Source organism: Sphingomonas sp. Root710, from assembly GCF_001429065.1.
GTDB lineage: Bacteria > Pseudomonadota > Alphaproteobacteria > Sphingomonadales > Sphingomonadaceae > Rhizorhabdus.
In genome coordinates, this window is the sequence record NZ_LMIB01000012.1 from 397,205 (window position 1) to 507,471 (window position 110,267).

117 protein-coding genes and 3 tRNA genes (2 of these 120 running past the window's edge) are annotated in these 110,267 nt (G+C 65.6%); 59 read left to right on the forward strand and 61 right to left on the reverse strand.

Features of this window, described 5'->3' with window-relative positions:
* Together spt and ASE00_RS11755 are read right to left on the reverse strand one after the other, a co-directional pair.
* Positions 1 to 963: the 5' portion of a serine palmitoyltransferase gene (gene spt, locus ASE00_RS11750; protein WP_056380434.1), read on the reverse strand. It extends 240 nt beyond the left edge of the window; 963 of the gene's 1,203 nt are visible here — the first part of the coding sequence; it begins with the start codon at positions 961 to 963; its stop codon lies beyond the left edge, outside the window.
* Positions 964 to 968: 5 nt separating this feature from the next.
* Positions 969 to 1,211, reverse strand: coding sequence for an acyl carrier protein (locus ASE00_RS11755; protein WP_056380436.1), 243 nt, complete (start codon positions 1,209 to 1,211; stop codon positions 969 to 971).
* A gap of 215 nt (positions 1,212 to 1,426) precedes the next feature.
* Between ASE00_RS11755 and ASE00_RS11760 the strand changes: the two genes are divergently transcribed.
* A complete protein-coding gene (locus ASE00_RS11760) occupies positions 1,427 to 1,969 on the forward strand; it encodes a Pycsar system effector family protein (RefSeq protein ID WP_056380438.1) in 543 nt (180 codons plus the stop codon).
* Here ASE00_RS11760 and ASE00_RS11765 read toward each other — a convergent pair.
* The 8 genes from ASE00_RS11765 to hspQ form a co-directional block, all read right to left on the reverse strand.
* Entirely contained in the window at positions 1,966 to 2,871 is a 906-nt protein-coding gene (locus ASE00_RS11765) for an NAD-dependent epimerase/dehydratase family protein (protein WP_056380440.1), read from the reverse strand. The two genes, ASE00_RS11760 and ASE00_RS11765, sit on opposite strands and share 4 nt — an antisense overlap.
* A complete protein-coding gene (gene proB / locus ASE00_RS11770; RefSeq protein WP_056380443.1) occupies positions 2,868 to 3,992 on the reverse strand; it encodes a glutamate 5-kinase in 1,125 nt (374 codons plus the stop codon). The genes ASE00_RS11765 and proB overlap by 4 nt, the downstream gene beginning before the upstream one ends.
* Positions 3,993 to 3,996: 4 nt before the next feature.
* Positions 3,997 to 5,040: a GTPase ObgE gene (gene obgE / locus ASE00_RS11775; protein ID WP_056380445.1), complete on the reverse strand. Its 1,044-nt coding sequence runs from the start codon at positions 5,038 to 5,040 to the stop codon at positions 3,997 to 3,999.
* Between the two features lie 96 nt (positions 5,041 to 5,136).
* Positions 5,137 to 5,706, reverse strand: coding sequence for a TetR/AcrR family transcriptional regulator (locus ASE00_RS11780; protein ID WP_056381601.1), 570 nt, complete (start codon positions 5,704 to 5,706; stop codon positions 5,137 to 5,139).
* Positions 5,707 to 5,890: 184 nt separating this feature from the next.
* Positions 5,891 to 6,460: a GNAT family N-acetyltransferase gene (locus tag ASE00_RS11785; RefSeq protein WP_056380446.1), complete on the reverse strand. Its 570-nt coding sequence runs from the start codon at positions 6,458 to 6,460 to the stop codon at positions 5,891 to 5,893.
* Between the two features lie 180 nt (positions 6,461 to 6,640).
* Positions 6,641 to 6,910 (reverse strand): 50S ribosomal protein L27, encoded by a 270-nt coding sequence (gene rpmA, locus ASE00_RS11790; RefSeq protein ID WP_056357607.1) that lies wholly within the window; start codon positions 6,908 to 6,910, stop codon positions 6,641 to 6,643.
* Between the two features lie 27 nt (positions 6,911 to 6,937).
* Positions 6,938 to 7,300, reverse strand: a complete 363-nt coding sequence (rplU, locus tag ASE00_RS11795) for a 50S ribosomal protein L21 (RefSeq protein WP_056380448.1) — start codon at positions 7,298 to 7,300, stop codon at positions 6,938 to 6,940.
* 218 nt (positions 7,301 to 7,518) lie between these two features.
* Entirely contained in the window at positions 7,519 to 7,911 is a 393-nt protein-coding gene (gene hspQ, locus ASE00_RS11800) for a heat shock protein HspQ (RefSeq protein ID WP_235538690.1), read from the reverse strand.
* 125 nt (positions 7,912 to 8,036) lie between these two features.
* On the opposite strand from hspQ, the gene ASE00_RS11805 reads away from it, so the two are divergent.
* Positions 8,037 to 8,126 (forward strand) — tRNA-Ser (locus ASE00_RS11805).
* A 55-nt stretch (positions 8,127 to 8,181) separates the two neighbouring features.
* Here ASE00_RS11805 and ASE00_RS11810 read toward each other — a convergent pair.
* From ASE00_RS11810 to coxB, 8 genes are all read right to left on the reverse strand, one after another.
* A complete protein-coding gene (locus ASE00_RS11810) occupies positions 8,182 to 8,808 on the reverse strand; it encodes an SURF1 family protein (protein ID WP_056380450.1) in 627 nt (208 codons plus the stop codon).
* Positions 8,808 to 9,233 carry a DUF983 domain-containing protein gene (locus ASE00_RS11815; protein ID WP_321164032.1) on the reverse strand — a complete coding sequence of 142 codons (426 nt, stop codon included), beginning with the start codon at positions 9,231 to 9,233 and terminating at the stop codon, positions 8,808 to 8,810. The genes ASE00_RS11810 and ASE00_RS11815 overlap by 1 nt, the downstream gene beginning before the upstream one ends.
* 41 nt (positions 9,234 to 9,274) lie before the next feature.
* Positions 9,275 to 10,144 (reverse strand): cytochrome c oxidase subunit 3, encoded by an 870-nt coding sequence (locus tag ASE00_RS11820; RefSeq protein WP_056380454.1) that lies wholly within the window; start codon positions 10,142 to 10,144, stop codon positions 9,275 to 9,277.
* 33 nt (positions 10,145 to 10,177) lie between these two features.
* Positions 10,178 to 10,681: a cytochrome c oxidase assembly protein gene (locus ASE00_RS11825; protein WP_414819854.1), complete on the reverse strand. Its 504-nt coding sequence runs from the start codon at positions 10,679 to 10,681 to the stop codon at positions 10,178 to 10,180.
* A gap of 68 nt (positions 10,682 to 10,749) precedes the next feature.
* Entirely contained in the window at positions 10,750 to 10,878 is a 129-nt protein-coding gene (locus ASE00_RS24245; RefSeq protein ID WP_268801354.1) for a hypothetical protein, read from the reverse strand.
* Positions 10,875 to 11,786 (reverse strand): heme o synthase, encoded by a 912-nt coding sequence (locus ASE00_RS11830; RefSeq protein ID WP_056381605.1) that lies wholly within the window; start codon positions 11,784 to 11,786, stop codon positions 10,875 to 10,877. Before ASE00_RS11830 ends, ASE00_RS24245 begins: the two co-directional genes overlap by 4 nt.
* 82 nt (positions 11,787 to 11,868) lie before the next feature.
* Positions 11,869 to 13,557, reverse strand: a complete 1,689-nt coding sequence (gene ctaD, locus ASE00_RS11835) for a cytochrome c oxidase subunit I (RefSeq protein ID WP_056380459.1) — start codon at positions 13,555 to 13,557, stop codon at positions 11,869 to 11,871.
* A 12-nt stretch (positions 13,558 to 13,569) separates the two neighbouring features.
* On the reverse strand, positions 13,570 to 14,595 hold the full coding sequence (gene coxB, locus ASE00_RS11840; protein ID WP_056380461.1) for a cytochrome c oxidase subunit II: 1,026 nt from the start codon (positions 14,593 to 14,595) through the stop codon (positions 13,570 to 13,572).
* A 193-nt stretch (positions 14,596 to 14,788) separates the two neighbouring features.
* Between coxB and pyrE the strand changes: the two genes are divergently transcribed.
* From pyrE to ASE00_RS11865, 5 genes are all read left to right on the forward strand, one after another.
* Positions 14,789 to 15,379 carry an orotate phosphoribosyltransferase gene (gene pyrE / locus ASE00_RS11845; RefSeq protein WP_056380463.1) on the forward strand — a complete coding sequence of 197 codons (591 nt, stop codon included), beginning with the start codon at positions 14,789 to 14,791 and terminating at the stop codon, positions 15,377 to 15,379.
* Entirely contained in the window at positions 15,376 to 16,101 is a 726-nt protein-coding gene (locus ASE00_RS11850) for a pyridoxine 5'-phosphate synthase (RefSeq protein WP_056380464.1), read from the forward strand. The genes pyrE and ASE00_RS11850 overlap by 4 nt, the downstream gene beginning before the upstream one ends.
* Positions 16,102 to 16,237: 136 nt before the next feature.
* Positions 16,238 to 16,639: a holo-ACP synthase gene (gene acpS, locus ASE00_RS11855; protein WP_056380467.1), complete on the forward strand. Its 402-nt coding sequence runs from the start codon at positions 16,238 to 16,240 to the stop codon at positions 16,637 to 16,639.
* A gap of 36 nt (positions 16,640 to 16,675) precedes the next feature.
* Positions 16,676 to 17,551 carry a signal peptidase I gene (lepB, locus tag ASE00_RS11860; RefSeq protein ID WP_056380469.1) on the forward strand — a complete coding sequence of 292 codons (876 nt, stop codon included), beginning with the start codon at positions 16,676 to 16,678 and terminating at the stop codon, positions 17,549 to 17,551.
* Between the two features lie 4 nt (positions 17,552 to 17,555).
* Positions 17,556 to 18,596 carry an AI-2E family transporter gene (locus tag ASE00_RS11865; RefSeq protein ID WP_056380471.1) on the forward strand — a complete coding sequence of 347 codons (1,041 nt, stop codon included), beginning with the start codon at positions 17,556 to 17,558 and terminating at the stop codon, positions 18,594 to 18,596.
* Between the two features lie 123 nt (positions 18,597 to 18,719).
* Here ASE00_RS11865 and ASE00_RS11870 read toward each other — a convergent pair whose 3' ends face one another.
* A complete protein-coding gene (locus tag ASE00_RS11870; protein ID WP_056380474.1) occupies positions 18,720 to 19,280 on the reverse strand; it encodes an FKBP-type peptidyl-prolyl cis-trans isomerase in 561 nt (186 codons plus the stop codon).
* A gap of 75 nt (positions 19,281 to 19,355) precedes the next feature.
* A complete protein-coding gene (gene rpsU / locus ASE00_RS11875; protein WP_029548939.1) occupies positions 19,356 to 19,562 on the reverse strand; it encodes a 30S ribosomal protein S21 in 207 nt (68 codons plus the stop codon).
* 207 nt (positions 19,563 to 19,769) lie between these two features.
* Between rpsU and ASE00_RS11880 the strand changes: the two genes are divergently transcribed.
* From ASE00_RS11880 to ASE00_RS11895, 4 genes are all read left to right on the forward strand, one after another.
* On the forward strand, positions 19,770 to 20,330 hold the full coding sequence (locus ASE00_RS11880; RefSeq protein WP_056380476.1) for a (2Fe-2S)-binding protein: 561 nt from the start codon (positions 19,770 to 19,772) through the stop codon (positions 20,328 to 20,330).
* A 108-nt stretch (positions 20,331 to 20,438) separates the two neighbouring features.
* On the forward strand, positions 20,439 to 21,323 hold the full coding sequence (locus ASE00_RS11885; protein ID WP_235538642.1) for an RcnB family protein: 885 nt from the start codon (positions 20,439 to 20,441) through the stop codon (positions 21,321 to 21,323).
* A 245-nt stretch (positions 21,324 to 21,568) separates the two neighbouring features.
* Positions 21,569 to 22,045, forward strand: a complete 477-nt coding sequence (locus tag ASE00_RS11890) for an RcnB family protein (protein ID WP_056380478.1) — start codon at positions 21,569 to 21,571, stop codon at positions 22,043 to 22,045.
* A 114-nt stretch (positions 22,046 to 22,159) separates the two neighbouring features.
* Entirely contained in the window at positions 22,160 to 23,971 is a 1,812-nt protein-coding gene (locus tag ASE00_RS11895) for a DUF885 domain-containing protein (RefSeq protein WP_056380480.1), read from the forward strand.
* A gap of 177 nt (positions 23,972 to 24,148) precedes the next feature.
* Here ASE00_RS11895 and ASE00_RS11900 read toward each other — a convergent pair whose 3' ends face one another.
* Positions 24,149 to 25,735 carry a lysine--tRNA ligase gene (locus tag ASE00_RS11900; RefSeq protein ID WP_056380482.1) on the reverse strand — a complete coding sequence of 529 codons (1,587 nt, stop codon included), beginning with the start codon at positions 25,733 to 25,735 and terminating at the stop codon, positions 24,149 to 24,151.
* Positions 25,736 to 25,938: 203 nt separating this feature from the next.
* Between ASE00_RS11900 and ASE00_RS11905 the strand changes: the two genes are divergently transcribed.
* Entirely contained in the window at positions 25,939 to 28,668 is a 2,730-nt protein-coding gene (locus ASE00_RS11905) for an ATP-dependent DNA helicase (RefSeq protein WP_056380484.1), read from the forward strand.
* Positions 28,669 to 28,753: 85 nt separating this feature from the next.
* Complete coding sequence (locus ASE00_RS11910; RefSeq protein WP_082594646.1) at positions 28,754 to 29,320, forward strand: SixA phosphatase family protein; 567 nt, start codon at positions 28,754 to 28,756, stop codon at positions 29,318 to 29,320.
* 40 nt (positions 29,321 to 29,360) lie between these two features.
* Here the strand turns inward: ASE00_RS11910 and ASE00_RS11915 are convergent, their stop codons facing one another.
* The 3 genes from ASE00_RS11915 to hflK form a co-directional block, all read right to left on the reverse strand.
* Entirely contained in the window at positions 29,361 to 30,914 is a 1,554-nt protein-coding gene (locus ASE00_RS11915; RefSeq protein WP_056381611.1) for a Do family serine endopeptidase, read from the reverse strand.
* 109 nt (positions 30,915 to 31,023) lie between these two features.
* Positions 31,024 to 31,893 (reverse strand): protease modulator HflC, encoded by an 870-nt coding sequence (gene hflC / locus ASE00_RS11920; RefSeq protein ID WP_056380485.1) that lies wholly within the window; start codon positions 31,891 to 31,893, stop codon positions 31,024 to 31,026.
* Positions 31,890 to 32,945 (reverse strand): FtsH protease activity modulator HflK, encoded by a 1,056-nt coding sequence (gene hflK / locus ASE00_RS11925; RefSeq protein WP_056381613.1) that lies wholly within the window; start codon positions 32,943 to 32,945, stop codon positions 31,890 to 31,892. Before hflK ends, hflC begins: the two co-directional genes overlap by 4 nt.
* Positions 32,946 to 33,114: 169 nt before the next feature.
* Here hflK and ASE00_RS11930 point away from each other — a divergent pair, with 169 nt between their 5' ends.
* Positions 33,115 to 34,116: an Mrp/NBP35 family ATP-binding protein gene (locus ASE00_RS11930; RefSeq protein WP_056380487.1), complete on the forward strand. Its 1,002-nt coding sequence runs from the start codon at positions 33,115 to 33,117 to the stop codon at positions 34,114 to 34,116.
* Between the two features lie 25 nt (positions 34,117 to 34,141).
* Positions 34,142 to 34,558: a CoA-binding protein gene (locus tag ASE00_RS11935; protein WP_056380489.1), complete on the forward strand. Its 417-nt coding sequence runs from the start codon at positions 34,142 to 34,144 to the stop codon at positions 34,556 to 34,558.
* Positions 34,559 to 34,638: 80 nt separating this feature from the next.
* On the opposite strand, the gene ASE00_RS11940 is transcribed toward ASE00_RS11935, so the two are convergent.
* Positions 34,639 to 35,049, reverse strand: a complete 411-nt coding sequence (locus ASE00_RS11940) for a hypothetical protein (protein ID WP_056380491.1) — start codon at positions 35,047 to 35,049, stop codon at positions 34,639 to 34,641.
* 98 nt (positions 35,050 to 35,147) lie between these two features.
* Here ASE00_RS11940 and ASE00_RS11945 point away from each other — a divergent pair, with 98 nt between their 5' ends.
* Entirely contained in the window at positions 35,148 to 36,743 is a 1,596-nt protein-coding gene (locus ASE00_RS11945) for a long-chain fatty acid--CoA ligase (protein ID WP_056380493.1), read from the forward strand.
* 41 nt (positions 36,744 to 36,784) lie between these two features.
* Here the strand turns inward: ASE00_RS11945 and ASE00_RS11950 are convergent, their stop codons facing one another.
* The 3 genes from ASE00_RS11950 to ubiA are packed head-to-tail and all read right to left on the reverse strand — an operon-like array spanning position 36,785 to position 39,876.
* Positions 36,785 to 37,564 (reverse strand): 3'(2'),5'-bisphosphate nucleotidase CysQ, encoded by a 780-nt coding sequence (locus ASE00_RS11950; protein WP_056380494.1) that lies wholly within the window; start codon positions 37,562 to 37,564, stop codon positions 36,785 to 36,787.
* On the reverse strand, positions 37,557 to 38,903 hold the full coding sequence (locus ASE00_RS11955; RefSeq protein ID WP_056380497.1) for a TldD/PmbA family protein: 1,347 nt from the start codon (positions 38,901 to 38,903) through the stop codon (positions 37,557 to 37,559). Before ASE00_RS11955 ends, ASE00_RS11950 begins: the two co-directional genes overlap by 8 nt.
* A 55-nt stretch (positions 38,904 to 38,958) precedes the next feature.
* Positions 38,959 to 39,876 (reverse strand): 4-hydroxybenzoate octaprenyltransferase, encoded by a 918-nt coding sequence (ubiA, locus tag ASE00_RS11960; RefSeq protein ID WP_082594731.1) that lies wholly within the window; start codon positions 39,874 to 39,876, stop codon positions 38,959 to 38,961.
* 40 nt (positions 39,877 to 39,916) lie between these two features.
* On the opposite strand from ubiA, the gene ASE00_RS11965 reads away from it, so the two are divergent.
* From ASE00_RS11965 to ASE00_RS11975, 3 genes are all read left to right on the forward strand, one after another.
* Positions 39,917 to 40,657, forward strand: coding sequence for a 16S rRNA (uracil(1498)-N(3))-methyltransferase (locus tag ASE00_RS11965; RefSeq protein WP_056380501.1), 741 nt, complete (start codon positions 39,917 to 39,919; stop codon positions 40,655 to 40,657).
* Between the two features lie 104 nt (positions 40,658 to 40,761).
* Entirely contained in the window at positions 40,762 to 42,132 is a 1,371-nt protein-coding gene (locus ASE00_RS11970) for a glutamate--cysteine ligase (protein WP_056380503.1), read from the forward strand.
* Between the two features lie 515 nt (positions 42,133 to 42,647).
* The gene (locus ASE00_RS11975) at positions 42,648 to 43,190 is read left to right on the forward strand and encodes a CAP domain-containing protein (protein WP_056380504.1); all 543 of its coding nucleotides are present in this window, start codon (positions 42,648 to 42,650) and stop codon (positions 43,188 to 43,190) included.
* Positions 43,191 to 43,428: 238 nt separating this feature from the next.
* Here the strand turns inward: ASE00_RS11975 and ASE00_RS11980 are convergent, their stop codons facing one another.
* The gene (locus ASE00_RS11980) at positions 43,429 to 43,887 is read right to left on the reverse strand and encodes a PEPxxWA-CTERM sorting domain-containing protein (RefSeq protein ID WP_235538643.1); all 459 of its coding nucleotides are present in this window, start codon (positions 43,885 to 43,887) and stop codon (positions 43,429 to 43,431) included.
* A gap of 294 nt (positions 43,888 to 44,181) precedes the next feature.
* Here ASE00_RS11980 and xrtV point away from each other — a divergent pair, with 294 nt between their 5' ends.
* On the forward strand, positions 44,182 to 45,114 hold the full coding sequence (gene xrtV / locus ASE00_RS11985; RefSeq protein ID WP_235538644.1) for an exosortase V: 933 nt from the start codon (positions 44,182 to 44,184) through the stop codon (positions 45,112 to 45,114).
* Positions 45,111 to 45,842, forward strand: a complete 732-nt coding sequence (gene epsI, locus ASE00_RS11990) for an exosortase-associated protein EpsI, V-type (protein ID WP_056380508.1) — start codon at positions 45,111 to 45,113, stop codon at positions 45,840 to 45,842. The genes xrtV and epsI overlap by 4 nt, the downstream gene beginning before the upstream one ends.
* Positions 45,843 to 45,844: 2 nt before the next feature.
* Here epsI and ASE00_RS11995 read toward each other — a convergent pair whose 3' ends face one another.
* Positions 45,845 to 46,168, reverse strand: a complete 324-nt coding sequence (locus tag ASE00_RS11995; RefSeq protein WP_235538645.1) for an XrtV sorting system accessory protein — start codon at positions 46,166 to 46,168, stop codon at positions 45,845 to 45,847.
* A 50-nt stretch (positions 46,169 to 46,218) separates the two neighbouring features.
* Here ASE00_RS11995 and ASE00_RS12000 point away from each other — a divergent pair, with 50 nt between their 5' ends.
* Positions 46,219 to 47,082: a SurA N-terminal domain-containing protein gene (locus ASE00_RS12000; protein ID WP_056380509.1), complete on the forward strand. Its 864-nt coding sequence runs from the start codon at positions 46,219 to 46,221 to the stop codon at positions 47,080 to 47,082.
* A 36-nt stretch (positions 47,083 to 47,118) separates the two neighbouring features.
* Here the strand turns inward: ASE00_RS12000 and ASE00_RS12005 are convergent, their stop codons facing one another.
* Together ASE00_RS12005 and ASE00_RS12010 are read right to left on the reverse strand one after the other, a co-directional pair.
* Positions 47,119 to 48,585 carry an undecaprenyl-phosphate glucose phosphotransferase gene (locus ASE00_RS12005; protein WP_056380512.1) on the reverse strand — a complete coding sequence of 489 codons (1,467 nt, stop codon included), beginning with the start codon at positions 48,583 to 48,585 and terminating at the stop codon, positions 47,119 to 47,121.
* Entirely contained in the window at positions 48,579 to 50,189 is a 1,611-nt protein-coding gene (locus tag ASE00_RS12010) for a tetratricopeptide repeat protein (RefSeq protein ID WP_235538646.1), read from the reverse strand. The genes ASE00_RS12005 and ASE00_RS12010 overlap by 7 nt, the downstream gene beginning before the upstream one ends.
* A 95-nt stretch (positions 50,190 to 50,284) precedes the next feature.
* Between ASE00_RS12010 and ASE00_RS12015 the strand changes: the two genes are divergently transcribed.
* Positions 50,285 to 51,262 carry a glycosyltransferase family 2 protein gene (locus ASE00_RS12015; protein WP_056380516.1) on the forward strand — a complete coding sequence of 326 codons (978 nt, stop codon included), beginning with the start codon at positions 50,285 to 50,287 and terminating at the stop codon, positions 51,260 to 51,262.
* Entirely contained in the window at positions 51,259 to 52,398 is a 1,140-nt protein-coding gene (locus ASE00_RS12020) for a glycosyltransferase family 2 protein (RefSeq protein ID WP_056380518.1), read from the forward strand. The genes ASE00_RS12015 and ASE00_RS12020 overlap by 4 nt, the downstream gene beginning before the upstream one ends.
* Here the strand turns inward: ASE00_RS12020 and ASE00_RS12025 are convergent.
* Entirely contained in the window at positions 52,395 to 53,774 is a 1,380-nt protein-coding gene (locus tag ASE00_RS12025; protein ID WP_056380520.1) for an oligosaccharide flippase family protein, read from the reverse strand. The two genes, ASE00_RS12020 and ASE00_RS12025, sit on opposite strands and share 4 nt — an antisense overlap.
* Positions 53,771 to 55,270, reverse strand: a complete 1,500-nt coding sequence (locus ASE00_RS12030; protein ID WP_056380522.1) for an O-antigen ligase family protein — start codon at positions 55,268 to 55,270, stop codon at positions 53,771 to 53,773. Before ASE00_RS12030 ends, ASE00_RS12025 begins: the two co-directional genes overlap by 4 nt.
* Positions 55,271 to 55,396: 126 nt before the next feature.
* Here ASE00_RS12030 and ASE00_RS12035 point away from each other — a divergent pair, with 126 nt between their 5' ends.
* The 11 genes from ASE00_RS12035 (at position 55,397) to ASE00_RS12085 (ending at position 64,299) form a co-directional block, all read left to right on the forward strand.
* Positions 55,397 to 55,966 carry a NifU family protein gene (locus tag ASE00_RS12035; protein WP_056381619.1) on the forward strand — a complete coding sequence of 190 codons (570 nt, stop codon included), beginning with the start codon at positions 55,397 to 55,399 and terminating at the stop codon, positions 55,964 to 55,966.
* A gap of 11 nt (positions 55,967 to 55,977) precedes the next feature.
* Positions 55,978 to 56,601 (forward strand): tRNA (adenosine(37)-N6)-threonylcarbamoyltransferase complex dimerization subunit type 1 TsaB, encoded by a 624-nt coding sequence (gene tsaB, locus ASE00_RS12040; RefSeq protein ID WP_056380524.1) that lies wholly within the window; start codon positions 55,978 to 55,980, stop codon positions 56,599 to 56,601.
* Positions 56,598 to 57,068 carry a ribosomal protein S18-alanine N-acetyltransferase gene (gene rimI, locus ASE00_RS12045; RefSeq protein WP_056380525.1) on the forward strand — a complete coding sequence of 157 codons (471 nt, stop codon included), beginning with the start codon at positions 56,598 to 56,600 and terminating at the stop codon, positions 57,066 to 57,068. Before tsaB ends, rimI begins: the two co-directional genes overlap by 4 nt.
* 122 nt (positions 57,069 to 57,190) lie before the next feature.
* A complete protein-coding gene (locus ASE00_RS12050) occupies positions 57,191 to 57,604 on the forward strand; it encodes a MucR family transcriptional regulator (protein WP_056380527.1) in 414 nt (137 codons plus the stop codon).
* 99 nt (positions 57,605 to 57,703) lie between these two features.
* Positions 57,704 to 58,126: a Fur family transcriptional regulator gene (locus ASE00_RS12055; protein WP_056380529.1), complete on the forward strand. Its 423-nt coding sequence runs from the start codon at positions 57,704 to 57,706 to the stop codon at positions 58,124 to 58,126.
* 7 nt (positions 58,127 to 58,133) lie between these two features.
* The gene (locus tag ASE00_RS12060) at positions 58,134 to 58,850 is read left to right on the forward strand and encodes a lysophospholipid acyltransferase family protein (protein WP_056380531.1); all 717 of its coding nucleotides are present in this window, start codon (positions 58,134 to 58,136) and stop codon (positions 58,848 to 58,850) included.
* Positions 58,851 to 58,863: 13 nt separating this feature from the next.
* Positions 58,864 to 60,210: a tRNA (N6-isopentenyl adenosine(37)-C2)-methylthiotransferase MiaB gene (gene miaB, locus ASE00_RS12065; RefSeq protein ID WP_056380532.1), complete on the forward strand. Its 1,347-nt coding sequence runs from the start codon at positions 58,864 to 58,866 to the stop codon at positions 60,208 to 60,210.
* 184 nt (positions 60,211 to 60,394) lie between these two features.
* Positions 60,395 to 61,393: a PhoH family protein gene (locus tag ASE00_RS12070; protein WP_056380534.1), complete on the forward strand. Its 999-nt coding sequence runs from the start codon at positions 60,395 to 60,397 to the stop codon at positions 61,391 to 61,393.
* Positions 61,390 to 61,899 (forward strand): rRNA maturation RNase YbeY, encoded by a 510-nt coding sequence (ybeY, locus tag ASE00_RS12075; protein WP_056380536.1) that lies wholly within the window; start codon positions 61,390 to 61,392, stop codon positions 61,897 to 61,899. Before ASE00_RS12070 ends, ybeY begins: the two co-directional genes overlap by 4 nt.
* A 96-nt stretch (positions 61,900 to 61,995) precedes the next feature.
* Positions 61,996 to 62,889 carry a hemolysin family protein gene (locus ASE00_RS12080; protein WP_056380538.1) on the forward strand — a complete coding sequence of 298 codons (894 nt, stop codon included), beginning with the start codon at positions 61,996 to 61,998 and terminating at the stop codon, positions 62,887 to 62,889.
* Between the two features lie 66 nt (positions 62,890 to 62,955).
* Entirely contained in the window at positions 62,956 to 64,299 is a 1,344-nt protein-coding gene (locus ASE00_RS12085; RefSeq protein WP_056381621.1) for a PQQ-dependent sugar dehydrogenase, read from the forward strand.
* A 53-nt stretch (positions 64,300 to 64,352) separates the two neighbouring features.
* Here ASE00_RS12085 and ASE00_RS12090 read toward each other — a convergent pair whose 3' ends face one another.
* Together ASE00_RS12090 and ASE00_RS12095 are read right to left on the reverse strand one after the other, a co-directional pair.
* Positions 64,353 to 65,153 carry an arginyltransferase gene (locus ASE00_RS12090; RefSeq protein WP_056380540.1) on the reverse strand — a complete coding sequence of 267 codons (801 nt, stop codon included), beginning with the start codon at positions 65,151 to 65,153 and terminating at the stop codon, positions 64,353 to 64,355.
* A gap of 251 nt (positions 65,154 to 65,404) precedes the next feature.
* Entirely contained in the window at positions 65,405 to 66,652 is a 1,248-nt protein-coding gene (locus tag ASE00_RS12095; protein WP_056380542.1) for a threonine ammonia-lyase, read from the reverse strand.
* Between the two features lie 60 nt (positions 66,653 to 66,712).
* On the opposite strand from ASE00_RS12095, the gene ASE00_RS12100 reads away from it, so the two are divergent.
* Genes ASE00_RS12100 through ASE00_RS12115 form a run of 4 tightly spaced genes read left to right on the forward strand, consistent with a single transcriptional unit; the run spans position 66,713 to position 71,209 of the window.
* Positions 66,713 to 67,594 (forward strand): NAD(P)-dependent oxidoreductase, encoded by an 882-nt coding sequence (locus ASE00_RS12100; RefSeq protein WP_082594648.1) that lies wholly within the window; start codon positions 66,713 to 66,715, stop codon positions 67,592 to 67,594.
* The gene (locus ASE00_RS12105; RefSeq protein ID WP_056380544.1) at positions 67,591 to 69,237 is read left to right on the forward strand and encodes an amidohydrolase; all 1,647 of its coding nucleotides are present in this window, start codon (positions 67,591 to 67,593) and stop codon (positions 69,235 to 69,237) included. Before ASE00_RS12100 ends, ASE00_RS12105 begins: the two co-directional genes overlap by 4 nt.
* A gap of 39 nt (positions 69,238 to 69,276) precedes the next feature.
* On the forward strand, positions 69,277 to 70,923 hold the full coding sequence (locus ASE00_RS12110) for an alkaline phosphatase family protein (RefSeq protein WP_056380546.1): 1,647 nt from the start codon (positions 69,277 to 69,279) through the stop codon (positions 70,921 to 70,923).
* Positions 70,924 to 70,945: 22 nt separating this feature from the next.
* The gene (locus ASE00_RS12115) at positions 70,946 to 71,209 is read left to right on the forward strand and encodes a hypothetical protein (protein WP_056380547.1); all 264 of its coding nucleotides are present in this window, start codon (positions 70,946 to 70,948) and stop codon (positions 71,207 to 71,209) included.
* 98 nt (positions 71,210 to 71,307) lie between these two features.
* Here ASE00_RS12115 and ASE00_RS12120 read toward each other — a convergent pair whose 3' ends face one another.
* The 5 genes from ASE00_RS12120 to ASE00_RS12140 form a co-directional block, all read right to left on the reverse strand.
* Positions 71,308 to 72,315: a hypothetical protein gene (locus tag ASE00_RS12120; RefSeq protein ID WP_056380549.1), complete on the reverse strand. Its 1,008-nt coding sequence runs from the start codon at positions 72,313 to 72,315 to the stop codon at positions 71,308 to 71,310.
* Between the two features lie 42 nt (positions 72,316 to 72,357).
* Positions 72,358 to 75,018: a methionine synthase gene (gene metH, locus ASE00_RS12125; RefSeq protein ID WP_414819847.1), complete on the reverse strand. Its 2,661-nt coding sequence runs from the start codon at positions 75,016 to 75,018 to the stop codon at positions 72,358 to 72,360.
* 72 nt (positions 75,019 to 75,090) lie between these two features.
* Positions 75,091 to 76,152, reverse strand: coding sequence for a homocysteine S-methyltransferase family protein (locus tag ASE00_RS12130; RefSeq protein WP_056380552.1), 1,062 nt, complete (start codon positions 76,150 to 76,152; stop codon positions 75,091 to 75,093).
* A complete protein-coding gene (metF, locus tag ASE00_RS12135; protein ID WP_056380554.1) occupies positions 76,149 to 77,093 on the reverse strand; it encodes a methylenetetrahydrofolate reductase [NAD(P)H] in 945 nt (314 codons plus the stop codon). The genes ASE00_RS12130 and metF overlap by 4 nt, the downstream gene beginning before the upstream one ends.
* Complete coding sequence (locus ASE00_RS12140; RefSeq protein ID WP_056380556.1) at positions 77,090 to 78,061, reverse strand: ArsR/SmtB family transcription factor; 972 nt, start codon at positions 78,059 to 78,061, stop codon at positions 77,090 to 77,092. The genes metF and ASE00_RS12140 overlap by 4 nt, the downstream gene beginning before the upstream one ends.
* Positions 78,062 to 78,192: 131 nt before the next feature.
* Between ASE00_RS12140 and ASE00_RS12145 the strand changes: the two genes are divergently transcribed.
* Positions 78,193 to 79,116: a VacJ family lipoprotein gene (locus ASE00_RS12145; protein WP_056380558.1), complete on the forward strand. Its 924-nt coding sequence runs from the start codon at positions 78,193 to 78,195 to the stop codon at positions 79,114 to 79,116.
* Between the two features lie 140 nt (positions 79,117 to 79,256).
* Positions 79,257 to 79,451, forward strand: coding sequence for a hypothetical protein (locus ASE00_RS12150; protein ID WP_056380561.1), 195 nt, complete (start codon positions 79,257 to 79,259; stop codon positions 79,449 to 79,451).
* A 92-nt stretch (positions 79,452 to 79,543) separates the two neighbouring features.
* Here ASE00_RS12150 and ASE00_RS12155 read toward each other — a convergent pair whose 3' ends face one another.
* The 6 genes from ASE00_RS12155 to ASE00_RS22965 form a co-directional block, all read right to left on the reverse strand.
* Positions 79,544 to 80,314 carry an acid phosphatase gene (locus tag ASE00_RS12155; RefSeq protein ID WP_200957937.1) on the reverse strand — a complete coding sequence of 257 codons (771 nt, stop codon included), beginning with the start codon at positions 80,312 to 80,314 and terminating at the stop codon, positions 79,544 to 79,546.
* A gap of 43 nt (positions 80,315 to 80,357) precedes the next feature.
* Positions 80,358 to 81,143, reverse strand: coding sequence for a CpsD/CapB family tyrosine-protein kinase (locus tag ASE00_RS12160; protein ID WP_056380565.1), 786 nt, complete (start codon positions 81,141 to 81,143; stop codon positions 80,358 to 80,360).
* Positions 81,140 to 82,603: a GumC family protein gene (locus tag ASE00_RS12165; RefSeq protein WP_056380567.1), complete on the reverse strand. Its 1,464-nt coding sequence runs from the start codon at positions 82,601 to 82,603 to the stop codon at positions 81,140 to 81,142. Before ASE00_RS12165 ends, ASE00_RS12160 begins: the two co-directional genes overlap by 4 nt.
* The gene (locus ASE00_RS12170) at positions 82,600 to 83,775 is read right to left on the reverse strand and encodes a hypothetical protein (protein WP_156405403.1); all 1,176 of its coding nucleotides are present in this window, start codon (positions 83,773 to 83,775) and stop codon (positions 82,600 to 82,602) included. Before ASE00_RS12170 ends, ASE00_RS12165 begins: the two co-directional genes overlap by 4 nt.
* Positions 83,772 to 84,362, reverse strand: a complete 591-nt coding sequence (locus tag ASE00_RS12175) for a polysaccharide biosynthesis/export family protein (RefSeq protein ID WP_235538647.1) — start codon at positions 84,360 to 84,362, stop codon at positions 83,772 to 83,774. Before ASE00_RS12175 ends, ASE00_RS12170 begins: the two co-directional genes overlap by 4 nt.
* Before the next feature lie 794 nt (positions 84,363 to 85,156).
* Complete coding sequence (locus ASE00_RS22965) at positions 85,157 to 85,435, reverse strand: integration host factor subunit beta (RefSeq protein WP_082594650.1); 279 nt, start codon at positions 85,433 to 85,435, stop codon at positions 85,157 to 85,159.
* A gap of 262 nt (positions 85,436 to 85,697) precedes the next feature.
* On the opposite strand from ASE00_RS22965, the gene ASE00_RS12180 reads away from it, so the two are divergent.
* Complete coding sequence (locus ASE00_RS12180; protein ID WP_056380572.1) at positions 85,698 to 86,063, forward strand: c-type cytochrome; 366 nt, start codon at positions 85,698 to 85,700, stop codon at positions 86,061 to 86,063.
* Positions 86,064 to 86,118: 55 nt separating this feature from the next.
* On the opposite strand, the gene ASE00_RS12185 is transcribed toward ASE00_RS12180, so the two are convergent.
* Both ASE00_RS12185 and ASE00_RS12190 read right to left on the reverse strand, forming a co-directional pair.
* The gene (locus ASE00_RS12185) at positions 86,119 to 86,460 is read right to left on the reverse strand and encodes a hypothetical protein (RefSeq protein WP_235538648.1); all 342 of its coding nucleotides are present in this window, start codon (positions 86,458 to 86,460) and stop codon (positions 86,119 to 86,121) included.
* Between the two features lie 88 nt (positions 86,461 to 86,548).
* A tRNA-Tyr gene (locus tag ASE00_RS12190) sits at positions 86,549 to 86,634 on the reverse strand.
* A 125-nt stretch (positions 86,635 to 86,759) separates the two neighbouring features.
* Between ASE00_RS12190 and rlmB the strand changes: the two genes are divergently transcribed.
* A complete protein-coding gene (gene rlmB, locus ASE00_RS12195) occupies positions 86,760 to 87,500 on the forward strand; it encodes a 23S rRNA (guanosine(2251)-2'-O)-methyltransferase RlmB (protein WP_056381626.1) in 741 nt (246 codons plus the stop codon).
* Between the two features lie 212 nt (positions 87,501 to 87,712).
* On the opposite strand, the gene ASE00_RS12200 is transcribed toward rlmB, so the two are convergent.
* The gene (locus ASE00_RS12200; RefSeq protein ID WP_056380574.1) at positions 87,713 to 88,030 is read right to left on the reverse strand and encodes a 2Fe-2S iron-sulfur cluster-binding protein; all 318 of its coding nucleotides are present in this window, start codon (positions 88,028 to 88,030) and stop codon (positions 87,713 to 87,715) included.
* A gap of 84 nt (positions 88,031 to 88,114) precedes the next feature.
* Between ASE00_RS12200 and ASE00_RS12205 the strand changes: the two genes are divergently transcribed.
* Positions 88,115 to 88,750, forward strand: coding sequence for a DNA-3-methyladenine glycosylase family protein (locus ASE00_RS12205; protein ID WP_056380576.1), 636 nt, complete (start codon positions 88,115 to 88,117; stop codon positions 88,748 to 88,750).
* Positions 88,751 to 88,786: 36 nt separating this feature from the next.
* Here the strand turns inward: ASE00_RS12205 and pheT are convergent, their stop codons facing one another.
* The 5 genes from pheT to rpmI all read right to left on the reverse strand — a co-directional run bounded on the left by pheT (position 88,787) and on the right by rpmI (position 93,454).
* Complete coding sequence (gene pheT / locus ASE00_RS12210; protein WP_056380578.1) at positions 88,787 to 91,162, reverse strand: phenylalanine--tRNA ligase subunit beta; 2,376 nt, start codon at positions 91,160 to 91,162, stop codon at positions 88,787 to 88,789.
* On the reverse strand, positions 91,159 to 92,241 hold the full coding sequence (gene pheS, locus ASE00_RS12215; RefSeq protein ID WP_056380581.1) for a phenylalanine--tRNA ligase subunit alpha: 1,083 nt from the start codon (positions 92,239 to 92,241) through the stop codon (positions 91,159 to 91,161). Before pheS ends, pheT begins: the two co-directional genes overlap by 4 nt.
* Before the next feature lie 121 nt (positions 92,242 to 92,362).
* Positions 92,363 to 92,674, reverse strand: a complete 312-nt coding sequence (locus tag ASE00_RS12220; RefSeq protein WP_056380583.1) for a GIY-YIG nuclease family protein — start codon at positions 92,672 to 92,674, stop codon at positions 92,363 to 92,365.
* Positions 92,675 to 92,858: 184 nt separating this feature from the next.
* Positions 92,859 to 93,236 (reverse strand): 50S ribosomal protein L20, encoded by a 378-nt coding sequence (gene rplT / locus ASE00_RS12225; protein ID WP_056380585.1) that lies wholly within the window; start codon positions 93,234 to 93,236, stop codon positions 92,859 to 92,861.
* Between the two features lie 14 nt (positions 93,237 to 93,250).
* Positions 93,251 to 93,454 (reverse strand): 50S ribosomal protein L35, encoded by a 204-nt coding sequence (gene rpmI, locus ASE00_RS12230; protein ID WP_022692209.1) that lies wholly within the window; start codon positions 93,452 to 93,454, stop codon positions 93,251 to 93,253.
* 169 nt (positions 93,455 to 93,623) lie between these two features.
* On the opposite strand from rpmI, the gene ASE00_RS12235 reads away from it, so the two are divergent.
* Entirely contained in the window at positions 93,624 to 95,774 is a 2,151-nt protein-coding gene (locus tag ASE00_RS12235) for an AsmA family protein (protein ID WP_056380588.1), read from the forward strand.
* 6 nt (positions 95,775 to 95,780) lie between these two features.
* Here ASE00_RS12235 and hisN read toward each other — a convergent pair whose 3' ends face one another.
* Positions 95,781 to 96,548: a histidinol-phosphatase gene (gene hisN, locus ASE00_RS12240; protein ID WP_056381627.1), complete on the reverse strand. Its 768-nt coding sequence runs from the start codon at positions 96,546 to 96,548 to the stop codon at positions 95,781 to 95,783.
* Between the two features lie 127 nt (positions 96,549 to 96,675).
* On the opposite strand from hisN, the gene ASE00_RS12245 reads away from it, so the two are divergent.
* Complete coding sequence (locus tag ASE00_RS12245; protein ID WP_056380589.1) at positions 96,676 to 97,158, forward strand: GAF domain-containing protein; 483 nt, start codon at positions 96,676 to 96,678, stop codon at positions 97,156 to 97,158.
* Between the two features lie 59 nt (positions 97,159 to 97,217).
* A complete protein-coding gene (locus ASE00_RS12250; RefSeq protein ID WP_056381630.1) occupies positions 97,218 to 97,610 on the forward strand; it encodes a VOC family protein in 393 nt (130 codons plus the stop codon).
* Between the two features lies 1 nt (position 97,611).
* On the opposite strand, the gene ASE00_RS12255 is transcribed toward ASE00_RS12250, so the two are convergent.
* Positions 97,612 to 98,547: a ribose-phosphate pyrophosphokinase gene (locus tag ASE00_RS12255; RefSeq protein ID WP_056380592.1), complete on the reverse strand. Its 936-nt coding sequence runs from the start codon at positions 98,545 to 98,547 to the stop codon at positions 97,612 to 97,614.
* A 113-nt stretch (positions 98,548 to 98,660) separates the two neighbouring features.
* Here ASE00_RS12255 and gltX point away from each other — a divergent pair, with 113 nt between their 5' ends.
* Positions 98,661 to 99,992, forward strand: a complete 1,332-nt coding sequence (gene gltX / locus ASE00_RS12260; RefSeq protein WP_056381631.1) for a glutamate--tRNA ligase — start codon at positions 98,661 to 98,663, stop codon at positions 99,990 to 99,992.
* A 147-nt stretch (positions 99,993 to 100,139) separates the two neighbouring features.
* On the opposite strand, the gene ASE00_RS12265 is transcribed toward gltX, so the two are convergent.
* The 3 genes from ASE00_RS12265 to ASE00_RS12275 form a co-directional block, all read right to left on the reverse strand.
* Positions 100,140 to 100,628, reverse strand: coding sequence for a DUF192 domain-containing protein (locus tag ASE00_RS12265; protein WP_056380593.1), 489 nt, complete (start codon positions 100,626 to 100,628; stop codon positions 100,140 to 100,142).
* Positions 100,629 to 100,630: 2 nt separating this feature from the next.
* Positions 100,631 to 101,227, reverse strand: coding sequence for a cold-shock protein (locus tag ASE00_RS12270; protein ID WP_056380595.1), 597 nt, complete (start codon positions 101,225 to 101,227; stop codon positions 100,631 to 100,633).
* 104 nt (positions 101,228 to 101,331) lie between these two features.
* The gene (locus ASE00_RS12275; protein WP_235538649.1) at positions 101,332 to 101,853 is read right to left on the reverse strand and encodes a regulatory protein RecX; all 522 of its coding nucleotides are present in this window, start codon (positions 101,851 to 101,853) and stop codon (positions 101,332 to 101,334) included.
* 163 nt (positions 101,854 to 102,016) lie between these two features.
* Between ASE00_RS12275 and ASE00_RS12280 the strand changes: the two genes are divergently transcribed.
* The 11 genes from ASE00_RS12280 to ASE00_RS12330 all read left to right on the forward strand — a co-directional run bounded on the left by ASE00_RS12280 (position 102,017) and on the right by ASE00_RS12330 (position 109,979).
* Positions 102,017 to 103,741, forward strand: coding sequence for a fatty acyl-AMP ligase (locus ASE00_RS12280; RefSeq protein WP_056380598.1), 1,725 nt, complete (start codon positions 102,017 to 102,019; stop codon positions 103,739 to 103,741).
* 13 nt (positions 103,742 to 103,754) lie between these two features.
* The gene (locus ASE00_RS12285; RefSeq protein ID WP_156405404.1) at positions 103,755 to 104,486 is read left to right on the forward strand and encodes a hypothetical protein; all 732 of its coding nucleotides are present in this window, start codon (positions 103,755 to 103,757) and stop codon (positions 104,484 to 104,486) included.
* A gap of 111 nt (positions 104,487 to 104,597) precedes the next feature.
* Positions 104,598 to 104,673 (forward strand) — tRNA-Trp (locus ASE00_RS12290).
* Positions 104,674 to 104,822: 149 nt separating this feature from the next.
* Entirely contained in the window at positions 104,823 to 105,020 is a 198-nt protein-coding gene (gene secE, locus ASE00_RS12295; protein ID WP_056381634.1) for a preprotein translocase subunit SecE, read from the forward strand.
* A gap of 18 nt (positions 105,021 to 105,038) precedes the next feature.
* Entirely contained in the window at positions 105,039 to 105,578 is a 540-nt protein-coding gene (nusG, locus tag ASE00_RS12300; protein WP_056380603.1) for a transcription termination/antitermination protein NusG, read from the forward strand.
* Between the two features lie 107 nt (positions 105,579 to 105,685).
* Positions 105,686 to 106,117 (forward strand): 50S ribosomal protein L11, encoded by a 432-nt coding sequence (rplK, locus tag ASE00_RS12305; protein ID WP_056380605.1) that lies wholly within the window; start codon positions 105,686 to 105,688, stop codon positions 106,115 to 106,117.
* A gap of 4 nt (positions 106,118 to 106,121) precedes the next feature.
* The gene (gene rplA, locus ASE00_RS12310; protein ID WP_056380606.1) at positions 106,122 to 106,817 is read left to right on the forward strand and encodes a 50S ribosomal protein L1; all 696 of its coding nucleotides are present in this window, start codon (positions 106,122 to 106,124) and stop codon (positions 106,815 to 106,817) included.
* A gap of 265 nt (positions 106,818 to 107,082) precedes the next feature.
* Positions 107,083 to 107,280 (forward strand): hypothetical protein, encoded by a 198-nt coding sequence (locus ASE00_RS12315; RefSeq protein ID WP_056380609.1) that lies wholly within the window; start codon positions 107,083 to 107,085, stop codon positions 107,278 to 107,280.
* A 277-nt stretch (positions 107,281 to 107,557) separates the two neighbouring features.
* Complete coding sequence (locus tag ASE00_RS12320; RefSeq protein ID WP_056380611.1) at positions 107,558 to 107,878, forward strand: phosphoribosyl-ATP diphosphatase; 321 nt, start codon at positions 107,558 to 107,560, stop codon at positions 107,876 to 107,878.
* A 7-nt stretch (positions 107,879 to 107,885) separates the two neighbouring features.
* Positions 107,886 to 108,272, forward strand: a complete 387-nt coding sequence (locus ASE00_RS12325; RefSeq protein ID WP_056380613.1) for a histidine triad nucleotide-binding protein — start codon at positions 107,886 to 107,888, stop codon at positions 108,270 to 108,272.
* A gap of 183 nt (positions 108,273 to 108,455) precedes the next feature.
* A complete protein-coding gene (locus ASE00_RS12330; RefSeq protein ID WP_056381636.1) occupies positions 108,456 to 109,979 on the forward strand; it encodes an amino acid permease in 1,524 nt (507 codons plus the stop codon).
* Positions 109,980 to 110,033: 54 nt separating this feature from the next.
* On the opposite strand, the gene ASE00_RS12335 is transcribed toward ASE00_RS12330, so the two are convergent.
* Positions 110,034 to 110,267: the 3' end of an adenosine kinase gene (locus ASE00_RS12335; protein WP_056380614.1), read on the reverse strand. The gene runs 768 nt beyond the window's last position; only the last 234 of its 1,002 coding nucleotides appear in the window; the start codon falls outside the window, past its right edge — the gene reads right to left on this strand; the stop codon is at positions 110,034 to 110,036.

The following is a 110,267-nucleotide window of genomic DNA, read 5'->3' on the forward strand; positions in this document are numbered from 1 at the left end:
GCCGAGCTTGTAGCCCATGTCGCGCAGGCCCTGGTGCAGGCGGCGCGAATTCTTCCAGAGATGCGCACGCTTGTCGCCGGCATGCATCAGCTTGCGGATCGAGGCCGCGGCGGTGGCGACGACCGACGGCGGCAGCGACGCGGTAAACACATAGGGACGGCAGACGAGGCGCAGCACCTCGAACTTCGGATGGTTCGACACGCAGAAGCCGCCGACCGTGCCGACCGACTTGGAGAAGGTGCCAACGACGAAATCGATGTCGTCGGAGACGCCCGCTTCCTCGAACACGCCACGGCCATGTTCGCCGAAGAAGCCCATGCCATGCGCTTCATCGCACAGGATCATCGCGCCATGCTTCTTCGAAACGGCAACCATCTCCTTGAGCGGTGCGATATCGCCCATCATCGAATAGACGCCTTCGAGGACGACGAGCTTGCCTGCCTCGGCCGGCAGGCGACCCAGTCGCTTGTCGAGATCCTCGACCGAATTGTGCCGGAAGCGGACCACCTCGGCATTGCCCAGCGAGCAGCCGTCGTAGATCGAGGCATGGCTGTCGGCATCTAGTATGATGTAATCGCCCTTGCCCGCGATCGTGGAGATCATGCCGAGATTGGCCTGATATCCCGTCGAAAAGACGATCGCATGCTCGGTGCCGTAGAACTCCTTCAGCGCTTCTTCGCACTCCTTGTGGCCCTGATAGGTGCCGTTGAGAACGCGGCTGCCGGTGGTGCCGGAACCGAAGGCGTCGAGCGCGGCCTTGCCAGCGGCGATCACGTCCGCGTCGAAGGTCATGCCCATATAGTTGTAGGTGCCGAGCAATATCGTGCGCTTGCCGTTGATCAGCGCTTCGGTGGGCGACAGCACTTTGTCCATCACGATGCCGTAGGGATCGCGCACGCCTGTCGCGAGCAGCGCCTCGCGCTCGTTGATCAGCGGATCGAATTTCGAAAACAGATCCTTCACCGGATTCAGCCCTGCAATTTGGCGACGGCGTCGACCAGCTGGCCAATCGTCTCGATCTCGGCCTGCATGTTCATCGTGATGATGATGTCGAACTCGTCCTCGACTGCGGCGACGAAATCCATCACGGTCAGGCTGTCCCATTCGAGGTCGCCCGCGAAGGTCGTCGCGTCGGTCAGGTCGACGCCCTTCTTGTTAAAGGGTTCGATCTGTTCCGCCACGCGGGTGAAGATATCGTCTCGGTCGCTCATGCTAGTCCCTTAAAGCGATTTCGAGGCAGGAGGAAATAGCTGCCACCTCGGAAATCGCGGTCCAGTCAAAACTGAACGGCTTTTGCCGTTCATTTTTGTTGTGCAGCGCATGACAAGCGATTGCGGCGGCTTCGCGGCAGCGACGCGGCGGCGCTTGGCAGCGGCGGGTTCGCGGTGCATGTATATGACAAGAAGAAGTCGAACCAGGGGGGCATGTGTCGACCGAACCAGCCAATCCGAACGGACCGCGCGTTTATTCGCCAGACTTCGTCCACCTGCTCCGCACCACCCAGTCGATCCAGTATCAGCTCAGCCAGATGGCCGATCAGAAGGCTAACCTGCTGATGGGGACGACCTTCGTGATCTTCACGATTACGCTGGGGCAGATCAAGGGCGGCGGCCATCCGCCGCTGGCGCTGCTGATCCTGGGCGCCGCCGCCTTTCTGTCGGCGCTGCTTGCGGTGATGGCGGTGCTGCCGTCGACCAAGGTGCCGCCCAAGGCCGACGGCCCGGCCAATCTCCTGTTCTTCGGATCGTTCAGCCAGTTGAGCGAGGACGAGTTCGTCGCGATGATGCTGAAGACTGTCGAGACCCATCAGGGTGTGTTCGAAGCCTTTGCGCACGACATCTACCAGAACGGCCGGGTGCTCGCCCGCAAGAAATACCGGCTGCTCGGCTATGCCTATAAGGTGCTGGTGCTGGGTCTGATCTGCAGCTTCGTCGCCTTCATCCTGCACTTTGCGGCGGGAATCGGCTAGAGCCACCCCTCCGATCGATACCAGCCCGCCGTCGCCTTCAGCCCTTCGGCGGCACTTACCTTGGGTTGCCAGATCGATGCGGGAGGCCGCTTCTGCACGACCCAATCGGGATGGCAGAAATAGCGAACCCGGTCGGGGGTGAGCTTGGCGCGATCACCGTGCCGCATCCGCTCCGCCATCGCCGCCAGCCGCAGCACGAAGCCCGGCACCGGCAGCGTCAGCAGGCGCGGACGGCCGACGCCCTGCCCGATCAGCTTGCCGAACTCACGATGGCTATAGCCCTGGGACGCTCCGTCATCGGGCTCGTACACTTGCCCGACAGCGTCCTTGGCGCCAATGAGGTCGAGCAGCAGCCGGGCCAGATCGCCGGCTTCGATCAGCGATATCCGGCCCTTGGGCGGCAGCGGGAGAATGCCCTTGCGCCGGGCGACGCGGAACAGTTCCAGCATTTCGCGATCGCCCGCGCCGTAAATCGCCGGGGGCCGGACGATCGTCCAGTCGAGCGGTGACTGCACCACCATCGCCTCCGAAGCCGCCTTGGACCAGCCATAGTCGGACAGGTCAGGCTCTCGCGCCGACAGCGACGAGACGTGAATGAAGCGTTTCGCGCCGACCGCCTCGCTCGCGGTCAGCAGCGATGCCGTACCGGTGACGTTCGCTTCGACGAAACCGGCGAGCGCGGGCGCGTTGATCGCACCGGCGATGTGGATCACCGCATCGGCGCCCTCGGCCAGGTCGGCGAGCACGCGATGATCCTCGAGCGTGCCCTTGATCCATTCGACATTGGGCCGGGGCAACTGCGCGCTGCGGGTGAGCGCCTTGATATCATGGCCCCGCGCCGCCGCCTCGCGCAGGACATGGCCGCCCAGGAAGCCGGTGCCCCCGGTGATCGCGAGGATCACAGCAGTACCATATGGTCGCGATGGACCAGCGCCGATCGCGGCGCATAGCCGAGGATCGCCTCGAGCGCCTCGCTGCGCCGGCCGACGATCTTGCCCGCGTCTGCCGCGTCATATTCGGCAAGGCCGCGCGCTAGCACATGCCCGTCGGGACCCGCGATGTTCACGACGTCGCCGCGCGCAAAACGCCCGTCGACCGAGACCGCGCCCGCGGCGAGCAGGCTGCGCCCTTGCGCCAGCGCCTTCGCCGCGCCGGCATCGACGATGATCTGTCCCTTGACGGTGAGCCGCCCCGCGAGCCACGCCTTGCGCGCCCCGCCGATCTTGTCGCCGACGAAGATCGTGCCGCGCCCGTCGGCGTCGAACGCAGCGAGCGGACGATCACGCTTGCCCGAGATGATGGCGAGATGGGCGCCCGAATGCTGCGCGATCCGCGCCGCTTCGAGCTTGGACACCATGCCCCCCGATCCCATGCCCGAGGCCGACCCGCTGTCGGCCATCGCCCGGATCTTCGCATCGATGCGGCGGACCTCGGGGACCAGCTTCGCGCTGGAATCCCGGTGCGGATTGGCGGTGTATAGGCCGTCGATGTCGGACAGCAGGATGACGCCCTGCGCCTCGGCCGCCTGGCCGATCCGCGCCGCCAGCCGGTCATTGTCGCCGAAGCGGATTTCCTCGGTCGCGACCGAGTCATTCTCGTTGATCACCGGCACAACGCCGAGACTGAGCAGCCGGTCGAGGGTCGAGGCGGCATTGAGATAGCGGCGGCGATCCTCGAGGTCGTCGAGCGTCACCAGCATCTGCGCGGCGGTCAGCCCCCGTTCACCGAGCAGTTCGGCCCAGCAGTGCGACAGCGCGATCTGTCCGGTCGCCGCCGCCGCCTGCGCATCCTCCAGACTGGCGCGTCCGCCCTTGGCAAGGCGGAGCCGCCGCGCGCCGAGCGCGATCGCACCCGACGACACCACGGCTATCTTCTGGCCGGCGCGGTGGCGCGCGGCGATGTCGGCCACGACCCCCGCGAGCCAGTCACGACGCAGCAGCCCCTGCGGATCGACGAGCAGCGCCGACCCGATCTTGACGATCAGGCGCGGACAGTTGGCGGGCAAAAAATAATCCGCGATCATCGGATCAGATGGGCGACCACGGCTCCGCCCCCTCATTCTCGTTCGCGGCCGCCGTCTCCGGCGCAGGACCGAGTATCTCGATGATCTTGTCGAGCACAGGATCGAGCCCCTCCCCGGTCGCACCCGACAGGCGCATCACGTCGCCCCCGCTCTTCTTGGCGAGTTTCTTGACCAGCTTGTCGAGCGTCTTGGCATCGACCGTGTCGACCTTGTTGAGCGCGACGATCTGAGGCTTGTCCGACAGGCCGGCGCCATAGGCGTCGAGTTCGCCCTGGACGATCTCATAGGCGTCGACAGGATCGTCGCCGCTCGCATCGATCAGGTGGAGCAACACCCGGCAGCGTTCGATATGGCCCAGGAAGCGATCGCCGATGCCGGCGCCTTCCGCCGCCCCCTCGATCAGGCCAGGGATGTCGGCCACGACGAACTCCCGTCCCTTGTGGCTGGCGACGCCGAGTTGGGGGCGAACCGTGGTGAAAGGATAATCGCCGACTTTGGCCTTGGCGTTCGACACCGCGTTGATGAAGGTCGACTTCCCGGCATTGGGCAGGCCGACCAGCCCGCAATCGGCGAGCAGCTTCAGCCGAAGCCACACCCACGCCTCTTCGGACGGCCAGCCGGTGCCGTGCTGGCGCGGCGCGCGGTTGGTCGACGTCTTGTAGCTGGCGTTGCCGCGCCCGCCGTCGCCGCCGCGCAGGAACACCCGCCGCTCGCCGGGAACGGTGAAGTCGGCGAGCACCTCGCTCTTGTCCTCGGACAATATCTGGGTGCCGACGGGCACGCGGATGACGAGATCGTCTCCGCCCGCGCCGGTGCGGTTGGAGCCCGCGCCACCCTTGCCGCGCGGCGCCCGGAAATGCTGAGTGTAGCGGAAGTCGATCAGCGTGTTCAGGCCGGGCACCGCTTCGAAGACGATATCGCCGCCCTTGCCGCCATTGCCGCCGTCGGGGCCGCCATATTCAATGAACTTCTCCCGCCGGAAGCTGACCGCCCCCGGGCCGCCCGCGCCCGAGCGAATGAATATCTTGGCTTGATCGAGAAAATGCATCGCGCGGCTTTATACGAAATGGCGGCGAAAAGAACCCTCCCGGCCACAGACGCTCGGTCATGCCGAACAAGGTCTGCATGACGATGGAGGAGGAAGCTACCAGCCCCGCATCGTTTGCAGCTGGTGCGCGATCGTCTTCCGCGCCGTGTCGCGGGGGACTTCGAGCGCCTTGGCGATCGCCCCGCCGATCAGGCCTTCGCCCAGCGCGGTGAGCACCAGCATCTGCGTGATCTGGCGGAGGGGCGCCCCGCGATGCTCGCCGAGCTCCTCGATCAGGTTATGCACGGCGTCGAGGATGGGCGTCAGGCCGTCATGCTCTCCCGACAGGATCATCCACGACATCAGCGCCGCCATGCCCTGTTTTTCGAAGGCGTCGAAGGTGATGTCGACGACCTCGCGGATGTCGCCCTCGGTCTGTCGCTGGCGCAACACGGCCTCGCCGATTTCTGCGGTGATCCGCGCGACCATCATCTCTGCCATCGCCCTGCGCAATTCGCCCGCCGAACCGAAATGGTGGAGGATATTGGCGTGGGTGCGGTTGATTCGCTTGGCGACCGCCATCAGCGTCACCGCCTGCGGCCCTTCTTCGATCAGGATCGCGCGAGCCGCCTCAAGAGCGATCTGGCGCATTTCCTCTGTCGACAGGCGCGAACGTGTGTGCGGCATCATAAGCCCTTGCAAGGATAGGGAGCTTAACGCCGGAACCTCCGCCGGCGCGTGCGCGCCGTGGTTCCACCCCAACGCGGCGGCGCATAGCATCGCGCCGCCGCGTTACCCCGTAGATTTTTCTGTCATCGTTGCAAGGCGCGCTTTGCGCCGGCCCAGCTGGACGCGGCAGCCACGACCGCCTTCAGGCGGCCAGGGCGTCCTCACGGTCGTAACCGCTATGGGCCGGGGCGCGGCCCGCCGAAGCGCCAGCCTTGCGTACGAAGTCGATGCAGGATTCGACCGACTCACGCGAACGGCAGCTGCGCATGCTGATATTGCCGGTCGGCTCGAAGCCGAGCTTGTGCAGTACCCGCGCCGAACTGGGGTTATCGACGAAATGCCCGGCGAAGAGCTTTGGCAAACGCAGGCTGCGATCAGCCATCTCCACGACGGCGCGTCCCGCCTCGGTGGCGAAGCCCAGCCCCCAATAGGGGCGTGCGATCCAGTAACCGAGTTCAGCGCCGCCATCGCGTGCGTCGAGCCCGATGCCACCGACGAGACGCGGTGCGCCATGGGTGCGCGCGAAGATCAGCAAATTGGGCAGCGGCCCCTGATCCATCGCCAGAAAGGACTCGGCGTCATCGATGCCATAGGGCCAGGGGACGCGCGCGAGATTGCCGGCGACCGAAAAATCGTCGAGCGCAGCCGCCAAAGCGGGCGCGTCTTCCTTCCAGCCGGGACGCAGCAAAAGCCGCGGGGTACGTGCGAACATTTTGGTAGAAACTCCCTCTCCGCACCCCCGAAAACGCCTTTGCGCGCAAAAGGTTACAGGGCTGCGACAATAATTTGAGGGAGACACGAAAAAGGGAGCCGGTGCTACCGTCTCCCCTCGCGATCCGCCTTGACGGATCCTCGGGTCGCCCTCTGGACGACCCGAATATGGGCTCGTCCGTTACTCGGCCGCTTCGGCCAGCGCGTCGACGCTCACATATTTCCGGCCGAGCTTGCCGCTGTGAAAAGCGACGCGGCCTTCGGTGAGCGCGAACAGGGTGTGGTCCTTGCCAATGCCGACATTGCGGCCCGGATAAACCTTGGTGCCGCGCTGGCGGATGATGATGTTCCCGCCGATCACGACTTCGCCACCGAACTTCTTGACGCCAAGGCGGCGGCCGGCCGAGTCACGACCGTTGCGCGAAGAGCCGCCTGCTTTCTTATGTGCCATCTCAAACTACTCCGTTTGGCTCTTCGATCAGGCTTCGGCAGCCGCAGGCGCTTCCGCCTTGGCCTTCGCCGGTGCCTTCTTCGCCTTGGCTTCGCCGCCAATCGACAGGATCTTCAGGATCGTGTGCTGCTGACGGTGGCCGTTGCGGCGACGATAATTGTGGCGGCGGCGCTTCTTGAAGACGATGACCTTCTCGCCCTTCGCCTGTGCGACGATCTCGGCCGACACGGTCAGACCCTTCACGTCCTTGAGCTCAGCGCCTTCGCCGGCCAGCAGGACATCGCCCAGCGACACGGTTGCACCTGCATCGCCCTCGATCTTCTCGACGACGATCTTGTCTCCTGCGGCAACGCGATACTGCTTGCCGCCCGTGCGCACGATAGCGAACATGGCCCTCATCACTTCTTCAAATCTGTTAGCGCAAAGGCAATGGCTCACAGCCATGAACCCCTGCGCGGGAAAGCGGTCCGCTAAAGGGAGAGCGCCGGAAAGTCAACCATCATGGGGCCGCCAAACCGCAACAATTCCGTCATTCCGGCGGAACACCGCAATATCGGGCGCGCGATATTCGCCCGATCAGGCTAAACACACGGCCGATGATTCGCCGCTTAATGGCGATGCTCACGCCGGAGCCGGTAGCGGCCGTCGGCATAGCTGTCGAACAGCCCGGCGATCGCCGGATGGTCGATCATCTCGTCGCTGTCGTCATGGACCAGGTTCTGCTGGCTGACATAGGCGATGTAATTGCTTTCGCTGTTCTCGGCGAAGAGATGATAGAAGGGCTGGTCCTTTGCAGGACGAATGTCCTCGGGAATCGCCTCATACCATTCCTCGCTGTTCGCAAAGACCGGATCGACATCAAAGATCACCCCCCGGAACTCGAACAACCGGTGCCGCACGACATCGCCAATCGCGAAGCGAGCGTGGCTGACGGGCGGGGAGATGATTCCCTGATGGGGAGCGCCGGTGACGGCGGGAATGGAAACATTCTTTTCGATCACATCGATCAATGTAGGGAAGTATCGCCGACTTGCAAGCAGGTGCTTGGCAAGCGCCGATCCTTCGTCTAATGCCCCGCCCCTATCGACTGGCAAGCGGCTCCACGGCCTCTTGCTCGCTCCTCTGCGGAGAGGTGCCGGAGTGGTCGATCGGGGCGGTCTCGAAAACCGTTGTGCCCGCAAGGGTACCGTGGGTTCGAATCCCACCCTCTCCGCCATGAGGCTTCTCGCGATCTGCGGGGTCACCCCTTCCGGTGAATGGGACAGGTTTCGTCAGGCCGCTTCGCGCCGCCGCCGCAGCAGCGCGAGCACATATATGACCAGCGCCACGCCCGCGAAGAGGAACCACTGCCCGGCATAACCGCGGTGGTTGTTGGGAATGGTTTCGATAGAAGGCGGTACGCTCGGCGACAGGCCGGGCGCCGCGCCTTCGAGAACCAGCAATAGCGGCGTCCCCCCCTTCGCGTCGCCCAGCACGCGCTTTGCCAGCACATCGTCGGGAATGAGCCGCCCGCCCGCTTCGATTCGCTGGCCGGGTGCCGGCAGGTCGGGTTTCGCGTCGATCGCGCGCCAGCCGAGGTCCACCATGATCAGCCGCCCGTCGATCAGCGCGCAGCCGACGATGTTGCGGAAGCCGGTCCGGCCGCGTCGGTCCATGCCGCCGAGCAAGGTCGGTGCGGTGGTTATCCGGCACAGGATATGCGCGCGGCGAAAGGCGACCTTGTCGGTCGAATCAGCCGGGGGCAGCCCGTAGAGCGCGGCCTCACCGGCATTGGCGCGATAGCTGGCGAGGAGCGATTCCTTCCATTCCGCACGGCGCAGCTGCCAGATCCCTAGCGCGATCATCGCGGCCACTGCAGCTCCGACGATCAGCGTCGGGATGAAGGGAAGACGGCGCATCAATCGGGCATCCGGATGCGTCCCTCACGGGCAGCATTCCTATATTCGAGCGCGAGCAGCAGCCCCTTGGCTATGCGCAGCAGCCCGATGGTGAGGATGAGGGTCAGCGGCGCCCAGAGCAGCAGGTGGAGCCAGAATGGCGGCGCGTAGGTGAGTTCCACGATGATCGCGAGCAGACTGACCAGCCCGCCAACGATCATGATCAGGAACGCCGCCGCGCCGTCACCGACGTTGAATCCGCGATAATCGAGGCCGCATGCCGGGCAGATGTCGGCGAAGCGCAGGAAGGTCGCGAACAGCCCTGGCGCCCCGCAACGGGGGCAGAGGCCGCGGATGGCCGCATCGAGCGGCGCGGGCGGCGTTGGTGCGGGGGTCTCGGGTATCGATCTGCTCCGGTCAAAAGAAAGGGCGCGGCGACAGTATATCCTGCCGCCGCGCCCCCGTCATTTCTTGCGATCGGCCCGGATCAGCCGCCGTGAACCGGCGCGCCCCAGCCGCCCCAGACATAGACGACGACGAACAGGAACAGCCATACGACGTCGACGAAATGCCAGTACCAGGCAGCCGCCTCGAAGCCGAAATGCTGCTTCGGGGTGAAGTCGCCCCGATAAGCCCGGACCAGGCAGACGATCAGGAAGATCGTGCCGATCAATACGTGGAAGCCGTGAAAGCCGGTCGCCATGTAGAAGGCTGCCGAATAGTTCAGTCCTTTGAAGCCGAACGGCGCGTGCATGTACTCATAAGCCTGGATCGAGGTGAACAGCGCACCCAGAATGATCGTCAGCCACAGACCCTTCTTCAGGCCGTCACGATCGCCGTGGATCAGGGCGTGGTGCGCCCAGGTCACAGTCGTGCCCGAGCACAGCAGGATCAGCGTGTTGAGCAGCGGGAAGTGGAAGGCGTCGATGACCTCGAGGCCCTTGGGCGGCCACACGCCCGCGGCGTGGGTGATGCTGTTCGGGCCCTCGATCAGCGAGGTTACGCCTTCCTTATATTCCAGTGCGACCGGGAAGAGCGAGAAATCGAACCAGGCCCAGAACCAGCCGACGAAGAACATCACTTCCGACGCGATGAACAGGATCATGCCGTAGCGCAGGTGCAGCTGCACGACCGGGGTATGATCACCGGCATGCGCCTCGCGGATCACGTCCGACCACCAGCTGAACATCGTGAACAGCACGCCGATCAGGCCGGCGAAGAACACATAGCCGCCGAAGGCCGCCTTATGCATCCACATGATGCCGCCCGACGCCATGGTCAGCGCCGACATCGAGCCGATCAGCGGCCAGATGCTCGGCGGTAGGATATGATAATCGTGGCTCTTGGCTCCGGCCATTTTCGTGCCCCTGATGGTCTGATGAAACGTCCCTTAACCGCCCGCCCGTCCGGAATCCACAGCGGATTTGTCGGGGAAGAAGGTGTAGGACAGGGTTATTTCGTTGAGCTGCCGTGCATCCTTGTCGTTGAGGATGGCGGGATCGACATAATAGATTACCGGCATGCGGACCGTCTCGCCGGGCTTCAGCGTCTGGCTGGTAAAGCAGAAACACTGGATCTTGGTGAAGAACGGTCCGGCCTGCTCGGGCGTGACGTTGAAGGCTGCGGTCCCGGTGATCGGGTGATCGGACAGGTTGGTCGCGGTGAAGAAGGCCATCTGCCGCGCTCCGATCGCGACCCGCGCGACGGTCTTTTCCGCGGCAAAGCGCCAAGGCAGCGCCGGCGAGACATTGGCGTCGAAGCGGACATTGACGATCTTGCCGGCGACTTCGCCAGGGGCGATGCCGGTGGCGCTACGCATTGTCGTGCCGCCGAATCCGGTGACCTGGCAGAACATCCGGTAGAGAGGCACGGCGGCGAAGCCGAGCGCCAGCATCGCCAACGCGATCAGCACGGCGATCAGCCCGACCCGCAGATTGCGGTCCTTGGGGAAGAAGGCAGTGGTCACAGCATCTTGGCGATCGAGATCGCGTAGAAGAGGATGACGAGCGCACCAAGCACCAGCGCGGTGACCACCGCGCGGGACTTCTGGCGGCGGCGGATCTCAGCCTGTTCGTCGGGGGTGAATGTCATGCCAGCACCAGCCTGTCGGCGACGAGTATGCCGAAGATGAGGAAGAGATAGAGGATCGAGAAAGCGAAGAGACGCCGCTCAGGCTTCATCTTCGCCTGCTCGCGCTCGCGGCTGAAGCCGACGCGCAGCGCCAGCAGCAGGAAGACGCCCGACAGCAGGCTCGCGCCGATCCCATAGAGCGCGCCGGTCAGGCCCATCGCCCAGGGCGCGACCGCAGCGGCGGCCATCGGCACGGTGTAGAGCATGATCTGGATACGGGTGGCGCGCTGGCCCGCGACCGCCGGAAGCATCGGCACGCCAGCGCGCGCATAGTCCGAGTTGATGAACAGCGCGAGCGCCCAAAAGTGCGGCGGCGTCCACAGGAAGACCAGCGCGAACAGCAGGACCGGCAGCGTCTCGACCCGGCCCGTCGCCGCCGCCCAGCCGATCAGCGCGGGAAAAGCCCCGGCCGCACCGCCAATGACGATGTTCTGCGGCGTCCGGCGCTTCAGCCAGATCGTGTAGACGACGACATAGAAGAGGATCGAGAGGGCAAGGATCGCTGCGGAGAGCAGGTTGACCGCCAGTCCCATCAGGATCACCGAGAAGGCGCCGAGACCGACGCCGAAGTGCAATGCCGTCTGGCGGTCCATCCGCCCGGCGGGCAGCGGCCGGTTCGCGGTGCGCGTCATCATCGCGTCGAGATCGGCTTCATACCATTGGTTCAGCGCACCTGCCGCGCCCGCGCCCAGCGCGATGCACAGGATCGCAGTGAAGCCCAGCACCGGGTTGATCGCGACCGGCGCGGCGAGCAGCCCGCACAGGCCGGTGAACACGACCAGGGTCAGCACGCGCGGCTTGGTCAGCGCGACGAAGTCGCGCCACTCGGCCGTGGCCGCGGTTGCAACGGGGTAAGCTCTACTCGCCATCATCTCTCAATCGCATTCGCCAACGGAACCGCCGCTCAGACATCGCTGTCGAAGCGGCGGCCCGGATGCGTCTACCGTTCGATCAGTGCGCGTGGTCGTCGCCGATGTGCGGCAGCTGCTCGAACTGGTGGTACGGGGGCGGGCTCGACAGCGTCCACTCCAGCGTGGTCGCGCCTTCTCCCCAGTAATTGCCCTCCGCCTTCTTGCCGGCGAACATCGACCAGAAGACGTTGATGAAGAAGAAGATCATGCTGAAGGCCATCAGCTCATAGCCATGGCTGGCCAGCAGGTTCCACTTGGCGAAGGCGTCCGGATAGTCCGGGATACGGCGCGGCATGCCGTCGAGGCCCAGGAAATGCATCGGGAAGAACAGGACGTTCACGCCAATGAAGAACAGCCAGAAGTGCACCTGGCCCAGGAACTCGTTGTACATCCGGCCGGTCATCTTGCCGAACCAGTAATAGAAGGCCGCGAACAGCGAGAAGACCGCGCCGAGCGACAGCACATAGTGGAAGTGTGCGACGACATAATAGGTGTCGTGCATATAGTTGTCGACGCCGCCGTTCGCGAGGACGACGCCGGTGACACCGCCGACCGTGAACAGGAAGATGAAGCCGATCGCCCAGAGCATCGGCGTCTTGAAGCTCATCGAGCCACCCCACATCGTCGCGATCCACGAGAAGATCTTGATGCCGGTCGGAACCGCGATGACCATCGTCGCGGCAGTGAAGTACATCTTGGTGTCGACCGACATGCCGGTGGTGAACATGTGGTGCGCCCACACGACGAAGCCGACGACGCCGATCGCGACCATGGCGTAGGCCATGCCGAGATAGCCGAACACCGGCTTTTTCGAGAAGGTCGACACGATCTGGCTGATGATGCCGAAGCCGGGCAGGATCATGATGTACACTTCGGGGTGACCGAAGAACCAGAAGAGATGCTGGTAGAGCACCGGATCGCCGCCGCCAGACGCATCATAGAAGGTCGTGCCGAAGTTGCGGTCGGTAAGCAGCATCGTGATCGCGGCGGCAAGCACCGGGAGCGCCAGCAGCAGCAGGAAGGCGGTGACCAGCACCGACCAGACGAACAGCGGCATCTTGTGCAGGGTCATGCCCGGCGCGCGCATGTTGAAGATGGTGGTGATGAAGTTGACCGCGCCGAGGATCGACGAGGCGCCCGCGAGGTGGAGCGACAGGATCGCCATGTCCACCGACGCGCCGGCCGAGCCGCTGGTCGACAGCGGGGCGTAGACCGTCCAGCCGGTGCCCGCGCCGTTGCCGGTGCCGCCGGAGAAGAAGGTCGAGCCGAGCAGCAGCGCAAAGGCCGGGATGAGCAGCCAGAAGGAGATGTTGTTCATCCGCGGGAAGGCCATGTCCGGCGCGCCGATCATGATCGGGACGAACCAGTTGCCGAAGCCGCCGATGATCGCGGGCATGACCATGAAGAACACCATGATCAGGCCGTGCGCGGTGATCAGCACGTTCCACATGTGGAGCGCGGTGTCGAAGTCGGGCGAACCGCCCATCAACACCGTCCAGGTCTGCAGATACTGGATGCCCGGGTGCGCGAGTTCTGCGCGCATCAGGCCGGAGATCGCGCCGCCGATGATGCCCGCGATGATCGCGAAGATCAGGTAGAGCGTGCCGATGTCCTTGTGGTTGGTGGACATGAACCAGCGCGCGAAGAAGGCAGGCTTGTGATCGGCGTCATGGTGACCATGAGCGTCATGCGCCTCGAAATGCGCGGGAGATGCGGTGGTGTCGGTCATCTGTCTCTGGCCTTAGTTCTGCGCGGTCGCAGGCTGGGACGTGGTGGGCGCGGCGGGCGCCGCAGTGCCGGGAACCGGAGCGTCAGCGGCAGGCGCCGCCGTCGCAGCGGCAGGGGCCGCAGCCGGAGCAGGCGCGGCAGCCGCGGCCTCACCCGGCATCTTGCCGCCCTTCGAATGGACCCATTCGGCGAACTTTTCCTTCGAGACGACCTCGACCGCGATCGGCATGAAGCCATGGCGGGCACCGCACAGTTCCGAACACTGGCCATAATAAAGGCCTTCGCGATCGGCCTTGAACCAGGTTTCGTTCAGGCGGCCTGGAACGGCGTCCATCTTCGTCCAGAAGGCGGGGACCGCCCAGCTGTGGATGACGTCGTTCGAGGTGACGATCACCTTGACCACCGAATTGACCGGAACGACGACGCGCTCGTCGACGCCGAGCAGGCGGGGCTCGCCACGCTTCTTGGCCTCGGCCTCGGGCAGCATGTTTGAAACCAGTTCAAAATCGCCGTTATCCGGATATTGATAGGTCCAGTACCACTGGTTGCCGATCACCTTGATGGTGAGATCGGGCTTCGGCTGGGCATATTGATGCGCGAGCAGCCGGATCGAGGGCACCGCGATCACCAGCAGGATGAGCACCGGGACGAGCGTCCAGATGATCTCGATCAGGGTGTTGTGCGAGGTCTTCGAGGGGACCGGGTTGGCCTTGGCGCGGAAACGAATCACCGCATAGGCCAGCAGGAGCAGAACGAAAATCGAGATGATCGTGATGATCGGCATCAGCAGCGAGTTATGGAACCACTGCGCGTCCTCACCGATCTGGGTGACCTGCGGCTGGATCTTGAAGCCGCCGGGAATCGGCTGGCCGATATCGGCCTCCGGGGCGCGGTGCTCAAATGCAGGCGCGGCAGGCGCCGCCGCCGCGGGGGCGGAAGCTTCGGCGGTTGCCGGAGCCGGAGCAGCCTCCTGAGCCTGAACTGCCAGCGGTACGGCAGCCAGCGAAAGCGCCATCATCAATGTCTTCAACGTCTTCATCTTACCCCCGTGAAGCGCGGTTGGATCCGCGCCTGCCTGATGTCGGGCCCTACGAAATCGAGCGCCTTATAGGCGTGGCTTCGCTGTGCCTCAAGCACCGCTTGGCGACGAATGCAAGCGGTTGAAGCGATTATCTCATGCGCCTATCTGGGCCGATGCTGCAAAGCGGCAGCGGGAAAGCGGGAAACGAACGATGACGGATGAAGAGGTGCTGGCCGAATTTCGGGATGCGGAAGCGCTGCTCGAAGGCCATTTCATCCTCTCGTCGGGGTTGCGCAGCCCCCGTTACCTGCAATGCGCCCGCGTGCTGATGAACCCCGCGCGGGCCGCCCGGCTCGCCGAGGCGCTTGCGCTCAAAATTCCTGACAAGATCAAGATTCAGCTCGGCGCCGTCGTCTCTCCGGCAATGGGCGGCGTGATCGCGGGGCATGAGATGGGCCGCGCGCTCGGCCTCGACGCGATGTTCGTCGAACGGCCGGAGGGCGTGTTCGGCCTGCGCCGCGGCTTCCGGCTGGAACCGGGCCAGAAGGTGCTGCTGATGGAGGACGTCGTCACCACCGGCCTGTCCTCGCGCGAAGCGATCAAGGCAGTTGAGGAAGCGGGGGGGCAGGTCATCGCCGCCGCGTCGCTGGTCGACCGGTCGAACGGCGCCGCCGACCTGGGTGTCCCCTTCTATCCGCTGATCCGGCTCGAGGTGCCGACCTATGCCGCAGATGCCCTCCCCCCCGAGTTGGCGGCGATTCCCGCGGTGAAGCCGGGCAGCCGGGCGAAAGTAGACGCATGAACGCGCTCCGCCTCGGGGTGAACATCGATCACGTCGCGACGATTCGCAACGCGCGCGGCGGGCTATATCCCGACCCGATCCGCGCAGCGGTGATCGCGAGCGAGGCCGGCGCCGATGGGATCACCGCGCATCTGCGCGAGGACCGCCGCCACATCATCGACGACGATATCGGCCGGTTGATCGGTGCGGTCGAACTGCCGGTGAACATGGAGATGGCCGCCACCGAGGAAATGGTCGCGATCGCGCTCAAGCACCGGCCGCACGCGGCCTGCATCGTCCCCGAACGGCGCGAGGAGGTCACCACCGAAGGCGGGCTCAACGCTGCAGGCCAGCACAATCACCTGAAGCCGCTGATCGCGCGGCTCGCCGATGCGGGAATTCGCGTGAGCCTGTTCATCGAGCCCGACCCGCGCCAGATCGAAGCGGCGGTGTCGCTGGGCGCGCCGGTGGTCGAGTTCCACACCGGCCGCTACGCCCATGCCGAGGGGGAAGCCCAGGCCGCCGAACTGCGCCGCATCGCCGACGCCGCCGCGCTCGCCGCCAAAAACGGTATCGAACCGCATGCAGGCCATGGCCTGACCTTCGACAATGTCATCCCGATCGCCGCGATTCCCCAGATCGCCGAGCTCAACATCGGCCACTTTCTGATCGGCGAGGCGATCTTCGAAGGGCTGGGCCCGGTCGTCCGCCGCATGCGCGCGCTGATGGACGAGGCGCGGTGAAGCCTCCCCGGCACGGGGAGGGGGACCATGCGCAGCATGGTGGAGGGGGGCTGTCTCCCCACAGCCGCCTGTGCGAAATCTCGATCCCCCTCCACCGTTTCGCGTTCCCCCTCGCCGTGCCGGGGAGGATTGAAAAATGATCATCGGGATCGGCTCCGACCTCTGTAATATAGAGCGGATCCAGAATTCGCTCGATCGCTTTGGTGATCGCTTCCTCAACCGCGTATTCACCGATGTCGAGCGCGCCAAGGCCGAGCGCCGGCCGTTCACCCGTGCCGGCACCTATGCCAAACGATTCGCCGCCAAGGAGGCTTATTCCAAAGCGGTCGGCACCGGCTTCAAGGCGGGCGTCTTCATGCGGGATATCGGCGTGGCCAATCTGCCCAGCGGGGCGCCGACGCTGGTTTTGACCGGCGGGGCCAAGGCAAGGCTTGACGCGCTGACGCCGCCGGGCCACGCCGTCGAGGTACATCTTACGATGACGGACGATCATCCCTGGGCGCAGGCGTTCGTGATCCTGTATGCGCGTCCGCTGTAAGGAGAGGATCGCGTGAGCGATCAGCCGAGTGACAATATGGACAATGCAAGCGAGTTGCCCGCCGCTCCGGCCGAAACGCCGGCCGCGCCCGTAAAAAAGGGGACCGATTGGTGGGCAGAGGCCCGCGGCATCTTCTGGCTGATCCTGGCGGTGCTCGGCTTCCACAGCTTCATCGCCAAGCCCTTCTACATCCCGTCCGAATCGATGATGCCCACGCTCATCACCGGCGATCGGCTGGTGGTGACCAAATATCCCTACGGCTGGTCCTATGTGTCGCCCAGCTTCCATATCCTGCCGTTCATCCATGGCCGGCTGCTGGGCCGCCTGCCCGAACGTGGCGACATCGTCATCCTCAAGCCGCCGCAGGCGGACACCGACTTCATCAAGCGCGTCATCGGCCTGCCCGGCGACCGCTTGGAAGTGCGCGGCGGCGTGATCGTGCTGAACGGCGTGCCCGTCAAGCGCGTGCCCGTCTCGCCCGCGATGATCCCGGTCGACGCCAACGTCCCATGCGATCAATATGACGTCGCACGTTTCCGGATCACCGGACCCGACGGCAAGCTCTACTGCGCGCTTCCCCGCTTCCGCGAAACGCTGCCCAATGGCCGCAGCTACGACACGATCGACCTGGGCTATCTGCCCGAGATCGACGACGTGCCGGCGATTACTATCCCCGCCGACCATGTCTGGGTGATGGGCGACAATCGCGACCAGTCCGCCGACAGCCGCGTGCCCGCCGACCGCAACGGCCTGGGCGGCCCGATCCCGTTCGAGAATCTCGGCGGCCGCGCGGAGTTCATCACCTTCTCGCTCGACGGCACCACCAAGCTTTGGAACCCGCTGAGCTGGTTCGAGGCGCTGCGCGGCGGACGCGCGGGCACCAGCCTGCACCCCGACCGCGAGGACCGCTGAGCCGATGGCGGGCCGCAAGCCGGAGCAGCCCGGCCCGTCCGACAGCCGTTCGCAAGCGACGGTCCTCGAACTGCACAAGGCCGCGATCTGGCTCGGTCTCGCCGCCGCTCTCGCGCTGCTGGTGCTGCTCATCGAGCCGCTGTTGCTGGTGGTCGCCGCGCTCGTCTTGGCCGCGATGCTCGATGGCGGCACCCGCCTGCTCGGCCGCATCCTGCCGATCGGACGCGGCTGGCGGTTGCTGATCACCTGCCTCGGCGTCGTCGCATTCCTGGGCTGGACCGTCTATTTCGCCGGATCGCAGATCGCCGGGCAATTCGAGGCGCTTCGCACCGTCGTTGAGACCCAGCTGACGCGAGTCTTCGACTGGGCGACAGCGCGCGGCCTGGTTCCAAAGACCAATGGCGGCCAGGCGGTCGCCAATGAGCTGATGGGATCGTTCGACCGGCTGACCAGTTGGGTCGGCAGCGCGCTTGGCGCGGTGTCGAGCATCGCGATGATCATCGTCCTCGGCCTGTTCATCGCCGCCGAACCGCGCCTCTACGAGCGCGGCTTCGCCTGGCTGCTGCCGATCGAGCGCCGCGCCGACTTCTACGCCACCTCAGAGCGGATGGGCTATACGATGCGGCGGCTGATGTTCGGCCGGCTGATCGGCATGGCGGTCGAGGGCTTCGGCACCGGCATCGCGTTGTCGCTGGCCGGTGTGCCGATGGCGGCGCTGCTCGGCCTGCTCACCGGCCTGCTCGCCTTCCTGCCCAATATCGGCTCCATCATCTCGGGGATATTGATTATCCTCGTCGGTTTCTCGGCGGGGGTCGACACCGGCATCTGGGCGATCATCATCTATGTTGTGGTGCAGGTGATCGACGGCAACATCATCGTCCCTTGGGTGGCGCGCAAATCGGTCGACCTCGCGCCGGCGCTCATTCTCGGCGCGCAGCTGTTGTTCGGAACGCTGTTCGGCATCGTCGGCCTGGCGCTCGCCGATCCGATCGTCGCGATGATCAAGGTCTTCCTGGAGGAACGCGCGAAGCGCCCGGCGGAGTAGGCCGAACCCGCGACCTGCAGGACGGTCTAGAGGCCACGCCCTCCCGGCAACAACGGGCCAAACAAAATGGGGCCGCATCGCTGCGACCCCATTCTCTCCTATCTGTTCCGGCCCGCGGCGGATCTACATCCCGCCATGGCCGCCGGGCATGCCGCCCATCGGGGCGGGCGCGATCTCCAGCAATTCGACGTCGAAGGTGATCACCGCATTTGGCGGGATGACGCCATTGCCTGCGCCATGCTCGCCATAAGCGAGGGCCGGTGGCATCCAGAAACGGTATTTCGAGCCCTTGCTCATCAGCTGAAGCCCCTCGGTCCAGCCAGGGATCGTCCCGCCGATCGGCATCGCCCGCGGCTTGCCGTCCGTCTTCGTCGAATCGAAGGTCTCGCCGCTCAGCAGTTTGCCGTCATAGTTGACCAGCACGATATCGGCGGGGCCGGGCTTCGGCCCATTACCCTCGCGCAGCACCTTGTACTGAAGCCCCGAGGGGGTTTGGACGACGCCGCCGTCCTTGGCGTTCGCGGCCAGGAACTCGTCGGGTGACATCGCCATCGCCACCTGTCCGGCGGTGCCCAGATAGGCCGCGCCGAGACCGATGGCGATTGCCGCTGCTACCCCTACCCAAAGCTTCACCAACGAACCCTTCGCGATCGGACGAAGGGGGACGGCGGTCACTTCGGACATGGGCGGCTCGCTCTCTCTGGCAATGATTATAAAACCGCCGCCCGGTGGATTCGGGCGCCGGGTTAGCCCTGTTATTTACCGGACGCCGTCGCGCTCCATGCGCTTGCGCTCGAGCTTGCGGGCGCGGCGGATCGCGGCGGCGCGCTCGCGGGCGCGCTTTTCCGACGGCTTCTCATAATGACGGCGCAGCTTCATTTCGCGATAGACACCTTCACGCTGCAGCTTCTTCTTGAGCGCGCGGAGGGCCTGATCGACATTGTTGTCGCGAACGATGATCTGCATAAAAACCAAATTCTCCAATCACTTGCGGAGCGAGCCAGCCACGCCGCCGATCCGACGGTGTCTCCAGCTTCAACGCAAAAAAGCGTGTCGTCGCGGAAAGCGATCCGCGCCGTGAAGCGCCGCCCCTACCAGCAGCCCTGTGATTCTTCAAGCGAAAGGCGGCGTTTTTTGCGCTGTGCGGATTCACGCTTCCCGGTATAACGGGCCATGACCCGGTTCACCGTCAATGGCCAGCCCATCCATTACAAGATGGACGCAGCGACGCCGCTACTATGGGCGCTACGCGACGCATCGAATCTGACTGGCACCAAATATGGCTGCGGCGCTGGGCTGTGCGGGGCGTGTACGGTCCATGTCGATGGCCAGCCGGTCCGCTCGTGCCAGGTGCCGATCGGCGCGATCGAGGGCAGCTTCGTCACCACCATCGAAGCGTTGTCCCGCGACCGCAGCCACGCCTTGCAGCAGGCTTGGGTGGCGGAGAACCTGCCCCAATGCGGTTATTGCCAGTCGGGAATGATCATGGCGGCGGCAGCGCTGCTCGGCAAGAACAGCAGCCCGAGCGATGCCGAGATCGACGCGGCGATGACCAATATCTGCCGCTGCGGCACCTATCCGCGGATTCGCCGGGCGATCCGCCGGGCCAGCCGTGTGATGGCGGGGACCGAGACGATCGCCGCCGCGCCGCCGCCTGGCATCGATCCGGCCGACGCCGCACGCGCGATCCCCGCCCTCGCGCCGGGAACGGGCGATTCACAGCCCGGCGATTGAGTCTCTATTCTTTCAATATGCTGACGATGGGGTTCAGCATCGGCTCAGTTGGCAGGGCGCAGATAGAAGGCAAGGGTGGCAGCACGCCTCCCGTTGGAGAGTATTCCGATGCGTAACCCTTCGAGGATGATGGTCGGCCTGCTGCTCGGAGCGGTGATGGTGTCACCGGTCGTGGCGCAGGCCCAGGAACGCGGGCGCGATCGCGGCGACCGTCAGTTCACCTTTCAGCGCGGCGGCCAGGAGCGCGGCGGTGCCAACCGCGGCGCGCAGGTCAATGGCGATGCGCGTGCCGCGATCGCCGAAGGGCGTGAAGCCCAGCGCGCCGTCGAGCGTCCCGCCCCCATGCCCCGGGCTGCGGACACTGGCGAAAGCCGCCGCCAGTGGCAGACGGCCGACCGTAACCGCGGCGATGACCAGGGCCGCCGCGACTGGCAGCGCAACCGCGACGATTCGAACCGCGCCGCCGACGCCGGTCGCCAGCGTGGCGACTGGAATCGCGACCGGGCCGATGGCCGGGGCGACGACCGCCGCTGGGACCGTAATCGTGATGGCGACCGTACCGTGAACCGCAGCGACCGCGAACAGCGCTGGGACCGCGACGGCAATGGCCGCGCCGACGGCAACCGCCGCTGGACCAGCGACCGCCGCGACTGGAACGGGCGCGACTGGGATCGCCGCGATAATGATCGCTGGGATCGCAACTGGCGCAACGACCGGCGCTATAGCTGGCAGGACTATCGCAACCATAACCGGCACATTTACCGCCTGCCGCGCTACCAAGCCCGTTATGGCTACAGCTATCGCCGCTGGTCGCCGGGCTATCGCTTCGATCCGTTCTTTTACAGCTCCAGCTACTGGATCAACGATCCCTTCTATTATCGCCTGCCGCCGGCCTACGGCCCCTATCGCTGGGTCCGCTATTTCGACGATGTGGTACTGGTCGACACCCGCGACGGCGAGATCATCGACATCATCTACTCCTTCTTCCTCTAAACGGGATCGGCAAGGAGAGTGGCCGAGGGGCCCGGCGGCAGCGATGCCGCCGGGCCTTTCGTTTCAGTGCGCGCGGCCACATCTGGAAAAGAAAATTTTCGACCGAATTTCCGCGGAAAAGCTTTCATTTCGCTGACGATCGCATTCCCGCAGGGTTCATGCGCGCTGTGCGAATCAGGAACCAGTGGACGCCGGAATCATTCAGGCCGCCACCATGAGATTCGAAGAGTGAAAGGAGTTACCCAATGCGTACACCGATCATCCTGTCGTTGATGGCCGCCGTTGCGGCCCCGTCGATTGCCCAGGCCCAGTCGCTGGGTGAGGCGCGCCAGAGCCAGCGCGAGGTCCGCGAGGAACGCCGCGACCTGCGTGAGGCGCAAATGTATGGCGACCGCCGCGACGTTCGCGAAGCGCGGCGCGACCTGCGCGACGCCCGTCACGAGGCCCGCGACGACTGGCGCGACTATCGCAAGGCCCATCGCGACGTCTATCGTCGCCCGGCCTATGTCGGCCCGCGCGGCTATGTCTATCGTCCGGTGACCATCGGCTATCGCTTCCAGCCGCATTATTACAGCGCGCGCTATGTGATCAGCGACCCCTATCGCTACCGCCTGCCGCGGCCGACCGGCTATAATCGCTGGGTCCGTTACGGAAACGACGCGGTGCTGGTGAATATCCGCACCGGTCGCGTGCTTGAAGTGCACAACGGCTTCTTCTGGTAAGACAGGAGAGCATTGCAGCCCCGGCGTCCTGCCCCCCGGACGCCGGGGCTCCTTGCATGTGCTGTGTTAGAGGCATAGCACAGGGGCATTCACCTTTTCAGGATGCCTCCCGACATGACCCGCACTTCCCTTATGCTCGCCACCGCCGCCGCGCTGCTGGCGATCGGCCCGCTCTCCGCCGCGCCCGCCACCGTCGCTTCGACGGTCCAGCCGTCCGCCATGGACGCCGCGCTGATCAAAATCTTCCATGACAGCGACGAGGCCTCGCTGCGCCGCAACCCGCTCAACGCCATCTATCGCGGAGATCTGCGCTATGCCGACCGGCTGGGCGACTATGTTACCGACGCTTATTATGCGGAGGAGCGCGCCGCGGGCGAAGCCGACCTTGCCGCGCTTAAGAAGATCGACCGCAACAAGCTGAGCGCCACCAATCAGATCGCCTATAACGTCTTCAAATGGCAGACCCAGCTGGCGCTGAAAGGGCTATCGCCCGAATTGCTGGCGATCACCGCGGTTCAGCCGGTCGATCACTTCTCGGGTTTCCACAACAGCTATCCCGGCTTTGCTTCGGGTGAGGGCGCTGCGCCGTTCAAGACGGTCGCCGACTATGAGAATAATCTGAAGCGGCACCGCGACTATGTCGTGATGATCGACCGCTGGATCGCCCGCTTCCGCGAGGGCATGAAATCGGGCGTGGTCGAGCCCAAGCTGGTGGTCAACAACATGATCGACCAGCTCAATCTGCAGATCGCCCAAGGCGTCGAGGGTTCCACCTTCTACGGTCCGGTGAAGAGCTTCCCCGCCGCGATTCCCGCAGCCGACCAGTCCCGGCTGCGCGCCGAGACGACGGCGGCGATCCGCGACGGCATCGTCCCCGCGCTCACCCGGCTGCGCGATTTTCTGAAGACCGAATATCTGCCCGTCGCGCGCGACAGCGTCGGGCTGGTGGGCCTCAAGGGCGGCGACAAGCTCTACGCCTATCTGATCGAATCGAACACGACGCTGCCGCTGAAGGCCGAGGACGTGCATCAGCTGGGCCTGAACGAGGTGGCGAGGATCACCGCCGAGATGGATGCAATCAAGCAGCAGGTCGGCTTCAGCGGCACGCTCGCCGACTTCTTCGTCTATCTGCGCGACGACCCCAAATTCCAGCCGGCCAGCGCGGCATGGATGCGCGACGAATATTTCCGGATCGGCAAGCGTGTCGACGCGCGCGTCCGCGAGCAATTCTCGCTGATCCCGAAGAGCCCGCTCGAGATCAAGGCGGTCGAATCCTATCGAGAAAAGACCGAGGCGGGCGGCAGCTATCAGCAGGGCACCCCCGACGGATCGCGGCCGGGCACCTTCTACTACAACACCTATGATCTGAAATCGCGGACGACGCCGGGGATGGAGACGCTCTACCTCCACGAGGCGGTCCCGGGGCATCATTTCCAGATCAGCCTTGCGCAGGAAAACGAAGCGCTGCCCGCTTTCATGCGCTTCGGCGGCAACACCGCCTTCGTCGAAGGCTGGGCGCTCTATGCCGAGACGCTGTGGAAGGATCTGGGCATGGAGACCGATCCCTATCAGCGCTTCGGCGGCCTCTCCGACGAGATGCTTCGCGCGATGCGGCTGGTGGTCGACACGGGCATCCACGCCAAAGGCTGGAGCCGCGACCAGGCGCTCGACTATATGCTGAGCCATTCCAACATCGGCCGCGCCGACGCCACCGCCGAAGTCGAACGCTACATCGCCATTCCGGGCCAGGCGCTTGCCTACAAGATCGGCGCGCTGACCATCCTCAAGGAGAAGGCGGCAGCGCAGAAGGCGCTCGGCAGCCGGTTCGACCCCCGCGCCTTCCACGCCCAGGTCCTCGACACCGGCGCACTGCCGATGACCGTGCTGGAAGCCAAGATCGACGCATGGGTCAAGGCGGCGAAATAGCCAGCCGATCCTCCCTGTCCGAAAGATGGGGAGGATCTGAGAAGCCAGGTGGCCGCGCCGCATGATACGCAACGGCGCGGCCGACAATGCGCGTCGCCGCGCATGCCAGTCCGAAAGGGGATGGACCGGATGCGAAACGCCGCGTCCGGCTTAAGGGTTTCCCCTTAGAGCAAAAATTCAGGCGAGAGCTTCAGCGATCAGCTTGCGGCTGTTGGCGATGCCGTAGAGCGCGATGAAGCTGCCCATGCGCGGCCCCTGCTCGGCGCCGAGCAGGGTTTCGTACAGCGCTTTGAACCAGTCGCGCAGCGACGCGAAGCCATAGGCCTCATCCTTGCCGATCGCATAGACCTCGTTCTGGATATCCTCTGCCGAAGCGTCGGCGGGCATTTCCGCCAGCTTGGCGTCGAGCGCGCGCAGCGCCGCCGCCTCGTTCGGCTCGGGCTTGCGGCGCTTGAGCGTCGGCGCGACGAAATCGCGGTGATAGGCGAGCGCATGGCCGATCAGCCGGTCGAGTTCGGGATATTTCTCGGCCGAGGCATCAGCGACATAATTGGCGAGATAGCCCCAGACCTGCTCCTTTGACGCGTCGCCCATCACCCCGACGAGGTTGAGCAGCAGCCCGAAGGTCACCGGCAGTTCGCCATCCGGCAGCTTGCCGCCATGGATATGGTGGACCGGGTTGCCCAGCTTCTGCTCGATCGGCTGCGCGGCATAATTACCCTTGAACTGCCAATATTCGTCGACCGCGCGGGGGATCACGCCCATGTGAAGCTGCTTGGCTTTCTTAGGCTCGCGATAGGCGTAGAAAGCGAGGCTCTCCTCGGGGCCATAGGTCAACCATTGTTCGAGGCTAAGGCCATTGCCCTTGGACTTGGAGATCTTCTCGCCCTTCTCGTCGAGGAACATCTCATAGTTGAAGCCTTCGGGCGGGCGGGCGCCGAGCTCGCGTGCGATCTTCGACGACTGAACGACCGAATCGATCAGGTCCTTGCCCGACATCTCATAATCGACGCCCAGCGCGACCCAGCGCATCGCCCAGTCGACCTTCCACTGGAGCTTGGCCTTGCCGCCGAGGATCGACTGGGTGATCGTCTCACCCTCATCCTCGAAGCGGATCAGGCCGGCGTCGGCATCGACGACCTCGACCGGAACCTGAAGGACGATGCCGCTCTTCGGGCTGACCGGCAGCACCGGCGAATAGGTCGCCTGCCGCTCCTTGCGCAGCGTCGGCAGCATGATGTCCATGATGCCCTGATAATGGCGGAGGATGCCCTTGAGCGCCTCGTCGAACTGCCCGCCTTCATAGGCTTCGGTCGACGAGCGGAAGTCGTAATCGAAGCCAAAGCGGTCGAGGAATTCGCGCAGCATCGCGTTGTTGTGATGCGCGAAGCTCTCATATTTGCCGAAGGGATCGGGAATCTTGGTCAGCGGCTTGCCGAGATGCGCGCGCAGCATCTCCTGGTTCGGAACATTGTCGGGCACCTTGCGCAGCCCGTCCATATCGTCGCTGAACGCGATCAGCCGGGTCGGGATATCCGACAGCTCCTGATAGGCCTGGCGCACCATCGTCGTGCGCAGCACTTCGTTGAAGGTGCCGATGTGCGGCAGCCCCGACGGACCATAGCCGGTCTCGAACAGGATATGCCCCTTTGCCGGCGCGCCCTTCTCATAGCGTTTCAGCAGCTTGCGCGCCTCCTCATAGGGCCAGGCCTTGGAAACGAGCGCGGCTTCGCGCAGGGCGGCAGGGGTGATGCTGTCGGACATAGGGCGTCCCTGTAGCGCGCCCTGCGTCCGAATCAACAATCGTCGCCTTCCGCCAACTCGTCATTCCCGCGAAAGCGGGAATCCATGGGCGTGCGGTCCGCAGAGCCTCGTGCTGGCCGTTACCGTGGATTCCCGCTTTCGCGGGAATGACAGCGGAGGTTGGGTGTTCCTAAATCGTTCTCCGTCACCTACATCTGCCGATAATGGATTCGTCCCTCCCTTACCCCGCACTCTACGCCACCCATGGCGGTATCTGGATCGCGTCGCCCGACGGCGAGGTACGCGGCATCGGGCGGGGCGAGGCGGCGGCGCGGGCGGCGGAGACGCCGATGATCACCCTCAATGCGGCGGTGACCGCAACACGGCTGGGGATCGCCGAATTTTCCGGGCTCGACCTGCTCGAACTGTTCGCCTTCGTCCATCCGGCGCGTTTCGCGGTGCCGACCCCCGCGGGGCTCGCCCGCGCGCTGGGTCTGACCCCACCGGTCGACGATGCGCGTGCCCCCGCCTTCCTGCTCGACGCGGCAAAGGCGCTGCTTGGGCGGATGGCTGAGCCCGAGGACTGGGCCGAACGCTCCGGCGCATGGAACAGCGCGCAGTCGCTCGGCCGGCTCGGCTGGCCCTGGGCCCGCCCGATTCGTCATGTGCTGCGCGAACCGGCGCAGGCCGAGCGCGGCCTGTTCGCGCGCCTGCCCGAATGGGACGAGGCAGGCGGCCGCCCTCCCCCACGCAATATCCAGCTGGGCGAGGCGGAAACGCTGGAGCGCCTCGCGGCGCTCACCGGTGCCAAGGCCGAGGCGCGCGAGGGGCAGAAACATTATGCCGCCTCGAATGCCCGCGCCTTCGATCCGCGGCTCGGCGAAGGCCGTCCCAATCTCGTCCTCGCAGAGGCGGGCACCGGTATCGGCAAGACGCTCGGCTATCTTGCCCCCGCCTCGCTCTGGGCCGAGCGGGCGGGTGGCGCGGTGTGGATTTCCACCTATACCAAGGCGCTCCAGCGCCAGCTCGATTTCGAGACGCGGCGGCTCTTTCCCGATCCGGCGGTGCGGCGCGAAAAGGTCGTCGTCCGCAAGGGCCGCGAAAATTATCTCTGCCTGCTCAACCTGGAAGACGCCCTTCAAGGCGGTTTCCAGAACCGCGCCGCGATCCTGGCGCAGCTCGTCGCGCGCTGGGCGATGTATAGCCGCGATGGCGACATGGTCGGCGGCGACTTGCCCGGCTGGCTGCCGACGCTGTTCCGCCGCGCGGGATCGACGGCGCTGACCGACCGGCGGGGCGAATGCGTCTATGCTGGCTGCCCACATTACCGGAAATGCTTCATCGAGCGGTCGGCGCGTGCCTCGGAAGGCGCCGACATCGTCATCGCCAATCATGCGCTAGTGATGATCCTGGCCCAGCGCCGCGCCGATGAAGGGCATCCGCTCGGCCGGATCATCTTCGACGAGGGCCATCATCTGTTCGATGCCGCCGACTCGACCTTCGCGGCGGCGCTGACCGGCCAGGAGGCGATCGAGCTGCGCCGCTGGATCATCGGCCCCGAAGCCAAGGCACGCGGGCGGCGGCGCGGCCTGTCGGCGCGTCTGTCCGATGTCGCAAGCTATGATGAGGAGGGCGCGCTGGCGATCGAGGCCGCGTCGGCGGCGGCGACGCAGCTCCCCGCCGACGGCTGGCTCGGCCGGCTGGGAGAAAACCTGCCCCTCGGCCCCGTGGAGAAGCTGCTCGCGGCGGCACGGGCCACCGTCTACGCGCGCGCCAGCGCGGTCGATGCAGGCTATGGCCTCGAAACCGATGTCGGCGAGCCAGATCCCGAACTGATCGACGCCGCGCAACCCGCCATCGAGGCGCTGGAAGCGCTGGTCCGGCCGATGGCGCGGCTGCGGCAACGGTTGACGGCGGTGATGGAAGACGGCCCCGACTGGCTCGACGGCCAGGCGCGCGCACGGATCGACGGTGCCATTGCGGGCCTCACCCAGCGCGGCCAGCTGATCGCGGCCTGGATATCGATGCTGGCGCGGCTCGGCGGGCCGATCGATCCCGACTTCGTCGACTGGCTCGCGGTCGACCGGATCGAGGGGCGCGAGATCGACATCGGCCTGCACCGTCACTGGCTCGATCCTGCCCGCCCGCTCGCCGAAACCGTGCTCAAGCCCGCGCATGGCGTGCTCGTCACCTCCGCCACGCTGCGCGACGGCGAGGACTGGACGATCGCCGAGGCCCGCAGCGGCGTCCCCTATCTCGATCACGCTCCCCGCCATGTCGCGGTGCCGAGCCCGTTCGACTATGCGAGCCATGCCGAGGTGCTGGTCGTCACCGACTTGAAGCGCGGCGATGTCGCCCAGCTCGGCCAGGCCTATCACCGGCTGATCGCTGCAGCGGGTGGCGGGACGCTGGGCCTGTTCACCGCGATCTCGCGTCTGCGTGCGGTCCACGCCCGCATCGCCGACCGGCTCGCCCGCGACGGACTGCCCCTCTATGCACAGCATGTCGATCCGATCGACACCGGCACGCTGGTCGACATCTTCCGCGACGATCCCCACGCTTCGCTGCTCGGCACCGATGCGTTGCGCGACGGCGTCGACGTACCTGGAGACTCGCTGCGGCTCGTGGTGATGGAGGGAATCCCCTGGCCCCGCCCCACGGTCCTTCACGCCGCGCGCAAGGCGGCGGGCGGCGGCAGCGTCTTCGACGACCGCATCGTACGGGCGCGGATGCGGCAGGCGTTCGGACGACTCATTCGCAGCGCCGACGACCGCGGCCATTTCGTGCTGCTCGGCGCGGCGACGCCGTCGCGCCTGCTCGACGCCTTTCCCGGCGGCGTGCCGGTGCTGCGCGTCACCCTCGACGAGGCGATCGCCCGGATCGGCGCATCCAGCGGACCCGCCCGCGCGCGTGCCGAATCCGATCAGAAGATATCCGAACCCGGCGAACCATGATCCTGGATCATCCGATGGCTGCAATTGCGACCGGGCGTCGTCATGGTCTTTCTTCCGTCGCATCTTTGGGGCATCACGAAAGCCGATGCCGCAGGAGGGCCACCTGATCGTGAAGAAGCTGATGTTGTTGCGCCACGCCAAATCGGGTTGGGATGACCCCGTGTCGCGCGATTTCGATCGGCCGTTGAACACCAAGGGTAAACGCGCCGCCCACCGCATTGGCGAATATTTGCGCGAACATCATATCGGCTTCGATCATGTCGTCGCCTCGCCCGCCGTTCGCGTCGTCGAGACGATCGAGCATCTTGCCGAAGGCACTGGGGAGACGATCGCCCCCGCCTGGGACAAGCGCGTCTATCTCGCCTCCGCAGTGTCGCTGCTCGACGTCGTCCAGGAAGCCGACGACCGCTTCGACACGCTGCTGCTCGTTGGCCACAATCCCGGGCTCGAGGATCTGGTGCTGATGATGGTGCCCGACAAGCCGGGTGACGAGGCGCGCGACCAGGTCGAGGAGAAATTCCCGACCGCGAGCGTCGCCGAGATCAGCTTCGCGGTCGATCGCTGGGAGGACATCCGTCCCAATAGCGGGACGCTGTCGCTGTTCGTGCGGCCGAGGGACCTCGATCCGGCGCTGGGGCCAGACCAGAGCTGATCGCCCCTCCCCACGCCCGACGCGAGGAGGGACCCAAGCATCAGTTGCGCAATTGGACACCGATATAGCGAGGCGGATTGTTGCCGCGCTGCGCGAAGAGCAGCACGGTTGGCCGTTTCGCCTTCTTCGCCGCGTCGATCGCCGCCGCGGCACCCTGCACCGTCGTCACCGGCACATTGTTGATCTGCAGGATAATGTCGCGCGGCTGGAAGCCGTTGGCGGCGGCGTCGCTCGATGGATCGACATAGCTGATGACCACGCCCTTGATCGTCGGCGACACGCCGAGACGGCGGGCGAGATCGGGGGTTAGCGTCTGGAAGCCGAGCCCGATCGTGTTACGGGTCGACTGATCCGGCGCGGTCTGCGCGCCATTGTCGCTGGGCGTGTCGTCGCCGTCCGCATCGCCATTGTTCGCCAGCTGATCCTCGGGCGGGCGTTCGCCCAGCGTGACCGTCAGCGTGCGCTTCTGGCCGTCACGGATCAGTTCGATCGGCATGCGCGTGCCGACCGGGGTCTTACCGACGATATAGGACAGCGTGTTGTCGGGGGTGACTTCCTGCCCGTTGACGCTGACGATCACGTCGCCCTGGCGGATGCCCGCGCGTGCCGCCGCCTCGCCGGGCTCGACCCGCGCGACGATCTCGCCGCGATCCTTGGGCAGGCCCAGGCTGGTGGCGATATCCTCGGTCATCGGCTGGATGCCGACACCCAGATAGCCCCGCTTGATCTTGTTGCCCGAGCGAAGCTGATCGATGATCGGCTTGGCTTCCTCAGCCGGTATCGCGAAGCCGATGCCGACATTGCCGCCGGTCGGCGAGAAGATCGCGGTGTTGATGCCGATGACGTTGCCCTGAAGGTCGAACATCGGCCCGCCCGAATTGCCTTGATTGATAGAGGCGTCGGTCTGGATGTAGCGATCATAGGGCCCGTTGATGCCGATCGAACGGTGCAGCGCCGAAACGATGCCCGCGGTCACGGTGCCGCCGAGGCCGAACGGATTGCCGATCGCCACTACCCAGTCGCCGACGCGGGTGCGCGTCGAATCGCCGAACTGGACGAAGGGCAGATTGCGCGCATCGATCTTGAGCAGCGCGAGATCCGACGCCTGGTCGCGGCCGACGATCGTCGCCTTATATTCCTTGCGGTCGGGCAGAGTGACGGTGATCGAGCTGACAACCGCGCCGGTACCGCCCTCGGGCGAGGCGGAGATGACGTGGTTGTTGGTGACCACATAGCCGTCTGCCGAGATGATGAAACCCGAGCCGAGCGAGGTCGCCTCGCGGGTGATCGGGCGGCCGCTATCGTCGGTGCCGCCGCCGCCGAAGCGCTTGAACAGTTCCTCAAACGGGGTGCCCGAGAAGGCATTACCGCCGCTGCGGACCTGGATCTTCTGGGTGGTGGAGATGTTGACGACCGCCGGCTGCAGCTTCGCCGCAAGATCGGCGAAGCTCAGCGGCGCGCCGGGGCGCGGCGCCATGTTGATCGCGCCAGGCGCGTTCTGCGCCACTTGCGCGCCGACAGGCTGCTGCATGACGAGGGTCGCGCCGGTACCGCCTACCAGCAGGGCCGCGGTGATCGCGTAGGCATAACGCACTTTGGCCAACTCCTTAAAACTCCTGTCCTGACTTGAGCCGAATATCCGGGCGGTTTATCTCTTCCCCGGTCTCTGAACCCCGCTTGAACGGCCCCGTTCCATCTTATGCTTATCGGCGCCCGCGGAATTCGCGCAGATATTCGTTGTTCGGCGACAATATCAGGTTCGACGTGCCGGATGCCTCGGTCCCATCGGTCCCGAAGGTGATCCGGTAAGACTGCATCGCCCGGTAGAAATCATAGAAATCCGGATCCTTGTTGAAGCTCTCGGCATAGGTCCCCGCCGCCTGGGCATCAGCCTCGGCGGTGATGATCTGCGCCTGCTTGCGCCCTTCGGCCAGGATCGAGCGGGCTTCCTGTTCGCGCGCGGTGCGCATGCGGTTGAACGCCGATTCGAGCGGGGTGCCGTCGGGCAGGTCGGCGCGCTTGATCCGCACGTCGACGATCTCCGCGCCATATTGGCGGGCGACGCGGTTCAGCCGCGCCTGGATATTGTCCATCACCTGCCCGCGCTCGGGGCTGAGCAGCGCCGCGAAAGGCCGCTTGCCGAGCTCGTTGCGCAGCGACGAACCGAGGATCGGGCGCAGCGCCTCGCTGACCCGGCGTTCGGTGCCCGCGGTGATCGCCATCTGCAGCGGATCGACGATGCGATAGCGCGCGAAGGCGTCGACTTCGAGCCGCAGCTGGTCGGTCGACAGCACCGACTGGCGCTCCATGTCGAAATCGAGCACCCGCTTGTCGATCCACCGGATCTGATCGACGAACGGGATCTTGAACAGCACGCCCGCACCGGTCTGCCCGAAATCCTCATTGGGCTTATAGGCGTTGTAGATCTTTTCGGGCTTGCCGAAGCGGACGACGAGGACCTGCTTGGTCTCCGGCACCACCGCGACCGAGCTGCTGACCACGACCACCGCGGCAATCGCGGCGATCGCCCAGCCGATGACGTTGCGGCTGGCGAATTCGTCGGACAGGCTCATTGCTGGCCTCCCTGCGCACGCGGCGGCTGGGGCAGCGGCACATAGGGCACGACGTTGGGGGCCTCGACGATCGTCTTGTCGGTCTTCGCCAACACGCGCTCCATCGTTTCATAATACATGCGGCGGCGGGTCACCTCGGGCGCCAGCTTATATTCGGCATAGACCTTGTCGAACGCCGCTGCCTCGCCCTCGGCCTTGGCGCCGAGCTGTTGAGCATAGGCGCGCGCCTCGTTCAGATAGGCCTGGGCCTGCTGCTGCGCGGCGGAGACCGACTTGAATGCCTCGACCACTGCGGTGGGCGGGTCGGCCTGCTTGATCGCGACACCCTGCACCGTGATGCCGGCGCGGTAGCTGTCGAGAATCTCCTGCATCCGCTGCTGGACGCGGCCCTCGATCTGGCTGCGCTGCGAGCCCATCGCGTCGTTGAGTGCCACCCGCGCGATCTCGGCGCGCATCGCGCTTTCGGCGACCTCGCCGACGGTATCTTCCGGATCGGCCAGTTCGTAGAGATAGAGTTCGGGGTCACGGATGTTCCAGCGCACCGAATAGGCGAGGTCGATCATGTTCTGATCGCCCGTCAGCATCAGGTTCTGGGCGTTACCGCCACCGGCGGGGATGTCCCTCACCCGGATTTCCTCGATGTCGATCTTGGTGACATGGTCGATCGGCGCGGGGAAGGAGAAGCGCATGCCGGGGCCCAGCGTGCCCGCATAGGAGCCGAGCCGGGTGATCACGCCGCGTTCCTGCGGGTCGATCCGGTGACTGCTGGTCCACAGCACCCACAACAGGAGGATGCCGCCGACCGCCCACAGGATCATGCGGCCCGCCTCGGGTTCAGGGCCGTCGCGGCCGCCAAAGCGCGCGCGGCCGCGGCGCAGCAGTTCGTCGAGCGCCGAACGGCCCGCCGGGCCACGCCCGGGCCGCCCGCGCGGCGGCTGATTCCAGGGGTTGGAGCCGTCGCCCCCGTCGCCGCCAGATCCTCCGCCACCCCAAGGCCCGCCTTCGTTGAGCAAGGGCCGCGGCGTCACCGCGCTACTGTCATTCTCGTTCATGAAAGTCATTATAGGTGCGGATCGGCGGAAAAATAGGGGGCTTTGATAAAGCCCGCCCGCGCTTTCGCGCGAAACACGGTGGGAAGAGAAGCATCGCTCACCCACGGTAAAGGAATAATCGGCCGGTTCGGCATGGCTCAAACCGCCCCGAACCGTTATTCGCCGCCCCATGGACATGACTGAATCGCTTCCCGCCGCGCTCGACCGCGTTATCGACCCGATCAGCGGCAAGGGCCTGATCGCCAGCGGCCGCGCCGCCGAACCCCGCTTCGACGACGGCACCGCCAGCGTAGTGATCGACGTCACCGGCCTGTCGGGCGATGCGCGCAGCAAGATCGAGACCGCGGTGAAGCAGGCGCTGATCGCGGTGCCGGGCGTCGAGACGGTGCGCGTCGCGATGACCGCCGAGAAGAAAGGCCGCAAGATCATCGCGATCGGATCGGGCAAGGGCGGGGTCGGCAAATCGACCCTGTCGGCCAACCTCGCGGTGGCGCTCAGAAAACTCGGCAAGAAGGTCGGCATCGTCGACGCCGACATCTACGGCCCCTCGCAGCCCCGGCTGCTGTCGACCGAGGGCATGCGCCCGACCGCCCAGGGGCAGAAGATGGACCCGGTGATGTCCCCCCACGGCATCCCGATGCTGTCGATGGGCCAGCTGGTGAAGCCGGGTCAGGCGATCGCGTGGCGCGGGCCGATGGCGGCCAATGCGCTGGGCCAGCTGATCGACGCCGAATGGGGCGACACCGACCTGCTGGTCCTCGACCTGCCGCCCGGAACCGGCGACGTCCAGCTCACCATGGTCCAGAAATACAAGCCGGCGGGCGCGATCATCGTGTCGACCCCGCAGGACCTGGCGCTGATGGACGCGACCCGCGCGATCGACTTCTTCCGTCAGGCCAATGTCCCGATCATAGGCATGGTCGAGAATATGGCGGGCTATGCCTGCCCGCATTGCGGCGAGATATCCGACCCCTTCGGCAGCGGCGGGGCGCAAGCGGCGGCGATGTCCATGGAGCTTCCCTTCCTCGGCCGGGTGCCGCTGGACATCGGCATCCGCACCAGTTCCGATGCGGGGAGCCCGCCGGCGTCCGAGGACGACGACGCGGTCTTCCGCCCCCTCGCTGAAAAGATCGCTGCATGGTTGAATCCGGCGGGGCCCGCATCATTTTAACAGGGCCAACGTCGAAAGGTCCGTCATGCCGCTCGAAAGCAATGCAGAGATCGCCAGCCTGCTGAAGGGCGCGAAGACGATCGCGATGGTGGGCGCCAGCGACCGCCCCGACCGGGCGAGCTTTGGCGTGATGCGCTTCCTCCAGTCGAAGGGCTATCGGGTGATCCCGGTCAACCCGCAGCTGGCGGGCCAGACGCTGCACGGCGAAACCGTGGTCGCCACTCTTGCCGAGATAGGCGAGCCGATCGACATCGTCGACATCTTCCGCAACTCCGCCGCCGCCGGGCCGGTGATCGACGAGGCGATCGCCGTTGGCGCGAAGGCGGTGTGGACGCAGCTCGGCGTGTTCAACGACGACGCCGTCAGCCGCGCGGAAGCGGCTGGACTGCAGGCGGTGGTGAACCACTGCCCCAAGATCGAGATCCCGCGGCTGGGATTGTAATAGCACGCCCGTTTCGCCGGTTTTCCAATAACGCAGCAGGTGATGCGCAGCTGGGGAGTGATCCGGCCTGCCGTGTGGAATTATCGATCGGGCGGAGCGGCGCTGCGCGCACCGACGCGCCCGCGCCATCCGAACAGATATGCAATGCACCATAGGATAGCAATGGCGCTATATTGATAGAGCGGCAGGACGATACCCATCGCCACCCCGTTCAGCACGTCGAGATGGACGGAGATCATGCCGGCCCACATTATGAAGGTCGACGCGATGACCAGCAATTGCATCGCCGTGAAACCGTAGGCGCCGCGAATCGCGCGCGACATACGAACGCCGATCGACGCCAGCGCCGCCGGCCCCGCCATCCACAGAAGGAGGACCATCCCCGCGGCGGTGCGAAGTCCGTCGAGCAGCAGGAACAGCGCGCAGGCGAGAGCCGTGGCATAGCCTATTGCGAGCCATGTCGTGACGAGCGTGAGACGAATCGAGGTCATGATAGGACGACTATCGCACAACCGAGGCTGTCCTCCATTTTGTCCCATGGCGCGCGCCGATTTGCTTCGCTATTGAGCCCGTAACTAGGGAGGAACGAATGTTAGGTGCAATGCAGGATTGGCCGCTTCGCCTGGAACGCCTGATCGATCATGCCGCACGCGAGCATGGGCCGCGCGAGATCGTCACCCGCTGGGCGGACGGCAGCTTCGAGCGGACCAATTGGGCGGGCATTCATCGCGACGCGCGGCGGCTGGCGCAAGCGCTGGTCGCGTTCGGCATCAAGCCGGGCGACCGGTTCGCGACGCTGGCTGCCAATCATGGACGCCACCTGGTTTCCTGGTTCGGTGCGATCGGCGCGGGCGCAGTGATCCACACGATCAACCCCCGGCTGTTCGACGACCAGATCGTCTACATCGCCAACCATGCCGAAGACCGGGTGCTGATCTATGACCAGGCCTTCGAGGCCGTGGTCGAGCGGCTGAAGCCGCGTTTCGAGACGATCGAACATTTCGTCTGCTTCAACCCCGACAGCGGCGAAGGCGGCTTCGAGGCACTGATCGCGGGTTATGACGGCGACTATGTCTGGCCGGAAGGCGACGAGCGCGCGCCCGCGATGCTCTGCTACACCAGCGGCACCACCGGCAATCCGAAGGGGGTGCTCTATCAGCACCGATCGCAGATGCTGCACAGCTTCGTCCAGGCGACGCCCGACGTATTCTCACTGTCCGCGCGCGCCGCGGTCCTGCCCGTAACCCCGCTGTTCCACGCCGGCGCCTGGGGCCTGCCCTTTGCCGCGGCGATGACCGGATCGAAGCTCGTCCTGTCGGCAAGCAACGAGCCCGCCGTGCTACACCAGCTGATCATCGACGAGCAGGTGACGCACAGCTGCGGCGTGCCGACGATCTGGCTGTCGCTGCTGCAATATGTCGAGCGTGAGAGACTAGACCTCGGCAGGCTGCATCACATCAGCTGCGGCGGTTCGGCCGCGCCCCGTGCGCTGATCGCGGGCTATATGGATCGCGGCGTCCAGTTCACCCATCTGTGGGGGATGACCGAATTGTCGCCGATCGGTTCGGTCGCGGCGCTGCCCGCCGAGTGGGACAATATGGACCGCGAAGCCAAGCTCGATCTGCTGCAGAAGCAGGGCTATGCCGCGTTCGGCCTCGAACTGCGCGTCGTCGATGACGAGGGCAACGCGCTGCCCCGCGACGGCAAGAGCTCGGGCCAGTTGCAGGTGCGCGGGGCCTGGGTCGTCGAGCGCTATTTCCGCGCCGAGAAGAGCGCGGTCGACGAGGACAACTGGTTCGATACCGGCGACATCGCGGTCATCCATGCCGATGGCGCGCTTCAGCTGACCGACCGCGCCAAGGACGTGATCAAGTCGGGCGGCGAATGGATCAGCTCGGTCGACCTGGAAAACGCCGCCATCGCTGCCCCCTGCGTCGCCGAAGCCGCGGCGATCGGCGTCTATCACCCGAAGTGGGACGAACGCCCGCTGCTGCTGTGCGTGCCCAAGCCCGGCATCGAGCCGTCTGCCGATCGGGTCCGCGAGGCGCTGGCCAGCCGGGTCGCGAAATGGTGGCTGCCCGACGAGATATTGTTCGTCGACGAACTGCCGCACACCGGCACCGGCAAGCTGCTCAAGACCGAACTGCGCGAGCGGTACAAGGATTATAAGCTGCCTGGGGTTTGATATAGGGGGCGCCTCGGCCAACATCGGGGCGCCGTTTCCCGCTAGCGAATAGCCGCTTTCGCCGCATGTTCGGCCAGCCGATCGACCGCTGCGGCATGGATCGCCGGGGCGGTCGCCAGCACGCCGAACTGTTCGCCCTTGGTGCTGTTGTAGCGCAGCGGATTGCCGAAGGCGTCCGTCACCGTCGCGCCGGCCTCCTGCGCGATCAGCGCCGCGGCGGCGATGTCCCATTCATTGCCCCAGCGGATCGTGGCAAGCAGGTCCGCCTCGCCCGCCGCGACCATCGCGATCCGCAGCGCAATCGAATTGGGTTTGGTCACCGCCACCAGATCGCCGTCGCGGCGCGGCAGCGTGTCGGCGGGCACCCGCGCACCGGGCAGCGCCAGCCGCTGCGACGCGATGATCGGCTCGCCATTGCGGGTCGCTCCCTGTCCGAAGCGCGCGCGCCAATGCTCGCCACGCGCGGGGGCGTCGAGCACGCCCAGCACGGGGCGGCCGCCCTCCACGAGCGCGATCGACACCGCCCAGCCTTCGCGTCCCCGCACATAATCGCGGGTGCCGTCGATCGGGTCGACCACCCAGACGCGCACACAGTTGAGCCGTTCAGCGCTGTCGGCGGTCTCCTCCGACAGCCAGCCCGCCTCGGGATCGATCGCCATCAGCCGTTCGCGCAGCAGCGCGTCGGCGGCGAGATCGATGTCGCACACCGGACTGCCCGGCGTCTTGTCCCAATATTTGAAATCCCCCCGCCACGATGCGTGCGCCATTGCGCCGACTTCGGCCGCCACCGCACTCACCGCATCGAGCAGATTCTCAGGCACCGGCGACCGTCATCCCTTCGATTCTCACTGTCGGAGCATCAACGGCGCGACGGAAGACAAGATCCGACGCGGGGGTCAGTTCGCGGAACATATCCTTGAGGTTGCCGGCAACGGTAATCTCGGCGACCGGCTCGCAGACCTTGCCGTCGCGGATCACGAAGCCCGACGCGCCCCGGCTGTAATCGCCGGTGACGCCATTGACGCCCTGCCCGATCAGTTCGGTGACGTAGACGCCCAGCTTGATGTCGGCGATCAGCTCCTCGGGCGAGAGGCTACCGGCCTCCAGATAGAGATTGGTGAGCCCGGTACCTGGAGGGCCGCCGACCCCACGCGTCGCATGGCCGGTCGGTTCGAGACCGAGTTGGCGCGCAGAGGCCGAATCCATGATCCAGCCGGTCAGCACGCCGTCGGCGATGATGTCGCGCGCGGCGGTGGGCAGCCCCTCGCCATCGAAGGGCTTGGAGCGCAGGCCGCGCGGCCGGTGCGGATCGTCGCGGATGACGATGCCTTTCGCGAACACCTCTTGTCCAAGCCTGTCGAGCAGGAAGCTGGTGCGGCGCGCCACCGCCGATCCGGTGATCGCGCCGGCGAGATGGCCGAGCAGCCCCGATCCGACGCGCGGATCATAGACGACCGGCATCGCGCCGCTCGACAACTTGCCCGGATTCAGGCGCTTCACCGCGCGTTCGCCCGCGCGAAGGCCGATCGCCACCGCATCCTCGAGATCACTCAGATGGCGCGCGCTATGATAGGCATAGTCGCGCTGCATGCTGCTGCCCTCGCCCGCAATCACGCTGGCAGAGCAGCCATAACCGCTGGTCGAATAGCCGCGCGCGAAACCCGCGCTGGTCGCCAGCGCGATCACGGTCCGGCTTGCCGATGCTCCCGCGCCCTCGCTGTTGGTAACGCCGGCCACGCCGCGCGCCGCATCTTCGGCGGCTTCGGCGCGCACGCGCAGATCCGCCGGGGCGGGATCGGCCTGGTCGTCGCCGTCGACATCGACCGCCGCTCCGCGCAGCAGCCGGTCCTCGGGAGCGAGCCCGGCATAGGGGTCTTCGGGCGCTTCGCGCGCCATCGCCACGGCGCGCTCGACCAGCGCGTCGAGCGCGTCGCTCGACAGGTCGGAGGAAGACACACTCGCCGACCGGCTGCCGACGAACAGACGCAAGCCGATCTCCTCGCCTTCCGACCGTTCGACATCCTCGAGCGCGCCCAGGCGCACCGAGATCTGGGTCGAGGCATTGCAGATATAGAGCGCGTCGGCCGCATCGGCACCCGCCTTGCGGGCGGCGGCAACGAGATCGGCTGTGCGGGCTTCGGCTTCAGGGATGCTCAACATGGTGGCGACTTAGGTATCGCGACCCCGAACGTCAAAGGCTAATGCCCTTATTCGATCACGCCGTACTGCCCACCACCAGACAGGCCATGAACATCAGCAGACCCGCAAAGCGGTTCGCGCGGAACTTGGCGAGAGCGTCGGCGGGGTCGGCGATGCGGAGCCGGGCGACCTGCCAAGCCAGATGGACGGCGACGGGAAGGAGCGCCGCCAGTGCCAGCAGTTGCGGACGGATTTGCCAAAAAGCCGAAATCCAGCAGCCGATCGCGATCGCATAGCAAAGCGCGACGCCGCTGCGCGCATGGCGGCCCAGCGCCCGCGCCGAGGATTTCACGCCCGCCAGCGCGTCATCCTCGATATCCTGCAGCGCATAGATGGTGTCGTAACCGATCACCCAGAAGACCGAACCGCTGAACAACAGCCATATCGCCGGGGCGAAACCGCCGGTCACGCCCGGCCATCCGACCAGCGCTGCCCAGGAGAAGACGATGCCGAGCCAGGCCTGCGGCCACCAGGTGATCCGCTTCATAAAGGGATAGGCCGCGACCGCACCGAGGCTGGCGACCGCGGTGATCGCAGCGGTCAGGTTGAACTGGACCAGCACGGCAAGCCCGATCAGGCAGAGCAGGCCCAGCCACAGCCAGGCCGCCTTCAGCTTCACCCGGCCGCTGGCGAGCGGCCGCGCGGCGGTGCGCGCTACCTTGCGGTCAAGGTCCCGGTCGACGATGTCGTTATAGACGCAGCCCGCGCCGCGCATAACGAACGCCCCCAGCCCCATCCACAGGATCAGGTCCCAACGGTCGGCGCCGTGCCCCGCCAGCGCGATCGCCCAGGCGCCGGGCCAGAACAGCAACCACGCCCCGATCGGCCGGTCGAACCGCGCAAGCACCCAATAGGGCCGCCAGCCGGGGGGCAGATGCCGCACCAGCCCGCGATATTCGCTGTCGGGTACGATTTCCTCGACTTCCTCGGCCATGAGCGGCAGGTAGGACAAAAGCCCCGTCTTCGGAAGTCCCATGGCCCAAACCCCCGCCTGGCCGCCAGGCAGCGTCACCCGCCTGTTCATCGATCAGCCACTGTCCGAAGGGATGGCGCTGACGATCGACGGCGGACAGGCGCATTATCTAAGCGGGGTGATGCGACTGAAGGCGGGCGACCAGATCGCGCTGTTCGACGATCGCACCGGTGAATGGCGCGCCGAGATCGAGCAGGCCGGAAAGCGCGCCGTGGCGGTGCGCGCGGTCGAGCGGATGCGCGAGCGCGAGGCGGTGCCCGATCTCTGGCTGCTCGCCGCGCCTATCAAGAAGGGGCGGATCGACTGGATGGCCGAAAAGGCCTGCGAACTGGGCGTCGCCCGGTGGCAGCCGGTGATCACCCAGCGGACGATCGTCGACCGGCTCAACCTCGACCGATTGCGCGCGCATATGATCGAGGCGGCCGAACAATGCGAGCGGACCGCGCTGCCGGTCCTCGACGAGCCGGTCAAGCTAGCGCAGCTTCTGAAAAGCTGGCCCGGGGACCGCGCGCTGATCTTTGCCGACGAGGAAGGCGGCACGCCGATGGCCGAGGTGGCAAAGCCCGGCCCCGCCGCGATCCTGATCGGCCCAGAGGGCGGCTTCACCAACGAGGAACGTGCCGCGATCAAAGCGCTGCCGCAGGCGACCGGCGTGTCGCTTGGCCCGCGCATATTGCGCGCCGACACCGCGATGGCGGCGGCGGTTTCGCTATGGATGGGATTGGCCGGCGATTGGCGGTGATTTGATTTTGATCCGCTCACGCGAATAGATGGTGCCGGCCCGAACGTTTCAGCAAAGCTCAAACAAATCTAGCCACGTACCGATCGGTCCGCTATGGGCGCGCCATGAGCACGCGCAAGGCCGCCGATGGCGAGGATCCCATCATCGATTCGCGCGAGGACCTGATTTCGGTCTTCGCGGACGGCGAGAAGCCGAAGTCGCAATGGCGGATCGGCACCGAGCACGAAAAGTTCGTCTTCTTCGAGGATTCGCATCGCGCGCCATCCTATGAGGAACGCGGCGGTATCCATGCGCTGCTGATCGGCTTGACGAAATATGGCTGGGAACCGGTCTATGAGGGCGACAATATCATCGCTCTCGCCGGGTCCGACGGCAATGTCAGCCTGGAGCCCGCCGGCCAGTTCGAACTGTCGGGCGCGCCGCTCGACAATCTCCACCAGACCTGCGCCGAGACCGGCCGTCACCTCGAACAGGTGAAAGCGATCGGCGAGAAGCTCGGCATCGGCTTCCTGGGTCTCGGCCTGTGGCCCGACAAAAGCCGCGAAGAGCTGCCGATCATGCCCAAGGGCCGTTACGACATCATGCTACGCCACATGCCGCGCGTCGGCACGATGGGCCTCGACATGATGCTGCGCACCTGCACCATTCAGACCAACCTCGACTATGCGAGCGAAGCGGACATGGTGCGCAAGTTCCGGCTGAGCCTGGCGCTTCAGCCGCTGGCGACTGCGCTTTTCGCCAATTCGCCCTTCCTCGACGGCAAGCCCAATGGCTTCCTCAGCTATCGCAGCCATATCTGGACCGATACCGATCCGCATCGCACCGGCATGCTGCCCTTCGTATTCGAAGACGGCTTCGGCTACGAGCGCTACGCCGATTACATGCTCGACGTGCCGATGTATTTCGCCTTCCGCGATGGCTATATCGACGCTGCCGGGCTGAGCTTCCGCGACTTCCTCGACGGCAATCTCTCGGTCCTGCCCGGTGAGAAGCCTACGATCACCGATTGGACCGACCATCTCTCCACCGCCTTCCCAGAGGTACGGCTGAAGAGCTTCCTCGAAATGCGCGGCGCCGATGGCGGACCGCACGACCGGATATGCGCGCTACCGGCCTTCTGGGTCGGGCTGCTCTATGATGACGACGCGCTCGACGCGGCGTGGGATCTGGTGAAGCACTGGACGATCGAGGATCATCACCGCATCCGCGCCGAGGTGCCGAAGCTCGGCCTCAAGGCGATGGGCCCGCGCGGCCGCACCTTCCAGGAACTCGGCAAGATCGTCCTCGACATCGCCGCGTCGGGGCTGCGCGCGCGCGCGCGTCTCAACGGCGCGGGCGACGACGAGGCGGGCTACCTCACGCCGCTGCGCGAGATCGTCGCCAGCGGCAAGACGCCCGCGGAGCGGCTGCTCGATCTGTACCACGGCGCGTGGGGCGGAGACATCAGCCATGTCTATCGCGACGCGCGCTTCTAGGCATCACGCGCTAGCTACCGGCCGGTAGCTTTAGTTTAAAAAGCGTGTCCCCTCTGCAACAGTGCGGGGAGAATGCTGCACCAATCGGGCGCAGCACGCGCTTTTGGAAGAGTCCGCTGGCAAGGCGGGGGGTGCTGGGCTAAACGGCGCCTGCTGCGTCGGCAGGAGACATCCGCAAATGCGGGGCTTCGCAGGAGAGGAATGCACCGGTGAAAGTCCGGTACGGCGTGCAGGACGTGGTAGCTGCGGTAAAATCGGGCATCGGGCCGCACCGATGCAGAGCCGGAAGGTCCGGCCCGCAGCACCGTCCCCCCATTCTTTAGTAGCAATGGTCGATCCGGCCCTCTGCCGGTTAACGGGCCGTTTACGCCTCGCGCCCAAGCCAGGGGCAGCGCGGGACTTTCCCATTGGAAGCCTGCCGGACATGATGAATCTCCGGCTTACCAATCTCCCCAATAAAGGGACAAGCCATCCTCGCTAGCATCGGGACATCCTGTTTTCCTGGGAGCGACGGCATGGCATCGAATTTGGGACGGACAAAGGTGACGAGGCTGGCGGGTGCGCTGGCGCTGACCCTTGCCGCACCCTTCACGCAGGGAGCGACCGGGGTCGAGAACAACCTCGAGGCGCGCCTGCTAGCCAGCCACAACCGCGAACGCAGCTCGCTCGGCATCCCGCCGCTGGTCTGGGATCGGAAGCTCGCCCGCGACGCACAGGCCTATGTCCTGCACCTCGCCGAGACCGGCTACCTCGTCCATTCTGAAGACGATCCCGCCGACCCTGATCCGCAGGGCGAGAATCTGTGGGCGGGGACCAGCGGCTATTATGGCCCCGAAGCGATGGTCGGGCTGTGGATCGAGGAGAAGAAGGACTTCAAGCCCGGCATCTTCCCCAACAACAGCATCAGCGGCGATTTGGAGCAGGTCGGCCACTACACGCAGTTGATGTGGCGTTCCTCGCATTCGGTGGGTTGCGCCGCGGCGCGCGGCGCGGAGGATGATTTCCTCGTATGCCGCTACAGCGAAGGCGGCAACGTGATTGGAGAGAGGCCTTTTTGATTGGCCTCAAGCGCCGGCGCGGACATCCGCCCGGCTTTGGCTTTCCTCCCCGGACTGCGTCCGGGTCCGGGACGCGCAGCGTCCCGCAAGGATCGTAGCCGGTCCGCGGACTGCCGGGGGCAGTCTAGGCGGAGATCGGCTCGCAAAGCGAGCCGTGGCGGCCGCCCGAGCTTATGCGAGGATAGCCAAGTGCGCGGATGCGCACGCCGGCGCTTGAGGCTAAATCAAAAACCGGCCGTCAGGCCGATGGCTCTGCCGCGGGAGTTCCATTCTTCCGATAGGTTACGCGCGCGACGCCGCCAATCAGGCCGAAGCCGAGCATCAGCTGAATCCAGGTCGACGGTTCGGGCACGCCCGGCTGGTCGTTCGGCGGAGTGCTTGTCGTCGGCGGCACGAAGATGGTCGGGGTCAGCGGGATCGGGGTCGGATCGGGCGGTGGCGCTTCGGCCACCTGGATCGGCGTCGGCGGGGCCGGCGTCGGGCTCACGGTCGGCAGGTTGGACAGCGCGAACGGCGTGACCGTCGGGCACGGCGTCTCGGCCGCCGCATATTGGGTGCCTTCCTCGGGCGTCGCGCGGATACGGGTCTTGGGCTTGGCATATTGGCGCGGCTGGGTCGCCTTGTGGACCGCGTCGCGGACCTGGGGAACGCCGAGACTCAACGCCGTGGTGCCGGCAACCGGGCAGACACAAGTCATGAGCAACTTGGCCGCTTTTGACGCAACAGCTTCCTTCAACATGAAGAACTACCCCAAATACCCCCGCGCTATAGCGCTCATCCTGCAATATCATATTCCGCCGCAAGTTCAAAACCGCGGAGGTTAACAAGTGCAATGCCGCCACCGAAAGCTCAAGGATCGGTAACGGCTATTCGGCCTTGCGGGCTTGGGCTATGCCGGAAAGACCACAGCGTCTATCTGTGCCGGTGCGGTTCGCATCGATCTGGCGGTCGCGCGATAGTATATTCATCATGGTTGAGATGGCGTAATCCTTTGGGACATCGGACGGGGGACATAACGAGACGAGCGGCGGCAGGCGATGCTGGCCGCTATGGCTGGAACGACCTGCTGCCGCTCCGCGACGCGCTGGTCCGTCATTGGCTGCTCGCGATCGGTGCGCTGATCCTCATCCTGCCGACCATGTATGGCGTCGCCTCGGAAAACTGGTCGACCGAACAGGGCGCGCATGGACCGATCGTGCTCGCCACCGCCCTATGGCTGTTCTGGCGGCGATGGAGCGAGGTTCGGACCCTCGCCAGGCCCGGCGACACCCGCATCGCGGCGCTCGCCTATCTGATCGTCGCACCGGTCTATGTCATGACCCGGATCATCAACATCATCGAGGTCGAAGGCTTCATGATGTACGGTCTGCTGCTGATCACCGCCTACTGGCTGGTGGGTTTCGCCCCGCTGCGCGCGATGTGGTTCCCGATCGTCTATGTGCTCTTCATCTTCCCGCCACCGGATTCGGTGGTGACGATGATCACCCAGCCGCTCAAGATCGGCATTTCGCAGACGGCGATCGACCTGCTCTACGCGCTCGGCTACCCGATTGCGGGCTCCGGTGTCACGATCATCATCGGCCAGTACCAGCTACTGATCGCCGCCGCCTGTGCCGGCCTCAACTCGCTGATCAGCCTGTCGGCGATCGGGCTGTTCTACATCTACATCCGGCACAATGCGAACTGGCGCTATGCGCTGCTGCTGATGCTCGCGATCGTGCCGGTGGCGATCATGGCCAATTTCATTCGCGTCATCGCGCTCATCATGATCACCCATTATCTGGGCGACGAAGCGGCGCAGGGCTTCCTGCACAATTTCTCCGGCATCACCATGTTCCTCTTCTCGGTGCTCGGCATCTTCGGCGTCGACGCACTCGCCTCACCGCTGCGCCATCGTCTCGCCCGCACTGGGTCCGCCGCATGAGCGACGATCAGAGGACCGAGGGGCCCGCGCTCGACCGGATGCTGACGCGGCGGACGATGATCGCGGGCGGGCTGCTCGGCGCGGCGGGCATCGTCGCCAATTCGCGGCGGCCCGACATTCCGTTCGTGATGCTCGAACGCGGCAAGCTCGACCCGCTCTTTCCGAAGAAGGTCGGCAGCTGGGAATATCAATCCGACAACGGACTCGTCCTGCCGCCCGAGGACGAGCTGCGCGACCGGCTCTACAGCCGCGTGCTGACCCGCTATTATGCTTCGCCCAACCAGCTGCCAGTGATGTTCCTGGTCGCCTATAGCAGCAAGCAAGACGGCATGTTGCAGGTTCACCGGCCCGAGACCTGCTATCCGGCTGCGGGTTACGAACTGATGCACGAACGCTTCATCCCGCTTGATGTCGGCGGCGGGCTGACCGTTCCCGGCCATTATCTCAATGCGCGCAGCATCAGCCGGCACGAACAGCTGATCTACTGGACCCGCATCGGCAACGACTTCCCGACCCGCTGGTGGGCGCAACATTGGGCCGTGGCGAAGGAGAATCTGAAGGGCCGGGTGCCCGATGGTGTTCTCGTCCGCGTCTCGACCGCCGCGCCCGACGACGAGACCGCGATGATTACCCTCAAGCGTTTCCTGCCGGCGATGCTGAAACAGCTGTCGCCAGTCGCCCGCCGCGTCCTGTTCGGCGAAGCCGGCGCCCCACTGCCCGGAAAATGAACCTAGCCTTTGTCCAAAGGCCTCAGCGCGATGTGGATGTAGACGAGCGTCGCCACCAGCACCGCTACGGCAAGCAGGTGATAGACGACGCCGCGTCCGCCGACCGCCTCGTTACCGAAATAATTGGCCACCGCGCAGCCTGCCGATGCTGCCAGATATTGCCACATGGAGTCCCGCGGCGGCGCGTCGCGGCTCGATCGTTGCAGAAACAGAACGACAAGTCCGGCAAAGATTGCAACGGTGACCCAATCGTAAATTGTTTCCAAATCAGCATCCTCCGCACCGAAATGGTGGCATACAGGCTTGTCGCCGGGGCTGGCAATCATGTAGCACCTTGGGGGATTGCTTTGTCTGGATTGCGATCGGGGGACATCAAGTGAAGGTAAAGGCTGCACTTTTGGGCGGCGCGCTGGTCGCGGGGCTGCTTGTCACGGGTTGCCAGAAGGCGCCGAAGGGCCAGGTCGTGGCGGTTGTCAATGGCGATGAGATTTCGCAGGCCGAGCTCAACGCCGAAATGACGGGCGTGAGGATTCCGGATTCCGCCGATCGCGACAAGCTGCGCCGCGAAGTGCTGCAGCGCCTGGTCGACCGCAAGCTGATCGTGCAGAAGGCGCGCGAACAGGGCCTCGACAAGACACCCGAATATGTCGCGCAGCAGCGCCGGCTCGAGGAAAATCTTCTCGTCAGCATGCTGGGCCAGAAGATCGCCGCGACGGTGCCGATGCCCGATGACCGCGACATAACCCAATATATCGCCGACAATCCCACCCAGTTCGGCGGGCGCGAGCGGCTGCTGCTCGACCAGATCCAGTTCCAGGCGCCGAAGGACGTCAAGAAGCTGCTGACGCTCAAGGATGCGCATTCGCTCGACGAGATCGCCGCCGGCGTCCAGCGGCTCGGCCTCTCCTTCTCGCGCGGCAAGGGCGTGATCGACACCGGCCGGCTCGATCCGCAGTTGACCGCAGTGATCAACAAGCTACCGCCCGGCGAGCCCTTCGTGCTGCCGTCCAACGGCCAATATGTCGCCAGCGTGATCGTCGGCCGCGACGCGACCCCGACCCCGACCCCGGTCGCGCGCCAGGCAGCCGCCGAGATGGTTCGCCGCCGCGAGCTGATCGCCGAAAGCAAGGCTCAGGTCGCCCGCGCACGGTCGAGCGCCGAAATCCAGTATCAGCCGGGCTTCGAACCCGACAAATCGGCAATCAAGGCTAGCCAGGCTAAGCAGGAAGCAGCCAAGTAGCTGCCTCCTGCTTAACCCTCGGCTTTTGTTTCGCCCTCAATAAACGTCGCGGTCCCAGATCAACCGCCATACGGTTTCCAGGATGATCCGCAGGTCGAGCAGCAGCGACCAGTTCTCTATATAATACATGTCATATTCGACACGGCGCTTGGCGCGCTCGATCGTGCCGATCTCGCCGCGCAGCCCGCGCACCTGGGCGAGGCCGGTAATGCCGGGCTTCACCCGGTGGCGCGCGGCATAGCCGCGCACCGCATCGACATAGTAGCTGTCGCCGACCATCATCAGCGTTGCGTGGGGGCGGGGACCGACGATCGACATCTCCCCGCGCAGCACATTGACCAGCTGCGGCAGCTCGTCGATCGACAGGCGGCGGATGAGCCGGCCGAAGAGCGTCACGCGCGGATCGCCGCGCCGCGTCCTCTCCGCGCCGGTTTCGTCCTGACGATCGACGTGCATCGACCGGAATTTGAGAACCTGGATCTTCACATTGTTGAAACCGAAGCGCTGCTGACGAAACAGTACCGGCCCCGGGCTCGTCAACTTGATCACCAACGCGGTGAGCAGCAGCAAGGGCGACAGCAGGATCAGCCCGAGCAGCGCCAGCACCCGGTCCTCCACCGCCTTCAGGATACGGTTGAAGTCGCGCATCGGCCGCTGCCACAGCGCGAACAGCGGCAGGGAGCCGATGAAGCGCATGCTATATTGCTGCGACAGGTCGAGCGCCTCGCGCGGCATCAGGCAGATATCGACCGAGACCAGCTGCAGCGCCTCGGTGATCTGATCGAGCCGCGCCTGGCTGATCATCGGCAAGGCGATGATCACCATGTCGACGTCGCCCCGGCCGATGCGCCCGACCAGCGCCTCGAGCCCGCCGAGGAATGGTACGCTCCAGGGCGTATTCCGCTCGATCCGCTTGGTTCGGTCGTCGGCGATGCCGACCACCGAGACATAGGGAAGCCGTTCGAGCTCGAGCAGCCGGAGCACCCGTTCCGAACTCGCCTCATCGGCGCCATAGATGACGATGCGCTGGCCGATATGCCCCGCCCGCACCAGATAGAAGATCAGCTTGCGGACGACGAAGCGGCTGACGAACAACATGCCGGCGGTCAGCCCGAGATAGCAGAGCGCCAGCCCGGTCGAGAAAGGCTTGGCCTGCCCTAGCTGCCAGATCGTCACGAAGACCAGCATCGCCGCGAGCAGGAACTCGAAGGCGACCGCCTGGTCACTGTCGCCGCCGCGCCCCATCGGATGGGCATAGCTGTCGCGCGACAGCCGGATCAGGAAGAAATTGACCCCGACGATCACCGCAACGTTGACATGCTGTTCGATGAAATATTGCGGACCGCGGATCAGCTCGTACGCGACCGGCGAGAGTAGCGCGCCAAGGGTCAGGCACAGCAGATCGACCCCCAGGATGATCGTCGCGATCACATTGGAAGTAAACCGGTATTTGCGCGATGCCGGCTCCGCCTGTGCGCCAGCCCCCTCGATCACCTTCAGCATAGCGTGCCTGTCCTGCCACAGGTCGGGGCGGCTTGCCCAGCATCCGCCTTTGCGGGGGTGACGGGCCGACGCCAGCCGGCCGCGAGCTCCCGGCGGACTTTCGGACCGCCGGGCAGCTGATCGAGAATATGGAAGGCCTCATCGACGCAATCGGTTTCGCCGAGCTGAATGCACAGCTGCGCCCGTTCCCGCCAGCCGTCACGCGAACGCGGATTATCGACGGTAAAGCGCCTGGCCGCATCAAGGGCACGCGCGGGGCGGCCGGTGCGCAGCATATAGGCGGCGTAGGCGTTGAGCATCGCCGGGTCTTCCTTGATCCCGTTCATCGCCTGGGCATAGACGTCATCGGCGAGGATCCTTTCCTTACGACGCACATAGATTTCAGCCAGCGCTACCCGGCCCTCCACCATATCCGGATTGTCGCGGACCAGCGCCTGCGCGTCGCGCAGGGCGCGCGGCAGATCGTTGGCAGCAACCGACACGCGGACCCGCATGAGCAGCGCGCGCGGATTACCGTCGTCGAACTTCAGGATGCGGTCGATCAGCGCCAGCGCTTCGCCGCCGCGTCCCAGCCCCGACAACGCTCCGGCGTACAGAACGTCCGCCTCCACATTGGCGACCGTGATCACCGCATTGGGGGCCAGGGAATCGACGAAGGGACGCAGCACCGCTTCCGCTTCGGCATAGCGCTTCTGGTCGAGCAGGAGATGGCCGAGCGCGACCTTCATCTGCGGATCGCCCTGCGCCGCGACGAAGCGGCGGACCCGGTCCAGATCGACCGCGGCGCTCCCCGCTTCGGTCCAGATGTCGACGATGCTCTGCTGAAGCGCCTCGTCCCCGGGATAACGGCGGGCGAGCCGGGCGAGCACGCCAAGCGCGCGATCGGGCAGGCCCTGATCGTACAGCGCCCGCGCATATTCGAGCCGCAGGTCGCGGTCCCCGGGCTTCAGCGCGAACAGCCGGGCATAGATTCGCGCCGTGTTGCGGAAGTCGCTGCCCGCCGCATAAAGATCGAGCAGCGCGAGCAGTTTCTGGCTCGACTCTCCATCCCTGGCGATCGATTTTTCGAGCGTGTCGATCGCAGCCCCCCGCTTGCCGTCGATATTGAGCAGCCGCGCGAGCAGGATCGCCGCGCCTTCGTTGGAGGGATCGATCGACAACATCCTGTCGACCACCGCTCGCGCCTCGGGCAGTTCGCGCCGGCTGGCGTGGATCGATCCCTTGACGAGCAGCATCCGCAGCGAGCGCGGCTGTTCGTCCAGAATCTGATCGGCGAACTTTTCGGAATCGCCGAATGAACCGCCCGAATAAGAGAGTTCGGCGAGCGCCTGGATCGCCTCCTCATTCCTCGGTTCGAGTTCGATCACCCGCGAATAGGCGTCATGCGCGTCGAGATAATTGCCCATGCCCAGCTGTGCGCGCGCCAGCTTCGCCCAATATTCGGGATTGTCGTCCTGCGCCGCGATCGCCTTGCCGATCTCGACCTTCGCCGAATAATAATCGCGCTTGGCGTAATAGGCATCGAAGCGCGCCGCCGCCTTCGCCGCCTTCTGTTCGGCGGAGCCACAGCCGACGAGCGCCAGCAGCAGCGCGCCCGCCAGCATTGCTGCTCTCCCCGAAGCCATCTCTTGCCAGCCGTCCCTTTCCCCCCGATTACAGACCGGTGGGCCGACGGGATCAATAGGGCAAAGCGTAAACAATGAGCCGAACCGACATCGCAGCGGTGGTCATCGGCCGAAACGAGGGCGCCCGGCTCGATTGTTGCCTGGCGTCGCTGGATGGGTTGCTCACCATTTACGTCGATTCCGGATCGACCGACGGCAGCCCCGGTCGCGCCCGCGCGGCCGGAGTGGAAGTGATCGAGCTCGATCCGCGCCAGGGTTATTCGGCGGCGCGCGGACGCAATGCCGGGCTCGTGCGGCTGATTGCCGATCCGGCTATCGCCTATGTCCAGATGCTCGACGGCGACTGCGTGCTGGCGCCCGGCTGGATCAGCGCGGGGGCCGCCGCGCTCGACGCCGAGCCGGAGCTGGGAGCCATCTCCGGCGAACTGCGCGAGGCCGATCCTGACGCCTCGCTCTATGCCTGGCTGTGCGACATCGAGTGGAGCGCTCCGCCGGGTCCGGTGCCGCTGTTTGCCGGCAATGTCCTGCTCCGCGCCGATGCTGTGCGGCGTACCGGTTTTTACCGGCCCGGCATGATCGCGGGTGAAGACCCCGACTATGCGATCCGGATGCGCGAAGCAGGCTGGAAGGTCGGGCGCATAGCCGAACCGATGGCGGTGCACAGCGCCGGCATCGCCCGCTTCGGACAATGGTGGCGGCGCACCGTCCGCGCTGGCCATGCCTTCGCCGAACTCACCGCGCTCCATCCTCGCTCGCCGCTCCACGATTTCGGCCGCAGCCGCCGCCGCATCCTGTTTTGGGGCGGCGCGGTCCCGTTCGCCGCGCTCGCCGGCCTGATCCTGGCGGCGGTGGTCGATCCGCGCTGGGCGCTCCTGAGCGGAGCGGCGCTGTTCGTCACCCTTGCGCAGATGGTCCGCGTCGGTTTGCGCGAGATGCGGCATCATCGCCCCCGGCCCGCCTTCACGCTCGCGCTGTTCCTCGGCATCGGCAAATATGCCGAGATGATCGGGCTGCTGCGCTATCATCTGTCCCGGCGGCCCCGGGCGTCATGACCGCCCTTGCCGCCTGGCTGATCTTCGCGTTCCCGGCGACCGTCACGCTGGTACTAACGATCGAACTGGCCGCCGCCCTGGGTCCGGTCCGCCGCTTGCTGGAAACGGCCGCGCCCAGCATTGCGATCCTCGTCCCGGCGCATGACGAGGCCGCCGGCATTGCAGCCACGATCGCCGGGCTACGCATCGCCGCCCCCGGCGGCGCGCGGCTGATCGTCATCGCCGACAATTGCACCGACGATACTGCGAGCCTTGCCCGCGAGGCCGGCGCTGAGGTCATCGAACGCGACGATCCGGCGCGGCGCGGCAAGGGCTTCGCGCTGGCCCATGCCCGCGACCGGCTCACCGCAGACCCGCCCGAGGTGGCTGTGGTCGTCGACGCCGACTGCGACATCGGCGGCGACGGCGTCATCCGGCTCGCCGCCGCAGCGCGGGCCAGCGGACGACCGGTCCAGTCGGCCTATCTGCTGCGGCCCCGGCCCGACCTCGGCGCGATGGTCGGGCTGTCGGGCTTCGCCTTCCTGTTGCGCAATCTGGTGCGGCAGCGCGGTCTCGCCCGGCTCGGGGCGCCCGCCCTCCTCACCGGTTCGGGCATGGCCTTTCCTTGGGAGACGTTCGCCGCTGCCCCGCTCGCGACCGGCGCGCTGGCGGAAGACCTCGCGATCGGTGTGGCACTGGCGCGGGCGGACTATCCGCCTGCCTTCCTGCCCGATGTCGTGACATGGTCCGACCCCGCGCGGCGGGCAGCGACGAGAATGCAACGTACTCGGTGGGAACAGGGCTTCCTGCGGATCGCAGCCGCGGAAGCCTGGCCCTTGCTGGCGTCAGGGCGCTGGCCACTCCTGTGGCTCGGCCTGCACCTGCTGGTGCCGCCGCTGGCGCTGCTGGTCCTGATCGACGGCGTGGCGCTGGCGCTGCTCGCCTGGCTGGCGAAACCGCTGCCGCTGGTGCTGATGGCCATATTGCTGGCTGCCTTGCTGATCCTGCTGCCACTCAACTGGCTATGCTTTGGCCGCGCGCAGATCTCGGGTATGCGGCTGCTGCTCATCCCGCTCTATGTCATCTGGAAAGTGCCCATCTATCTCGGCGCGCTGCTTCGCCCCGAACGGCGCTGGATCCGCACCGACCGCGATTAGAGCAGCGCCAGCCCCGCGTCGACGACATGCGGGGCGAAAAACTCGCTGGTCCCGGCCCCGATAAAAGCGCCCCCCGCCATGACCGCGTAGAACAGGCCATGCGCGCGGAGATCGAACAATCCGGCGCGGCGCAGCATCGCCGTCGTGTATAGCAGCACGCCGAACTCGGCGGCGGTCAGCGCCAGCGGCAGCGCGATCGGTCCGAGCGGGCGGAACAGTAGCGCCACCGCCAGTATGAACAGGCCGAGCCGCACCAGATTGGCGCGCAAGACCGGGCTGGCGCGGCCCATGGCGAGGATCGTCTGGACATTGGTGTAGTTGTCGAGATCGAAGGCGGTCCGCAGCAGCAGCACCGAGAAATAGATCCAGCCATATTCGTAGCGGTGATCGAACATCACCCGGAACAGTGCCGGGGCGGCGCCGATGCCCAAGCCGATCCCGGCGAACAGCAACAGGTAGAATCGGCGGCGTGCGGCATAGAAGATCGCGGCCAGTGCAGCCGCGCCCTCTCGCCAGCTGCGCGACGCCAGCGGAAAGAAATAGCGTTCGACATAATTGCGGCCGAACGGCGCGAGCGCGAGCGCCAAATTGACCGGCAGCATGTAGACGCCGAAATCGGCGACGCTGAACAGCTTTGCGAACAATATCTTGTCCGACTGGGTGATCAGCAGCGTGACCAGCGTCGACGCCATGATCCAGCGCGAGAAGCCCAGAAACTCGCGCGCCAGCCCACCGTCCCAGGCGAAGTGCGACCGGCCCGGCAGCAACGACAGCGTCAGGACGACCCGCGCGATCGAATTGACGTAGAGGCCGACGATCAGGGCACGATAATCCGGCATGACCAGCGTCAGGGCGAGATTGGCGGCGATCTGGATCGCCAGCGCGCCGAGTTCGACGGTGCAGCCCGCCCGCACCCGCCCCTCGCGCTGGGCCAGCAACAGCGTCATCGGACAGAGCGCGTTTATCAGGAACAGCGGCGCGGCGATGGCGATCGGCCAGGCCAGCTCGGCCTTGCCGAGAAATAGCGCGATCGGCCAGGCCCCCGCTAGCATGGCCGCCGACAGGAGCGCCCCCTGCCCCAGCCGCAGCGTCCACAATATGTCGAGAAAGCGCTTTTCGCCGCCGCGATCGTGGCGGACGACGAAATCGAAAAAGCCGAGGTCCGACAACATCGTCAGCACGATCATCACCGAGACGATCACCCCGACCACACCAAAGGCATGCGGATCGAGGAGACGGGTGAGGACGATGTTGCTGCCGAGGCGGAGCACCAGCGTCGCCGCCGTGAAGGCGAACAGCATCGCCCCCGCCTCGCTGCGCGTGAAGCGCGCGACGAAATGCGTCAGCCGCGCGGAAAAGGTCTGCGCGCCGGTCATCGCAGCGAGGGGAGCCGCTCGCCCTGATCGACGAGCAGTTCGGCAACGAGGGGCGCGGGCCTTGGCGCGCTGGCGGCCCGGTTGCGGGCGATGTCGTGGCGCAGCGCGACCAGCAGCGCCACCGCGACGAAGCTCATCTGCATCGGCGCCACCCAGCTGCCGAGCAACGCGAAGGCGACCATGAGCGCGGCGATGATGGCGAGCAGCGTCTGAGCGAGCAGCATATGGTCGGGGCCCGGCCGCATCCGGCGGATCGCGCGATACTGCGGAAAGGCCGAAAGCAGGAACAGAATGAAAGGCACCAGCGAGACGATCCCGCCTTCGACAATGATCGCGATATAGGCGTTGACGAGGTCGACGATGCCCTGCCCCTGGATGAACTTGTCGAGCAGGCCTTCGGCCACGGCTTCGCGATAGCCCAGCCAGACCCGGCTGCCGAGCGCCTGCGGAATGCCGGTGACCAGTTCGAGCCGGTAGTTGCCAGAGGATTGCGCATCGCTGCCGGCCAGGATGGGAAGGCCGACGATCACCACGAAGCCCGCCAGCGGCACCAGCAGCGCCAACAGATAGCGGCCGCGCAGCATCTGCAGCGCCATGACGCCGATCGCCACCGCGACCAGCCCCGACCGCGACAGCGTCGACGCCAGCCCGATGAGGATCGTGGCCCCCAGCGCGAAGAGCGCAATCGACCGGCCCCGCGCCAGCCAGGTCCCCCATGCTGCGATCGCGGCGATGCCCAGCATCGCGCCGCCGGTCAGCGGATGGGCGAAGGGGCCATAGGCGCGGTGGATACCGCCGCGCTCCAGCCAGACACGCGGAGCATCGATCGTCCAGAAGTCCTTCTTGATGCCCATCACCCCGGAATAGAGCGGCCAGTGGCGGATGCTTTCGAAAGCACATAGGAACGCCGCACCCGCCGCCGCGAGCAGCATGGTCCGCAGCAGCAGCTCGGGCCGCTCGACCCGCACGCGCGACAGCACATGATAGGTCAACAGATAAGGCACGAAATAGCTGGCGACGTTGCGGGCGATGCCGGTGGGCGTTTCACGAAGCGAGACGCAGATCAGATAGATGACGAGGAAAGCGATCAGGAAGAGGTCGGTCGCGGCGACGCCGCGGCGGAGATGATGTTCGGGATGGAGCAGATAGCCGACCAGCAACGCCGCCGAAAAGGCCATGAACGGCGTCAGCGGCGCGATATAGGCTCCCGCCACCGCGAGCAGCGATCCGGCGGCGGGCGTCCAGAAAAAGAAGAAGAGATAGGTCGCCGCCATCGGCACGCGCTTGTCGAAACAGGCGATCAGCAGCAGCCCGAAGATCAGTTGGGTCCAGAGCATCGGCACGAAACTGACCGCGATACAGGCGACGAGCATTCCGCAGATCACGATCCGCGCCAGATAGCGCTTCTCCCACCTTTCCCGGACGAGCATCGTCGCGGGCAGGGCGGCGAGGCCCAGCAGTCCGCACAACACGATCGCATTCTTCCAGAGAAACATCGGCCCCCGATCGGCTTGCGCTGCGCTGGCACCGCATATCGTCCGCACGCCTTAATCAAGCTCTACGCTGCCGAGGTAAAGAAGGAATGGCTTGATCGAGGGGGCGAGTCCCCCCAAATGACGATCATGCTGATAGAAACCGAACTCACGCCCAATCCGGCGACCCAGAAATTCCTGCCTGGCCGCGCGGTGATGACGACGGGAACGCGCGATTTCGCCGACCCGGAAGAGGCCGGCGCATCGCCGCTGGCCGAGGCGCTCTTCTCGCTGGGCGACGTGACCGGCGTCTTCTTCGGTCAGGATTTCGTATCGGTCACTGCGGCCGAGGGCACCGACTGGCGTGACCTCAAGCCGCAGGTGCTGGGCGTGCTGCTCGACCATTTCGCGTCCGAAGCGCCGTTGTTCCATGCGGGCAGCGCGGCGGAGATCGTGATCGACGAAGCGTTGAGTGAGGACGACCCCGCCGACGCGGACATCGTCGCCCAGATCAAGGACCTGATCGAGACCCGCGTTCGCCCCGCGGTCGCCCGCGACGGCGGCGACATCGTCTATCGCGGGTTCCAGCGCGGCACCGTCTATCTGGCGATGCAGGGCGCCTGCTCGGGTTGTCCGTCATCGGCGGCAACGCTCAAGCAGGGCATCGAGACGCTGCTCAAGCATTATGTGCCCGAGGTGACCGAGGTCCGCGCGGCCTGAGGTAAAGAGAAGTGCCCCGCACCCTGGTGATCGATACGGCGACCGCCGCCTGTTCGGTGGCGCTGATCGAAGATGACCGGATAATCGCGGAGTTCCACGAGGTCGTCGGCCGCGGGCACGCCGAACGATTGATGCCGATGATCGCAGCCTTGCCGGACGGCGGCCGCGCCGATGCGATCCTGGCCGATTGCGGCCCGGGCAGCTTCACCGGCGTGAGGGTCGGCCTCGCCGCCGCTCGTGCGCTGGCGCTCGGCTGGGGCGTCGGCGTGCACGGCTACAGCTCGATGGCGGTCATCGCCGCCGCGGTGGCACATGCGGACGTTGTCGCGGATGCTTCGATCGGCATCGCGCTGACAGGAGGGCATGGCGAATTGTTCGTCCAGCGCTTTGCCACGGCTCCTGTCGCGGCGCTGTCCGCGCTCGAATCGCTCGCTCCCGACGGTGCTGCCGCCGTGATCATCGATACCGATGTCTTCGGGTCCGGGGCGGCCCAACTGGTGGCGGCGCGCAACAGCGGCGCGGCGCGCGATCGCCTGCCCCGCGCGGCGGATGCCCGGCTGTTGCCCGTCGCCCTCTCGCGCCTCGCGCCCAGCCCGATCTATGGTCGCAACGCCGACGCGAAGCCCGTGGCATGAGCGTGATCGGGATCGAGAACGTCGGCATCGACGCGCTCGACGCCGTCATGGCGGTCATGAGCAGCGCCTTCGACCCCGGCTACGGCGAGGCCTGGAACGAGTCGCAGACCTTGGCGATGCTTGCCATGCCTGGCGTGTGGCTCTCGCTCGCGACGGTCGATGGCGAGCCCGCGGGCTTCACGCTCAGCCGCATCATCGCCGACGAGGCCGAACTCCTCCTGCTTGCCGTGGCGCCGGCGCATCGCCGGCAAGGTGTCGCCCTGGCGTTGATCGAGCATTGCCGCAAGCAAACATCGCATCGCGGAGGCACACGACTTCATCTTGAAGTACGTGATAATAATCCCGCTATCGAATTATATAAGAAAGCCGGCTTCACGCAGATAGGTCGTCGTCCAGGCTATTATCGCGGAAATGACGGACAGCTCTATGATGCGTTGACCTTGTCTTGCACTCTGGTTGAGCAATAACTTAGATCTAGTCTGAGAAAGCCGTTGCAATTCGTCTCGAATGGGCGCAGACGCCCTGCTTCGAGTGCGCAGGAAAGCATTCTAAAATAAATCTATCTATATCAGCTAATAAGGGTTGAACCATGTCTGACAATAACGGCCTCACCGAAACGCTCATTGCTTTGACCGCGGACATCGTCTCCGCGCATGTCAGCAACAATAGTGTCGCGGTGTCCGATCTGCCGCTGCTTATCCAGAATGTGCATAACGCGCTGTCGTCGCTCGGCGACGAACTGGTCGAGCCGGAAGTGAAGCAGGAGCCCGCCGTCTCGATCCGCGCCTCGATCAAGCCCGACTACATCGTGTGCCTCGAGGACGGCAAGAAGCTCAAGATGCTCAAGCGTCACCTGATGACCCATTATCAGATGACCCCCGAACAGTATCGCGCCAAGTGGAACCTGCCCGCCGACTATCCGATGGTCGCTCCCAACTATGCCGAGCAGCGCCGTTCACTCGCCAAGAAGATCGGCCTCGGCACGAAGCGCCGCACCCGCTGATCGGAAAGGATGGCAAGGGGCGGAGAAATCCGCCCCTTGCACTTTTCAGCATCGCCCTGACCTTGTGTTCGCAACCGCGATCCGGCTAACAAGGCGCCCATGCCCGGCAAGATCGACATCGAACAGCTCTGCGCTGAAAAAGGCCTCCGGATCACCGAGCAGCGCCGCGTGATCGCACGCGTGCTGTCCGACGCGGTCGACCATCCCGATGTGGAGCTGCTGCACCAGCGCGCGGCGGCGATCGATCCGGGCATCTCGATCGCCACCGTTTATCGCACGGTGCGGCTGTTCGAAGACGCCGGCATCCTCGAGCGGCACGATTTCGGCGATGGCCGCGCCCGTTATGAAGCCGCTCCCGAAGCGCATCACGATCATCTGATCAACGTCGAAACCGGCGAGGTGATCGAGTTCGTAGATCGCGACCTCGAGGAGCTTCAGCGCAAGATCGCCGAGAAGCTCGGCTTCCGCCTCGTCGACCATCGGCTCGAACTATACGGCGTCTCGGCGGAGCGATCGAAATAAACTGCCGATGACGCGGTATCGCGCTGCCGCCCGCATCGCCGTCGCCTTGTCCGTGCTTGGCTTTTGCCTGACCGGCTATGCGCTGACCTGGCCGATACGCAAGCGGCTCGGCTGGACCCGCTTTTTCCTGCAATGGTTCGGCGAAGCGCTCGGCCTCGACGTCCGCGTCGAAGGAAAGCCGGTAGGCCGCGACGTCCTCTACGTCGCCAATCATCTCAGCTGGCTCGATATATTGGCGATGGGCGGCGCGACACCGACCGCGTTCGTCTCAAAGGACGATGTAAGCCAATGGCCGCTGGTCGGCATGCTGGCGCGGATCGGCGGCACCATCTTCATCGACCGCCAGAGCCGCCGCGCGGCGCGCGGCCAGGCCGATCAGCTGGGCCTCGCGCTGATGGACCACCGGCCGATCACGCTGTTTCCGGAGGGCACCACCAACGACGGCGTATCGCTTTTTCCCTTCCGGCCCGCACTGTTCGCCTCGGTCGCGCCCGCCCCGCCCGGCGTCGTGATCCAGCCGGTCGCGATCGACTATGGCGATGCGGCGACCGAAATCGCCTGGAGCGGTGACGAAGAACTGGGCCCCAACGCTCGCACGGTACTAAACCGCCCCGGCCCGCTGGTCTGCACGCTGCGTTTCCTGCCGCCGCTCGCGCCGTCGAACGACCGCAAGCAGCTGGCGGCGCAGGCACAGGCCGCCATCACCGCGGCGCTGGCGCGCTAGCGCAGCTTCGCTTATAGGGCCCCGCATGACGCGTCCTGCCCCCAAGAGCTTCCACGTCAAGTCGTTCGGCTGCCAGATGAACGCCTATGACGGCGCACGCATGGCCGAGCTGCTCGAAGCGCAGGGGCTGACGGCGGCGGACAGCCCAGAGGCGGCCGAACTGATCGTCCTCAACACCTGCCACATCCGCGAAAAGGCGGCCGAGAAGGTCTATTCGGACATCGGCCGGATCGTGAAGCGCGCCGAGGGCGGCAAACCGATGATCGCGGTGGCGGGCTGCGTCGCCCAGGCCGAAGGCGCGGAAATTCCCCACCGCGCGCCCGCGGTCGATATCGTCGTTGGGCCGCAGGCCTATCACAACCTGCCCCAGCTGGTCGCCGATGCCGCAGCGGGCAAGCGCGCGCTCGATACCGACATGCCCGCCGCGTCGAAGTTCGACGTGCTGCCCAAACGCCGCCGCCAGGGGCCAAGCGCCTTCCTGACCGTCCAGGAAGGCTGCGACAAATTCTGCACCTATTGCGTCGTGCCCTATACGCGCGGCGCGGAGATTTCGCGGCCCTGGCGCGCGATCGTCGACGAGGCGAAGGCGCTGGTCGACGCCGGCGCGCGCGAGATCACCCTGCTCGGCCAGAACGTCAACGCCTGGAGCGGAGAAGACGAAAAGGGCCGCGCGCAGGGCCTCGACGGGCTGATCCGCGAACTCGACACGCTGCCGGGCCTCGACCGCATTCGCTACACCACCAGCCACCCCAACGACATGAGCGACGGCCTGATCGCCGCGCATGGCGATGTCGCCAAGCTGATGCCGTTCCTCCATCTGCCCGTGCAGGCGGGATCGGACCGCATCCTCAAGGCGATGAACCGCAGCCATGACGTCGCCAGCTATCTGCGCCTGATCGAACGCGTCCGCGCGGTACGCCCCGACATCGCGGTGTCGGGCGACTTCATCGTCGGCTTCCCCGGCGAGACCGAGGCGGACTTCGAGGAAACCCTCGCCGTCGTCCGGCAGGTCGAGCACGCCTTCGCCTTCAGCTTCAAATATAGTCCGCGTCCTGGCACCCCCGCCGCGACGATGGCCGAGCAGATCGATCCAGACGTGATGGACGACCGGCTCCAGCGGCTCCAGGCGCTGCTCAACGAGCAGCAGCACGGCTTCAACCTCGCGACCGTCGGCAAGCGCTGCGAGGTGCTGATCGAACGCGACGGCAAGCGCCCCGGCCAGCGCATCGGCAAATCGCCCTGGCTCCAGTCGGTGATCGTCGAGGACGGCCCGGCGATCGGCGAACTGGTGACGGTGTATATCGTCGCGGCTGGACCGAACAGCATCAATGCGGTGATCGCGGAGCGGCAGGCGGCGTAAATATCCTCCCCATGCTTCGCGCAGGGAGGATTTGAAAAGACCGTCACCCAACTGCCACAACAACGGTGGATAAGTTCGCGGCACGCCCGCTTTTCCCCTTCGCATGGGTCGAAATCGGCGTAGGATCGTTGTGACCCCGACGAGCCCGTCCAGGGTCGTAAAGGAAAGGAAGCGCCCACCCCTTATGTCGCGCAAGCCAGTTCCCGCGCAGGCCGGAGATCGCGCCCGGTTGGAAATCCTCTTCGACAAGCCCCAGCTGCTGGGACGATTATTCGGGGAGTTCGATCAGAACCTGGTCGCGATCGAGAACAGGCTGGGGGTGTATATAGCGGCGCGCGGCAACAAGCTGCAGATCGAGGGCGAGGCCGAATCCGCGGGCCGGGCACGCGAAGTGCTCACCGGGCTCTACAACCGCATCGTTCAAGGTCAGGATATCGACAGCGGCGCGGTCGAAGCCGTGATCGCCATGTCGGCCGAACCGACGCTCGACGGCATCATCCGCAACGACGTGTCCGATCCGCCCAAGGTGATGATCCGCACCCGCAAGAAGACGATCGTCCCACGCTCGGCGACCCAGATCCGCTACATGGAAGCGCTCAACCGCTCCGACATCATCTTCGCGCTCGGGCCGGCGGGCACCGGCAAGACCTATCTGGCGGTGGCGCAGGCTGTGCAGCAGCTAATTCAGGGGACGGTCGACAGGCTGATCCTGTCGCGGCCGGCGGTCGAGGCTGGCGAGCGGCTGGGCTTCCTGCCTGGCGACATGAAGGAGAAGGTCGACCCCTATCTCCGTCCGCTCTACGACGCGCTCTACGACATGTTGCCGACCGAACAGGTCGAGCGGCGGATCGCCAGCGGCGAGATCGAGATCGCGCCGATCGCCTTCATGCGCGGCCGCACGCTGGGCGACGCCTTCGTCATCCTCGACGAAGCGCAGAACACCACACCCGCGCAGATGAAGATGTTCCTCACCCGGTTCGGCCAGAATAGCCGGATGGTGGTCTGCGGCGATCCGCGCCAAGTCGACCTGCCCGACATCGGCAAGTCGGGTCTGGCCGATGCGGTGACCAAGCTGGAGGGTATCGAGGGCATCGCCACCGTCCGCTTCGGCTCGGCCGACGTGGTCCGCCATCCGGTCGTCGGCCGGATCGTCGAGGCCTATGAGGGACCGGATAACGCGTGATCGAGGTTGCCGTACAGGCCGAGCCTGACTGGAACGACGGCACCGACTGGGAAGCGCTCGCCACCGAGGCGGTCGCCGCCGCGCTCCGAGTCACCCCGCATGCCGAGATACTGACCGCCGACTATCTGGCGGAAATATCGGTGCGGCTGGCCGATGACGACGAGGTACGGGCGCTCAACCGCCAATATCGCGACAAGGACAGGCCGACCAACGTGCTGAGCTTCCCGATGGTGCAGGACGATCTGCTCGGTGGGCTCGACAATAGCGACGATGGCGAAGTGCTGCTCGGCGACATCATCCTGGCGCGAGGCGTGTGCGAGCGCGAGGCCGCCGAGAAGGGCGTGACCCCGGCCGGACACGCCACCCACCTGATCGTCCACGGCACGCTCCACCTGCTCGGCTATGATCATATCGAGGACAGCGAGGCCGAGGCGATGGAGGATCTGGAGCGCGCCGCGCTGCGGACGATGGGGATCGACGATCCCTATGCGATCACCGAAGATTGAACCGGCGCTGCCGCACGCTAAAATATAAGTTCATTGCCCATCGGGCGGTTTTTCGGTTAGCGATCCCCCGACAAAGGACGGCACACTAGAAAGACGATGCCAGACGATAGCAGTAGCAGCGCCGCGGACAGCGGCGGACGATGGTGGCGCGGGTTGCGCTCGCTCTTTGCACCGGAGCATGAGCCCAGCCTGCGCGACCAGATCGAGGAAGTCATCGAAGAGCATGACAGCGAGGGCGGTGAAGACGACGACCTGTCCCCCGCCGAACGCGAGATGCTCCGCAACATCCTGCATTTCGGCGAGCGCACCGTGGGCGATATCGGCGTGCCGCGCGGCGACATCATCGCGGTGCCCGAGACGATCGGCTTCAACGAGCTGGTCGCCCGTTTCGCCGAGGCCGAGCACAGCCGCCTGCCGGTCTTTGGCGAGGATCTCGACCATGTCATCGGCATGGTCCATGTGAAGGACATATTCCGGATCATCGCGACCGGCGCGCCGCGGCCGGAGACGATCGCCCCTCTCATCCGCCAGCCGCGCTTCGTGCCGTCGTCGATGCGGATCATCGACCTGCTGGCCGAGATGCGCGAGACACGCACCCATCTCGCCATCGTCCTCAACGAATATAGCGGCACCGATGGCCTCGTGACGATCGAGGATCTGGTTGAGGAGATCGTCGGCGACATCGAGGACGAGCATGACGAGGAGGAAGAGGAACTGCTCGTCGCGCTCGGCGATTCGCTCTGGTCGGCCGACGCCCGCGCCGAGCTCGAGGACGTCGCCCGGCTGATCGACCCACGCCTCGCCGACATCGACGACGATGTCGAGACGCTGGGCGGCCTCGCCTCCGCGCTCGCGGGGCAGGTGCCGGCGATCGGCCAGATCGTCGAGCATCCGAGCGGCTGGCGGATCGAGATCGCCGACGCGGACGAACGGCGCGTCAAGAAGGTGCTGCTGCACCCGCCGGTGGCCGAGGAAGCCGCCGAAGAGTAGAAGTCCGGATCCCCTTCGGTCATTCCATGCGTTAGAATGTGGCGACCCGCCCGCCAGGAGAAACAGATGACGACCAGGAAGAAGCTGTTCATCGCCATTCCGGTGCTGATCCTGCTGGCCACGATCGGCTTCGTTTTCTGGTTGTTCACCCACGAGCGCGCGGAGGTCGATTTCGCCGCGACGGTCGGCGCACGCCCAAAGATCAGTGAGCCGAACGAGACGCTGGTGCCGACCATCAACGTCGCCAAGGCGGTCGGCTGGAAGCCCGGCGAAAAGCCGGTCGCGGCCGCGGGGCTGTCGGTCGCGCCGTTCGCGGCAGGGCTCAGCCATCCGCGCTGGCTCTACGTCCTGCCCAATGGCGACGTGCTGGTCAGCGAGAGCAATTCGCCGCCGCGCGACGACAAGAATGGCGGCGGCGGCATCACCGGCTTCGTGATGAACAAGATGATGGAGCGGGCGGGCGCGGGCGTGCCATCCCCCAACCGCATCGTCCTGCTGCGCGACGCCGATGGCGACGGCAAGGCCGAGCTCAGGACGGTGCTGATCGCGGATCTCAATTCACCGAGCGGGATGGGTTGGCACGACGGCCAGCTCTATATCGCCAACACCGATGCGCTCGTCCGCGTCCCCTTTACGCCCGGCCAGACGAAGATCGACGCCAAGCCGGAGCTGGTAGCCAAGCTGCCCGGCGGTCAAAATCACTGGGCGCGCAACCTGCTGATCGCGCCCGACGGCAAGTCGGTGTTCGTCGCGGTCGGCTCGGCGTCGAACATCGGCGAAAACGGCATGGACAAGGAGGACAAGCGCGCCGCGATCTGGCAGATCGAGCTGCCCTCGGGCCGCGACCGTATCTATGCCTATGGCCTGCGCAATCCCAACGGCCTGGCGTTCGAGCCGACCACCGGAGACCTGTGGACCACGGTTAACGAGCGTGACATGATCGGTTCGGATATAGTCCCCGACTATCTGACCGAGGTGCAGTTCGGCGGCTTCTACGGCTGGCCCTGGTATTATTGGGGCGGCTATGTCGACAAGCGGGTCCCCGAGCCCGAAGAAAATCTGCAATCCTATGTAATCCGCCCCGATTATGCGCTCGGGCCGCATGTCGCCGCGCTGGGCCTGACCTTTACCAAGGGCGCGATCCTCGGCCCCGAATACGCAAACGGCGCCTTCATCGCCGAACATGGCTCATGGAACCGGCGGCCCTTTTCCGGCTACAAAGTAGTGTTCGTGCCCTTCGCTCAGGGCAAGCCCACCGGCAAGCCGCGCGACATCCTGACCGGTTTCCTGTCCGGCAAGGAACAGGCCCGCGGCCGCCCGGTCGCCGTGGCGATCGGCAAGCTCGGCGGGCTGTTCGTGAGCGACGATGTCGGCGGCGTGATCTGGCGCGTGACTGCGCCGGCCAGATAGTTAGCCTCAGGTGCCGGCATGCGCGTCCGCGCATCCGGCGTTTGAGGGCTGAATCAAATAAGCTGGCTTAGCTTCGACGGCGCAGGAGACGCCTTGTCGCGCGGCTGCGGCTGGATCGCCGGAGCCTCGAAGCGGTGCCAGCCCCCGGCAGACAGCCGCTCGAGCGGCTGGAATCGGGTCTTGTACTGCATGCGCGGCGAACCATCGACCCAATAGCCGAGATAGACGAAGGGCAGGCCGGTCTCGGTGGCGCGGCGGATATGGTCGAGGATGATGAAGGTGCCGAGACCGGGACGGATCTCGTCTTCAGTCTCGAAGAAGCTGTAGACCATCGACAGGCCGTCCGACTGGACGTCGGTAAGGCAAGCGCCGATCAGCTTGCCGGGCCGGCCGCCGACCGAAGGCTCGCGATATTCGACGATGTTGGTCTTCACCGGAGTCTGTTCGACCATGTCGGCAAAGTCGAGCTCATCCATCTGCGCCATGCCGCCGCCGGGATGACGCGACTTCAGATAGCGGCGAAGCAGCGCGAACTGCTCCTCCGTGGTCCAGGGCTTGCAGACGCTGATCTCGAGATCGCCATGACGGCGCAGCAGTTTGCGCTGGCTGGCGTTGGGTTTGAACTCGCCTGCAACGACGCGAACCGAGACGCAGGCCTGGCAATCGACACAGGTGGGCCGATACGCGACGCCCTGGCTGCGGCGGAAGCCGATCCGGCCGAGCGCATCGTTCAGTTCGCCCGCATTGGGGCCCGCCAGTTCGGTGAAAACCTTCCGCTCGGTTCGGCCGGGGAGATAAGGGCACGGGCCGGGGGTCGTTACGAAGAAGCGCGGAAAGCGAAACTGCGCCGTCATCCGAATCCAAGCCCCATAAAACTGACCGCCCGCCGGTCAGCTATGAATATGCCTACGCATGAACGTCATGAAAAGACCATTAACCTTGAATATTTTTAGGGGTTTTCGACTTAAGTCGAAGATCGAATTGCGTCGAATCCAACTCGTCATACCCGCAAAAGCGGGAATCCATGGACGGCGGAACATCCAGTCAACAAACGGCCCGTGCCCGTGGATTCCCGCTTTTGCGGGAATGACAGTGATAAGGAAGACTACGCAGCTTCGATGGGGGTGACGTCGTAACCCTCGGCGCGCAGCGCCTTCAGCAGCCGCTCGAGATGCTCCGCGCCCCGCGTCTCGCATTCGATCTCGGCGATCAGCCCCTTGGCGGGCAAGGTGGTGAACACCCGCTGGTGATAGACCTCGACGATGTTGACCTGCTGCTCGTCGAACACGCGCGCGACATGGAACAGCGCGCCGGGCCGGTCCTGCAAACGCACGCGCAGGCGCGCGAGGCGGCCGAGGCGGGCAAGGTCGCGCAGCAGCACATTGGCGAGCAGCCGGGTGTCGATATTGCCGCCGCACAGGATGACGCCGACATTGCGGCCCCGGAACTTCTGCGGATGGGCAAGCAACGCGGCCAGGCCCGCCGCGCCCGCGCCTTCGGCCACGGTCTTCTCGATCTGCAGCAGCATCGACACCGCGGTCTCGAGGTCGCGCTCGGCGACGAGAACGATATCGTCTACCAGCGCACGGACGATCTCCGCGGTCAGCACGCCCGGCTGCTTGACCGCTATGCCTTCGGCCAGCGTATCGCCGTCACAGGGCAGCATCAGCCCCTTCATCTTGGCGTACATCGACGGATAGAGTTCGGCCTGGACGCCGAACACCTGCATCGGCTTGCCCGCCGCACGCGCAGCGACCGCGGCGCCAGAGATGAGGCCGCCGCCGCCGATCGGTACGACCAGCGTGTCGATCTCCGGGGCGTCCTCCAGCATCTCGAGCGTGACGGTGCCCTGGCCCGCGATCACGTCGGGATCGTCGAACGGATGAACGAAGGTCAGCCCTTCCTTGGCCTCCAGCGCGCGCGCCGCCTCATAGGCATCGTCGAAGCTTTCGCCGCTCAGGATCACCCGCGCGCCATGGCCTTCGGTCTGCTGGACCTTCACCGTCGGGGTCATCTTCGGCATCACGATCGTCACGGGGATGCCAAGCCGCTTGCCATGATAAGCGAGCCCCTGGGCATGGTTGCCCGCCGAGGCAGCGATGACGCCGCGCGCGCGCTGCTCATCGGTCAGGAGCAGCAGCTTGTTGAGCGCGCCGCGCTCCTTATAGGCGGCGGTGAACTGAAGATTTTCGAACTTCAGCCAGATATTCGCGCCGGTGATCTCACTCAGCGTGCGGCTCTTCAGGACCGGTGTACGGACGATCGACGGCGAAATTCGCGCATGCGCGGCGCGGATATCGTCGATGGTCACGGGGACGCCGTCGGCGCCGGTCTGTTTGTGCACGCTAGCCATAGTGGCCGCGCCATAGCTTATTGTGTTCCAGACTCCTAGCGTCCCCGGAAAATCCATCTTATGCGGGTCGCCATGGCTAAAGTGACCTTTCTCGGGCTGGGCGCGATGGGCGCCCCCATCGCGCGACATCTTGCGGCCGCCGGCCATGATGTCACCGTCTACAACCGCACCCGCCACAAGGCCGACGCCTGGGTCGAGCAGCATGGCGGCCGCGCCGCGCCGACCCCCGCCGCCGCCGCCGAGGATGCCGATGCGGTGTTGTCCTGCGTCGGTGCGGACGGCGATCTGGAAGCGGTCACGCTGCGCAAGGACGGGTGCTTCGCGGCGATGAAGAAGGGCGCGCTGTTCATCGATCACACCACCGCTTCGGCCAAGATCGCCCGCCAGCTTGCAGTCGAGGGGCGCGACCGGGGCCTGCTGGTCGTCGACGCGCCGGTCTCGGGCGGGCAATCGGGCGCGGAGGCGGGCACGCTGGCGATCATGTGCGGCGGCGCGGACAAGGCGGTCGCCGCCGCGATCCCGCTGATGCAGGCCTATTCGTCGCGAATCGTCCATATCGGCGGGCCGGGCGCGGGGCAGACGACCAAGATGGTCAACCAGATCTGCATCGCCGGTGCGATGCAGAGCGCGGCCGAGGCGCTGCGCTTTGCCCAGAATGCCGATCTCGACCTCGACAAGGTGTTCGAGGCGGTGTCGGGCGGCGCGGGCGCGAGCTGGTACATGGTCAACCGCTGGAAGACGATGGCCGAGGACAGCTTCGATTTCGGCTTCGCGGTCGACTGGATGCGCAAGGATCTCGGCATCGCGATCGAGGAAGCGCGCAGCAACGGCGCGGCGATCCCCTTTGCCGCGCTCGCCGATCAGTTCTATGCCGATTCACAGGCGATGGGTTGCGGCCGCGAGGATATCTCCTCGGTGGTGAAGCGGCTCCCTAAGGGATGATCGCCCGCCGCTGGCTGCTCGGCCTCGCCCTCCTCGCCTCCCCCGCACTGGCGGACGGGCTGATCGACAATGCCAATGGCTATAGCTTCGACACGAAGGGCCAGCTGGTCCGCTTCAACGCGCTGCTGATCGACGATCAGGGCAAGGTCGCGAAGCTGCTCGGCCGCGACGACAAGCGGCCCGACAAGCTCGACTACCGGCTCGACGTCAAGGGGCGCACCGTCATTCCTGGGCTGATCGACGCACATGGTCATGTCATGGGGCTGGGCGAAGCGGCGCTGTCGCTGGACCTGTCGGCGACCGCCACCCTCGCCGAGGCGCAGGCCGCCTTGCGCAAATATTCGGGCGACCGGCCTACCCCGCTGTGGATTCGCGGCGGCGGCTGGAATCAGGAGCGCTGGGGGCTCGGCCGCTTTCCGACCGCCACGGATATCGACGCGATTACCCCGGGCCGTCCGGTGGTGCTCGACCGGGTCGACGGCCATGCGGTCCTCGCGAACAGCGCGGCGATGGCGGCGGCGGGAATCAGCGCCAGGACAAAGGACCCGGCGGGCGGACGGATCGAGCGCGATGCCAAGGGCAACCCCACCGGCGTCTTCGTCGATGCGGCGCAGGACCTCATCCTCAACGCGGTGCCCGCGATGCTGCCGCGCGACCGCGATGCTGCGCTCGCCAAGGCGCAGGAGATATTGCTGAGCCAGGGCATCACCGCGACCGCCGACATGGGGACCAGCGGAGACGACTGGCAGGTGATGCGCCGCGCGGGCGACGCCGGGCGGCTGCGGGTGCGGATCATCTCCTATGCGGGCGGCATCCCCACCCTGCTCTCGATCGCGGGCACCGGGCCGACGCCCTGGCTCTATGATGGCAAGCTGCGCATGATCGGGGTCAAGCTGTACAGCGACGGCGCCCTAGGATCGCGCGGGGCCTGGCTGAAGGCGCCCTATGCCGATGCGCCGGGCCAGAAGGGGCTTCAGTTTCTGGACGACGCCAAGCTGCGCAACCTGATGAGCCGCGCGGCGATGGACGGCTTCCAGACCGCGGTCCATGCGATCGGCGACGCCGCCAATGCGCAGCTGCTCGGCGCGATCGAGGAGCTGGCCGAAACCTATAAGGGCGACCGGCGCTGGCGGATCGAACATGCCCAGATCGTCGATCCTGCCGATCTGCCCCGCTTCGGCAAGAACGGCATCATCGCCTCGATGCAGCCTGTCCACCAGACGTCGGACCGGACGATGGCCGAGGCGCGGCTTGGCCCCGCCCGGCTGGGCGGCGCCTATGCCTGGAAGTCGATGCTCGACAACAAGGTGCCGCTCGCCTTCGGTTCGGACTATCCGGTGGAGAGCCCGAACCCCTTCCCGGCGCTCGCCGCCGCGATCAGCCGGCAGGACGCGACGGGCCAGCCGGCCGGCGGGTGGCAGCCGCAGCAGGTCATCAGCCTTCCCGAAGCATTCCGCGCCTTCACCGCGACGGCCGCTTATGCGGGCTTCGCGGAAGATCGCATCGGCACGCTGACGCCGGGTCGCATGGCCGACTTCCTGATCCTCGACCGCGACATCTTCACCGCGTCCGCGACCGACATCCGCGCGGCGAAACCGCTGGAGACCTGGATCGGCGGCAAGCGGGTGTGGGTGGCGAAATAGCGTCATCATAGTGAAATCGAAGGCGGGCATCGCACCGCCATGCACAGACTGATCCTCGCCGTCGCCGCGCTCGCCGCAACCTCCGCCATCGCCCAAGCCGCGCCGCCGCCGAGGCCCAAGCTGATCGTCGCGATCTCGGTCGATCAGCTCTCGACCGAAGTCTTCGAGAAATATCGCCCTGGCTACACCGCCGGGCTGAAGACGCTGGCAAACGGCGTCACCTTTCCCACCAGCTATCAGAGCCATGCCGCGACCGAGACGTGCCCCGGCCACTCGACCATCCTGACCGGGCGTCACCCAGCCGGCACCGGCATCGTCGCCAACAGCTGGACCGACCGCAAGACCGGGCAAAGCGTCTATTGCGTATCGGTCCCCGGCGAGGATTCGAAGGCGCGCGGGCATCAGAATCTGCGCGTCACCACGCTGGGCGACTGGATCAAGGCGGCGCGGCGCGGCGCGCGGACCTTCGCGGTCGCGGGCAAGGACCGTGCCGCGATCACCATGGCAGGAAAACATGCCGACGGGGTCTATTGGTGGAGCGACGGCACCGGCTTCGTCACCTCGCCCTTCGCCGGCCCCGCCGGTCCGCGCGTGACCCAGCCTGCCGAGGCGTTCAACGCCGCGTTGATGGCGAAATGGACCGCGACCCCGCCGCAGCTCTGGCCCGCCCCGTCACCCGCCTGCGCGGCGCTCGTCAAGCGCGAGCAGTTCGGCCAGCTCGAACTGTCCGGCGAGGTGCCGCCCGAGATGGCGAAGGGCGTTACCGAGGGGGAGGACTTCACCGCGACCAAGCGCTTCAACGAGGCGATGCGGGCCTCCCCAACCTTCGACGCGACGATCGCCGACTTCGCGATCGATCTGATCACCCGCGAGAAGCTGGGCAAGGGCAGCGCCCCCGATCTGCTGGCGATCGGCCTGTCGGCGACCGACTATGTAGGCCATCGCCTCGGCAATGGCGGCGCGGAGATGTGCGTGCAGCAGGCCGCTCTCGATGCGACGATCGGTCGGCTGCTCGACCGGATCACTGCGCTGAACATACCCTTCGTCGTCATGCTCACCGCCGACCATGGCGCGACCGACGCCTCCGAGCGCCATTTCGAACAAGGTGGCCATGGCTATCGTATCGACGACAAGGCACTGATGATGCGTCTCAACGACGCACTCGAAGCCGAACTGGCGGTGATCTGGCCGCCGCTCAGCACCGAAGATCCGCAGCAGCTTTACATCGTCGCCGATCCCGACGAGACGCCGCACGAGCGCGTGCTCGAAGCCGCAGTCGCCTGGCTCAAGGCCCAGCCCGAGGTGAAGGCGGTGTTCTCCCGCGCCGAGGTGGAGGCGGCGACGGTGCCGCCCGGCACCCCCGCCGATCAGCTGACGATGGCCCAGCGCTTCCACGAGAGCTACGATGCGGAGCGGTCGGGCGATATCGCGGTCGCCTATGCCGAACGGGCGAGCTACGGCGTTCCGCGCGAAGTCGGCGACACCGTCGCGGGCCATGGCACTCCCTGGGATCACGACCGACAGGTGCCGATCCTGTTCTGGTGGCCCGGAGCGCCCGCAGAACGGCGCAACCAGCCGGTCGAGACGGTTGACATCGCCCCGACCCTGGCGGGCGTGGTTGGGATCAAGCCGCCGGTGCCGGTCGACGGGCGCTGTATCGATCTCGGCGGCAATTGCCCGAAGTGATGCGGCGCGCCTATCAGTCGGCATGGCGCGGAAAAAATATTATCTGACGGCGACACTGCCGGATGGCTATGTGAAGACCATCGGGCCAACCGCGCTCGACTTCACCCATTATTGGCGGGTCGTCGCGGTACTGGCGAACGGCAAGACCGAAGTCTTCTGGGGCCACAGCAAGTCGCTGCGCGAAGCGAAGAGCAAGCAGGCCGCGCTGACCGACGCTGCCGCGATGCGCGGCTGGACCTCCTACGACTTCGATATCGTCGAACTGGTGAAGACGACCGAGCCTTGAGCGATTTCTAGGCAGATGGAATCATCTGCCGACTCGGAAATCGCGGTAAATCAAAAAGCTAGAGCGGCAGATCGGATGCAATCCGATCGTGAACCGCTCTAGCCGGCGATTCTGGCCACCAGCCGCGCGGCATAGTCGCGCAACCGTCCCTTCACCTTGTCGGCAAAGCTGGGCGGACCGGGATCGACCGCCCGCATCGCGGCGATCCGCTTGCCGAGCCGATTGCGCGCCAGGCGCTTCACGCTGCCGCTCCAGTCGGCGACCAGCGCGCTCGGCCATTCGGCGGCGCGCACCTGATCGGCGCGATTGCCGGCAACGACGAGGCCCGCCGAACTGTTGCGACGCCCCTCGGCGGCGACGGCGATAAAGGCCGCATGATTTTCCTTGTCGGCGCCTTGGACGAAGATGTTGCGCGCGATCCGTCCGGTCGCCCCCTCGGGCAGGTCGATCATATAGTTGGTGGCGCGGCCGCGGCTGTCGTCGAAGCTGGAGTCGCTGATCTCGATCCGCCCGGCACGGCTCTTCACATAGTGACCGCCGCGGCCCTGCTCGAACCGGCTGCGCCGCACCGTCAGCGACCGAAAGGCGCTCAGATAGATCGAATGCGCGCAGGCGAGCCCGCGATCGCAGCGGCCAAGCCCGATGAAGGTCGAACGATCGATCCGGACATCGGCGGTGGGATCATCGCCGCCCCCCAATATTCCCTCCTCCGAATCGCGAAAGATGCTGCGCGTGACGTTGAGCGGCCCCTTCTCGATGCGGATGCCCGCGCCATTGCCATCGGGCACGCGCAGGTTGCGGAAGACGAGCCCGTCGACCGTCGCACTGCGCCCGCGCAGCACCAGCACCGCCTTGCCCTCGCAGATCCCGCCATCGAAAACCGCGGTCAGCGGCCGTTCGGCGCGATAGGTCACGCTGCCGCCGGTCTGGACGGCGCAGTCGCCATGGACCCCGGGCGCGATGCGGATCGTCCCCACGCCGTCGCCTATGGCGAGAACCGCGTCGGCGAGGCGATGATAGCCGCGCCCCGTCTGCTCGACGGTGAAGGGAGCAGCGGCCAATGGGGTCGCGGCGAGCATGATCGACAATATGGCCAGCAGACGCATCGGCCGCCTATATCATGGAAGCCTTGAGCAAAGGCTTACGGGTTAATCCAGATTCGGCCGCAGCCAGCGTTCGGCGGTCTGGAGGTCGGTGCCGCGCCGCGCGGCATAATCCTCCAGCTGATCGCGGCCGATCCGGGCAACGCCGAAATAGCTCGCCTCGGGATGCCCGAAATAGAAGCCCGAGACCGCCGCAGTCGGCAGCATCGCGAAGCTTTCGGTCAGGGTGATGCCGGTCGCCTCGCCCGCCTTCAGCATGTCGAACAAGACGGGCTTCTGGCTGTGGTCGGGACAGGCCGGATAGCCGGGAGCCGGGCGGATGCCGCGATACTGCTCCTTGATCAGCGCCTCGTTGGTCAGCTGCTCGCCTTCGGCATAGCCCCACAGCGTCGTGCGGACATGGAGATGCAGCCGCTCGGCGAAAGCCTCGGCGAGGCGATCGGCGAGCGCCTTGAGCAGGATGTCGCGATAGTCGTCATGATCGGCCTTGAATCGCGCAATATGCGGATCGATGCCGTGGATGCCGACCGCGAAGCCGCCGAACCAGTCGTCCTGCCGGTCGACAAAATCGGCTAGGCACATATTGGCCCGGCCCTCGCGCTTCTTGATCTGCTGGCGCAGGAAGGGCAGCCGCACCTCGCCCGCTTCGGTCTGGACGATGACATCGTCGCCCTCGGCATGAGCGGGCCACAAGGCGGCGACGCCCTTCGCGGTCAGCCACTTCTCGGCGATGATCGTGTCGAGCATCTTCTGCGCGTCCGCGAACAGGCCGCGCGCGCTTTCCCCAACGATAGCGTCGTCGAGGATCGCGGGATAATTGCCCGCCAGTTCCCAGGCGCGGAAGAAAGGTGTCCAGTCGATCAGTTCGCGCAGATCCTCGAGCGGCCAGTCGGCGAAGACATGCTGGCCGGGCTGTTTCGGCGCATCGGGCTTCAATGCGAAATCGGCGACGAAGGCGTTGGCGCGCGCCTCTTCCAGAGTCGCTAGTTCATTCTGGCCCTTGCCTTCGCGCGCCTTGCGGACCGCGTCATAATCGGCCGCCGTCTTCGCGACGAAATCGTCGCGCTGGGTGTCCGACAACAGGGTCGATGCGACGCCGACCGCGCGGCTCGCGTCGAGGACGTGGACGACCGGTCCTTCATAGGCGGGCGCAATGCGCAGCGCGGTGTGCACCTTCGACGTCGTCGCCCCGCCTATCAGCAGCGGCATCGTCATATGGGTGCGCTGCATCTCGGCGGCGACGGTCACCATCTCGTCGAGCGAGGGCGTGATCAGGCCCGACAGGCCGATCATGTCGGCGTCATTCTCGTTCGCGGCCTTCAGGATATCCATCCACGGCACCATCACCCCGAGGTCGATAACCTCATAGCCGTTGCACTGGAGCACGACGCCGACGATGTTCTTGCCGATATCGTGGACGTCGCCCTTGACCGTCGCCATCACGATCCGGCCCTTGGAGCGCTGTCCCGCCACCTTCTCCGCCTCGATATAGGGCAGGAGATGCGCGACCGCCTTCTTCATGACGCGGGCGGACTTCACCACCTGCGGCAGGAACATCTTGCCCGATCCGAACAGGTCGCCGACGACGTTCATTCCGTCCATCAGCGGCCCTTCGATCACCTCGATCGGCCGGGCGAACATCTGGCGCGCCTCTTCGGTATCGTCGACGACATGCGCGTCGATACCCTTGACCAGCGCATGTTCCAGCCGCTTGACGACATCCCAGCCGCGCCATTCCTCGGCGGCCTTCTCGGCCACCGCATCCTTGCCGCGAAATTTTTCGGCGATCGCAATCAGCCTTTCGGTCGGCGTTTCGTCGGGATTGCGCGCCGGGCGGTTGAGGATGACGTCCTCGCACGCCTCGCGCAGCTCGGGATCGATCGTGTCGTAGACGTCGAGCTGCCCGGCGTTGACGATGCCCATGTCCATCCCGGCGGGAATGGCATGGTAGAGGAAGATGCTGTGCATCGCCTTGCGCACCGGCTCGTTGCCGCGGAACGAGAAGCTGAGGTTCGACAGGCCGCCCGAGATATGCGCGTGCGGGCAACGGGCGCGGATTTCCTTGCACGCCTCGATATAGTCGACACCGTAATTATTATGCTCCTCGATCCCGGTCGCCACCGCGAAGATGTTCGGATCGAAGATGATGTCCTCGGGCGGGAAGCCGTCCGCCACCAGCAGCTTATAAGCGCGCTCGCAGATTTCGACCTTGCGCGCCTTGGTGTCGGCCTGGCCGACCTCGTCGAACGCCATCACCACCACGGCGGCGCCATAGGCACGGCACTTGCGGGCATGGTGCAGGAAGGCTTCTTCGCCCTCCTTCATGCTGATCGAATTGACGATCGGCTTGCCCGAAACGCATTTCAGCCCGGCCTCGATCACCGACCATTTCGAGCTGTCGACCATCACCGGAATGCGCGCGATGTCGGGCTCCGCCGCCATCAGCTTGAGGAAGGTGGTCATCGCCATTTCGGCGTCGAGCAGGCCCTCGTCCATGTTGACGTCGATGATCTGCGCGCCGTTCTCGACCTGCTGCCGCGCGACTTCGATCGCCTTGGCATAATCGCCGCCCATGATGAGCTTCTTGAACACCGCCGATCCGGTGACGTTGGTGCGCTCGCCGATGTTGACGAACTGGGCGGTGGAGGGCGTGGTGTTGCTCATTGCTCTTCTATTCTGATCGTCATGCTGAACCTGTTTCAGCATCCACCGCGCCACGGGAGCGATGCCCGAGGGAAGAGTGGATCCTGAAACAAGTTCAGGATGACGGAGGAAAACTCACGCCGCCATGATCATCGGATCGAGGCCGGCAAGCCGGGTGCGATGGTCATGCGCGTGCGGCACACGGGCAGCGTGGCCCTTGACCGCCTCGGCCATCGCAGCGATGTGCGCGGGGGTGGAGCCGCAGCAGCCGCCCACGACATTGACCAGCGCATTGTCGGCCCATTCGCGGATGAAATCGCCGGTGGTGTGCGGCTGCTCGTCATATTCGCCGAGGTCGTTGGGCAGCCCGGCATTGGGATAGATCATCACGAGCACATCGGCGATACCCGACAGCACCTGCACATGCGGGCGCAACAGGTCGGCCCCGAAGGCGCAGTTGAGACCGACCGTCAGCGGATGGGCGTGGCGCACCGCGTGCCAGAAGGCCTCGACCGAATGGCCCGACAGGTTGCGGCCCGACATGTCGGTGATCGTCATCGAGATCATCATCGGAATCTCGACGCCCCGCTTCGCCTGCTCTTCGAGCACCGCCATGATCGCGGCCTTGGCGTTGAGCGTGTCGAAGATCGTCTCGATCAGGATGAAGTCGCAGCCGCCGTCGATCAGCGCCGCAGCCTGATCCTGATAGACGTCGCGCATCGTATCGAAATCGACCGCACGATAGCCCGGGTCGTTCACGTCGGGCGACAGCGACAGCGTCTTGTTGGTCGGGCCGATCGCCCCCGCCACGAAGCGCGGACGGCCATCCTTCGCCTGATAGTCGTCGGCCGCCTTGCGGGCGATCCGCGCCGCGGCGAGGTTCATCTCGCGGACGAGATGGACCGCGGCATAATCCTCTTGACTGATGATGTTGGCGTTGAAGGTGTTGGTCGAGACGATGTCAGACCCCGCGTCGAGATACTGCCGGGTGATCTCGTCGATCACATCGGGGCGGGTCAGCACCAGCAGGTCATTATTGCCCTTCTGATCGAGCCGCAGGTCATAGGACCCGCGATAATCGGCCTCCTGGAGCTTATAGCTCTGGATCATCGTGCCGAACGCGCCGTCGGTGATCAGGATGCGCTGCTTCGCCTGCTCGCGAAAGCGGATAGCGGCTTCGGACTTGTGGAGTGTCATGCGGCATTCTCCAGCGCCTTGGCGTCCGCGCGCAGCCCCAGCAGGTGGCAGATCGCGAAGGACAGTTCGGCGCGGTTGAGCGTGTAGAAATGGAACTGGCGGACCCCGCCCGCATAGAGGCGGCGGCACATCTCGGCGGCGATCGTCGCGGCGACCAGCTGGCGCGTGGCGGGATGATCGTCGAGCCCTTCGAACAGCCGGTCCATCCAGGCGGGAATCGCCGCGCCGCACATGCCGGCGAACTTGCGGGTCTGGGCGACGTTCGACACCGGCAGGATGCCGGGCACGATCTCGCCCTCGATCCCCGCCGCGCGGGCGCGGTCGCAGAACCGGAAATAGGCCTCGGGAGTGAAGAAGAACTGGGTGATCGCCCGGGTCGCGCCCGCGTCGAACTTCGCCCTCAGATTGGCGATGTCGGCCTCAATGCTCGCCGCCTCGGGGTGGCATTCGGGATAGGCGGCGACCGAAATCTCGAACGGGTGGATCGCCTTCAGCCCCGCGACCAGCTCGGCCGCGTTGCGATAGCCATCGGGATGCGGCGCGAACGTAGCTCCCTCGGTCGGCGGATCGCCGCGCAGCGCGACGATATGGCGCACCCCCGCCGCCCAATAGGCGCGGGCGATCTCCTCGATCTCGGCCTTGCTCGCTTCCACGCAGGTCAGGTGCGCGGCGGCGGGAATCGCGGTCTCGGTGGCGATGCGGGCGACGGTGTGATGGGTCCGCTCGCGCGTCGAGCCGCCCGCGCCATAGGTCACCGAAACGAAGCGGGGCTTGAGGGGCGCGAGCGTCTGGATCGCGCTCCACAGTGTCTCTTCCATCTTGTCCGACTTGGGCGGGAAGAATTCGAAGGAGACCGCCGCATCACCCGCCAGATCGGCGAACAGCGGCGTGTCGAGCGCGCGGCGCGCTTCTTCGAGCTGATTGAGGGAAACCCTTGTCATGATACCGCCTTCAACTGGCTGCGCTGTCCGCGCACGCCCAACCATAATTTTACCGTCAATGCATCCCCGACGAGTTCCTCGACCCGGTCAAGGCCCATACCCGCCGCCTGGAACCAGCCGCCGATCTGGTCATCGCCGAAGCCGAGACGCACATGCGCGTCGCGGCTGCGCAGATCCTCGAGATCATGGCTCGCGAAATCGACGATCAGCAGCCGGCCGCCGGGACCGAGCAGCCGCGCGCTTTCGGCGATCGCTGCCGCCGGATGCTGGGCGAAGTGAAGCACCTGATGCAGGATGACGAGGTCGGCCGATCCGTCGCCGAGCGGCAGGGCATACATGTCGCCCTGGCGAAGCTCGGCCTGCGTCAGGCCCGCTTCGGCGAGCTTGACCCGGGCAAGGCGCAGCATCTCCGGGCTGCGGTCAATTCCCAGCGCCGAGGCCGCCCGCGCGCCGACGAGCTCGATCATCCTCCCGGTGCCGGTACCGATGTCGACCATCCGGCCGATCGGGGCATCGACGAGCATCGACAATATGCGCTGCTCGACCGCGCTTTCGGGGACATGGAGCGAGCGGATCGCGTCCCATTCCTCGGCATGTTCGGCGAAATAGCGCGCCGCCGCCGCCGCCCGGTCGGCGCGCACGGCGGCAAGGCGGGCACGGTCGGCGACCGCCCAGACATCCTCGCCATCGCGGCTCCAGTCGTCGATCGCGGCGAAGAGCGGTCCGACGCAGGCGTCGGGACCGAGCCCGAGGAACACCCAGCTGCCTTCCTTGCGGCGCTCGGCCAGACCCGCGTCGGCAAGGATCTTCACATGGCGCGATACGCGGGGCTGGCTTTGCCCGAGAACCTGGGCCAGTTCGCCGATCGACAATTCCATCGCCCGCAGCAGATGAAAGATGCGCAGACGAGTCGGATCGGCCAGCGCCCGAAAGATGGGTAGCGCATCGTTTGGCATATATGCAGACATAAAGAAGTCTTTATATGTGGTCAAGGTGCTTGCCGAGCCGAAGCTTGGCGGGCATGCCGCTTCGGCGCGGAACTCCGCGATGTTTCAAGAGTATGACCGGCGGCGGATAAGCCGCCTGAAAGGGGACTTCGATGCATGCTTCGGCGAAGATGATCGGCGTGGTGGCACTTAGCCTGACGCTGTCGGCCTGCACCACGACGCGGGTCGGAACCGACCGTCTAGCCGAGAAGGACCCGCTCGAAGGATTCAACCGCGCGGTGTGGGCCGTGAATCGCGGCGCCGACAAGGTCGTCGTGAAGCCGGTCACCCAAGTCTATCGTGCGGTCGCGCCCAAGCCGGCGCGCGACGGGGTCCGCAATTTCTTCGCCAATGTCGCCGAGCCCTTCTCGTTCATCAACAATATCCTGCAGGGCAAGCCGGACCGGGCGGTCCGCAACCTCGGCCGCTTCCTGGTGAACACCACCGCGGGCATCGGCGGACTGTTCGATCAGGCCAGCCGCGTCGGTATCAAGCCCGCCTCCGAGGATTTCGGCCAGACACTCGCCGCCTGGGGGGCGAATGGCGGACCCTATCTGGTGCTCCCGCTGCTCGGTCCATCGACGCTGCGCGACGGCGTCGGCACCGGGGTCGCCCAGTTCACCGATCCCTATCGCGTCTGCCTGAGCGAATGTGGCCTGCCCCATGGCGTGCCGCTGGCGCTGACCGCGACGCAGGTGATCAGCATCCGCGACGGGCTGATCGAGACCGGCGCGGACAGCTTCCTTGAATCGAGCCTCGATCCCTATGCCGCAGCGCGGTCGGCTTTCCTGCAGCGGCGGCGCGCCGAGATATTGAACCAGGAAGGCGACGACGCGGCCAGCGAGGCGGCGGCGGCTGCCGACGCCGAAGCGAATCCGATCGGCGCCGACGCGGGCTCGGCGGCCGATGCCGAAGCCGGAATTCCGGGCGCGGACGCGCCGTCCGCCGCCGATGCGGATGCCGGCATACCGGCATCCGATCCGGCTCCGAAACCAAGTGATCCTGCGGGTTCCGAGGCTCCGAAACAGCCGAATTAACTACCGGAACAAGAGACATTGCATCGCACTGCGCAAAACTGTAAGAAGTCCGAGCCTGTTTCGGGGGGAAACAAGCCTGAACGTGATTGGAATCGTTCGAGCCACTCTCTTTTTTTAATTCACTTCCGGAGAATTCGATCATGAAGAAGATCGTTGCCCTTTCGCTTATCGCCGCTGCCTCGCTGACGCTTGCTGCCTGCAAGAAGGAAGCTCCCGCTGCCGAGAACAACACCGTTGTCGTCGACAACGCCGCCGACGCGATGGCCGACACCAACGCTGCGATGGTCGATTCGAACGCGGCTGCTCCGGCGGACAACGCTTCGAACGCGATGTAATCGCGCGGGTGGCCGCCTCGGCGGCCGCCACGAAAGATTGAAGGCCGCGCCTCCGGGCGCGGCCTTTTTTCTTTGCCTCGGGCTTTCCGCGGTCAGCGGAAGATCGGCTGGGTGACCAGGACTTCTTCGGCCGAACAGACCTGCGCCGATGGCGGTGCCCCCGTCTTGCGCAGCGCAGCGAGCTCCGCCCGCGCGGCGACCACCGCATCCTGATAAGCGGGCTCGGTGCGGATCACCGCCAAGGTCGATGCGGCGACCATCCGGCCCGCCTCGATCGCGCTCATATTGTGGACGCCGCACACGACCCGGCTTTCGCCATAGGCCCTTGCCCGGGCCAGGATCGGCGCAGCGCGATCGTCGACCAGTTCGGCCAGAATCAGCCCCCAGGTCCAGCTCTTCGCCGCGTGGCCCGAGGGATAGTCGTAGCTCGCGGTCAGTTCATCGGTCTGCGCCACGCAGGTTTCACCCGGATCGAGCAGATAGGGCCGCTTCTTCTTGTAGAAGGCCTTGAGCTCATTGGTCTGCCGCGATGCGTCGCGCGACGCCTTTTCCAGCAGCGCCGCCGTCTTCGGCGCGGTCGCCGGCGTCATACTGATACGTGCGGCGCAGCCGAAGTCGCGCATCAGCGATGCCGGGTCGCTCGGCGCATCGTTCACCGCCATGTCCCAGCGGGCCGTTCCCTTGAGCGCGCGGGTGAGCTTGAACACCTCGCGGTCAGCGACACCGCGCGGCTCTTGCGGGATCGGCGCGGGCAGGACGACGTCGATCAGGGTGATATAGCCGTCAGGCAGAAAGCCGGCCCCGTCGGCGCCCGCCGCCATCACCCCGCCCGCCGCACCCGCCAGGGCGGCGGCCGCGATCATCATTCCATATCGAACCCGCATCGCTCCCCCCGGTAATCAACGGTCAGTCGTCGTAATAACCGCCATATTGCTTGTTCTGGCCATAGCCATAGCCATAGTCGTCCGCTGTCAGGCCGGCGCTGTAGCGGTTGAGCACGGTGCCGATGCACGGCGCCGGGCTTAGCAGCCGGATACTGTCGCGCACCTGTTTGCGGGTCGTCACGCCATCCTCGACGATCATCAGATAGGCATCGATCTTCTGGCTGATGACGACCGCATCGTCATTGGCGAAGACCGGCGGCAGATCGCACAGACAGATCGTACCTTCCGGCAGCTGGCGCATCGCGCTGATCAGCGAATCCATCCGGTTCGAAGCGACCAGCTCGTCCGATGCGGCGGCATTGGGGAAGCTGGGGAAGATCGTCAGCTGTTCGTTCGGGATGGTCCGCGCCACCGCGCTGAGATCGTTGATCGTGCCGTCGAGGAAATGCGACAGGCCGACCTCGCCCTGTAACTTGAAGTTGCGGGCGATCGTCGAGCGGCGAAGGTCGAAATCGAACAAATAGGTGTGGAGATCGGGGCTGCGCGCCATCGCGGCGGCAAGGTTGGAGACCACGAAGCTCTTGCCCACCTTCGGGGTCGGCGACGTCACGCCGATGATCCGCCAACCCCGCGCCCGCGCGATCCGCAGGATCTGCGCACGCAGCAGGGTGAAGGGCCGCGCCCTTATGTCCTTGCTGTCGAAACCGTAGATGCCGGTTTCGCGCAGCGTCTCGAAGACGCTCGCACGGTGGGCGTCGCCAGGCAGGGCGGCCGCCGGCTCGACACGCTGGGGCGGATCGAAGCTCATGCCGCCGCGGCCTTGCGCCGGGTGAACAGGCCCTTCTTACGCTTCCTGCGCTTGCCCGCGCCACGGCGCGCCTTCGGCTTGAGCGTGGGGATGACCACCAGCGGGCCGACCCCGAGCATCCCCTGAAGCGCCGCGGCGCCGCGGATAGGCCGGCGCAGCAGCTCGATCAGCAACGCAAGGCCGAGACCGAGCGTCGCGCCGACCGCCAGGCCGCCGATCACCAGCAGGCTGCGGTTCGGTGAATTGGGTTCGTCCGGCAGCGTCGGCGGATCGACCAGCACGAGCCGCTCGCCGCGTTGTTCGGCATCCATCTTCTGGGCGGCCTCGGCGGCGAGAAGATTGCCCGAGATGCGCTCATAATTGCCGCGCAGGCCATCGGCCTTCGCCTCGAGCTGGCGGATGCTTTCCTCGATCAGCGGCGCGCCGCTCTGCGCCGCGACCGCCGCGCTGGCGCGCGACATGTCGGACGAGCGGGCACCGGACAGGCTCGCGATCGTACGGTTATTGGCAGCGATCTGCGCGCTGATCGCGGGATTGGTGCGCGGATTGACATTGGCCTTGGCCGCTGCGCGTGCCTCGGTCAGCTTCTGCTTGGCGGCGATCACATCGGGGTGGTTGTCCGAATAGAGCGCCTGCGCCGCGGCAAGCGCCGCTTCCGCCTGGCCGACCCGATCATCGGCATTGGTGCTGTTGCTGCTGAGTTTGCCCTGCAGCTCGGTATTCTCACGCTGCAGCTGAGCGATCTGGACATCATAGTTGGAGGTCGAGGGGATGAAACCACCGACCCGCGACAGCGCCAGGCCGTTGCGCGCCTTGATGTCCTGGATCTTGCCTTCGATCTCGCTGATCTGCGCCTGGATCTGGCTCGCCTGCCCCCGCAGGAAGCCTACGGTGGCATCCGCCTTCGCCGAGAGTTCGGAACTGTCGAGTTTCAGCAGCTTCTCGGTGAACTGCTGGGTCACCGCCTGCGCCTTTGCCGGGTCCGAATAGGTGAAGGAGATCGAGAAGGCGATCGTGCTCGATCCGCCTCGCGCCGCCGCCATCCGGTCTATGTCCGCGGTGACGGGGGTGATGGCGGTGGCGTCGCGCATCTTTTCGATGATCGTCGACAGCGAGCTCTTGCGGCGATCGGCCATGTACAGCTCATTGTTCTGGATCAGCTCGATCAGGCCGGGGCGGCTCAATATCTGCTGCTTGATCCGGGCGATGCGCTGGTCGATCAGGTCGGTAACCGAGGCGGCGGCGATCGCTTCGGGCAACTCCTTGGATTCGACGACGACCGTCGCCGACGAGCGGTAGAGCGCAGGCAGGCCATAGGCGAGCCCTACGCCGGTGAGCGCGCACACTACGAAGGGGATGATCACGAACCAGCGCCGCTGATACAGGATCTGCGGCAGATAACCGAGCAGGCCGTCGGCCAGCTCTAGGTCATTCGCGGCCGGATCGATCGCTGCATTCATCGCGTGCCCGGCAGTGCCACGTTCATGTAGATCTCGCCGCCGAGATCGGCCTTGATCGGCGGGCCGCCGAAGACGTCGCGATAGCGCGCTTCGGTGCCGATGATGATCTGCCGGCTCGCGCGCCATTCGAAGCCGGCATGCGTGCTGACATATTGGCGCGTGTCCGAGATGCCGCCCTGCGCCTCGCTGCGCGAATAGGTGCCGCCCATCGCGAAGCCGAGCCGTTCGGTAAGCTTGCGGCTGTAATTGCCACCCGCGCTGGTGCGTTCCACCGTGCCCAGGCCCGATGCGCTGACCGAACGATTGGCGAACAGGCAGAAATCGTCGCGCGAACCTTTGTGACAGAGGCTGGCGCTGCCCGACAGCCCCTTGGTGCTCCGGTCAGGCTGCAAGGGCAATGTCAGTTCGCTGAACGATACGCCGAGCGAGGCATCGAAGGTCCAGGCCGCGTTGAGCTTCGTCGAGAAGGTGACGCGCGGTTCCATGATCAGTGTGCTGAGATTGGCCGTGTCGGGATAGTCGATCCGGTAGACTGCGCCGCTGACGCCGACCTTCGTGCGCTCCGACACCGCATGCTGCCAGCCGATACGCCCGCCGACACTGTTGGAATCGGTCCCGCCTGCATCCCGGTAGCGGGTCGCGGTATAGCCGCCATCGGCTGAGACCGTGTCCTTTGGACCAACCTGATATTGCCAGCCGCCGCTCGCCGAATAGGTGTCCGTACGCTGACGCAAACCGATCAGGTTGACGTCGGTGTTGTCGAGCGGCGAGGAGCCGGTAACATCGTCATTGCCCTGGCCGATCACCGAGCTGTCATAATGCAGCGCGGCGAAGACGCTGAGCTTCGGCGTCACTCTCTGCTGAACGCTCGCCTCGGCGCCATAATCATCGGACTTGCCATATTTCTCGAGATAGGCGGTCCGGGTGAAATGGCCCGAGACCGACATCTCGCCCTTTTCGGTGCGCTTCGTGAGCTTGGGCTCGATCGAGGATTCGACATAGGGACTGGCCAGATCGTTGCCCGTCGTCAGGAACGGATTGAGATCATAGCCGAGCCGGGTCGACAGCTCGACCGACGCTTCGACCGGTGCGGCCGCCGCCGGAACTGCCGCCAGCAGCCCGGCGAGCACCACCAGCGATGCCCTGTGGTGGAGAGCGAGACGCGCGATCACGGCACCACCACCGTATCGCCGCTCTGCAGCTCTATGATCGCCCCCTGTAGATCGGCATTGGATGGATTCCCCTTCATCGCGGTGTCGAGCCTGACATCGATCACCTGGATCTGCGCCCCATTCTTACGGTAGATCTTGACCCGGCCGAGGTCGGCGAACTCGGTCGGCCCGCCCGCCACGCTCACCGCCTCCAGCACGTTCATATAATGGCCCGGCGTGAACGATCCGGGCGACCGCACCTTGCCCGCAACCGAAAAGCTGAGCCCGCTGGGGTTCTTGACCGACACGGTCACGCGCGGCACCGAATTGCGATATTGATCGGCCAGCCCCTTCACGATCACGCCTTCGAGATCGGTGGGCAGCTTGTTGAGCGCGTCGATCCGTCCAACCAGCGGAAAGGAAACGCTGCCGTCCGGCAGGACCTTCAGCACGCGCTGAAGCCGCTCGTCGCCCCAGACATAAATCTCGATCTCGTCACCCGGGTTGATGCGATAGGGCTTGAGCGTGGCCGCCGCGGACTGGCCGGCGGCAGGCGCCGCAGCCAGGAAAAATGCGGGAAGTGCGGCCATTGCGGTGGCCGCCAGCATGGCCGTCCTGATCGTCCCCCGCATAAGCACTACAGCCCCATCATATCGCCACCGGACGCCCTTGCCCGATCCAGCCGCCGCCGCCCGACAACCCGCCTGATCGTTCGACCATGGTTCATCTTCACAATTGCCTCAAAAAGGCGGCGCGCGAAACAGAAAAAGCCAACACAAACCGGCACTTTGCATATGCTAACAATTGACGGACGCGATGCAGGCCAATGCCTCGCGGCCTTTTGTGGCTTTTGTTGGGGCCAGCTTCGCGTTTTTCGGGGTGGTCTATAGGACGACGGCGTGAAATGATGGTGCGGGCGGGGGGACTCGAACCCCCACAGGTCTCACGACCTTACGGATTTTCGTACCACTTCGGCTTTCGCCGCCGGGCCGGACCAGCCGGCGCCGTTCGTGGTCTGGACTATCCCTTCGCCCTATCCGCCACCCTCAGAGGGAGGAGCGGACGTAGGCGCTGCCCGTCTAGTCTCTACACCTTCCGCCGGAGCGCGAGGCCCCTGCGGCTTGGCTCGGGATCACCAGGAAGAGGCTTCCCCGAATTTGAGCAGTTCTGCATCGCCGGTTTCCCGGCGAGCACTCGATGCCGGAATCTTGCCTTTCCGCTTCAAGTCCGTTGCGTCTACCAATTTCGCCACGCCCGCAGCGTCGCAGCGGGGTGCATAGAGCGTGATTGGCCGGGGTGGAAGCGCTTTGCGTTTTCACGTCGCATCCGCGCTCATTCCGCAGATTCCCGCCCTCAGCGCCGCGGCGCCTCGAATCGGGCGTGCCGACGGCGGAGCGATAGATCAGACGTTGAGGCGGAGCCGCATTTCCTTACCTGGCTTGAAATATGGCACCCGCTTGGCAGAAACGGGCACAGTGTCGCCAGTCCTCGGATTACGTCCAATACGCGCGCCACGGCTACGCGTAGAAAAGGCGCCGAAGCCACGAAGTTCTACACGGCCGCCTTCTGCGAGCCGCTTTGTAATCGCGTCGAACAATGTCGAAACGATCTTTTCGACTTCTTTCGGAGAAAGATCGGGATTGTCCTGCGACAACAATTGTACCAACTCGGATCTGATCACAAAGCCACCCCCGTTGATGTCATGCCCGAGCCCGTAAATGCACCGTCCGCAGATTTGGCCCCGTCATCGACCAGGGCCGACCCCTTTTAGGCCCTGTCTCCACCTATGTAGCGATAAAAGCGCCTTTAAATCAATCTGAGTCAAGGGCTGGCATCTGCCACGATCCTGGCTGCCGTTCAGCCTTGCGACAGACGCGCCGCCACAATAGACGGGAAAGCCGTCCGGGTGCCCGGCCCGGCTGCCCGCCACGAAAGGAGCTTAGATGCCGTACCGGTTCGTTCTCGCCTCGATCGCCGCCGTCGCGCTGGCCGCGCCGGCGCTGGCCGCGCCGCTGCCCAAGCCCGCCCTGTTCGGGGTCTGCGCCGCATGTCACAAGGTCGACAAGGGCGCTCCGAATACGATCGGGCCCAATCTGTTCGGCATCGGCAACACCAAGGCGGGCGAGGTTCCCGGCTTCGCCTTCTCGCCGGCGATGAAGAATTCCAAGATAAAGTGGACCCGCGCCAATCTGATCGCCTTCATCCAGGAGCCGCAGAAGACGGTACCGGGCACGCGCATGCCGTTCGCGGGCCTCAAGAACCCCAAGGCCGCCGAGCAGATCGCGGACTATATCCTGTCGCTGAAATAAGCGTCATCGCGCGTTTGATGGGAGGCGGCCCCCTGCGGGTCGCCTCTTGCCATATTTAACGCCGCGATCTGCCGCGCGCCTTGCCCGGCATCCAGCGCGTCAGAACGAATATCGCCAGCGGCCAGAGCAGCGTGTTGATCACGTCGCTCGTCGTGTCGGGCATCCAGCGGCCGTGATACAGGCGGTCGAATATCTCGTTGACGAGTTCAGCGATGCAGACGCAGGCCAGCGGCACCGGCGACGACAAGGGCCGGCGCGTTACCACCCTGGCGATCAGCAGGATCAGCAGCCCGGCGTGGACATGCAGCAGCCGATCCTCGAAACCGGTTGCGGCGGCGATCCAGTCGACCAGGCCGATATAGGCCTCTACTATCCGATGAATTTGATCGCGCAGCACCCCGTCCCGTTGGCCGGGTTGCGGCGGCAGGTCAACAGCGGAGCGGCGTTGCGCACCATGATGTTGCTGGGAAGACCGCCATCGGCGGTGGTGGAAGGGGCTGGATTCGAACCAGCGTACGCTTGCACGGGCAGATTTACAGTCTGCTGCCTTTAACCACTCGGCCACCCTTCCAGAGGCGCCAAAAGCGAGGCGGCTCAATGGCCAATCGAAACCGGCCTGTCAACGCATCTTCAGCGAAAAAGATCGGCATGCCGCGATGCTTGCCTAGCGAGGGCGCCGGTGGCTAAGGCATGCACATGCGTAGAGGCCATCGCCCATCCCAACCCGCCGCCGGCCGGCCCCGTTTCTGGGGCCGCCATGCCGTGATCGCGGCGCTCGCCAATCCGAATCGCACCGTGCGGCGGATGTGGGGAACGCGTGAGGCGCTTTCGGCCCTCGATCTGCCCCCGGTCGTTCCGGTTACCTATGCCGACGCCGCCGATCTCGGCCGGCTGGTGCCGCACGATGCGCCGCATCAGGGGCTGGTGATCGAGGTCGATCCGCTGCCCGATATCTGGCTGGGCGACCTGCTGGAGGAAGCACAGGGCAACCGCCGCCCGCTGGTGATCCTCGATCAGGTCACCGATCCGCACAATGTCGGCGCGGTGCTGCGTTCGGCGGCGGCGTTCGACGCGGTCGGCATCGTTACCCAGGATCGCAACGCGCCAGCCGAATCGGGCGCGCTCGCCCGCTCGGCCTCGGGTGCGTTGGAGGTGGTGCCATGGGTGCGCGTGGTCAACCTCGCCCGTGCGCTCGACGAGATCGCCGAGGCGGGCTTCTGGCGGATCGGCCTGACGGGCCATGCCAAGGGGACGCTGGCCGAGGTGATGGGCGACGCGCGAATAGCGATCGTGCTGGGCGCCGAAGGTGAGGGCATGCGCCAGAATACCGAGGCACATTGCGACGAGCTGGCGAAGCTGCCGATAAGCCCGAAGGTCGAGAGTCTGAACATCTCGAACGCCGCGGCGATCGCGCTGTACGCGATAACCACGCGTTAGTTTAATAGCCTCAGGCGTCGGCGTACGCTTCGCGCTTGCGGAGCCCTGACGGGCTCCGACGCAAACTAGGGCGCGAAGCGGCCCGCAACGCCGAACGGACGCCGCGCCTTATTGGCGCGAAGCCAAGCAGGGCGGAGACCCTGCGCCCGGCGTTTGAGGGCGCCCACGCAAAGCGTAGGCCAAAACGAAAACAGGAAGATTAAGGCCTAGCCTTAATCTTCCGGCGCGATCGTGACGGTGAGGCCGTCGAGCTCGTCCGACATGACGAGCTGGCACGACAGGCGCGAGCGCTCGTCGCGATGATCGCTGCTGTCGAGCAGGTCGTTCTCGTCGTCGCTCATCTCGGGAAGAACGCCGGTGAACGCGGGATCGACGAAGACATGGCAGGTCGCGCAGGAGCAGCAGCCGCCGCACAGCGCCAGCAGCTCGTCGACACCATTGTCGCGGATGACTTCCATCACCGACAGGCCGGCTTCGGCCTCGAACACCGATTCCTCACCCTCACGCGTGACGACGACCAACTTGGGCATTAGCACTCCCCCGACACTTTAAATGATCCGGATTTGGCGGGGCTATGTCGCGCGCCGCCGCCGAAATCAAGAGCAGGAGCCGAAATGAGCCTCTCCGCGAAACAAATAAGCGATAGTTTGAACACTTTGGCAAAGAATGAACCGGCTTTTGCGCGCGCGATCGAGACGGTCGGCTATCCGCCCCCGCGCATCCGCGAGCGCGGCTATCAGACGTTGCTGCGCACGATCGTCGGCCAGCAGGTCAGTGTCGCCGCCGCCAACTCGATCTGGGCGAAGCTCGAATCCCTGGTCGGCGCGGGCCTTGCCCCCGAGGCGGTCGCGGTCGCCCCAGACGAACTGCTCCGTCAGGCCGGGCTGTCGCGCCAGAAGGCGAGCTATGCCAAGAGCCTGGCCGAACATGTCGCGAGCGGCGACATCGACCTCGACAACCTCCCTGCCGACGATGAAGAGGCGATCGCGCAGATGACCGCGATCAGGGGCATCGGGCGCTGGTCGGCCGAAATCTACCTGCTGTTCGCGGAAGGGCGCGGCGATGTCTGGCCCGCCGGCGACCTGGCGGTGCAGATCGAGGTGGGCAAGCTCCTCGGCCTGCCCGAGCGCCCGAGCGAGCGCGAGACGCGCCGGCTGGCCCAGCCGTGGAGCCCACATCGGGGCGCGGCCGCGATCTTCACCTGGCACAGCTATTCGGCGCGGCTGGCCGCAGCGAAAGCGCCGATCTGACCTTTAACCCCTCTCCCATTCGGGAGAGCGAAAGCCTTACCCCCTCAACCGCGCGCCCAGCTTGGCCGCCGCCGCGACGATCTTTTCGGAGATCGCCTGGAGGTCGGCATCGGTGAAGCTCTTCTCGGCGGGCTGGAGCACCACCTCGATCGCGACCGACTTCTCCCCCTCGCCGACGCCCTGGCCGACGAAGATGTCGAACAGCTTCACATCGACGATCGCCGTCTTGTCCGCGCCACGCACCGCGCGCAGCAGCTCCTCGCCGGCCTTGTCGGCGGCGACGAGGAAAGCGAAGTCGCGGCGGACCGCCTGCAGCGCAGGGGGCGCATAGGCATCGCGCATATGGTCGACCGAGGCGCGCTTCGTCGGGATCGCGTCGAGGAAGACTTCGGCGGCGACCGCCACGCCTTCGATGTCGAAAGCGCGGGCGATGGCGGGGTGAAGCTCGCCGAATTCGGCCAGCACCGTCTTGGGGCCGAGCCGCAACGTGCCCGAGCGACCGGGATGATAGACCCCCGCCGACACCGCCTCGAACAACTGCAGCCGATCGACCGGCGCGCCCGCCGCGCCCAACAGCGCCACCACCTCGGCTTTGGCGTCATAGGCGTCGAAGGGCTGGGCGCGGCCGGTCCGCCAGTCGCGCGACACCCGGTCCCCGGTCAGCAGCAGGCCGAGCGTCAGACTCTCGCGATCGGCCAGATAGCGGCGCCCGATCTCGAACAGGCGGATGCTGTCCGCGCCGCGATCGGCATTGCGGCGCGCGGCGGCGATCAGGCCGGGGAGCAGTGACGGCCGCATCACCTTCAGATCTTCGCTGATCGGGTTGGCGAGCGTCCAGTCCCCGCCACCGAAGGGTGCTGCCTCGGCCTCGCTGACGAAGCTCCAGGTCACCGCCTCGTTCAGCCCGCGCGCTGCGGCGGCGCGGCGGCTGCGGCGCTCGATCATCTGCATCTGGGTCGCGGTGGGCGGCGCGACGCCCTCGGCGCGAGGCAGCGGCGTCGAAGGTATATTGTCGATCCCGACGATGCGGACGACTTCCTCGACCAGGTCGGCAGGGCCGTCGATGTCGCGCCGCCAGCTCGGGACCGAGATGTTCCACACCGCGTCGATGCCGAAGCCGAGCGCGGAGAGGATCGAACGCTGGCGATCGGGCTCGACGGTCAGGCCAGCGATCTTGGCGGTGAGCGTCGGATCGTAGCGGAGCGCCTTGGTGCCCGATGGCGGTGTGCCCGCCTCGACCGCCTGGGTCGGCGTGCCACCGCAGATATCGAGCACCAGCCGGGTCGCGATGGCGAGGCCCGCGCCGAGGAACTGCGGATCGACCCCGCGTTCGAAGCGGCTGCGCGCGTCGGAGGTGACACCGAGCTTCTGGCCGGTGCGCGCGATGCTCTCGGGCGTGAAATAGGCGCATTCGATCAGCACGTCGGTGGTCGCGGCGGTTACGCCTGATTTCTCGCCGCCCATGATGCCGCCGATATCGTCCGCGCCATTGGCGTCGGCGATCACCGTCATCGTCTCGTCGAGCGTATAGGTCTTCTCGTTGAGCGCCAGCACCTGCTCGCCGGGTTTCGCCTTGCGCGCGACCAGCGGCCCCGACAGCTTGGCGAGATCATAGACGTGCAGCGGACGGCCATGGTCGAGCATCACATAGTTGGTGATGTCGACCAGCGCCGAGATCGGCCGCTGGCCAACCGCCTTCAGCCGCTTGGCCATCCACTCCGGGCTGTCTCCGTTGACGACGCCCTTCACCACCCGGCCGAAAAAGGCGGGGCAGCCCTCGGGGTCTTCGGTACGGATCTCGATCGGGCATTCGCCCTGCCCGGCGATCGTCGGCACGTTGAGCGGCTTCAGCGTACCGAGCCCGGCCGCCGCCAGATCGCGCGCGATGCCGCGCACGCCCATGCAGTCCTGCCGGTTTGGCGTGATCGCCACGTCGATCACCGGATCGGAGAGACCTGCCCAGTCGACATAGCCCTGGCCGACCGGTGCATCGGCGGGCAGCTCGATGATGCCGTCATGCGATTCGCCGAGTTCCAGCTCACGCATCGAACACATCATGCCGCGCGATTCGACGCCGCGGATCGCGGCGATCTTCAGCGTGACGTCGAGGCCAGGGACATAGTCGCCCGGCCGCCCGAGCACACCGATAAGGCCTGCGCGCGCATTGGGCGCGCCGCAGACGATCTGCAGCGGCTCGCCCTCGCCCGCGTCGACCGACAGGACCTGCAGCTTGTCGGCCTGCGGATGCGGCGCGGCGCTCAGCACGCGGGCGATGCGGAAGGCGCCCAGCTTCTCGGCGGGATCCTCGACACCCTCGACCTCGAGACCCACCTTGGTCAGCCCCTCGAGGATCGCGGTCAGGCTCGCGTCGGTGTCGAGATGCTCCTTGAGCCAGGACAGGGTGAACTTCATGCGCCCACTCCCCCGCTTAGCGTGGGCACGTCGAGCGCCGCGAAGCCATAATGGCGCAGCCAGCGCAGGTCGCCGTCGAAGAAAGCGCGCAAATCATCCATTCCATATTTGAGCATCGCCAGCCGGTCGATGCCGCAGCCAAAGGCGAAACCCTGCCATTCGTCCGGGTCGAGCCCGCAATTGGCGATCACCTTGGGGTGCACCATCCCCGAGCCGAGGATCTCCATCCAGCCGCCATTGGGCCCGGTGGGATCGCCGCCGATCACGCGGCGGCCTTTCTCCCAGGTGAAGCCGACATCGACCTCGGCCGACGGCTCGGTGAAGGGGAAGAAGCTCGGGCGCAGGCGCAGCACGATGTCGTCACGCTCGAAGAAAGCCTCCACGAAGGTCTCGAGCGTCCATTTGAGATGGCCCATATGGATGCCGCGATCGATCACCAAGCCTTCGACCTGATGGAACATCGGCGTGTGGGTGGCGTCCGAGTCCGACCGATAGGTCCGGCCCGGCGCGATGATCCGGATCGGCGGCTTCTCGCCCATCATCGTGCGAATCTGCACCGGCGAGGTGTGGGTGCGCAGCAGCATCTTCTTCTCCCCCTCCATGTCGGGGAAATAGAAGGTGTCGTGCATGGCACGCGCCGGATGGGTTTCCGGGATGTTGAGCGCGGTGAAATTGTGCCAGTCGTCCTCGATCTCCGGACCGGTCGCGACTGCGAAGCCCAGATCGGCGAAAATCTCCGCCAGTTCGTCCATCACCTGCGCGACCGGGTGGACCGACCCGGGGGCGCCCGGCGAGACCGGCAGGCTCATGTCGAGCTTCTCGGTGGCGAGGCGTGCGTCGAGCGCGGCGGCCTCCAGCGCGGCCTTGCGGTCGGCGATCGCGACGGTGACGGCTTCACGCAACGCGTGGATCTTCGGGCCCTCGGCTTGGCGCTGATCGGGGGTCATCCCGCCCAGCGTCTTCAGCAATGCGGTGATCGTGCCCGACTTGCCGAGCTTCGCCACCCGGATCGCCTCCAGATCGGCCAGCGTCGTCGCCGATGCAATCTCCGAAAGCTCTGCTTGATTCTCTATCGTCACGTCAGCCCCACACAAAGTTCGTCATTCCCGCGAAAGCGGGAATCTATGGACGGCGAAGCGCCCGATAATAAGTGTCCCGTATCCGTGGATTCCCGCCTTCGCGGGAATGACGAACAGGAAATCATTCTCCCTTCGACGTGAACCCGAACATCGTCTCGGCAAGGTCTTCCCAATGGGGGTTCCGCGCCTCGATCAGCTCAATCTTCCACGCCCTGTTCCACTTCTTGAGCTGCTTTTCGCGGGTGATCGCAGAAACCATATCGTCAAAGCGCTCGAAGTGGACGAGATGCGAGACCCCGTAGCGGCTGGTGAAGCCTTTGATCAAGCTTTCCCGATGTTGATACACTCGGCCGAGCAGATCGGATGTCACTCCGATATAGAGCGTGCCATGTCTGCCACTCGAAAGAATATAAACCGCAGGCTCCTTATCCATGGTCTTGCCTTACGTCATTCCCGCGCAAGCGGGAATCAATGGTTATGGCGATTCTGGTTCATGCCCCCCGCTGTCCATGGATTCCCGCCTGCGCGGGAATGACGGTTACTGGGTTAGACCAACAAAAACAAAAAGGGCGCGGTGACATGGCCACCGCGCCCTTCCTGTGTCTCGGTCCGAAGACTTACGCCGCGACGCGGGCGCCTTCGGGCAGGGCGGCCTTGGCCTGGGCGATCACGCCCTTGAAGGCTTCGCCCTCATGCATCGCGAGGTCGGCGAGGACCTTCCGGTCCAGTTCGACGCCGGCGAGCTTGAGGCCATGCATGAAGACGCCATAGGTCAGGCCTTCGGCGCGAACCGCGGCGTTGATGCGCTGAATCCACAGAGCGCGGAACGAACGCTTCTTAACCTTGCGGTCGCGATAGGCGTACTGACCCGCCTTCTCGACAGCCTGCTTGGCGATACGGATGGTGTTTTTGCGGCGGCCATAATAGCCCTTCGCCTGCTCAAGAACCCTCTTGTGCTTGGCGTGGGTGGTCGTACCGCGCTTGACGCGTGCCATTTACCGGCCCTCCCTTAGTTCAGGCCGTACGGGGCCCACAGCTTCACGCGGGCGGTATCGGCCTCGGCGAGAACAGTGGTGCCGCGATTGGTGCGGATATACTTGGCATTGTGGCTGATCAGCCGGTGACGCTTGCCGGCGACGCCGTGCTTCACCTTGCCGGTGGCCGTGAGCTTGAAGCGCTTTTTGACGCCGCTCTTGGTCTTGAGCTTGGGCATTTTCGTCTCCTGATATGCAACGTTTGCAGACAGCCACGGCAGCCCATACAGCCGGACCATCCATCAAATCGCGGAAGCGCGGGCCTATAAGGGGCTTGTCCCGACTTTGCAACCATCGACGTTGGCCATGGGGGGAACCCGGCTCCCCGCTCACGGGTTTCATCGGGTCATGGTAGTCGAACCGCATCCGCCGATCGAGGCGCCGCTGGAAGCGCCGGAGCCCAAAAACAGGGCGGTCCCGCCGCGCCGTGATCCCGCCAGCTGGACGCTGGCCGCGGGATTCGCGGTGGTTGCGACGATCATCGGCCTGATCGTTCTCGCCTGGTTCGTCCTCTTCGTGACGAAAGGACGCTTTCTGAAGCCGACCTTCGAATCGGTCGCCAGCCGGCTGGCCGAGCGCCAGGTGAAGGTCGCGGGCGACTTCCAATTCTATTTCGACATCATCGACGCGCGCTTCGTTGCGGACGGCCTCACCATTTCCAACCCCGGCTGGACGAGCAAACCGAACTTCTTCGAGGCCCGGCACATCGCAGCACGGATCGACACGATCTCGACCGTGTTCGGCAAACGCAAGGCCGACTGGCTCGTCCTCGACGGTGGCCGGGTCGACGCCGAATGGGATGCAAAGAAGCGCAACACCTGGACCTTCGGCGATCCGAACCAAAAGGGCGAGCCCTTCCAGTGGCCCGTCATCGGCCGCGCCAACATCACCAATACCGAGGTCCGCTATATCGACCCGGCCATGTATCTGCGCACCGATATCAAGGTCGGCGACATTGCTGCGGGCGATACGAAGATAGACGGCAAGGTGCCTTTCACCGGCACCGGCACGCTGCGCAACAAGCCCTTCACGATGTATGGCGCGCTGCTCTCGCCCAATTCGACCGTGACCTTCGGCCGCACCAATTTCGAGATGCATGCCAAGTCGGGCGCGACCTATCTCGACGTCAACGGCGTCCTGCCCGCCGCAACCCAGATCGAGGGTTCGGACCTCAATGTGAAGGTGCGCGGGCCGAACATCCGCCAGCTGTTCGATTTCCTCGGCGTCGCGGCACCAGATACCCGCGCCTACTGGTTCACGTCCAAGCTGACCAAGGCGAGCGGCGAATGGCGCTTCACGCGGATCAACGGCCGCTATGGCGCAAGCGATCTGCACGGCAAGATGACGATCAGCTTCCCCAAGGAGCGGCTCTTCCTCGACGCCGTGCTTGATTCCAATCTCGTCGACATCATCGATGTCGGGCCGTTCATCGGTTATGCGCCGCAGGCGCTGGCAACGCAGGGTGTCGTGGCGGCGGTCGCACAGACTGGCGGCACGCCCCGCATCCTGCCCGACGCGCCGCTGCGCATCGAATCGATCCGCAATTATGACGCGCATATCCTCTATAAGGTGAAGGACTTCCGGAACCCGAAATTCCCGATCTCGAACGTCAACCTGACCTTCGACCTGAACAACAGCCTCATGAAGCTGTCGCCCTTCACCTTCGACATAGCTGGCGGGCATCTCGCGTCGGACATCAGCATCAACGCGCGCGTGCCCGCGGTTTTGACGGACTATGACATCCGCCTGTCGCCGACCCCGATGGGCAAGCTGCTGGCGGGTTTCGGGGTCGATCAGGCCGGAACCACGGGCACGATTAAGGCGCGGATAAAGATGAGCGGCACCGGCGACACGCTGCGCGATTCGCTCGCCACGTCGAATGGCCGCATTGCCATCATCCTGCCCAAGGGCACCTTCTGGACCCAATATATCCAGCTGTCGGAATTCGACCTGGGCGTGTTCGTGCAGAAGCTGCTGCAGGACAAGCTGAAGAAGCCGGTCGAGATCAATTGCGGCCTGCTGGGCTTCACCGTACGCAACGGCGTCGCGGCTGCGGACCCCATCCTGATCGACACCGACAAGAATGTGATGACCGCAAAGGGCGGCTTCAGCTTCAAGGATGAATCGCTCGACATGAGCTTCCGCGCCGACGCGAAGAAGTTCAGCCTTTTCTCCGGCCAGTCGCCGGTGGGCATCAAAGGCTATTTCGCAGAGCCGGGCATCAACATCCTTAGCCCGCAACTCATCGCGCGCGGCGGCGTCGGCCTTGGCCTCGGGATCGTCGCCAGCCCCCTCGCTGCCGTTCTGGCCTTCGTCGATATCGGCGACGCCAAGTCGGCGGCCTGCGGTCCGGTGCTCGCAGGCGCCCAGGCGAGTGCGATGCGCACCAAGAGCGGCAAGCCGCGCAACGACGTCGGCAGGGTGAGCGAGAACCGCCAGCAGGCGGGCGACCGCAAGCAACCGACCAGCCTCGACGAAAAGGTAGGGCTGAAGAAGTGAAGCCGGTTACCCGTTGAGCAGCGCCGCGATCTGCTCGACCAGCGCCGGATCGCCGGCAGCGATGACCTGACCGGGGCTGGTTGCGTCGAGCGGCCTGCCCTGCCAGTCGGTCATCCTTCCACCCGCGCCTTCGACCACCGGGATCAGCGCGGCGAAGTCATAAAGCTTGAGACCCGACTCGATCACTGCGTCGAGATGCCCCGACGCGACGAGCCCATAATTGTGGCAGTCGCCGCCCCACAGCGTGTCGCCCGCCTTGGCGCACACCCGCTCGAAATGCGTCAGATCGGCCGCCGGGAAAGCCGCGGGCGACGTGGTGCCGAGATGCGCGCTGGTAAGCGCCGAACAGCGCCGCGTCTGCGCGGGCGCGCCGTTGAACTGGGTGACATGCCCCCGCGCGCCCACCCAGCGGTCGCCGATGATCGGCTGGTCGATCACGCCCAGCACCGGCTGCTGTTCTTCGACCAGGGCGATCAGCGTGCCGAACAGGGGCCGGCCCGCCACGAAGGCGCGGGTGCCGTCGATCGGATCGAGCACCCATACGCGCGCGGCGTCTTCGCGCTCATTGCCATATTCCTCGCCGATAATGCCGTCGGCCGGCCGCTCGGCGTTTAGGATCCTGCGCATCGCCGCCTCGGAGGCGCGATCGGCCTCGGTCACCGGCGACGCGTCCGGCTTGGTCTCGCGCTCGAACCGAGCGCGGAAGAAGGGCCGGATCGCTTCCCCGGCCGCGTCGGCGAGCCGCTGGGCAAGGGTGATGTCTTCATTGGTCATGCTGGCGTCATCCGCGAGCACGATGCAAAGTGCAAGCATCCCGGCGGCGATCCTTCAGTCGACCGTTGCGCCGATCGCCCAATAATGACACCCTGTCGGCAGGGCAGCACAGGACGGCGCGGGGCCGATGGATTTCAACCGCGAGGTGAGCGTAATTTCGGCCAGCCCGCTGGTCGACGATGTGCTGCGCCAGCTATGCGAGCTTACCGGCATGGGATTCGCCGCCGTCGCGCGGGTCACCGAGCATCGCTGGATCGCATGCCAGATCCTGGACAAGATCGAGTTCGGCCTGAAGCCGGGCGATGAACTGACGATCAGCACGACGATCTGCGACGAAATCCGCGATAGCGGGGAAGCCGTGTTCATCGACTGCGTGGCCGACGCTCCTGTCTGGCGCGCGCATCCGACGCCAGTGCTCTACGGTTTCCAGAGCTATGTGTCGCTCCCGCTCCGCCGCGCCGATGGCAGCTTCTTCGGCACGCTCTGCGCGATCGATCCGAGACCGCAGAAGATCGACACGCCCGAGCTGCGGCGCGCGATCCAGCGCCTCGCCGACCGCGTAGTGGCGTTTCTCGATCGCGAGCTGCGCGCAACATCCAGCGCGCTTTGATGGGGTCGGCACTCGGCGGGCCGACCTGCCGTGGCCACAATTCGGTCGAGGAGAATATAATGACCGCGCCGCCAGGATTCGCCACCGTCACGCCCTATATCTTCGTGGACGAGGCCGATGCCTTGGTCGCCTTTTTGATCCGGGCGCTAGGCGGAGAGGAGGTCGGCGTCCATTACCGGCCTGATGGCGCGATCGCCAATGCGCAGGTCCGGATCGGCAATGCGACGATCATGGTCAGTGAAGCGAGCGGCGCCTATCCGGCGATGCCCGCGTCCTACTACCTGTATGTCGACGACGCCGATGCCGCGATGGCACGGGCGATCGAAGGCGGCGCGACTGAGATCATGCCGGTCGACGACATGCCCTATGGCGACCGTCAGGGCGGCGTCCGCGACCCGCACGGCAATATCTGGTGGATCTCGCAGCGCCTGAGCGACGCTGCTTATTATTGAATCAATCGAACAGCGACGACACCGAGCTTTCGTCGGCGATGCGCTTGACCGCCTCGCCCAGCAACGGGGCGATGGTCAGATGGCGGATCTTCTTCGCTTCGGCCACCGCCGGGGGGGCGCCGATCGAATCGGTGATCACCAGTTCGAGCAGTTCGGATCCCTCGACGCGGGCCACCGCGCCACCCGAGAGCACGCCATGGGTGACATAGGCGACGACGTCCTCGGCGCCCGCCTGGCGCAGCGCCGCGGCGGCGTTGCACAGCGTCCCCGCCGAATCGACGATATCGTCGACCAGGATGCAGAAGCGGCCGCGCACGTCGCCGATGATGTTCATCACTTCGGACTCGCCGGCGCGCTCGCGGCGCTTGTCGACGATCGCCAGCGGGGCGTTGTCGAGCCGCTTGGACAGCGCGCGGGCGCGGACGACGCCGCCGACGTCGGGCGACACCACCATCAGGTTGCGGCCGCCGAAGCGCGCCTGGATGTCGGCCGACATCACCGGCGCGGCATAGAGGTTATCGGTCGGGATATCGAAGAAGCCCTGGATCTGCCCGGCATGGAGATCGACCGAGAGGACGCGGTTGGCTCCCGCGGTCTCGAGCAGGTTGGCGACCAGCTTGGCCGAGATCGGCGTCCGCGGTCCGGGCTTCCGGTCTTGGCGGGCATAGCCGAAATAGGGGATGACCGCGGTGATTCGCCGCGCCGACGAGCGCTTCAGCGCGTCGATGCAGATCAGCAGTTCCATCAGATTGTCGTTCGCCGGATAGCCGGTCGACTGGATCACGAACACGTCCTCGCCACGCACATTTTCGTGGATTTCCACGAAAACCTCCTCGTCGGCGAACCGGCGCACGCTGGCGTCGGTCAGCGGCAGTTCGAGATAGGCTGCGATCGCCTTGGCGAGCGTCTGGTTCGAATTGCCGGTGAGAAGCTTCATGAAATGGATCCCCGTGACGGTCTGTCCCCGTTTCGCGGCCTCTTAGGGTTCAATGTCGATCATCGCAATGGCCGGGATGGCACCTACGGCGAAGTGACTATATGACGCGCCGCATGATCGTCACCCGTTTCGCGCCATCCCCGACCGGAAGGCTTCACGTCGGCAATATCCGCACCGCGCTTCACAACTGGATGTGGTCGCGGAAATGGGGCGGGCGCTTCCTGCTCCGCCTCGACGATACCGACGTCGAACGATCGACCGCGGAAAATGCCGAGGCGATCCAGACCGATCTCGCCTGGCTCGGCCTTTCCCCCGATGACGCTGTCCGCCAATCGGACCGCTTCGCACTGTACGAAGCGCGGTTCGAGGAATTGCGCGGGGGCGGCCATGTCTACCCCTGCTATGAAAGCGCTGAGGAGCTCGAGCTCAAGCGCAAGATCCTGGCTGGGCGCGGCTTGCCGCCCATCTATGATCGCGCTGCGCTCGCGCTCAGCGATGCCGAACGCGCTGCTTTCGAAGCCGAGGGCCGCCGCCCGCACTGGCGCTTCAAGCTCGATCATGACAGTTCGATCCACTGGGACGACTTGATCCGCGGTGTCCAGCATCTCGATCCGAAGCTGCTGTCCGATCCGGTGATCCGCCGCGCCGACGGGAGCTGGCTCTACATGCTGCCCAGCGTCATCGACGATATCGACATGGGCGTCACCCATGTCGTGCGCGGTGAGGATCATGTCACCAACACCGGCCTTCAGCTGCAGATGTTCGCCGCGCTCGGCGCACCTGCGCCGGCCTTTGCGCATGAGGCGCTGCTGGTGGGGAGCGAGGGCAAGCTGTCGAAGCGGCTCGGATCGCTCGGTTGCGACGCCTTCCGCGACGAAGGCATCGAGCCGGTCGCGCTGATCGCGCTGCTCGCCCGGATCGGCACCAGTCTGCCGGTCGAACCGGTGACGGTCCCCGAGACGCTGCTCGACAGCTTCGACTTCGCCCGCTTCGGCCGGGCGCCCGCGCGGTTCGATCTCGACGAGCTCAAGGCGCTCAATGCCCGCATCCTGCACATGCTGCCCTATGGCGCGGTCGCCGATCGCCTGCCCGCCGGCATGGACGAAGCGGGGTGGGAGGCGATCCGCCCCAATCTCTCCACCGTCGACGAAGCAGCCGACTGGTGGGCGGTGGTGGTCGATGCCCCCGATACCGCGATCGCGGATGAGGATCGGGCCTATCTGGCGCAGGCCGCCGCGATTGCTGACGGCGCGGATTGGAATGATGGCATTTGGAAAGCGCTGACCGGCGCGCTGGCCGCCGAGACCGGGCGCAAGGGCAAGCCGCTGTTCCTGCCGCTGCGCCTCGCTCTCACCGGCCGCGAGCATGGGCCCGACATGAATGCCCTGCTGCCGCTGATTGGCCGGGAACGGGCGGTCGAGCGGTTAAAGGCGGCTGCGGGCTGAAACGCGCCATAATATAATCGTCATGCCGGACTTGTTTCAGCATCCACTCTTCAACGCGAGCGCCGCTCCCGTGGCGCGGTGGATCCTGAAACAAGTTCAGGATGACGGTCGATTTTGATGATGGGCCCTCACGCAAAGGTGATGCGGTCAGGCCGGCGTCTTCCAGCTGACCTTGTCGCCTTTGGCGATGCCATTGGCCGCGGCACCCCCGCCGATGATCTCGAGCACCGCCGACACCGGCTCACCCGAATCCACCGGTTCGAGATTTTCCGGGATGGTGTTCGCCGCGATGCGGGCGATGGTTCCGTCGGGACGGATGAAGATCATGTCGAGCGGGATGTAGGTATTCTTCATCCAGAAGCTCGCCGGGCGCGGTGGGGTCATCGGGAAGATCATGCCGCCATGATCGGGCAAGCTCGTGCGATACATCAGCCCGCGCGACTGCTCCTGCGGGGTGATCGCCACTTCGACCTTGTAATGGACAGTGCCTTTCGCAGTGCGGATGTCGAGCGGCACGAGCCGGACACCGTCCTGTTGCTCGGTCTTTTCGGTGGGGCGGGCGGCCGTAGGCCCGCAGCCGGCGATGCCGAGCGATACGAGCGCGATCGCGCCCAGCAGCCGTACCGACATGGCCATGATCAGTCGGCGATCAGTTCGACCGCGAGCGGGCCCTTGCGTCCCTCGGCGATGCGCGCCCGCATCCGCATTTCGGGCACCAGATCGGCAAGGCCGGCGCGGCGCACGGTTTCCATGTGGATGAAGATGTCCTGCGTCTCGCCCTCGCGTACGAGGAAGCCATAGCCCTTGAGCCGATTGAACCATTTGACGATCACCGCCTCGGCATCGCCCGCATTGTCGATCAACTGGATCGGATCGACCCGGTCGGCATTGCGCTTGGCGATCAGGTCGGGATCCGGGCCGGTCGCGGTCGACAGGTCGATCGCGAGAATCCGCCGCGCCTGCAGGCCACGATCGCGTGCGATCACCTCGCATGCGATGCGTGCGCCCTCGGGCAGCGTGCGGCGGCCATGGTCGCGCAGAACCGAGAAGTGGACGAGGACATCGCCCTTGTCGCCATCGGTGGCAATGAAGCCGAAACCACGAGTGGCATCAAACCATTTGACCGCCCCCACAACGGTCTCGGCGGGTTCGCCTGCAGCCATCGACACGCGTTCCTGATCACTATCCAGGCTGACGTCGCGCAACGTTACAGACGCAACAGACTTTTCATTCATGTCCAGACACCCGCTGCTTGCGCAGCCTTTTAACATATAGCACCGCTGAAACGAAGCTATTCTGACTCCCCGACACGCTGCCATCGCCCGGAATTGCGTATTGATCAATATTCTTCTTCGTCGGGCTCGCCGCTCAGCACACGCAGCAAGAGGTCCATCGGATGCCCGGCGCGCGCCATCGCGGCGATCCAGCGGCGTTTTTCCGCCGGATCGGGCGTCCGTCCGGCGAAAGGCCCGATCCTTTTGCGCCGGGCGTAGCGCATCGCCGCTTCCTCGGCCTCGTCACCGATCCGATCGCGCAATTCACCCGCGACGTCCTCCGCGATGCCGGCGGCGCGCAACGCTGCATCGATCCGCCGCGCGCCATAGCCGCGCCGCAGCAGCGAATCCGCACGCGCGCCGGCAAAGGCCCGGTCATCGACATAGCCCCGCTCGCTGAACCGCTGGACCAGCGCCTCGACCGGGGCCGCGCCGTCCCCGGCCCAACCGCGCTCGCGCAGCTTGCGGCGCAGATAGGCGGCCAGCTTCGCCCGGGTCGTGGCATAGCGAGCGGCATAGTCGAGCGCGGCGCGTTCGAGCGCCGCGGCGTCATAGGGCGTCGATGTTTTGGGGGCGGATCGTGGCATGCGCCATGATTGTGCCACAGTCGGGCCGGATTTTGAACGCGGGCCTGCGCGAAGGCTCCCGGATTGCAAGGCTGCCCGGCGGCCGCGGGCGGCCCCATAAGGGGGCTCTGCGATGCTGGACCGGGTGGACGACGCTTCGAGATTGCAGAGGAATGACACTATAATGGCATTGGTGCCAACGCCGACAGTGGACGCGCTGCCGCGCCGTTTCGCCGATTTCGAGACCTTGGGCGCCGCTCTGGATTATGCCGCGACCGGCAGCCGCGGGCTCAATTTCCACGACGCGCGCGGAACCCTGGTCCAGCCCTATCCCTATGCCCAGCTGCGTAACGACGGCCTCGCCAACGCGCGCCGCCTGATCGCCGCCGGCATCGCGCCGGGCGACCGGATCGCGCTGGTCGCTGAAACGGGCCCGCATTTCGCCGCGCTGTTCTTCGGCGCGATCTATGCCGGCGCCTGGCCGGTGCCGCTGCCGCTGCCCACCTCGTTCGGCGGCAAGGACAGCTATATCGACCAGCTCACCGTGCAACTGTCGAGCTCGGACCCCAAGATGTTCTTTTATCCGGCCGAGCTGGCGGAAATGGCGCACGCCGCCGCCGAGCTGCGCGGCGTCGAAGGGCTGAGCTACGAGGCGTTCGAAACGCGCGAGGCGGGTGATGCGGTCCTGCCGCAGGCGTCGCCCGACGATATCGCCTATCTCCAATATTCGAGCGGATCGACCCGCTTCCCGCATGGCGTCGCGGTCACTCACCGCGCGCTGCTCAACAATCTCGCCGCCCATTCGCACGGCATGCTGGTGGAGCCCCAGGACCGCTGCATCAGCTGGCTGCCCTGGTACCATGACATGGGGCTGGTCGGCTGCTTCCTGTCGCCGATCGCAAACCAGGTTTCGACCGATTATCTGAAGACCGAGGACTTCGCGCGGCGCCCGCTCGCCTGGCTCGACATGATCAGCCGCAACGAGGGCACGACGATCAGCTATTCGCCGACCTTCGGCTACGATATCTGCGCGCGCCGCATGTCGAGCCAGACCAAGGCGTCGGACCGTTTCGACCTGTCGCGCTGGCGGCTCGCCGGCAACGGCGCCGACATGATCCGTCCCGACGTGATGCAGGCCTTCGTGGACGCCTTCGCCGAGGCCGGTTTCAAGGCAAGCGCCTTCCTGCCGAGCTACGGCCTCGCCGAAGCGACGCTGGCGGTGTCGATCATGCCCCCCGGCGAGGGCATCGTCGTCGAACTGGTCGAAGAAACCCAGCTGTCGGGCGGCGACCATAATCAGGATCGCCCACGCCGCTTCCGCGCAATCGTCAATTGCGGCAAGCCGGTGCGCGACATGAGCGTCGAGATACGCGACGACGACGGATCGGTTTTGCCCGAAAAGATGATCGGCAAGCTGTGGGCCAAGGGCCCGTCGATCATGCAGGGCTATTTCCGCGACCAGGAGGCGACCGACGCCTGCATGGTCGACGGTTGGCTCGACACGGGCGACATGGCCTATATCTCGAACGGCTATATCTTCATCGTCGGCCGCGCCAAGGACATGATCATCATCAACGGCAAGAACCACTGGCCGCAGGACATCGAGTGGGCGGTCGAGCAGCTGCCGGGCTTCAAGGCGGGCGACATCGCCGCCTTCGCGATCACCACCCAGGGCGGCGAGGAAACCCCGGCCGTCCTCGTCCAGTGCCGCACCTCGGATCCCGCGGAGCGCGCGCGCCTGCGCGACCAGATCCGCGAGAAGGTCCGCGCGATCACCGGCATGCACTGCGTTGTCGAACTGGTGCCGCCGCGGACCCTGCCCAAGACCAGTTCGGGCAAGCTCAGCCGCGCCAAGGCGCGCAACCTCTATCTGTCGGGCGAAATCCAGGGCTACGACATCGCGGCGTGAGCGGGCGGATTTGGTGGGGCAGACAGTGGGCAAGCGGTTGACGATCTTCGCCGTCGCCCTCGCCCTGTCGAGCGCAGCCACCGCTGCTCCGCTCGATCCGCTCGGCGATCCCGCGCAGTTCCAGCGCGACGTGGCCGAGCTCAACCGCAAGCCGCTGCCCGATGGCGAGCCGCTCGCCCGTGTGGTCGGCGCTGCGGTGGCGGTCGATGCGCGCCAGCGGGGCCGCTGCACGCCCAACAAGATCAGCATCGGCGCGCTGTCGCCGGTCACGCTCGATGGCATGATCACCTCGATGGTCGCCGCCGGGCAGATCGAGAATGCCTGGCTGACCGCGGTCAAGCTCGACGATTGCCCGCCTGCCGCGCCGATCCGGGTGCTGCTGCTGCGGATGGCCGACGGCGTGGCGCTGCAGGGAATCTTTGCCGGACAGGGCGAAAGCCTCGCCTGGCCGACCCTCGCCCGCGAAGCGCTGAAGGCGACCGTGCCGCATGCCGTCAACGCGCTGCGCCGCGCCGATCCCGCCTGCGCACCAAAAGACCTGACCGCGACCGACGTGAAGGTGGCCGACCGCAGTCCCGACCTCGGGCCCGACGTCTATGGCCTGCGCCTGAAAGGCTCGTGGCGCGAAATCTGGACCTTCGAACCCTGCGGCCACCGCATCACCGTGCCCATCAGCTTCACCGCCAATGGGACTGGCGGCGCATCCTGGGATATAGACGGCGGCGGCATAGTCTATGTGCCTTGAGGGATCGGGGCGAGGCGGGAGCCCCCTTTCGGCGATGCCGAAACCATGAAAGCCTTCAACCCCTTGCACTCGCCCGCACCCACCGCTATGTGCCCGCTCTCTCGGACCCGGAGGAGTGTAGCTCAGTTGGTAGAGCATCGGTCTCCAAAACCGAGGGCCCACGGTTCGAGTCCGTGCACTCCTGCCATTCCGATGGCGATTGGGTAAGGCCAACGGGGTCGAGAAAACGAGGTCAAGGTCCGCGGCCGCAAGGCTGAAAAGCGGACTGAGGCCTCGTGTCGTTATTTGGGAAGCTTTGGCGGGCTCCGGCTCGTCAACTTGGTGGTAGGCGAGGACGTGGCGAAGACTTCACCCGGCGAGTTCATCCGGCAGGTCAGGGCAGAGACGGCGAAAGTCGTCTGGCCGACCCGCAAGGAGACCGTGACGACCACCATCATGGTGGGCATCATGACACTGCTGCTGGGCCTGTTCTTCTTCGGCCTCGATCAGGCCTTCGCGGCGATCGTGAAGTTCCTGCTCTCGCTGCTCGGTTAAACGGAGAACGTGGCGTTCATGGCGCGCTGGTACATCATTCACGCCTATTCGGGCTTCGAGAACAAGGTGCGGGAATCGATCCTGGCCGACGCCGCGCGCATGGGGCTGGAGCAGCTTGTCGAATCGGTCGAAGTGCCGACCGAGAAGATCACCGAGGTCCGCCGCGGCAAGAAGATCACCTCCGACCGCAAATTCTTCCCCGGCTATGTGCTGGCCAAGCTCAGCATGAACGACGACGTCTATCACCTGGTGAAGAACACGCCAAAGGTGACGGGCTTCCTCGGATCGATGGGCAAGCCGCAGCCGATCAGCGAGGCCGAGGCCGCGCGCATCCTGAACACCAAGGAGGAAGCCGCTCAGGCAGCCCCCAAGGCAAAGCTGAAGGTCGATTACGAGATCGGCGATCAGGTCAAGGTGCTCGACGGTCCGTTCGCGAGCTTCAACGGCGTCGTCGAGGAACTCGACTTCGACCGCAGCCGCGTCAAGGTGTCGGTGTCGATCTTCGGCCGCGCCACCCCGGTCGAGCTCGAGTTCGAGCAGGTCGAACGCGTCAAATAAGTTTCCGGTTAGAACCGGGAAATGGGCCCCTTTCAGGGGTCCGACATTGCGGGAGGCGTTCTTTCGGGAAGGCCGCATGGACCGCTAAACTTGAAAGAGAGTGAAACATGGCAAAGAAGATCACGGGCTATATCAAGCTCCAGGTGCCCGCTGGAAAGGCGAATCCGTCGCCGCCGATCGGCCCCGCGCTCGGACAGCGCGGCGTCAACATCATGGATTTCTGCAAGGCGTTCAACGCGCAGACCGGTGATCAGGAAGTCGGCACCCCGCTTCCCACCGTCATCACCGTCTATGCCGATCGCTCGTTCAGCTTCGTCACCAAGACGCCGCCCGCCAGCTACCTCATCAAGAAGGCCGCGAACCTGAAGTCGGGCTCCAAGGAGCCGGGCAAGGTGGTCGCAGCCAAGATCAAGCGTTCGCAGCTTTCCGCGATCGCCGAGATCAAGATGAAGGACCTGAACGCCAACGATATCGAAGCGGCGACCCGCATCATCGAAGGCAGCGCCCGCGCGATGGGCCTCGAAGTGGTGGAGGGCTGATAAGATGGCCAAGCTCAGCAAGAAGCAGAAGAACCAGGCTTCGTCGGTCGACGCCAACAAGCTGTACGACATCGATGCGGCGATCAAGCTCGCCAAGTCCAACGCCACGTCGAAGTTCGACGAGACCATCGAGGTCGCGCTGAACCTGGGCGTCGATCCGCGCCACGCCGACCAGATGGTCCGCGGCGTCGTGACCCTGCCCAAGGGCACCGGCAAGGACGTTCGCGTCGGCGTGTTCGCGCGCGGCGCCAAGGCTGACGAAGCCAAGGCCGCCGGCGCCGAAGTCGTCGGTGCGGAAGACCTGCTCGAGACGATCCAGGGCGGCACGGTCGATTTCGACCGCTGCATCGCGACCCCGGACATGATGGGCCTCGTCGGCCGCCTGGGTAAAATCCTGGGTCCGAAGGGCCTGATGCCGAACCCCAAGCTCGGCACCGTCACCATGGACGTCGCGGGCGCCGTCAAGGCGGCCAAGGGCGGCCAGGTCGAGTTCCGCGTCGAAAAGGCCGGCATCATCCACTCGGGGATCGGCAAGGCCAGCTTCCCGGCGGAAGACCTGCGCGCCAACTTCGACGCCTTCGTCGACGCGATCGTCAAGGCGAAGCCGACCGGCGCCAAGGGCAAATATGTCAAGAAGGCCGCCGTCAGCTCGACGATGGGCCCGGGTGTCAAGATCGACACCGCCGACCTCGGCGTCTGATCTCTCCCGGCGTCCGTCCGCAAGGACGGGCTGAACAAGGAACCGCGGTGGAGCCCCTGCTCCGCCGCGGTTTTTTATTCCTCCCCGTGCCGGGGAGGAATTAAGCGTCGGAATTCCTTACACAACCCCCGCCTTGCAAACGATCGCAACGCAAAAAATTGCCAGAAATCAGCCATTTATTAAAACTGGCACGCTTCTGGCTTTAATCTTTTGTGAACCCGCTGTTGGGGGCTCGCTGGGGCCGAGGTGGGGGGAGGTTGATCCGATGGCGAGTACCGCATTCCGGGGGGTTATTGCGCTGTTTGCCGCCATTGTGATCGCCTCTCCCGCCTGGGCCCAGCTGGGGGCGCTTCAGGCATGGTTGCAGAATGTTCCGCAACCGAGTGCGCTTGTCGTGTTCCTGATCGCGGTGGCCGGCTTGTTCGTCGGCCGCCTCGCGAGCCGAAAGCGGCGGGATCCGTAAGTTTGCGTTAGTATTTTTGCGTCCGAGTTTGCGTATTCCCCTGTAGCGTTGCTGTGCGTAATCGGCCCCCGCCCGCCCTCACCGGCCCCTATCGGTGAATGGCGGGCGGGGGTTGCTTTATGTATGCGCGGTGCCGGCCCGCTCCCCCGCCCAACCTCCCGATATATTACGCTGGATCGGGAGGTTGGGCGGGGGAGCGGGCCGGCACCGCGCGTTTCAGCTCTGCTGAAACAAACCAAGCATTGACCTCTTCCGCCGGGCAGGCTTGAAGCGGCGCATGACCGCCACCCTCGAACAGCTCGAATCGACCATCGCGGCCCGCCGCGACGCCGACCCATCGGCCTCCTATGTCGCATCGCTCTTCGCCAAAGGCATGCCCAAGATCGCGCAGAAGCTGGGCGAGGAAGCCGTCGAGACGGTGATCGCGGCGATGGCGGGCGACGCCAAGGCGGTGACCAGCGAGGCCGCCGACCTGCTGTTCCACCTCACCGTGCTGCTCGCGGCGGCGGGGGTGCCGCTCGCCGATGTAATGGCCGAACTCGAACGGCGCGAGGGCCGGTCCGGGCTCGACGAGAAAGCCTCGCGGCCGAAAGGATAGGACTCCCATGCCGATCGACGCCACCCTGCCCTATGACGACGGCAATATCTTCGCGCGCATACTGCGCGGCGAACTGCCGTCGAAAAAGGTCTATGAGGACGAGTTCGCCCTCGCCTTCCACGACATCAACCCGCAGGCCCCGGTCCATATTCTGGTGATCCCAAAGGGCCGCTACGTCTCATGGGACGACTTCACCGCCAAGGCAGACGATCGCGAGGTCGCCGGCTTTATCCGCGCCGTCGGCCATGTCGCGCGCGAGGCGGGACTGGTGGAGCCCGGCTATCGCCTGCTCGCCAATATCGGCGGCCATGGCCATCAGGAGGTCCCCCACCTCCACGTCCACATTTTCGGCGGCCGTCAGTTCCGCGAAATGATCCCGCCGCCGCGCGGCTGAACGCTGCGGCGACGCTGCGCAGCAAAGCCCGGAAATCCGCGCTCCAGGCGGCGATGACGGCCAGCCGGAGTCGAGGGCCATTTCGTTCACGCGCAATTCTGTTGCGCACGGCGAATTAGCGGTTAGGCTCCGCTCCCCATGACCGGCCGCGTGCAGAAGCCCGGCCAGACAAGGGAACTCCGCATGATATTTGGGCGCGTAAAACCACTCGACGCCATTCTCGCCACCGCCGCGAAGAAATCGCTGCACCGATCGCTAGGCCCCTTCCAGCTGACCATGCTGGGCATCGGCGGCATCATCGGCACCGGCATCTTCGTTCTCACCGCCGAAGCCGCGCAAAAGGCCGGCCCCGGCATGATCCTCGCCTTCGTCATCGCCGGCTTCGTCTGCGCGGTGGCGGCATTCTGCTACGCCGAAATGGCGGCGATGGTCCCGGTTTCGGGGTCCGCCTACACATACAGCTATGCCGTGATGGGCGAACTGGTCGCCTGGATGGTCGGCTGGGCGCTGGTCCTCGAATATGCGATCGCGGCGGGTGCAGTCTCGGTCGGGTGGTCGGGATATGTCGTCGGATTGTTCCAGTCGCTCACCGGCATAACCGTGCCGAAAGCTCTGGTTCTGGGCCCGATCGACGGCGGCCTGATCAACGTGCCGGCGATGATCATCGCGCTGCTGGTCACCTGGCTGCTGGTTCTCGGCACCAAGGAGAGCGCGACGGTCAATGCGGTGCTCGTCGGTATCAAGGTCGCCGCGCTGACGCTGTTCGTCGTGCTGGCGCTGCCGGTGATGAACATGAACAATTTCGATCCTTTCGCGCCGCTCGGCTTCGCCGGCATCTCGGCGGCGGCGGCATCGATCTTCTTCGCCTATGTCGGCTTCGACGCGGTCTCGACCGCGGCCGAGGAAACCAAGAACCCCCAGCGCAACATGCCGATCGGACTGATTGCGTCGCTTGGCATCTGCACGATCTTCTACATGCTCGTCGCCGCCGGCGTGATCGGCGGGGTCGGTGCGCAGCCGATGCTCGACGCCGCCGGCAACGGCATCCCCACGGGATCGAAGGAGCTTGCCGCCGCCTGTTCGGCGATCGGCGACGCCAAGGTGGTCTGTTCGAAGGAGGCGCTGGCCTGGACCCTGCGCGAGATCGGATGGCCGCAGATCGGCAACCTGCTCGGTCTGGCCGCCGGTCTGGCGCTGCCTTCGGTCATCCTGATGATGATGTTCGGGCAGACCCGCATCTTCTTCGTGATGAGCCGTGACGGCCTGCTTCCTGCAGTCTTTTCTAAAGTCCATCCGCGTTACAGGACGCCGCATGTCGTGACCATCATGACCGGTATCTTCGTCGCGATCTTCGCGGCGCTGTTCCCGGTCGGGGCGCTGGCGGACATCTCCAATTCGGGCACGTTGTTCGCCTTCGCGGCCGTGTCGATCGCGGTGCTGGTGCTGCGCAAGACCGACCCGAGCCGCAATCGACCGTTCCGCACTCCGGCGATCGCCATCGTCGCACCGGTGTCGATCATCGGCTGTCTCTATCTGTTCTTCAGCCTGTCGACCTACACCATCACGCTGTTCTTCAGCTGGGCGGCGCTCGGGCTGCTGGTCTACTTCCTCTATGGCTATCGCAAGAGCCATCTGGGCCGGGGCGTCGTCGAGGTGCACGAGACCGATAGCGACGTGCCCCCGCAGCCGGTGCCGCCGATCGAATAAGACCGCAGCTCCTGCGCAAGGATCGGGCTCGGCGAAAGCCGAGCCCTTTCTGTTTCAGGCGCTGCGCAGCCGCTTGTCGATCAGTGCCGCCAGATCCTCGCCATCGGGCAGGCGGGGCCCCATCAGGCCGATGATCCGGCCCGCCGCGATCGATCCCATCCGCAGGCTGGTGGGCAGATCGCGCCCCTGCGCGAACCCGGCGAGAACCCCGGCGGCGAACAGATCGCCCGCACCGGTCGTGTCGACGATCGGCCCCAGCGGCTCGGCCGGCGTCTCGTACCGCTTGCC

Excerpts from the sequence above, each read along its gene's own strand:
- ASE00_RS11755 (WP_056380436.1), bottom strand. The coding sequence starts at position 1,211 with ATGAGCGACCGAGACGATATCTTCACCCGCGTGGCGGAACAGATCGAA.
- proB (WP_056380443.1), bottom strand. The coding sequence starts at position 3,992 with ATGATCGCGGATTATTTTTTGCCCGCCAACTGTCCGCGCCTGATCGTC.
- obgE (WP_056380445.1), bottom strand. The coding sequence starts at position 5,040 with ATGCATTTTCTCGATCAAGCCAAGATATTCATTCGCTCGGGCGCGGGC.
- ASE00_RS11780 (WP_056381601.1), bottom strand. The coding sequence starts at position 5,706 with ATGCCGCACACACGTTCGCGCCTGTCGACAGAGGAAATGCGCCAGATC.
- ASE00_RS11785 (WP_056380446.1), bottom strand. The coding sequence starts at position 6,460 with ATGTTCGCACGTACCCCGCGGCTTTTGCTGCGTCCCGGCTGGAAGGAA.
- rpmA (WP_056357607.1), bottom strand. The coding sequence starts at position 6,910 with ATGGCACATAAGAAAGCAGGCGGCTCTTCGCGCAACGGTCGTGACTCG.
- rplU (WP_056380448.1), bottom strand. The coding sequence starts at position 7,300 with ATGTTCGCTATCGTGCGCACGGGCGGCAAGCAGTATCGCGTTGCCGCA.
- ASE00_RS11810 (WP_056380450.1), bottom strand. The coding sequence starts at position 8,808 with ATGCGCCGTCTTCCCTTCATCCCGACGCTGATCGTCGGAGCTGCAGTG.
- ASE00_RS11820 (WP_056380454.1), bottom strand. The coding sequence starts at position 10,144 with ATGGCCGGAGCCAAGAGCCACGATTATCATATCCTACCGCCGAGCATC.
- ASE00_RS11825 (WP_414819854.1), bottom strand. The coding sequence starts at position 10,681 with ATGCTGGCGCTCGGCTTCGCCGCCGTGCCTCTCTACCGGATGTTCTGC.
- ASE00_RS24245 (WP_268801354.1), bottom strand. The coding sequence starts at position 10,878 with ATGACATTCACCCCCGACGAACAGGCTGAGATCCGCCGCCGCCAGAAG.
- ASE00_RS11830 (WP_056381605.1), bottom strand. The coding sequence starts at position 11,786 with ATGGCGAGTAGAGCTTACCCCGTTGCAACCGCGGCCACGGCCGAGTGG.
- ctaD (WP_056380459.1), bottom strand. The coding sequence starts at position 13,557 with ATGACCGACACCACCGCATCTCCCGCGCATTTCGAGGCGCATGACGCT.
- coxB (WP_056380461.1), bottom strand. The coding sequence starts at position 14,595 with ATGAAGACGTTGAAGACATTGATGATGGCGCTTTCGCTGGCTGCCGTA.
- pyrE (WP_056380463.1), top strand. The coding sequence starts at position 14,789 with ATGACGGATGAAGAGGTGCTGGCCGAATTTCGGGATGCGGAAGCGCTG.
- ASE00_RS11850 (WP_056380464.1), top strand. The coding sequence starts at position 15,376 with ATGAACGCGCTCCGCCTCGGGGTGAACATCGATCACGTCGCGACGATT.
- acpS (WP_056380467.1), top strand. The coding sequence starts at position 16,238 with ATGATCATCGGGATCGGCTCCGACCTCTGTAATATAGAGCGGATCCAG.
- lepB (WP_056380469.1), top strand. The coding sequence starts at position 16,676 with ATGGACAATGCAAGCGAGTTGCCCGCCGCTCCGGCCGAAACGCCGGCC.
- ASE00_RS11865 (WP_056380471.1), top strand. The coding sequence starts at position 17,556 with ATGGCGGGCCGCAAGCCGGAGCAGCCCGGCCCGTCCGACAGCCGTTCG.
- ASE00_RS11870 (WP_056380474.1), bottom strand. The coding sequence starts at position 19,280 with ATGTCCGAAGTGACCGCCGTCCCCCTTCGTCCGATCGCGAAGGGTTCG.
- rpsU (WP_029548939.1), bottom strand. The coding sequence starts at position 19,562 with ATGCAGATCATCGTTCGCGACAACAATGTCGATCAGGCCCTCCGCGCG.
- ASE00_RS11880 (WP_056380476.1), top strand. The coding sequence starts at position 19,770 with ATGACCCGGTTCACCGTCAATGGCCAGCCCATCCATTACAAGATGGAC.
- ASE00_RS11885 (WP_235538642.1), top strand. The coding sequence starts at position 20,439 with ATGCGTAACCCTTCGAGGATGATGGTCGGCCTGCTGCTCGGAGCGGTG.
- ASE00_RS11890 (WP_056380478.1), top strand. The coding sequence starts at position 21,569 with ATGCGTACACCGATCATCCTGTCGTTGATGGCCGCCGTTGCGGCCCCG.
- ASE00_RS11895 (WP_056380480.1), top strand. The coding sequence starts at position 22,160 with ATGACCCGCACTTCCCTTATGCTCGCCACCGCCGCCGCGCTGCTGGCG.
- ASE00_RS11900 (WP_056380482.1), bottom strand. The coding sequence starts at position 25,735 with ATGTCCGACAGCATCACCCCTGCCGCCCTGCGCGAAGCCGCGCTCGTT.
- ASE00_RS11905 (WP_056380484.1), top strand. The coding sequence starts at position 25,939 with ATGGATTCGTCCCTCCCTTACCCCGCACTCTACGCCACCCATGGCGGT.
- ASE00_RS11910 (WP_082594646.1), top strand. The coding sequence starts at position 28,754 with ATGCCGCAGGAGGGCCACCTGATCGTGAAGAAGCTGATGTTGTTGCGC.
- hflC (WP_056380485.1), bottom strand. The coding sequence starts at position 31,893 with ATGAGCCTGTCCGACGAATTCGCCAGCCGCAACGTCATCGGCTGGGCG.
- hflK (WP_056381613.1), bottom strand. The coding sequence starts at position 32,945 with ATGAACGAGAATGACAGTAGCGCGGTGACGCCGCGGCCCTTGCTCAAC.
- ASE00_RS11930 (WP_056380487.1), top strand. The coding sequence starts at position 33,115 with ATGGACATGACTGAATCGCTTCCCGCCGCGCTCGACCGCGTTATCGAC.
- ASE00_RS11935 (WP_056380489.1), top strand. The coding sequence starts at position 34,142 with ATGCCGCTCGAAAGCAATGCAGAGATCGCCAGCCTGCTGAAGGGCGCG.
- ASE00_RS11940 (WP_056380491.1), bottom strand. The coding sequence starts at position 35,049 with ATGACCTCGATTCGTCTCACGCTCGTCACGACATGGCTCGCAATAGGC.
- ASE00_RS11945 (WP_056380493.1), top strand. The coding sequence starts at position 35,148 with ATGTTAGGTGCAATGCAGGATTGGCCGCTTCGCCTGGAACGCCTGATC.
- ASE00_RS11955 (WP_056380497.1), bottom strand. The coding sequence starts at position 38,903 with ATGTTGAGCATCCCTGAAGCCGAAGCCCGCACAGCCGATCTCGTTGCC.
- ubiA (WP_082594731.1), bottom strand. The coding sequence starts at position 39,876 with ATGGCCGAGGAAGTCGAGGAAATCGTACCCGACAGCGAATATCGCGGG.
- ASE00_RS11965 (WP_056380501.1), top strand. The coding sequence starts at position 39,917 with ATGGCCCAAACCCCCGCCTGGCCGCCAGGCAGCGTCACCCGCCTGTTC.
- ASE00_RS11970 (WP_056380503.1), top strand. The coding sequence starts at position 40,762 with ATGAGCACGCGCAAGGCCGCCGATGGCGAGGATCCCATCATCGATTCG.
- ASE00_RS11975 (WP_056380504.1), top strand. The coding sequence starts at position 42,648 with ATGGCATCGAATTTGGGACGGACAAAGGTGACGAGGCTGGCGGGTGCG.
- ASE00_RS11980 (WP_235538643.1), bottom strand. The coding sequence starts at position 43,887 with ATGACTTGTGTCTGCCCGGTTGCCGGCACCACGGCGTTGAGTCTCGGC.
- epsI (WP_056380508.1), top strand. The coding sequence starts at position 45,111 with ATGAGCGACGATCAGAGGACCGAGGGGCCCGCGCTCGACCGGATGCTG.
- ASE00_RS11995 (WP_235538645.1), bottom strand. The coding sequence starts at position 46,168 with ATGATTGCCAGCCCCGGCGACAAGCCTGTATGCCACCATTTCGGTGCG.
- ASE00_RS12005 (WP_056380512.1), bottom strand. The coding sequence starts at position 48,585 with ATGCTGAAGGTGATCGAGGGGGCTGGCGCACAGGCGGAGCCGGCATCG.
- ASE00_RS12010 (WP_235538646.1), bottom strand. The coding sequence starts at position 50,189 with ATGCTGGCGGGCGCGCTGCTGCTGGCGCTCGTCGGCTGTGGCTCCGCC.
- ASE00_RS12015 (WP_056380516.1), top strand. The coding sequence starts at position 50,285 with ATGAGCCGAACCGACATCGCAGCGGTGGTCATCGGCCGAAACGAGGGC.
- ASE00_RS12020 (WP_056380518.1), top strand. The coding sequence starts at position 51,259 with ATGACCGCCCTTGCCGCCTGGCTGATCTTCGCGTTCCCGGCGACCGTC.
- ASE00_RS12025 (WP_056380520.1), bottom strand. The coding sequence starts at position 53,774 with ATGACCGGCGCGCAGACCTTTTCCGCGCGGCTGACGCATTTCGTCGCG.
- ASE00_RS12030 (WP_056380522.1), bottom strand. The coding sequence starts at position 55,270 with ATGTTTCTCTGGAAGAATGCGATCGTGTTGTGCGGACTGCTGGGCCTC.
- ASE00_RS12035 (WP_056381619.1), top strand. The coding sequence starts at position 55,397 with ATGCTGATAGAAACCGAACTCACGCCCAATCCGGCGACCCAGAAATTC.
- rimI (WP_056380525.1), top strand. The coding sequence starts at position 56,598 with ATGAGCGTGATCGGGATCGAGAACGTCGGCATCGACGCGCTCGACGCC.
- ASE00_RS12050 (WP_056380527.1), top strand. The coding sequence starts at position 57,191 with ATGTCTGACAATAACGGCCTCACCGAAACGCTCATTGCTTTGACCGCG.
- ASE00_RS12055 (WP_056380529.1), top strand. The coding sequence starts at position 57,704 with ATGCCCGGCAAGATCGACATCGAACAGCTCTGCGCTGAAAAAGGCCTC.
- ASE00_RS12060 (WP_056380531.1), top strand. The coding sequence starts at position 58,134 with ATGACGCGGTATCGCGCTGCCGCCCGCATCGCCGTCGCCTTGTCCGTG.
- ASE00_RS12070 (WP_056380534.1), top strand. The coding sequence starts at position 60,395 with ATGTCGCGCAAGCCAGTTCCCGCGCAGGCCGGAGATCGCGCCCGGTTG.
- ASE00_RS12080 (WP_056380538.1), top strand. The coding sequence starts at position 61,996 with ATGCCAGACGATAGCAGTAGCAGCGCCGCGGACAGCGGCGGACGATGG.
- ASE00_RS12085 (WP_056381621.1), top strand. The coding sequence starts at position 62,956 with ATGACGACCAGGAAGAAGCTGTTCATCGCCATTCCGGTGCTGATCCTG.
- ASE00_RS12090 (WP_056380540.1), bottom strand. The coding sequence starts at position 65,153 with ATGACGGCGCAGTTTCGCTTTCCGCGCTTCTTCGTAACGACCCCCGGC.
- ASE00_RS12095 (WP_056380542.1), bottom strand. The coding sequence starts at position 66,652 with ATGGCTAGCGTGCACAAACAGACCGGCGCCGACGGCGTCCCCGTGACC.
- ASE00_RS12100 (WP_082594648.1), top strand. The coding sequence starts at position 66,713 with ATGCGGGTCGCCATGGCTAAAGTGACCTTTCTCGGGCTGGGCGCGATG.
- ASE00_RS12105 (WP_056380544.1), top strand. The coding sequence starts at position 67,591 with ATGATCGCCCGCCGCTGGCTGCTCGGCCTCGCCCTCCTCGCCTCCCCC.
- ASE00_RS12110 (WP_056380546.1), top strand. The coding sequence starts at position 69,277 with ATGCACAGACTGATCCTCGCCGTCGCCGCGCTCGCCGCAACCTCCGCC.
- ASE00_RS12115 (WP_056380547.1), top strand. The coding sequence starts at position 70,946 with ATGGCGCGGAAAAAATATTATCTGACGGCGACACTGCCGGATGGCTAT.
- ASE00_RS12120 (WP_056380549.1), bottom strand. The coding sequence starts at position 72,315 with ATGCGTCTGCTGGCCATATTGTCGATCATGCTCGCCGCGACCCCATTG.
- metH (WP_414819847.1), bottom strand. The coding sequence starts at position 75,018 with ATGCTGAAACAGGTTCAGCATGACGATCAGAATAGAAGAGCAATGAGC.
- ASE00_RS12130 (WP_056380552.1), bottom strand. The coding sequence starts at position 76,152 with ATGACACTCCACAAGTCCGAAGCCGCTATCCGCTTTCGCGAGCAGGCG.
- metF (WP_056380554.1), bottom strand. The coding sequence starts at position 77,093 with ATGACAAGGGTTTCCCTCAATCAGCTCGAAGAAGCGCGCCGCGCGCTC.
- ASE00_RS12140 (WP_056380556.1), bottom strand. The coding sequence starts at position 78,061 with ATGTCTGCATATATGCCAAACGATGCGCTACCCATCTTTCGGGCGCTG.
- ASE00_RS12145 (WP_056380558.1), top strand. The coding sequence starts at position 78,193 with ATGCATGCTTCGGCGAAGATGATCGGCGTGGTGGCACTTAGCCTGACG.
- ASE00_RS12150 (WP_056380561.1), top strand. The coding sequence starts at position 79,257 with ATGAAGAAGATCGTTGCCCTTTCGCTTATCGCCGCTGCCTCGCTGACG.
- ASE00_RS12155 (WP_200957937.1), bottom strand. The coding sequence starts at position 80,314 with ATGATCGCGGCCGCCGCCCTGGCGGGTGCGGCGGGCGGGGTGATGGCG.
- ASE00_RS12160 (WP_056380565.1), bottom strand. The coding sequence starts at position 81,143 with ATGAGCTTCGATCCGCCCCAGCGTGTCGAGCCGGCGGCCGCCCTGCCT.
- ASE00_RS12165 (WP_056380567.1), bottom strand. The coding sequence starts at position 82,603 with ATGAATGCAGCGATCGATCCGGCCGCGAATGACCTAGAGCTGGCCGAC.
- ASE00_RS12175 (WP_235538647.1), bottom strand. The coding sequence starts at position 84,362 with ATGCTGGCGGCCACCGCAATGGCCGCACTTCCCGCATTTTTCCTGGCT.
- ASE00_RS12180 (WP_056380572.1), top strand. The coding sequence starts at position 85,698 with ATGCCGTACCGGTTCGTTCTCGCCTCGATCGCCGCCGTCGCGCTGGCC.
- rlmB (WP_056381626.1), top strand. The coding sequence starts at position 86,760 with ATGCGTAGAGGCCATCGCCCATCCCAACCCGCCGCCGGCCGGCCCCGT.
- ASE00_RS12200 (WP_056380574.1), bottom strand. The coding sequence starts at position 88,030 with ATGCCCAAGTTGGTCGTCGTCACGCGTGAGGGTGAGGAATCGGTGTTC.
- ASE00_RS12205 (WP_056380576.1), top strand. The coding sequence starts at position 88,115 with ATGAGCCTCTCCGCGAAACAAATAAGCGATAGTTTGAACACTTTGGCA.
- pheT (WP_056380578.1), bottom strand. The coding sequence starts at position 91,162 with ATGAAGTTCACCCTGTCCTGGCTCAAGGAGCATCTCGACACCGACGCG.
- ASE00_RS12220 (WP_056380583.1), bottom strand. The coding sequence starts at position 92,674 with ATGGATAAGGAGCCTGCGGTTTATATTCTTTCGAGTGGCAGACATGGC.
- rplT (WP_056380585.1), bottom strand. The coding sequence starts at position 93,236 with ATGGCACGCGTCAAGCGCGGTACGACCACCCACGCCAAGCACAAGAGG.
- rpmI (WP_022692209.1), bottom strand. The coding sequence starts at position 93,454 with ATGCCCAAGCTCAAGACCAAGAGCGGCGTCAAAAAGCGCTTCAAGCTC.
- ASE00_RS12235 (WP_056380588.1), top strand. The coding sequence starts at position 93,624 with ATGGTAGTCGAACCGCATCCGCCGATCGAGGCGCCGCTGGAAGCGCCG.
- hisN (WP_056381627.1), bottom strand. The coding sequence starts at position 96,548 with ATGACCAATGAAGACATCACCCTTGCCCAGCGGCTCGCCGACGCGGCC.
- ASE00_RS12245 (WP_056380589.1), top strand. The coding sequence starts at position 96,676 with ATGGATTTCAACCGCGAGGTGAGCGTAATTTCGGCCAGCCCGCTGGTC.
- ASE00_RS12250 (WP_056381630.1), top strand. The coding sequence starts at position 97,218 with ATGACCGCGCCGCCAGGATTCGCCACCGTCACGCCCTATATCTTCGTG.
- ASE00_RS12255 (WP_056380592.1), bottom strand. The coding sequence starts at position 98,547 with ATGAAGCTTCTCACCGGCAATTCGAACCAGACGCTCGCCAAGGCGATC.
- gltX (WP_056381631.1), top strand. The coding sequence starts at position 98,661 with ATGATCGTCACCCGTTTCGCGCCATCCCCGACCGGAAGGCTTCACGTC.
- ASE00_RS12265 (WP_056380593.1), bottom strand. The coding sequence starts at position 100,628 with ATGGCCATGTCGGTACGGCTGCTGGGCGCGATCGCGCTCGTATCGCTC.
- ASE00_RS12270 (WP_056380595.1), bottom strand. The coding sequence starts at position 101,227 with ATGAATGAAAAGTCTGTTGCGTCTGTAACGTTGCGCGACGTCAGCCTG.
- ASE00_RS12275 (WP_235538649.1), bottom strand. The coding sequence starts at position 101,853 with ATGCCACGATCCGCCCCCAAAACATCGACGCCCTATGACGCCGCGGCG.
- ASE00_RS12280 (WP_056380598.1), top strand. The coding sequence starts at position 102,017 with ATGGCATTGGTGCCAACGCCGACAGTGGACGCGCTGCCGCGCCGTTTC.
- nusG (WP_056380603.1), top strand. The coding sequence starts at position 105,039 with ATGGCGCGCTGGTACATCATTCACGCCTATTCGGGCTTCGAGAACAAG.
- rplK (WP_056380605.1), top strand. The coding sequence starts at position 105,686 with ATGGCAAAGAAGATCACGGGCTATATCAAGCTCCAGGTGCCCGCTGGA.
- rplA (WP_056380606.1), top strand. The coding sequence starts at position 106,122 with ATGGCCAAGCTCAGCAAGAAGCAGAAGAACCAGGCTTCGTCGGTCGAC.
- ASE00_RS12315 (WP_056380609.1), top strand. The coding sequence starts at position 107,083 with ATGGCGAGTACCGCATTCCGGGGGGTTATTGCGCTGTTTGCCGCCATT.
- ASE00_RS12320 (WP_056380611.1), top strand. The coding sequence starts at position 107,558 with ATGACCGCCACCCTCGAACAGCTCGAATCGACCATCGCGGCCCGCCGC.
- ASE00_RS12325 (WP_056380613.1), top strand. The coding sequence starts at position 107,886 with ATGCCGATCGACGCCACCCTGCCCTATGACGACGGCAATATCTTCGCG.
- ASE00_RS12330 (WP_056381636.1), top strand. The coding sequence starts at position 108,456 with ATGATATTTGGGCGCGTAAAACCACTCGACGCCATTCTCGCCACCGCC.